110 protein-coding genes (1 of these 110 cut by a window edge) are annotated in these 112,618 nt (G+C 72.6%); 54 read left to right on the forward strand and 56 right to left on the reverse strand.

The genetic code is table 11. The features are described from left to right. The 3 genes from ACPXBU_RS20740 to ACPXBU_RS20750 all read right to left on the reverse strand — a co-directional run. Positions 1–222: hypothetical protein (locus ACPXBU_RS20740; protein ID WP_425759265.1), on the reverse strand; the 222-nt coding region annotated here is incomplete at its 3' end. A 132-nt stretch (positions 223–354) separates the two neighbouring features. Continuing rightward, complete coding sequence (locus ACPXBU_RS20745; protein WP_030489368.1) at positions 355–588, reverse strand: DUF7455 domain-containing protein; 234 nt, start codon at positions 586–588, stop codon at positions 355–357. 245 nt (positions 589–833) lie between these two features. Then, positions 834–2,432 (reverse strand): RNA polymerase sigma factor, encoded by a 1,599-nt coding sequence (locus ACPXBU_RS20750; RefSeq protein ID WP_425759266.1) that lies wholly within the window; start codon positions 2,430–2,432, stop codon positions 834–836. Positions 2,433–2,721: 289 nt separating this feature from the next. Here ACPXBU_RS20750 and ACPXBU_RS20755 point away from each other — a divergent pair, with 289 nt between their 5' ends. Further along, on the forward strand, positions 2,722–3,543 hold the full coding sequence (locus tag ACPXBU_RS20755) for an inositol monophosphatase family protein (protein WP_393374968.1): 822 nt from the start codon (positions 2,722–2,724) through the stop codon (positions 3,541–3,543). A gap of 37 nt (positions 3,544–3,580) precedes the next feature. Here ACPXBU_RS20755 and ACPXBU_RS20760 read toward each other — a convergent pair whose 3' ends face one another. Further along, on the reverse strand, positions 3,581–4,096 hold the full coding sequence (locus tag ACPXBU_RS20760; RefSeq protein WP_425759481.1) for a LytR C-terminal domain-containing protein: 516 nt from the start codon (positions 4,094–4,096) through the stop codon (positions 3,581–3,583). 433 nt (positions 4,097–4,529) lie between these two features. On the opposite strand from ACPXBU_RS20760, the gene ACPXBU_RS20765 reads away from it, so the two are divergent. Together ACPXBU_RS20765 and ACPXBU_RS20770 are read left to right on the forward strand one after the other, a co-directional pair. Beyond that, the gene (locus ACPXBU_RS20765; protein WP_007075406.1) at positions 4,530–4,826 is read left to right on the forward strand and encodes a DUF4193 domain-containing protein; all 297 of its coding nucleotides are present in this window, start codon (positions 4,530–4,532) and stop codon (positions 4,824–4,826) included. Between the two features lie 116 nt (positions 4,827–4,942). Continuing rightward, on the forward strand, positions 4,943–5,842 hold the full coding sequence (locus tag ACPXBU_RS20770) for a hypothetical protein (protein ID WP_425759267.1): 900 nt from the start codon (positions 4,943–4,945) through the stop codon (positions 5,840–5,842). An 18-nt stretch (positions 5,843–5,860) separates the two neighbouring features. Here ACPXBU_RS20770 and ACPXBU_RS20775 read toward each other — a convergent pair whose 3' ends face one another. Beyond that, positions 5,861–6,391: a DUF3093 domain-containing protein gene (locus tag ACPXBU_RS20775; RefSeq protein WP_393374972.1), complete on the reverse strand. Its 531-nt coding sequence runs from the start codon at positions 6,389–6,391 to the stop codon at positions 5,861–5,863. 82 nt (positions 6,392–6,473) lie between these two features. Here ACPXBU_RS20775 and dut point away from each other — a divergent pair, with 82 nt between their 5' ends. The 4 genes from dut to ACPXBU_RS20795 all read left to right on the forward strand — a co-directional run bounded on the left by dut (position 6,474) and on the right by ACPXBU_RS20795 (position 8,902). Then, on the forward strand, positions 6,474–7,010 hold the full coding sequence (dut, locus tag ACPXBU_RS20780; RefSeq protein WP_425759268.1) for a dUTP diphosphatase: 537 nt from the start codon (positions 6,474–6,476) through the stop codon (positions 7,008–7,010). A gap of 25 nt (positions 7,011–7,035) precedes the next feature. Beyond that, the gene (locus tag ACPXBU_RS20785; RefSeq protein WP_393374976.1) at positions 7,036–7,698 is read left to right on the forward strand and encodes a DUF3710 domain-containing protein; all 663 of its coding nucleotides are present in this window, start codon (positions 7,036–7,038) and stop codon (positions 7,696–7,698) included. 114 nt (positions 7,699–7,812) lie between these two features. Then, positions 7,813–8,193: an OB-fold nucleic acid binding domain-containing protein gene (locus ACPXBU_RS20790; RefSeq protein ID WP_357070298.1), complete on the forward strand. Its 381-nt coding sequence runs from the start codon at positions 7,813–7,815 to the stop codon at positions 8,191–8,193. 25 nt (positions 8,194–8,218) lie between these two features. Next, entirely contained in the window at positions 8,219–8,902 is a 684-nt protein-coding gene (locus tag ACPXBU_RS20795) for a DUF3159 domain-containing protein (protein WP_393374979.1), read from the forward strand. A 37-nt stretch (positions 8,903–8,939) separates the two neighbouring features. Here the strand turns inward: ACPXBU_RS20795 and ACPXBU_RS20800 are convergent, their stop codons facing one another. After that, complete coding sequence (locus ACPXBU_RS20800; RefSeq protein ID WP_393374981.1) at positions 8,940–9,629, reverse strand: potassium channel family protein; 690 nt, start codon at positions 9,627–9,629, stop codon at positions 8,940–8,942. 3 nt (positions 9,630–9,632) lie between these two features. After that, complete coding sequence (locus tag ACPXBU_RS20805) at positions 9,633–10,298, reverse strand: potassium channel family protein (RefSeq protein ID WP_393374983.1); 666 nt, start codon at positions 10,296–10,298, stop codon at positions 9,633–9,635. 162 nt (positions 10,299–10,460) lie between these two features. On the opposite strand from ACPXBU_RS20805, the gene ACPXBU_RS20810 reads away from it, so the two are divergent. The 3 genes from ACPXBU_RS20810 (at position 10,461) to dxs (ending at position 15,956) form a co-directional block, all read left to right on the forward strand. Next, positions 10,461–12,542, forward strand: a complete 2,082-nt coding sequence (locus tag ACPXBU_RS20810) for an APC family permease (protein ID WP_425759269.1) — start codon at positions 10,461–10,463, stop codon at positions 12,540–12,542. Between the two features lie 106 nt (positions 12,543–12,648). Then, positions 12,649–13,872 carry a class I SAM-dependent RNA methyltransferase gene (locus ACPXBU_RS20815; RefSeq protein WP_425759482.1) on the forward strand — a complete coding sequence of 408 codons (1,224 nt, stop codon included), beginning with the start codon at positions 12,649–12,651 and terminating at the stop codon, positions 13,870–13,872. Positions 13,873–14,006: 134 nt separating this feature from the next. Next, positions 14,007–15,956 carry a 1-deoxy-D-xylulose-5-phosphate synthase gene (dxs, locus tag ACPXBU_RS20820; RefSeq protein ID WP_425759270.1) on the forward strand — a complete coding sequence of 650 codons (1,950 nt, stop codon included), beginning with the start codon at positions 14,007–14,009 and terminating at the stop codon, positions 15,954–15,956. Positions 15,957–16,187: 231 nt separating this feature from the next. Here the strand turns inward: dxs and ACPXBU_RS20825 are convergent, their stop codons facing one another. Further along, positions 16,188–17,381: a hypothetical protein gene (locus ACPXBU_RS20825; protein ID WP_425759271.1), complete on the reverse strand. Its 1,194-nt coding sequence runs from the start codon at positions 17,379–17,381 to the stop codon at positions 16,188–16,190. A gap of 596 nt (positions 17,382–17,977) precedes the next feature. Between ACPXBU_RS20825 and ACPXBU_RS20830 the strand changes: the two genes are divergently transcribed. Beyond that, positions 17,978–19,774: a hypothetical protein gene (locus ACPXBU_RS20830; RefSeq protein WP_425759483.1), complete on the forward strand. Its 1,797-nt coding sequence runs from the start codon at positions 17,978–17,980 to the stop codon at positions 19,772–19,774. Between the two features lie 81 nt (positions 19,775–19,855). Here the strand turns inward: ACPXBU_RS20830 and ACPXBU_RS20835 are convergent, their stop codons facing one another. Beyond that, positions 19,856–21,757: a hypothetical protein gene (locus ACPXBU_RS20835; protein ID WP_425759272.1), complete on the reverse strand. Its 1,902-nt coding sequence runs from the start codon at positions 21,755–21,757 to the stop codon at positions 19,856–19,858. Between the two features lie 115 nt (positions 21,758–21,872). Here ACPXBU_RS20835 and ACPXBU_RS20840 point away from each other — a divergent pair, with 115 nt between their 5' ends. The 8 genes from ACPXBU_RS20840 to ACPXBU_RS20875 all read left to right on the forward strand — a co-directional run bounded on the left by ACPXBU_RS20840 (position 21,873) and on the right by ACPXBU_RS20875 (position 29,190). Continuing rightward, positions 21,873–23,147, forward strand: a complete 1,275-nt coding sequence (locus ACPXBU_RS20840) for a PQQ-binding-like beta-propeller repeat protein (protein ID WP_425759273.1) — start codon at positions 21,873–21,875, stop codon at positions 23,145–23,147. Next, complete coding sequence (locus tag ACPXBU_RS20845) at positions 23,144–24,439, forward strand: PQQ-binding-like beta-propeller repeat protein (protein ID WP_425759274.1); 1,296 nt, start codon at positions 23,144–23,146, stop codon at positions 24,437–24,439. The genes ACPXBU_RS20840 and ACPXBU_RS20845 overlap by 4 nt, the downstream gene beginning before the upstream one ends. Continuing rightward, positions 24,436–25,719, forward strand: coding sequence for a PQQ-binding-like beta-propeller repeat protein (locus ACPXBU_RS20850; RefSeq protein ID WP_425759275.1), 1,284 nt, complete (start codon positions 24,436–24,438; stop codon positions 25,717–25,719). Before ACPXBU_RS20845 ends, ACPXBU_RS20850 begins: the two co-directional genes overlap by 4 nt. Before the next feature lie 85 nt (positions 25,720–25,804). Continuing rightward, positions 25,805–26,473, forward strand: a complete 669-nt coding sequence (locus ACPXBU_RS20855) for a response regulator transcription factor (protein WP_393375004.1) — start codon at positions 25,805–25,807, stop codon at positions 26,471–26,473. Further along, a complete protein-coding gene (locus tag ACPXBU_RS20860) occupies positions 26,470–27,645 on the forward strand; it encodes a sensor histidine kinase (RefSeq protein WP_393375007.1) in 1,176 nt (391 codons plus the stop codon). Before ACPXBU_RS20855 ends, ACPXBU_RS20860 begins: the two co-directional genes overlap by 4 nt. 161 nt (positions 27,646–27,806) lie before the next feature. Then, positions 27,807–28,214 carry a VOC family protein gene (locus ACPXBU_RS20865; protein WP_425759277.1) on the forward strand — a complete coding sequence of 136 codons (408 nt, stop codon included), beginning with the start codon at positions 27,807–27,809 and terminating at the stop codon, positions 28,212–28,214. Continuing rightward, positions 28,211–28,624 carry a VOC family protein gene (locus ACPXBU_RS20870; protein ID WP_393375012.1) on the forward strand — a complete coding sequence of 138 codons (414 nt, stop codon included), beginning with the start codon at positions 28,211–28,213 and terminating at the stop codon, positions 28,622–28,624. Before ACPXBU_RS20865 ends, ACPXBU_RS20870 begins: the two co-directional genes overlap by 4 nt. Positions 28,625–28,680: 56 nt before the next feature. Beyond that, entirely contained in the window at positions 28,681–29,190 is a 510-nt protein-coding gene (locus ACPXBU_RS20875) for a levansucrase (protein WP_425759278.1), read from the forward strand. 69 nt (positions 29,191–29,259) lie between these two features. Here ACPXBU_RS20875 and ACPXBU_RS20880 read toward each other — a convergent pair whose 3' ends face one another. From ACPXBU_RS20880 to ACPXBU_RS20900, 5 genes are all read right to left on the reverse strand, one after another. Next, positions 29,260–30,054, reverse strand: coding sequence for a hypothetical protein (locus ACPXBU_RS20880; RefSeq protein WP_425759279.1), 795 nt, complete (start codon positions 30,052–30,054; stop codon positions 29,260–29,262). 168 nt (positions 30,055–30,222) lie between these two features. Continuing rightward, positions 30,223–32,283, reverse strand: a complete 2,061-nt coding sequence (locus tag ACPXBU_RS20885; RefSeq protein ID WP_393375019.1) for a 3-hydroxyacyl-CoA dehydrogenase NAD-binding domain-containing protein — start codon at positions 32,281–32,283, stop codon at positions 30,223–30,225. Beyond that, on the reverse strand, positions 32,280–33,503 hold the full coding sequence (locus tag ACPXBU_RS20890) for a thiolase family protein (protein WP_425759280.1): 1,224 nt from the start codon (positions 33,501–33,503) through the stop codon (positions 32,280–32,282). The genes ACPXBU_RS20885 and ACPXBU_RS20890 overlap by 4 nt, the downstream gene beginning before the upstream one ends. A 287-nt stretch (positions 33,504–33,790) precedes the next feature. Beyond that, positions 33,791–35,110 carry a ribonuclease D gene (locus tag ACPXBU_RS20895; RefSeq protein WP_393375024.1) on the reverse strand — a complete coding sequence of 440 codons (1,320 nt, stop codon included), beginning with the start codon at positions 35,108–35,110 and terminating at the stop codon, positions 33,791–33,793. A gap of 232 nt (positions 35,111–35,342) precedes the next feature. Beyond that, on the reverse strand, positions 35,343–35,915 hold the full coding sequence (locus ACPXBU_RS20900) for a DUF3000 domain-containing protein (protein ID WP_393375027.1): 573 nt from the start codon (positions 35,913–35,915) through the stop codon (positions 35,343–35,345). Between the two features lie 137 nt (positions 35,916–36,052). Between ACPXBU_RS20900 and hemE the strand changes: the two genes are divergently transcribed. Genes hemE through hemQ form a run of 3 tightly spaced genes read left to right on the forward strand, consistent with a single transcriptional unit; the run spans position 36,053 to position 39,264 of the window. Continuing rightward, positions 36,053–37,150, forward strand: coding sequence for a uroporphyrinogen decarboxylase (gene hemE, locus ACPXBU_RS20905; protein WP_425759281.1), 1,098 nt, complete (start codon positions 36,053–36,055; stop codon positions 37,148–37,150). Between the two features lie 6 nt (positions 37,151–37,156). After that, positions 37,157–38,566, forward strand: coding sequence for a protoporphyrinogen oxidase (gene hemG, locus ACPXBU_RS20910; protein WP_425759282.1), 1,410 nt, complete (start codon positions 37,157–37,159; stop codon positions 38,564–38,566). Beyond that, a complete protein-coding gene (hemQ, locus tag ACPXBU_RS20915) occupies positions 38,563–39,264 on the forward strand; it encodes a hydrogen peroxide-dependent heme synthase (protein WP_357247692.1) in 702 nt (233 codons plus the stop codon). The genes hemG and hemQ overlap by 4 nt, the downstream gene beginning before the upstream one ends. A gap of 113 nt (positions 39,265–39,377) precedes the next feature. Here the strand turns inward: hemQ and ACPXBU_RS20920 are convergent, their stop codons facing one another. The 5 genes from ACPXBU_RS20920 to ACPXBU_RS20940 all read right to left on the reverse strand — a co-directional run bounded on the left by ACPXBU_RS20920 (position 39,378) and on the right by ACPXBU_RS20940 (position 43,155). Continuing rightward, on the reverse strand, positions 39,378–39,857 hold the full coding sequence (locus tag ACPXBU_RS20920) for a GNAT family N-acetyltransferase (protein ID WP_425759283.1): 480 nt from the start codon (positions 39,855–39,857) through the stop codon (positions 39,378–39,380). Between the two features lie 144 nt (positions 39,858–40,001). Then, a complete protein-coding gene (locus ACPXBU_RS20925; protein WP_425759284.1) occupies positions 40,002–41,117 on the reverse strand; it encodes a lytic polysaccharide monooxygenase auxiliary activity family 9 protein in 1,116 nt (371 codons plus the stop codon). A gap of 118 nt (positions 41,118–41,235) precedes the next feature. Beyond that, positions 41,236–41,691, reverse strand: coding sequence for a GNAT family N-acetyltransferase (locus ACPXBU_RS20930; protein WP_425759285.1), 456 nt, complete (start codon positions 41,689–41,691; stop codon positions 41,236–41,238). Positions 41,692–41,710: 19 nt separating this feature from the next. After that, positions 41,711–42,652: a DMT family transporter gene (locus tag ACPXBU_RS20935; RefSeq protein ID WP_425759286.1), complete on the reverse strand. Its 942-nt coding sequence runs from the start codon at positions 42,650–42,652 to the stop codon at positions 41,711–41,713. Between the two features lie 242 nt (positions 42,653–42,894). Beyond that, positions 42,895–43,155: a Prokaryotic metallothionein gene (locus ACPXBU_RS20940; protein ID WP_355051720.1), complete on the reverse strand. Its 261-nt coding sequence runs from the start codon at positions 43,153–43,155 to the stop codon at positions 42,895–42,897. 156 nt (positions 43,156–43,311) lie between these two features. On the opposite strand from ACPXBU_RS20940, the gene ACPXBU_RS20945 reads away from it, so the two are divergent. From ACPXBU_RS20945 to ACPXBU_RS20955, 3 genes are all read left to right on the forward strand, one after another. Next, on the forward strand, positions 43,312–43,587 hold the full coding sequence (locus ACPXBU_RS20945) for an isoamylase early set domain-containing protein (RefSeq protein WP_393375046.1): 276 nt from the start codon (positions 43,312–43,314) through the stop codon (positions 43,585–43,587). Positions 43,588–43,696: 109 nt separating this feature from the next. Beyond that, on the forward strand, positions 43,697–44,446 hold the full coding sequence (locus ACPXBU_RS20950; protein ID WP_425759287.1) for a lytic polysaccharide monooxygenase: 750 nt from the start codon (positions 43,697–43,699) through the stop codon (positions 44,444–44,446). Between the two features lie 63 nt (positions 44,447–44,509). After that, a complete protein-coding gene (locus ACPXBU_RS20955; RefSeq protein ID WP_425759288.1) occupies positions 44,510–45,118 on the forward strand; it encodes a DUF305 domain-containing protein in 609 nt (202 codons plus the stop codon). A 71-nt stretch (positions 45,119–45,189) separates the two neighbouring features. Here the strand turns inward: ACPXBU_RS20955 and msrB are convergent, their stop codons facing one another. Next, positions 45,190–45,594 carry a peptide-methionine (R)-S-oxide reductase MsrB gene (gene msrB, locus ACPXBU_RS20960; RefSeq protein WP_357247712.1) on the reverse strand — a complete coding sequence of 135 codons (405 nt, stop codon included), beginning with the start codon at positions 45,592–45,594 and terminating at the stop codon, positions 45,190–45,192. Positions 45,595–45,641: 47 nt separating this feature from the next. On the opposite strand from msrB, the gene ligD reads away from it, so the two are divergent. Continuing rightward, positions 45,642–46,676 (forward strand): non-homologous end-joining DNA ligase, encoded by a 1,035-nt coding sequence (ligD, locus tag ACPXBU_RS20965; RefSeq protein ID WP_425759289.1) that lies wholly within the window; start codon positions 45,642–45,644, stop codon positions 46,674–46,676. Between the two features lie 26 nt (positions 46,677–46,702). Here ligD and ACPXBU_RS20970 read toward each other — a convergent pair whose 3' ends face one another. Beyond that, the gene (locus tag ACPXBU_RS20970; protein ID WP_425759291.1) at positions 46,703–47,185 is read right to left on the reverse strand and encodes a MarR family winged helix-turn-helix transcriptional regulator; all 483 of its coding nucleotides are present in this window, start codon (positions 47,183–47,185) and stop codon (positions 46,703–46,705) included. Continuing rightward, entirely contained in the window at positions 47,182–48,030 is an 849-nt protein-coding gene (locus tag ACPXBU_RS20975) for an MBL fold metallo-hydrolase (protein ID WP_425759292.1), read from the reverse strand. Before ACPXBU_RS20975 ends, ACPXBU_RS20970 begins: the two co-directional genes overlap by 4 nt. A gap of 86 nt (positions 48,031–48,116) precedes the next feature. On the opposite strand from ACPXBU_RS20975, the gene ACPXBU_RS20980 reads away from it, so the two are divergent. Beyond that, positions 48,117–49,367, forward strand: a complete 1,251-nt coding sequence (locus ACPXBU_RS20980) for a DUF222 domain-containing protein (RefSeq protein WP_425759293.1) — start codon at positions 48,117–48,119, stop codon at positions 49,365–49,367. A 259-nt stretch (positions 49,368–49,626) separates the two neighbouring features. Here the strand turns inward: ACPXBU_RS20980 and ACPXBU_RS20985 are convergent, their stop codons facing one another. Further along, positions 49,627–50,364 (reverse strand): VOC family protein, encoded by a 738-nt coding sequence (locus ACPXBU_RS20985; RefSeq protein ID WP_425759294.1) that lies wholly within the window; start codon positions 50,362–50,364, stop codon positions 49,627–49,629. A gap of 150 nt (positions 50,365–50,514) precedes the next feature. Here ACPXBU_RS20985 and ACPXBU_RS20990 point away from each other — a divergent pair, with 150 nt between their 5' ends. The 8 genes from ACPXBU_RS20990 to ACPXBU_RS21025 all read left to right on the forward strand — a co-directional run bounded on the left by ACPXBU_RS20990 (position 50,515) and on the right by ACPXBU_RS21025 (position 59,987). After that, complete coding sequence (locus tag ACPXBU_RS20990) at positions 50,515–51,159, forward strand: YdeI/OmpD-associated family protein (RefSeq protein WP_425759295.1); 645 nt, start codon at positions 50,515–50,517, stop codon at positions 51,157–51,159. A 31-nt stretch (positions 51,160–51,190) separates the two neighbouring features. Continuing rightward, the gene (locus ACPXBU_RS20995; RefSeq protein WP_393375070.1) at positions 51,191–51,670 is read left to right on the forward strand and encodes a DUF2975 domain-containing protein; all 480 of its coding nucleotides are present in this window, start codon (positions 51,191–51,193) and stop codon (positions 51,668–51,670) included. Then, the gene (locus ACPXBU_RS21000; protein ID WP_278138146.1) at positions 51,670–51,885 is read left to right on the forward strand and encodes a helix-turn-helix domain-containing protein; all 216 of its coding nucleotides are present in this window, start codon (positions 51,670–51,672) and stop codon (positions 51,883–51,885) included. The genes ACPXBU_RS20995 and ACPXBU_RS21000 overlap by 1 nt, the downstream gene beginning before the upstream one ends. Next, the gene (locus ACPXBU_RS21005; protein WP_393375072.1) at positions 51,882–52,046 is read left to right on the forward strand and encodes a hypothetical protein; all 165 of its coding nucleotides are present in this window, start codon (positions 51,882–51,884) and stop codon (positions 52,044–52,046) included. The genes ACPXBU_RS21000 and ACPXBU_RS21005 overlap by 4 nt, the downstream gene beginning before the upstream one ends. 307 nt (positions 52,047–52,353) lie before the next feature. After that, the gene (locus ACPXBU_RS21010; protein ID WP_425759296.1) at positions 52,354–55,548 is read left to right on the forward strand and encodes an FtsX-like permease family protein; all 3,195 of its coding nucleotides are present in this window, start codon (positions 52,354–52,356) and stop codon (positions 55,546–55,548) included. Next, positions 55,545–58,253 carry an FtsX-like permease family protein gene (locus tag ACPXBU_RS21015; RefSeq protein WP_425759297.1) on the forward strand — a complete coding sequence of 903 codons (2,709 nt, stop codon included), beginning with the start codon at positions 55,545–55,547 and terminating at the stop codon, positions 58,251–58,253. The genes ACPXBU_RS21010 and ACPXBU_RS21015 overlap by 4 nt, the downstream gene beginning before the upstream one ends. 1 nt (position 58,254) lies before the next feature. Then, on the forward strand, positions 58,255–59,250 hold the full coding sequence (locus ACPXBU_RS21020; protein ID WP_393375079.1) for an ABC transporter ATP-binding protein: 996 nt from the start codon (positions 58,255–58,257) through the stop codon (positions 59,248–59,250). 11 nt (positions 59,251–59,261) lie between these two features. Further along, on the forward strand, positions 59,262–59,987 hold the full coding sequence (locus ACPXBU_RS21025) for an ABC transporter ATP-binding protein (RefSeq protein WP_393375156.1): 726 nt from the start codon (positions 59,262–59,264) through the stop codon (positions 59,985–59,987). A 268-nt stretch (positions 59,988–60,255) separates the two neighbouring features. On the opposite strand, the gene ACPXBU_RS21030 is transcribed toward ACPXBU_RS21025, so the two are convergent. Together ACPXBU_RS21030 and ACPXBU_RS21035 are read right to left on the reverse strand one after the other, a co-directional pair. Next, entirely contained in the window at positions 60,256–60,738 is a 483-nt protein-coding gene (locus ACPXBU_RS21030; RefSeq protein WP_425759298.1) for a hypothetical protein, read from the reverse strand. 25 nt (positions 60,739–60,763) lie between these two features. Next, positions 60,764–61,216, reverse strand: a complete 453-nt coding sequence (locus ACPXBU_RS21035; RefSeq protein WP_425759299.1) for a GNAT family N-acetyltransferase — start codon at positions 61,214–61,216, stop codon at positions 60,764–60,766. A gap of 91 nt (positions 61,217–61,307) precedes the next feature. Between ACPXBU_RS21035 and ACPXBU_RS21040 the strand changes: the two genes are divergently transcribed. Next, a complete protein-coding gene (locus ACPXBU_RS21040; protein ID WP_393375085.1) occupies positions 61,308–61,820 on the forward strand; it encodes a potassium channel family protein in 513 nt (170 codons plus the stop codon). Here ACPXBU_RS21040 and ACPXBU_RS21045 read toward each other — a convergent pair. After that, positions 61,747–63,288 (reverse strand): alpha/beta hydrolase, encoded by a 1,542-nt coding sequence (locus ACPXBU_RS21045; RefSeq protein WP_425759484.1) that lies wholly within the window; start codon positions 63,286–63,288, stop codon positions 61,747–61,749. The genes ACPXBU_RS21040 and ACPXBU_RS21045 overlap by 74 nt on opposite strands. An 88-nt stretch (positions 63,289–63,376) precedes the next feature. Beyond that, positions 63,377–64,492, reverse strand: a complete 1,116-nt coding sequence (locus ACPXBU_RS21050) for an ATP-dependent DNA ligase (protein WP_425759300.1) — start codon at positions 64,490–64,492, stop codon at positions 63,377–63,379. 135 nt (positions 64,493–64,627) lie between these two features. Between ACPXBU_RS21050 and ACPXBU_RS21055 the strand changes: the two genes are divergently transcribed. The 3 genes from ACPXBU_RS21055 (at position 64,628) to ACPXBU_RS21065 (ending at position 65,852) form a co-directional block, all read left to right on the forward strand. Further along, a complete protein-coding gene (locus ACPXBU_RS21055) occupies positions 64,628–64,840 on the forward strand; it encodes a hypothetical protein (protein WP_355029384.1) in 213 nt (70 codons plus the stop codon). A gap of 95 nt (positions 64,841–64,935) precedes the next feature. Further along, positions 64,936–65,364, forward strand: coding sequence for an SRPBCC family protein (locus tag ACPXBU_RS21060; RefSeq protein WP_425759485.1), 429 nt, complete (start codon positions 64,936–64,938; stop codon positions 65,362–65,364). Next, positions 65,352–65,852 carry a DUF1990 family protein gene (locus ACPXBU_RS21065; RefSeq protein ID WP_393375090.1) on the forward strand — a complete coding sequence of 167 codons (501 nt, stop codon included), beginning with the start codon at positions 65,352–65,354 and terminating at the stop codon, positions 65,850–65,852. The genes ACPXBU_RS21060 and ACPXBU_RS21065 overlap by 13 nt, the downstream gene beginning before the upstream one ends. 4 nt (positions 65,853–65,856) lie before the next feature. On the opposite strand, the gene ACPXBU_RS21070 is transcribed toward ACPXBU_RS21065, so the two are convergent. The 10 genes from ACPXBU_RS21070 to ACPXBU_RS21115 form a co-directional block, all read right to left on the reverse strand. Further along, complete coding sequence (locus ACPXBU_RS21070) at positions 65,857–66,777, reverse strand: DNA-3-methyladenine glycosylase family protein (protein WP_425759301.1); 921 nt, start codon at positions 66,775–66,777, stop codon at positions 65,857–65,859. Between the two features lie 115 nt (positions 66,778–66,892). Beyond that, a complete protein-coding gene (locus ACPXBU_RS21075; protein WP_393375095.1) occupies positions 66,893–67,546 on the reverse strand; it encodes a hypothetical protein in 654 nt (217 codons plus the stop codon). Positions 67,547–67,748: 202 nt separating this feature from the next. Next, complete coding sequence (locus tag ACPXBU_RS21080; protein WP_393375098.1) at positions 67,749–68,525, reverse strand: anti-sigma factor family protein; 777 nt, start codon at positions 68,523–68,525, stop codon at positions 67,749–67,751. Then, positions 68,522–69,214, reverse strand: a complete 693-nt coding sequence (locus ACPXBU_RS21085) for a sigma-70 family RNA polymerase sigma factor (RefSeq protein ID WP_393375162.1) — start codon at positions 69,212–69,214, stop codon at positions 68,522–68,524. The genes ACPXBU_RS21080 and ACPXBU_RS21085 overlap by 4 nt, the downstream gene beginning before the upstream one ends. A gap of 125 nt (positions 69,215–69,339) precedes the next feature. Further along, positions 69,340–70,197 carry a spermidine synthase gene (locus tag ACPXBU_RS21090; protein ID WP_393375101.1) on the reverse strand — a complete coding sequence of 286 codons (858 nt, stop codon included), beginning with the start codon at positions 70,195–70,197 and terminating at the stop codon, positions 69,340–69,342. A gap of 18 nt (positions 70,198–70,215) precedes the next feature. Then, entirely contained in the window at positions 70,216–71,175 is a 960-nt protein-coding gene (locus ACPXBU_RS21095; protein ID WP_393375103.1) for a hypothetical protein, read from the reverse strand. Between the two features lie 37 nt (positions 71,176–71,212). Further along, the gene (locus ACPXBU_RS21100) at positions 71,213–73,687 is read right to left on the reverse strand and encodes an AAA family ATPase (RefSeq protein ID WP_425759302.1); all 2,475 of its coding nucleotides are present in this window, start codon (positions 73,685–73,687) and stop codon (positions 71,213–71,215) included. Next, positions 73,687–74,835, reverse strand: a complete 1,149-nt coding sequence (locus ACPXBU_RS21105) for an exonuclease SbcCD subunit D (RefSeq protein WP_425759303.1) — start codon at positions 74,833–74,835, stop codon at positions 73,687–73,689. The genes ACPXBU_RS21100 and ACPXBU_RS21105 overlap by 1 nt, the downstream gene beginning before the upstream one ends. 18 nt (positions 74,836–74,853) lie before the next feature. Next, positions 74,854–76,608, reverse strand: coding sequence for an ATP-binding protein (locus tag ACPXBU_RS21110; RefSeq protein WP_425759304.1), 1,755 nt, complete (start codon positions 76,606–76,608; stop codon positions 74,854–74,856). 148 nt (positions 76,609–76,756) lie between these two features. Then, the gene (locus ACPXBU_RS21115; protein ID WP_425759305.1) at positions 76,757–77,503 is read right to left on the reverse strand and encodes a pyrimidine reductase family protein; all 747 of its coding nucleotides are present in this window, start codon (positions 77,501–77,503) and stop codon (positions 76,757–76,759) included. 150 nt (positions 77,504–77,653) lie between these two features. Between ACPXBU_RS21115 and ACPXBU_RS21120 the strand changes: the two genes are divergently transcribed. The 6 genes from ACPXBU_RS21120 (at position 77,654) to ACPXBU_RS21145 (ending at position 84,206) form a co-directional block, all read left to right on the forward strand. Continuing rightward, positions 77,654–78,217: a plasmid pRiA4b ORF-3 family protein gene (locus ACPXBU_RS21120; RefSeq protein WP_425759306.1), complete on the forward strand. Its 564-nt coding sequence runs from the start codon at positions 77,654–77,656 to the stop codon at positions 78,215–78,217. Positions 78,218–78,431: 214 nt separating this feature from the next. Continuing rightward, positions 78,432–79,721: an ABC transporter substrate-binding protein gene (locus ACPXBU_RS21125; protein WP_393375122.1), complete on the forward strand. Its 1,290-nt coding sequence runs from the start codon at positions 78,432–78,434 to the stop codon at positions 79,719–79,721. A 113-nt stretch (positions 79,722–79,834) separates the two neighbouring features. Continuing rightward, positions 79,835–80,806, forward strand: a complete 972-nt coding sequence (locus tag ACPXBU_RS21130; protein ID WP_393375124.1) for a carbohydrate ABC transporter permease — start codon at positions 79,835–79,837, stop codon at positions 80,804–80,806. A 10-nt stretch (positions 80,807–80,816) separates the two neighbouring features. Continuing rightward, on the forward strand, positions 80,817–81,659 hold the full coding sequence (locus tag ACPXBU_RS21135) for a carbohydrate ABC transporter permease (protein WP_393375126.1): 843 nt from the start codon (positions 80,817–80,819) through the stop codon (positions 81,657–81,659). After that, a complete protein-coding gene (locus tag ACPXBU_RS21140; protein ID WP_425759307.1) occupies positions 81,656–83,077 on the forward strand; it encodes a GH1 family beta-glucosidase in 1,422 nt (473 codons plus the stop codon). Before ACPXBU_RS21135 ends, ACPXBU_RS21140 begins: the two co-directional genes overlap by 4 nt. Positions 83,078–83,159: 82 nt before the next feature. Further along, positions 83,160–84,206: a LacI family DNA-binding transcriptional regulator gene (locus ACPXBU_RS21145; RefSeq protein WP_425759309.1), complete on the forward strand. Its 1,047-nt coding sequence runs from the start codon at positions 83,160–83,162 to the stop codon at positions 84,204–84,206. Between the two features lie 80 nt (positions 84,207–84,286). On the opposite strand, the gene ACPXBU_RS21150 is transcribed toward ACPXBU_RS21145, so the two are convergent. Together ACPXBU_RS21150 and ACPXBU_RS21155 are read right to left on the reverse strand one after the other, a co-directional pair. Further along, a complete protein-coding gene (locus ACPXBU_RS21150) occupies positions 84,287–85,498 on the reverse strand; it encodes an acyl-CoA dehydrogenase family protein (protein WP_425759311.1) in 1,212 nt (403 codons plus the stop codon). Beyond that, complete coding sequence (locus tag ACPXBU_RS21155) at positions 85,498–86,577, reverse strand: phosphotransferase family protein (protein ID WP_393375137.1); 1,080 nt, start codon at positions 86,575–86,577, stop codon at positions 85,498–85,500. The genes ACPXBU_RS21150 and ACPXBU_RS21155 overlap by 1 nt, the downstream gene beginning before the upstream one ends. Positions 86,578–86,727: 150 nt before the next feature. Between ACPXBU_RS21155 and ACPXBU_RS21160 the strand changes: the two genes are divergently transcribed. Continuing rightward, a complete protein-coding gene (locus ACPXBU_RS21160) occupies positions 86,728–87,429 on the forward strand; it encodes an amino acid-binding protein (RefSeq protein WP_425759312.1) in 702 nt (233 codons plus the stop codon). Between the two features lie 89 nt (positions 87,430–87,518). Then, entirely contained in the window at positions 87,519–88,574 is a 1,056-nt protein-coding gene (locus ACPXBU_RS21165) for a GNAT family N-acetyltransferase (RefSeq protein WP_425759313.1), read from the forward strand. 16 nt (positions 88,575–88,590) lie between these two features. On the opposite strand, the gene ACPXBU_RS21170 is transcribed toward ACPXBU_RS21165, so the two are convergent. From ACPXBU_RS21170 to ACPXBU_RS21180, 3 genes are all read right to left on the reverse strand, one after another. Then, entirely contained in the window at positions 88,591–88,743 is a 153-nt protein-coding gene (locus ACPXBU_RS21170; protein WP_425759486.1) for a hypothetical protein, read from the reverse strand. Continuing rightward, on the reverse strand, positions 88,721–89,122 hold the full coding sequence (locus ACPXBU_RS21175; protein ID WP_425759499.1) for a hypothetical protein: 402 nt from the start codon (positions 89,120–89,122) through the stop codon (positions 88,721–88,723). Before ACPXBU_RS21175 ends, ACPXBU_RS21170 begins: the two co-directional genes overlap by 23 nt. Before the next feature lie 107 nt (positions 89,123–89,229). Then, a complete protein-coding gene (locus tag ACPXBU_RS21180; protein WP_425759314.1) occupies positions 89,230–89,643 on the reverse strand; it encodes a VOC family protein in 414 nt (137 codons plus the stop codon). 178 nt (positions 89,644–89,821) lie between these two features. On the opposite strand from ACPXBU_RS21180, the gene ACPXBU_RS21185 reads away from it, so the two are divergent. Both ACPXBU_RS21185 and ACPXBU_RS21190 read left to right on the forward strand, forming a co-directional pair. Beyond that, on the forward strand, positions 89,822–92,728 hold the full coding sequence (locus ACPXBU_RS21185; RefSeq protein WP_425759315.1) for a glycoside hydrolase family 9 protein: 2,907 nt from the start codon (positions 89,822–89,824) through the stop codon (positions 92,726–92,728). A 328-nt stretch (positions 92,729–93,056) separates the two neighbouring features. Then, positions 93,057–95,546, forward strand: coding sequence for a non-reducing end alpha-L-arabinofuranosidase family hydrolase (locus tag ACPXBU_RS21190; protein ID WP_425759316.1), 2,490 nt, complete (start codon positions 93,057–93,059; stop codon positions 95,544–95,546). Between the two features lie 57 nt (positions 95,547–95,603). Here the strand turns inward: ACPXBU_RS21190 and ACPXBU_RS21195 are convergent, their stop codons facing one another. The 8 genes from ACPXBU_RS21195 to bioB all read right to left on the reverse strand — a co-directional run bounded on the left by ACPXBU_RS21195 (position 95,604) and on the right by bioB (position 100,517). After that, entirely contained in the window at positions 95,604–96,116 is a 513-nt protein-coding gene (locus ACPXBU_RS21195) for a GNAT family N-acetyltransferase (protein WP_393375857.1), read from the reverse strand. Then, positions 96,113–96,520: a hypothetical protein gene (locus ACPXBU_RS21200; protein WP_425759318.1), complete on the reverse strand. Its 408-nt coding sequence runs from the start codon at positions 96,518–96,520 to the stop codon at positions 96,113–96,115. The genes ACPXBU_RS21195 and ACPXBU_RS21200 overlap by 4 nt, the downstream gene beginning before the upstream one ends. Further along, the gene (locus ACPXBU_RS21205) at positions 96,517–97,089 is read right to left on the reverse strand and encodes a hypothetical protein (protein WP_425759319.1); all 573 of its coding nucleotides are present in this window, start codon (positions 97,087–97,089) and stop codon (positions 96,517–96,519) included. The genes ACPXBU_RS21200 and ACPXBU_RS21205 overlap by 4 nt, the downstream gene beginning before the upstream one ends. Beyond that, positions 97,073–98,179 (reverse strand): WXG100 family type VII secretion target, encoded by a 1,107-nt coding sequence (locus tag ACPXBU_RS21210; RefSeq protein WP_393375864.1) that lies wholly within the window; start codon positions 98,177–98,179, stop codon positions 97,073–97,075. Before ACPXBU_RS21210 ends, ACPXBU_RS21205 begins: the two co-directional genes overlap by 17 nt. Then, complete coding sequence (locus ACPXBU_RS21215; RefSeq protein ID WP_425759320.1) at positions 98,176–98,505, reverse strand: hypothetical protein; 330 nt, start codon at positions 98,503–98,505, stop codon at positions 98,176–98,178. Before ACPXBU_RS21215 ends, ACPXBU_RS21210 begins: the two co-directional genes overlap by 4 nt. Further along, positions 98,498–99,220, reverse strand: a complete 723-nt coding sequence (locus ACPXBU_RS21220; protein WP_393375870.1) for a YbaB/EbfC family nucleoid-associated protein — start codon at positions 99,218–99,220, stop codon at positions 98,498–98,500. Before ACPXBU_RS21220 ends, ACPXBU_RS21215 begins: the two co-directional genes overlap by 8 nt. A gap of 107 nt (positions 99,221–99,327) precedes the next feature. After that, complete coding sequence (locus ACPXBU_RS21225; RefSeq protein WP_393375873.1) at positions 99,328–99,516, reverse strand: hypothetical protein; 189 nt, start codon at positions 99,514–99,516, stop codon at positions 99,328–99,330. Between the two features lie 5 nt (positions 99,517–99,521). Next, entirely contained in the window at positions 99,522–100,517 is a 996-nt protein-coding gene (gene bioB, locus ACPXBU_RS21230; protein ID WP_393375876.1) for a biotin synthase BioB, read from the reverse strand. A gap of 155 nt (positions 100,518–100,672) precedes the next feature. On the opposite strand from bioB, the gene ACPXBU_RS21235 reads away from it, so the two are divergent. From ACPXBU_RS21235 to ACPXBU_RS21250, 4 genes are read left to right on the forward strand one after another with little or no spacing between them, the layout of a single operon-like run. Further along, positions 100,673–101,833: an 8-amino-7-oxononanoate synthase gene (locus tag ACPXBU_RS21235; protein ID WP_425759321.1), complete on the forward strand. Its 1,161-nt coding sequence runs from the start codon at positions 100,673–100,675 to the stop codon at positions 101,831–101,833. A gap of 55 nt (positions 101,834–101,888) precedes the next feature. After that, positions 101,889–102,614, forward strand: a complete 726-nt coding sequence (gene bioD / locus ACPXBU_RS21240; RefSeq protein ID WP_393375882.1) for a dethiobiotin synthase — start codon at positions 101,889–101,891, stop codon at positions 102,612–102,614. Positions 102,615–102,668: 54 nt separating this feature from the next. After that, positions 102,669–104,225 carry a sensor histidine kinase gene (locus tag ACPXBU_RS21245; RefSeq protein ID WP_425759323.1) on the forward strand — a complete coding sequence of 519 codons (1,557 nt, stop codon included), beginning with the start codon at positions 102,669–102,671 and terminating at the stop codon, positions 104,223–104,225. Further along, the gene (locus tag ACPXBU_RS21250) at positions 104,225–104,902 is read left to right on the forward strand and encodes a response regulator (RefSeq protein WP_393375886.1); all 678 of its coding nucleotides are present in this window, start codon (positions 104,225–104,227) and stop codon (positions 104,900–104,902) included. The genes ACPXBU_RS21245 and ACPXBU_RS21250 overlap by 1 nt, the downstream gene beginning before the upstream one ends. Before the next feature lie 30 nt (positions 104,903–104,932). On the opposite strand, the gene ACPXBU_RS21255 is transcribed toward ACPXBU_RS21250, so the two are convergent. From ACPXBU_RS21255 to ACPXBU_RS21275, 5 genes are all read right to left on the reverse strand, one after another. Further along, positions 104,933–105,754: an ABC transporter permease subunit gene (locus tag ACPXBU_RS21255; RefSeq protein WP_425759324.1), complete on the reverse strand. Its 822-nt coding sequence runs from the start codon at positions 105,752–105,754 to the stop codon at positions 104,933–104,935. After that, complete coding sequence (locus ACPXBU_RS21260) at positions 105,751–106,683, reverse strand: ATP-binding cassette domain-containing protein (RefSeq protein WP_425759325.1); 933 nt, start codon at positions 106,681–106,683, stop codon at positions 105,751–105,753. Before ACPXBU_RS21260 ends, ACPXBU_RS21255 begins: the two co-directional genes overlap by 4 nt. A 78-nt stretch (positions 106,684–106,761) precedes the next feature. Beyond that, a complete protein-coding gene (locus tag ACPXBU_RS21265; protein ID WP_425759326.1) occupies positions 106,762–107,610 on the reverse strand; it encodes a polysaccharide deacetylase family protein in 849 nt (282 codons plus the stop codon). Between the two features lie 24 nt (positions 107,611–107,634). After that, positions 107,635–108,804: a cytochrome P450 gene (locus ACPXBU_RS21270; protein WP_425759327.1), complete on the reverse strand. Its 1,170-nt coding sequence runs from the start codon at positions 108,802–108,804 to the stop codon at positions 107,635–107,637. 9 nt (positions 108,805–108,813) lie between these two features. Then, positions 108,814–109,482, reverse strand: coding sequence for a class I SAM-dependent methyltransferase (locus tag ACPXBU_RS21275; protein WP_425759328.1), 669 nt, complete (start codon positions 109,480–109,482; stop codon positions 108,814–108,816). A gap of 180 nt (positions 109,483–109,662) precedes the next feature. On the opposite strand from ACPXBU_RS21275, the gene ACPXBU_RS21280 reads away from it, so the two are divergent. Further along, the gene (locus ACPXBU_RS21280; protein WP_425759329.1) at positions 109,663–110,514 is read left to right on the forward strand and encodes a hypothetical protein; all 852 of its coding nucleotides are present in this window, start codon (positions 109,663–109,665) and stop codon (positions 110,512–110,514) included. Between the two features lie 46 nt (positions 110,515–110,560). On the opposite strand, the gene ACPXBU_RS21285 is transcribed toward ACPXBU_RS21280, so the two are convergent. Continuing rightward, positions 110,561–112,618, reverse strand: partial view of a M36 family metallopeptidase gene (locus ACPXBU_RS21285; RefSeq protein ID WP_425759330.1) — the 3' portion only. 846 nt of this gene lie beyond the right edge of the window; only the last 2,058 of its 2,904 coding nucleotides appear in the window; its start codon lies off the right edge, out of view; the stop codon is at positions 110,561–110,563.

Consider the following 112,618-nt stretch of genomic DNA (forward strand, 5'->3'; position numbering starts at 1 on the left):
GGTGCGGTGCGGTGCGGTGCGGTGCGGTGCGGTGCGGTGCGGTGCGGTGCGGTGCGGTGCGGTGCGGTGCGGTGCGGTGCGGAGCAGGGCACGCGCGGGGCGGGGCAGGGCACGCGCGGGGCGGGGCAGGGCACGCGCGGGGCGGGGCAGGGCACGCGCGAGGCGGGGCAGGGCACGCGCGGGGCAGGGCAGGGCACGCGCCGAGCGCGCAGGGCAGGGCACGCGCGGGCGCGGGGTAGGCGCAGGTTGCGGCGGCGGACGTTTGGGGCCGCTGGGGTGTTGGGGTGGGGGATAGTGAAAAGCCGACCGGAGGCCCCTCGGGGGACCTCCGGTCGACTATGTCGGTTAGCGGATTTAGTTCGCCATCAGATCGGCGCCACGCCAGCTGAAATCGGGCTCCGTTGCGAACCGCTCGGTGATCTTCACGAGATCCTCCGCGTACTTGTTCGCGTGGTGCCCGCAGAACACCAACTCGCTCCCACCCGTGAGAGTGATCCGGAGCTTCCCGGCAGCATTGCAGCGGTCGCACCGTTCATCGGCGGCTGGGGGAGCCGCCGTCACGGGCGGCGGCGTGAGGGTCGGGGTCATCGCCTTCCTCCTCTGGTCGTCACCGATGAACAATCTCTTCGGTCGTTGCTCACCTATGGTGCAACACCCTTACTAGGCACTGCCTTCCCTGTGTGCCCGCGGGGGACCGAGGTCACACCTGGCAGGGACAGTGTGCCGTGCACCCAGGGTGCCACGTCAACGATCACATTCGTGTATCGGGACGATCATCATGTGGCGTTGCACACCAGGTGGTCAAAACGACACGCTCGGTTGACGAAACCCGCTCAGTCCAGGTAATCCCGGAGGACCTGCGACCGGGACGGGTGACGCAGCTTGGACATCGTCTTGGACTCGATCTGCCGGATCCGCTCCCGGGTCACCCCGTAGACCTGGCCGATCTCGTCCAACGTCCGTGGCTGGCCGTCGGTCAGGCCGAAGCGCAGGCGCACCACACCCGCCTCACGCTCGGAGAGCGTCTGCAGCACCTGCTGGAGCTGGTCCTGCAGGAGCGAGAACGAGACCGCGTCGACCGCGACCACGGCCTCGGAATCCTCGATGAAGTCACCGAGCTGGCTGTCGCCCTCGTCGCCGATGGTCTGGTCCAGAGAGATGGGCTCCCGAGCGTACTGCTGGATCTCCAGCACCTTCTCGGGTGTGATGTCCATCTCCTTGGCCAACTCCTCCGGGGTGGGCTCGCGACCCAGATCCTGGAGCAGCTCGCGCTGTATGCGGCCGAGCTTGTTGATGACCTCGACCATGTGCACCGGGATGCGGATGGTGCGGGCCTGGTCGGCCATCGCGCGGGTGATCGCCTGCCGGATCCACCAGGTGGCGTACGTGGAGAACTTGTAGCCCTTGGTGTAGTCGAACTTCTCCACCGCCCGGATCAGGCCGAGGTTGCCCTCCTGGATCAGGTCGAGGAAGGCCATGCCGCGCCCGGTGTATCGCTTGGCCAGCGACACCACCAGTCGGAGGTTCGCCTCCAGGAGGTGGTTCTTGGCCCGCTCGCCGTCACGGGAGATCCAGCCCAGGTCACGGACCATGTCCCGGACGAGCTTCTCCTCGCCCTCGTCGGCGGCACGCAGCCGCTCGGCGGCGTAGAGCCCGGCCTCGATCCGCTTGGCCAGCTCCACCTCCTGCTCGGCGTTGAGCAGCGGAACCTTGCCGATCTGCTTCAGGTACGCGCGGACCGAGTCGGCCGAGGCGGTCAGCTCGGCGTCGCGCCGGGCCTGCTTGAGAGCCTCGGACTCCTCGTCGTCCCACTCGAAGTCGTTGTCGGTCGCCGAGGCGGCGGCGTCGGTCTCGGCGGCCTGGGCCAGCTCGGCCGGCTCCTCGACCACCACGTCCTCGATCGCGGCGGCCAGCTCCTCCGGGTCGATCTCGCCCTCGGCGCCCTCGCCCTTGGCCTTGCCGGCGGCCTTGGTCGGCTTGGCGCCGGCGGCCGCGGCAACCGTCGCCTTGGTGGCTCGGGTCGTCTTGGTCGCCTTCGCCGGAGCCGCCACGGCGGAGCCGGTGGCCTTGCTCGCGGCAACCTTGCGCGGGGACGGCGTCGACGGCGCGTCGTCGCCGGCCGGCGCCTGCTTCGGGGCCGGCGCGGCGGCCTTCTTGGTGGTCTTGGCGGTGGTGGCCCGGGACGCCGGCGTTGTCGACCGGGCCGCGGCGACCCGGCGGCGAGTGCTCGCCGAGCCGTCCACCACTACGGTCACTCCCGCCTCGGAGAGCGCTCGCAGAATCTTCTTGGCCTGGGCCGGAGTCACCTCGGCGGACTCGACGGTGCGCGCGAGCTGGGCCGACGTCAGCTGACCACCGGCGCTCTGCGCGTGGGCGATCAGGGTGTCGGTGAGCGAGCGAACGTCGGCGCCGGTCTGGCGGGGTTCTGTCACGAATGACCTTCCGGAGGCGAAGAGCGGGCACGGCCGGGTCGTCCGGCACAGCGTGGGGCAACCGGGCCGGGCGATGTGGTTGAGGGACCCTCGCGTCCCGGGCCGGCCGGTGGTCGGCGGTCCGTGTCACGTGGGCAGGGGTGAATTGTAACGCCGTCTGTGGCGATCATCCTGCGCCGCACTGCGTAACGACGGTGGGACCGCTGATTCGGCGCTGATCTGGACTTTGTAAGGATGATACCCGCGCGTGGCCCGGAACACCCCGGTCGTGCGGGAAGGGGACGTTGGGATGCACGGTTCGGCACCGTCACCTCGGGATCTGTTGGCGATCGCGCTCGACGTGGCGCGGGACGCGGCGGCCACCGCGTACCGCATGCGGGTCGAGGGGGTTTCCGTGGCCGCGACCAAGAGTACGGTCACCGACGTGGTCACCGCCGCCGACCGGGCGGTCGAACGGCAGGTGCTCGACGCGCTGAAGCGGGCGCGGCCGGACGACGCGGTGCTCGGCGAGGAGTACGGCAGCGGGGACACCGGGCCGGTCGCGCCGGGCGGGGTGCGGTGGATCGTCGACCCGATCGACGGCACGGTCAACTACCTGTACGGGCTGCCGTACAGCGCGGTGTCGCTGGCCGCCGAGGTGGACGGGGTGGTCGTCGCCGGCGTGGTGCGCAACGTGAGCACCGGCGAGGAGTGGACGGCCACGGCCGGCGGCGGCGCCTGGCGCGACGGGGTCCGGTTGCGCTGCTCCGCCGAGGTGGATCTCGGGCAGGCGCTTGTCGGCACCGGCTTCGGCTACGACGCCCGTCGTCGGGCACACCAGGCCCAGGTGGTGGCCGGGCTGATCGCGCACGTGCGGGACATCCGCCGGCTGGGCGCCGCCGCGCTGGACCTCTGCCTGGTCGCGGAGGGCCGGCTCGACGCGTACTTCGAGAAGGGCCTCGCGGCCTGGGATCTGGCGGCGGGTGGGCTGGTGGCCGCCGAGGCGGGCGTGCGGGTCGCCGGCCTGGCCGGTCGGCCGCCGGGGCCGGACCTGGTGGTCGCGGCCCCGCCGGCGCTCTTCCCGCCGTTGCACGACCGGCTCGCCGAGTTGGACGCCGCCGGCGGGCCCTGAGCGGTCGACCGGGCGGTGCGTGGCGCGGGTTACGCCGTCACTTGGCGGCCGGGGACGGGCAGGAGCCCGCGGGCGCCTTCGGCGGCCCCGAGTCGCCGAGGGACTGGTTGACCTCGGTCGTGGTGGCGAGCTGCTGGAAGTTGTTGCCCAGCACCACGTCCACGGTGTCGTCGGTGCGCTTCTCGTCGTAGTTCCGCTTGGCCTCGTTGAGGAAGTACGCCTCGAGCAGGTGCGCGGAACCGACGCCGTTCGGGCCGTAGCGCAGCACCGCGACGCCGTCGACCTGCTTCTTCTCGTCCCCGGTCTTGGTGACCTGGAACTGGCGGTTGCGGAATTCGTCGCTGACGGTGTGGGCGAGACCGGGCCGGTCCGTGGCGTTGAACACGTTGATCTTGACGTCCTTGCGCTCGCGCAGGGTCAGATCCGCCAGGGGCCAGCCGTCCGGGCAGCCCGCCGCGGTGCCCGCGTTGCCCTGGCTGTCGCGGACCACGGCCACCACGACGAAGACCAGGGCGATGATCGCCAGCAGGCCGACGACGACGAGTGCCCGCACGCGCGCAAAACTCATCAGAGCACTCCCCGGACTCCAGGTGGATGGTGACGGCCAGGAGCGATCGCTCAGGCCGCCGGCCGTCGAATACGCCGCTGAGGTTAACGGTTGTCCGGCCGTCGCGTGGAAACAGCCCGACATGCCGGCGCGCCGACCGCGGACCGGGTACTAATACCCCTATCTTCGTGTCGCCTGAATCACATTGGGAACAACTTCGCGTGCAGGGGCGTACATCTCAGCCGCAAGGGCGGTATACATGCCTCGCCCAAGGGGGGGTAAGGTTCCGCGCTCGCAGGGGAGTCGCCCCAGCGAGCTCGACCCGTTCGGTCCTCGGGTCGGGTGCCCGACACAAGTGGTGGCCGGCCAGCGGAACCGAAACAGCGTCGTCCGGCGTTACAACCGGAAGCGACAACATCGATATGGGAGAGTGAAACCGATGGCCACCGACTACGACGCCCCGCGTCGCGACGAGGTCGACCTCGGCGAGGACAGCCTGGAAGAGCTCAAAGCACGGCGCGTCGACTCACAGTCGGGCGCGGTGGACGTCGACGAGGCCGAGGTGGCCGAGAGCTTCGAGCTGCCCGGTGCCGATCTGGCCGACGAGGAGCTCACGGTCAAGGTGCTTCCGATGCAGCAGGACGAGTTCCGGTGCGCCCGCTGCTTCCTGGTCCACCACCGTAGCCAGCTGGCGGTCGAGCGTAACGGCGAGCTGATCTGCCGCGAGTGCGTCTGACAACCACGACACCAGCGGCGGCCTCCGGAACGGGGCCGCCGCTGCCGGTGTAGGCATGCGGCCGTGGTGGGTACCTGCTTGACTCGTAGCGGGTAGCCACAGCACCGGGAGGTCCGATGAGCGATCGAGGCGGCACCACCGACGGCGGCACCGGCAGCCCCGGCGCCACCGACGGCAGCCCCGGCGCCACCGACGGCAGCCCCGGCGCCACCGACGGCGGTACCGGCGACCTCCGTGCCACCGACGGCGGCACGGACGACCTCGGCGCCACCGTCGCGGCGTTGACCGCGGACGACATCGAGCCGGCCCGCCGCCGTCAACTGCTGACCCGGATGGTCGGGCAGGCCCGTGCCCGGGGCGTCTCCGACCTGTTCAAGCCCCGTGCCGCGATGCGCTGGATGGTCGACGCCGTCGCGGACGTCGCCCCGCACATCCCGGTGCGAGACCTGGACACCCTGCGTCAGCACTTCCCCGGCCTGGACGACGCCGCCCTGGCCGACCGGCTCGTGCGCAACGCGTCGCGGACCACCGCCGCGATCGGCGCGGCCGGTGGGGGAGTCGCCGCCGTCGAGTGGACGGTCGCCCCGACCCTGCTCTCCGCGCCGGTGCTGCTCGCCGCCGAGACCGTCGCCGTGGTGGCGGTGGAGCTGAAGCTGGTCGGTGAGCTGCACGAGCTCCACGGTGTCGCGCTACCGGCCGGTGGCAGCCAACGAGCCGTCGCCCTGGTGCACTCCTGGGCCACCCAGCGTGGGGTCAACCCGATGGTGCCCGGTGTGGGGGTGGGCGCGGTGCTCGGCACCGCCGCCCGCAAGGAACTGCGGGACATGCTGCTGCGGCGCTTCGGTCGCAACCTCACCACGCTCGGGCCGTTCCTGACCGGCGCCGCGGTGGCCAGCTTCCTCAACCGGCGGGCCACCCAGCAGATGGCCGAGCAGCTTCAGGTCGACCTGCGTCGGCGGGGCATCGCCCGGCCCGCGCCACCGCAGGCCCTGCCGGGCCCGCCGACGGGCACCTGAGCGGGCCGTGGCGTCGGATCAGCCCGGCTCCGCCGTCGTTTCGGACACCGTGAGCGCGTCCCGCGCGGTCAGCACCGCCTCGGCCAGCTCGACCGGGTGCCGCGTGCTGACCACCCAGAACGGGGTCGGGTCGGCCGGGTCGTCGAGCACCACCTGCACGGCACCGCCGATCCACGGTCGCTGCACGACGAAGGCGAGCGGGTCCGCGCCGACGCCCAGCACCTCACGGCGACCGGCGGTGTCCAGCGGGATCACGTCGGCCACGAAACGCACCGGCAGGTGGGCGTCGTCCACCCGCAGCTCCGAGTCGGCGACCCCGACCCGGATCCGACCCAGCCACCACAACCCGGCGGCGGTGAGCGGCAGCAGCACGGCGAACGGCAGCCAGGCGCGGACACCGGCGGCGCCCATCCAGATCTCGACTGCCAACAGCGCGGCGGCCACCAGCCCGGTCAACCACAGCCACCAGGGCAGATCCAGCCGTTCGGCGTACGCCGTGCGGGCGTCGACCGGTGACTGATCGGCGGACGGAGAGGGCGACATGCTCACTCCTGCGAGGGTACGGCGCACGGTGGCGCGGCGAACCGGCAGGATGGCAGGGTCACCCCGCGAACCGGAGGAGAGGGGACCCGTGACCGACGTCGTAGGAGTGCCTGTGCAGCTGCTCGACTCCGAGCTGCCGATGCCCACGTACGCCCATCCCGGCGACGCCGGGGCCGACCTGGTGGCGGCCGCGGACGTGGAGCTGCCGCCCGGTGGTCGTGCCCTGGTGCCCACCGGCGTGGCCATCGCGTTGCCGGAGGGGTATGTGGGTCTGGTCCACCCCCGGTCCGGCCTGGCGGCCAGGCTCGGCGTGACGGTGCTCAACGCGCCCGGTACGGTCGACGCCGGCTACCGGGGTGAGATCCTGGTCAACCTGATCAACCATGATCGGGATGTACCGGCGAAGATCTCCCGCGGCGACCGGATCGCGCAACTCGTGATCCAACAGGTCGCGCGGGCGAGGTTCGAGCCGGTGGTCGAGCTGTCCGCGTCCCGGCGCGGGACCGGCGGGCACGGGTCCACCGGTGGTCACGGCGGGCTGGTGCCGTCTCCGGCGGGCCAGGACCGGGTCGGGCAGCGGCCGGACGAGCCGGGCCGCGGGCAGACGGAAGAGGTGGCAGGGTGAGTGTGAACAGCGGAGGGCGGGCGCAGTGATCTTCTCCCGAAAGCGGGCCGATGCCGAACGGCACACCGCTGACGAGCGGGCCGTCGAGGTCCCGGACCAGGGTGAGGCGGCGCCGTCGCTGGTGCGCGGCCCGTACGACATCTCCGAGAGCTACGCCGACGTGCAGCGGCTCGATCTGGGCAGCCTGCACATCCCGGCGATCGCCGAGGTCGAGGTGCGGGTGCAGGCCGACCCGCAGGGCGTGATCCAGCAGGTCGTGCTGGTGCATGGCGACAACGCGCTCCAGCTGGGCGTCTTCGCCGCCCCCCGGTCCGAGGGGATCTGGGGCGAGGTGCGCGAGGAGATCCGCCAGTCGCTGCTCCGCGACGGTGCGAGCGCGCAGGAGGTCGACGGCGAGTACGGCCCGGAGCTGCACGCGCAGGTGCCCACCCCGGACGGCCCGACGAATCTGCGGTTCGTCGGCGTCGACGGGCCGCGCTGGATGGTCCGCGGCGTGTTCCAGGGGCCGGTGGCCAGCGACCCGGCCGCGGCCGGCCCGCTCGTCGAGTGCCTGGACGGCCTGGTGGTCGATCGCGGCCAGGAGGCCAAGCCGGTCCGCGAGCCGCTGCCGCTGCGGCTGCCCCGGGAGATCTCCGACCAGACCGACGCCGAGGCGGGGGACGCCGCCGCCGAGCCGCGCCAGGTCTGACCCGCGCCCACCGGCCCGCCGGAACCAGCCCCGTCGGCGTACGCTGGCGGCACGGTTCCGGCGCCGCCGGGGCCGGCCGGGGACGGCGAGCGTGGAGAGGGTGACGCGGAGGTCATGACGACCGACGAGGGCCGGGTGTCGCTGCGGCGCATCCTGCAACGGTTCACCGCCAGCGAGGCCGAGATCGACGCGCAGGAGCTGCGCCGGGAGAGCGCCCAGTGCGGCGGGATCCCCGCCCAGCAGTGCTCGCGGGGCCAGCTGGTCTCGGTCGCTGGTCGGCTGCGCACGGTGGTCTACACGCCGCGCACCAACCTGCCCACCCTGGAGGCCGACCTCTACGACGGCACCGACGTGGTCACCCTGGTCTGGTTGGGTCGTCGGCACATCGCCGGGATCGAGCCGGGCCGGCACCTGACCGCCCGGGGCCGGGTGGCGGTGCGCGACGATCGCAAGGTCATCTACAACCCCTATTACGAGCTGGACTCGCCGAAGTGACGGCGCTGCGGACGGAAGGCCGGCGATGACGACGGGACAGCACCGGGCGGCGCAGCCGGAGACCGGCCCACCGGACGAGGAGCCGCTGCCGACGATCGCCGAGCAGATGGCCGACCAGCTCGGCGGCTGGCGGGGGCTTGTCGAGTCCAGCATCCCGGTCGTCGTCTTCGTGCTCGCCAACGTCATCGGCGAGCTGCGGCCGGCGGTGATCGCCTCGGTCGCGATCGCGCTGTTGATCGCCGGGTTGCGGCTGGCCCAGCGCCGGCCGATCCGGCACGCCGTCAACGGCCTGTTCGGCGTCGGTATCGGCGCCGCCATCGCCTGGCGCACCGGCGACGAGCGCGACTTCTACCTCCCCGGGATCCTCTACGGCATCGGGTACGGCATCGCCCTGCTGATCTCGGCGGCCATCCGGCAGCCGCTGGTGGGCTGGATCTGGTCGGTGCTGGTCGCCAAGGGCCGCTCGGAGTGGCGGGGCGACCCGAAGCTGGTGCGGACCTTCACCCAGCTGACCGTGCTGTGGGGCGTGGTGTGGCTGGCCAAGGTGGGCGTGCAGGCCGGGCTCTACCTGGCTCACCAGGACACCGCGCTGGGCGTGGCCCGGCTGGCGCTGGGCTACCCGCCGTACGCGCTGCTGCTGCTGATCACGGTCTGGACGGTGCGCCGGGTCACCCGGGAGTCGCAGCCGACCCCGCTGCCCGGAGCCTGAGCGAGGGCCCGGCAACCGGGCCGCCGCGTTCGTCCGCTCAGCGTGACCCGCGGGTCCGCTCGACGCTGTCCGGCCCGAGGATCACCGCGCGGACCTGGTCCTCCACCTCGGCGGTGCAGACGAAGACCAGCTCGTCGCCGGCCTCGATCGGGTCGTCCGGGCTGGGCACCAGGACCCGCTTGCCACGCAGGATCGCCACCAGCGCGGAGTCGCGGGGCAGCGGCACGGCGTGGATCGGCTGACCGACATAGGGCGCGGTCGGCGGCAGGGTGATCTCGACCAGGTTCGCCTCGCCCTGCCGGAACGTCATCAGCCGGACCAGGTCGCCGACGGTGACGGCCTCCTCGACGAGCGCGGCCATCACCCGCGGCTTGCTCACCGCGACGTCCACGCCCCACTGCTCGGTGAACAGCCACTCGTTCTCGGCCCGGTTGACCCGGGCGACCACGCGAGGCACCGCGAACTCGGTCTTGGCCAGCAGCGACAGCACCAGGTTGGTCTTGTCGTCGCCGGTCGCCGCGACCACCACGTCGCACCCGGCGACGTTCGCCTCCTCCAGGCTGGTCAGCTCGCACGCGTCGGCCAGGACCCACTCGGCGTCCGGAACCCGGTCCGGGCGCAGCATCTTGGGCTGCCGTTCGATGAGCATCACCTGGTGGCCGTTGTCGATCAGCTCCTGGGCGATCGAACGACCCACGTTGCCCGCGCCCGCGATGGCGACCCGCATGGCTCACTGCCCCCCTTCCGGCGGCGTCGCCGCCACCGACGTGACAGTCGCCACGATGTCATCGCTGACCAGCATGAACACCTGGTCGCCTTCCTGCACGACGGTAGAGCCGGTGGCCAGCGTGCCGATGCCGAAGCGGATCAGATAGGCCACCCGAGCGCCGGTCGAGTCCTCCAGCCCGCGGACCGGACGACCGATCCAGTCCTTGTGCACCGGCACCTCGACGATCGACACGGTGCTCGTGGGGTCGCGGAAGATCTCCACGTTGCCCTCCGGCACCAGGTGCCGCAGCATCCGGTCGGCCGTCCAGCGCACGGTCGCCACGGTGGGGATGCCCAGCCGCTCGTAGACCTGCGCCCGGCGCTGGTCGTAGATGCGGGCGGCGACCCGCGACACGCCGAACGTCTCGCGGGCCAGCCGGGCCGAGATGATGTTGGAGTTGTCGCCGCTCGAGACCGCCGCGAAGGCGTCCGCGCGCTCGATGCCTGCCTGGCGCAGCACCTCGCCGTCGAAGCCGGCCCCGGTCACCGTGATTCCGGCGAAGTCGGGGCCGAGTCGGCGGAAGGCGTCGGCGTCCTGATCGATCACCGCCACCGAGTGCCCCCGGGATTCCAGGCTGTGGGCGAGGGTCGACCCGACCCGGCCACAACCCATGATCACGACGTGCACGCTGTCCCTCCCAAGGTGCGTACCACTCCGGCTGGGTGGCCTGACGAGTGCGAGCCTGCCACGTCCCGGTGCGAAGCGGGGACCGACCGTACCCCGTCGTGCCGAACAGCCACGCTCGCCCACCCCCGCGCTCCCACGGTGGTGGTCGTACTCTTGGCGTTCGTGGCCAGTCCCACCTCGCTGCTGAAGCGGCTTCTCCTCGGTCGACCGTTCCGGTCCGACCGACTTCAGCACACCCTGTTGCCGAAGCGCATCGCGCTGCCCGTGTTCGCCTCCGACGCGCTGTCCAGCGTCGCGTACGCGCCCGACGAGATCCTGCTGACCCTCTCCATCGCGGGCACCTCCGCGTACTTCTTCTCCCCGTGGATCGCCCTCGCGGTGGTCGTGGTGATGCTCACCGTGGTGGCGAGCTACCGGCAGAACGTGTACGCCTACCCCTCCGGCGGCGGCGACTACGAGGTGGCCACGGTCAACCTGGGTCCGAAGTTCGGGGTCGGGGTGGCCAGCGCGCTGCTTGTCGACTACGTGCTCACGGTGGCGGTGTCGGTCTCGTCCGGGGTGGCCAACCTCGGTTCGGTGGTGCCGTTCGTGGCCACCCACAAGGTTCTGATCGCGGTGATCGCGGTGGTCCTGCTGACCGCTGTCAACCTGCGCGGCCTGCGGGAGTCCGGCACCGCGTTCGCCATCCCCACCTACGGCTTCGTCATCGTGATGGGCGGGATGCTGCTCACCGGACTGTTCCGGGTCTTCGTGCTGGGCGACGACCTGCGGGCGCCCAGCGCCGACCTGGTCATCCAGGCCGAGCACAGCGTGACCGGGTTCGCGCTCGTCTTCCTGCTGCTGCGGACGTTCAGCTCGGGCGCCGCCGCGCTCACCGGTGTCGAGGCGATCTCCAACGGTGTGCCGGCGTTCAAGGCCCCGAAGAGCCGCAACGCCGCCACCACGCTGCTGCTGCTGGGTGCGATCGCGGTGAGTCTGCTGGTCGGGATCATCTGGCTGGCCCGGCTGACCCACCTGCAGTTCGTCGAGGACCCGGGGCTCCAGATCGTCGCCGGCCCCGACGGCTACGTGCAGAAGACGGTCACCACCCAGCTCGGCGAGACGGTCTTCGGCTCCGGGTCGATCCTGCTCTACGTGGTGGCCGGGATGACCGCGCTCATCCTCTTCCTGGCGGCGAACACCGCGTTCAACGGGTTCCCGGTGCTCGGCTCGATCCTCGCCCAGGACCGCTACCTGCCCCGCCAGTTCCACACCCGGGGTGACCGGCTGGCCTTCTCCAACGGCATCACCTTCCTGGCCCTGTTCGCGATCGTGCTGATCGTCGGCTTCCAGGCCGAGGTGACCCGGCTCATCCAGCTCTACATCGTCGGGGTCTTCGTCTCGTTCACGGTCTCCCAGGCCGGCATGATCCGGCACTGGAACCGGCGCCTGCGAACCGAGCGGGACCCGGAGGCGCGGCGCCGGATGCACCGTTCCCGGGCCATCAACACGTTCGGCATGGGCCTGACCGGCACCGTGCTGGTGATCGTGCTGATCACCAAGTTCCTGCTCGGCGCCTGGATCGCGATAGCCGCCATGGCGGTGATCTACCTGCTGATGCTGGCCATCCGCCGACACTACGACCGGGTGGCGGCCGAGCTGACCCCGCCGGACGAGGGCCGGGCCGTGCTGCCCGCTCGCAACCACGCGATCGTGCTGGTCAGCAAACTGCACCAGCCGACGCTGCGGGCCATCGCCTACGCCCGGGCCACCCGACCGGACACGCTGACCGCCGTGACCGTCAACGTGGACGACAAGGACACCCGGGACCTGCAGGCCGACTGGGAGCGGCGGGAGATGGCCATTCCGCTCACGGTGATCGACTCGCCGTACCGGGAGATCACCAGGCCGATCCTGGACTTCGTCGCCAACACCCGCCGCAAGTCGCCCCGGGACGTGGTCACCGTCTTCATCCCGGAGTACGTGGTGGGCCGCTGGTGGGAGAACCTGCTGCACAACCAGAGCGCCCTGCGCCTCAAGGGCCGGCTGCTCTTCGAACCGGGGGTGATGGTGGTCAGCGTGCCGTGGCAGCTCGCGTCGACGGCGAGCAAGAACCTGGACCGGCTGGACGCGACGCTGTCCCGGACCCCGGCGCGCGGACCGCGGGGCACCGCGCCACCGCCGGAGGGCCTGCCGGTCGCCTCCGCCCCGGCGCCCGAGAGTCGCCCGATCGACGGCGGCCCGCTCGGGACCGACCGTGACTGAGCCCCGCGGGCGCCAGCCCGCGCTGTCGCCGTCGTCGCCCTCGTCGGTGTCGTCGCCCGCGCCGTCCTCCTCGTCGTCGGTGCCGTCGGTGCCGTCGGTGCCGTCGGTGCCTGAGCGTGGTCTGGCCGAGGCGGAACGGGTCGAGCTGACCGTCGACGCGGTCGCCCCCGGCGGGCACTGCGTGGCCCGGGTGGACGGGCAGGTGGTCTTCGTCCGGCACGCGCTGCCCGGCGAACGGGTCGTCGTCGAGGTCACCGAGGTGCACCGGGGGTTCGTCCGGGCCGACGCGGTGACCGTGCTGGAAGCCTCGCCGGACCGGGTCGAGCCGCCCTGCCCGTACGCGAAGCCGGGTGCCTGCGGCGGCTGCGACCTGCAACACGTCGCCCCGGAGGCGCAACTGGCCTGGAAGACCGCAGTGGTCCGCGAACAGTTGATCCGCCTGGGTGGGCTGACCGACGCGCAGCTGGACCGGCTCGGCGTCCGGATCGAGGCGCTGCCCGGCGGGCTGCTGGGCTGGCGTTCCCGGGTCCGCTACGCGGTGGACGCCGCGGACCGGGCCGGCCTGCTCAAGCACCGTTCGCACGAGGTGGTGCCGATCGACCGCTGCCGGATCGCCCACCCGGCCATCCAGCAACTGCCGGTGCTCAGCGAGCGCTGGTCGGCCGCCGAGGCGGTGGAGACCGTCGCCAGCACCGGCGGGGACGTGACGGTCACCGCGACCCACTCCGGGGTGGGCACCCCGGTCAGTGGTCCGACCGAGGTCCGCGAGGTGGCCGCCGGCCGGGAGTGGACGCTGCCCGCGTCCGCTTTCTGGCAGGTGCACCCGGCCGCGGCGGACACCCTCGCCACGGCGGTGCTGGAGTTGCTGGACCCGCGGCCCGGCGAGACCGCGTGGGACCTCTACGGCGGCGCCGGGCTGTTCGCCGCGGCCCTCGCCAGCCGGGTCGGCGACGCCCGGATCACACTTGTCGAATCGAGCGCGGACGGGGTGGACGCGGCCCGCGCCAACCTGGCCGACCTGCCCCGGATCGAGGTGGTGGCCGCCCGGGTGGAGACCGCGCTCGCCCGCCGACGGATCACCGGCCCGGTCGACGTGGTGGTGCTCGACCCGCCGCGCTCGGGCGCGGGCGCCCAGGTGGTGCGGGACATCGCCGCCGCCGGCCCGCGTGCGGTCGCGTACGTGGCCTGTGACCCGGCGGCCTTCGCCCGGGACGTCCGCACCTTCACCGAGCTGGGTTGGCGGCTGGCGGCGCTGCGGGGCTTCGACCTGTTTCCCATGACGCAGCACGTCGAGCAGGTCGGGCTGCTGCTGCCCCCGGTCGGGGGCTGACCGGAGATCCTCGTCTCCGCCCCTCCGGCGACGGCCCGCGGATCCGGCTCTGACCAGGCGCTCAGTCGATCCGCGCGGCTCGGGCCACTCGGCCCGGGCTGCGGAGTGCCAAGCGGCCGATAGACTCTCCGGTCATGAGTGTTGAAGAGGACACGGCCAACCACGGCCGGTTGCTGGGGACGGTCCGCGGCCCGCAGGACGTCAAGCGGATGTCCGGTGAGGAACTGGACGTCCTCGCCGCCGAGATCCGGGACTTCCTGATCGCCAAGGTCTCCCGCACCGGCGGGCACGTCGGGCCCAACCTCGGTGTGGTCGAGCTGACGCTGGCCATGCATCGCGTCTTCGACTCCCCCCGCGACCGGCTCCTGTTCGACACCGGTCACCAGTCGTACGTGCACAAGATCCTCACCGGGCGTCAGGCCGGCTTCGACAAGCTCCGCCAGCGCGGTGGCCTCTCCGGCTATCCCAGCCAGGCCGAGAGCGAGCACGACCTCATCGAGAACTCGCACGCCTCGACCGCGCTCTCCTACGCCGACGGCCTGGCCAAGGCGTACGCGCTGCGGGGCGAGGCGCGCAGCGTCGTGGCCGTGGTCGGCGACGGCGCGCTGACCGGCGGCATGTGCTGGGAGGCGCTCAACAACATCGCCACCGCCGGCAACCCCCTGGTCATCGTGGTCAACGACAACGGCCGCTCGTACGCCCCGACCATCGGCGGGCTGGCCGACCACCTCTCGTCGCTGCGGCTCAACCCCGGCTACGAGAAGGTCCTCGACACGGTCAAGGACGCCCTCGGCTCCACGCCGCTCGTCGGCCGCCCGATGTACGAGGTGCTGCACGCGGTCAAGAAGGGCATCAAGGACGCGGTCGCCCCGCAGGCCATGTTCGAGGACCTCGGCATCAAGTACGTGGGCCCGGTGGACGGGCACGACGTGGTGGCGGTCGAGGCGGCGTTGCGCGCGGCGAAGAACTTCGGCGGCCCGGTGATCGTGCACGCCGTCACCCGCAAGGGCTACGGCTACCGCCCGGCCGAGGAGGACGAGGCGGACTGCCTGCACGGCCCGGGCAGCGCCTTCGACGTGGAGACCGGCGCGCTGCTGGCCGCCCCGTCGGTGAAGTGGACGCACGTCTTCGCCGACGAGCTGCTGGCCGTCGCCGACGAGCGCCCGGACGTGGTGGGCATCACCGCCGCGATGGCCGAGCCGACCGGCATCGCCAAGCTGGCCCGCAAGTACCCCGAGCGGGTGTACGACGTGGGCATCGCCGAGCAGCACGCCGCCACCTCGGCGGCCGGCCTGGCGCTCGGCGGGCTGCACCCGGTGGTCGCCGTCTACGCCACCTTCCTCAACCGCGCCTTCGACCAGGTCCTGCTGGACGTGGCGATGCACAAGCTGCCGGTGACGTTCGTGCTGGACCGGGCGGGCATCACCGGCCCGGACGGCCCCAGCCACTACGGCATCTGGGACATGTCCGTCTTCGGGGTGGTGCCCGGCCTGCGGATCGCCGCTCCCCGCGACGCCGCCACGCTGCGCGAGGAGCTGCGCGAGGCGCTCGCCGTCGACGACGGCCCGACCGTGGTGCGTTTCCCGACCGGCGCGGTCGCCGCGGACCTGCCGGCGCTGCATCGGGTCGGCCCGGTCGACGTGCTGGCCGAGTCGGCGCGTACCGACGTACTGCTGGTTGCCGTTGGCTCCTTCGGCCAGCTGGGCATGGAGGTCGCCGCCCGGGTCGCCGAGCAGGGCTACGGGGTCACCGTCGTCGACCCCCGCTGGGTGCGCCCGGTGCCGGCGGAGCTTGTCGACCTGGCCGCCCGCCACCGACTGGTGGTCAGCGTCGAGGACGGCGTCCGGGTCGGCGGGGTGGGCGACGCGCTCGGCCAGGCGATGCGCGACGCCGATGTCCGGGTGCCGCTCAAGGACCTGGGCGTACCGGCCGACTGGCACCCGCACGGCACCCGCGCGCAGATCCTCGCCGACCTGGGCCTGACCGCCCAGGACGTGGCCCGCGACGTTACCGGCTGGATCTCCGGCCTGGACGCCACCCCGGACCGCCTCACTCCCACCAGCAACGCCTCCGCGCAAAACTGACCCCCGCGACACCTTCGGCGGGCGGCCCCTCCGGGACCGCCCGCCGTCGCACGCTCCAACGACCCCGCGCCTGCCGTGCTGCCGTGCCTGCCCCGTGCCTGCCCCGTGCCGCGCCGATCTTGCACTTTCGGTTGTCGCAATGCGCTTTTCGCCACTGTTTGTCGCCGCAGAAAGTGCAAGATCGCGGGGGCCTCGGCGAGGCCGGGGTGGGGTGGGGTGGGGTGGGGTGGGTTAGTGGGGTTTTACTGAGCGGTAGTGGGTTTTGTCGGAGTTGGCGAGGCTGTAGGTCTGGGAGCGGGACGGGCTGGGGATGACCGCCAGGCCGGGGCGCTCGACCAGCAGCGGAGTGCCCGGGGGGACGGACAGGGAGCTGTCCCGGGTGGCCCGCCAGCTCAGCACCACGAGCGGCTGGCCGGGCACGGGCAGTTGGTACGCCTGTAACGGGGTGGCCCGGTCCGCGGGCGAGACGACGGGTGCGCCGCCGTCGGCCGGTCGGTAGATCACCGCGGTCATCGCGCCGGCGTCGGTATCCCAGCTGAGCTGCTGCAACTCCGCCGCCGCGCCACCGCCGAGGGCCACCTCGCCGAGCGAGCGGACCGTGAGTTTCGCCATCGGCCAGGACGTCGGCACCGAGCGGGGGGCGTCCCGGTCGCCGATCCGACGCGGGATGCTGCCGAACGGACCCCGGTCGCCGGCCAGCACACAGGTGTCCAGGCCGGTCAGCGCCCGCCGTCCCGTGCCGGACTCGTCCCGGACCAGGGGATAGCGCGGATCGACGGTGCCGGTGCCCAGGTCGAGCAGCCGGTCGGCGGCCCGCCCGCGGGGCAACGAATCGGTGGTTCGGAGGGTCGCGGTCACCGCGACGGCCGTGCAGGCCGGCACGTCGACAGGCGCGCTGAGGCCGTCCGCGACGGTCAACGTCCGATCCTGCGGCCCGACCAGGGTCTGCACCCGGGCGGAGAGCAGGTAGCGCCGGCCGCCGGCGGTCTGCACCGGCAGCACGTCGGAGTAGACGAGGTAGCCCGGGTCGGTGTACTCGGAGGCGCGGGTCACCGCGTACCGGTCGCCGTCGCGGGTGAGTTGCAGCAGCCAGGAGGCGCTCTCGCCGGGCACGTCGGCGGCCACGATCGCCATCGGGGCACCGTCGACCCGACCGGAGAAGAGGATGCCGGACGTGGGGAGGTGCGCACGGTCGTCGGACGGTGACCGCCAGTCACGAACCGCGTCGGTGACGGCGGCCGTCGCCGTGGCGTCCTTCGAGAGGTCACCGCGTGGCGGCCACACGGCCAGCGTGCCGTCCAGGCTGTCGTACCCGACCCGCAGGTCCTTCGGCTTCCGATCGGCGACCGGACCGCAGGCCGTGGTGACCAGCAGCGCACTCAGCAGGACGGCGAGCGTCCTGCCGTACCGACGGCCTGGAGTCACCTGGCCCGCCCCCGATCGCCTCGCCGTCGCTGTCGGAAAGCGCCATAGTACGAGATGTCCGGTGCCGGACCTCAGGTGGTCGTCGCCGGACCGACCACAGTGGACGTCACCGGGGCTTTAGTGCGTTTTGGTTGCTCCGGTAGACTCCGCCGACTGTGACGCCTGCCGAGTCCCGCGCCCTGCCCGCGCCGCACCCGGAGTCGGCAGCCGGCTCCGACGAGATGGTGAGCTATCGCACTCCGGCCGGCCTCTTCGTCGGCCCCGCCGCCCTGACCAGCACCTCCACCGCACCGGCCGAGACCCCGCGCACGACCGGCCCCACGCTCGCCGCCCCCGTCGAGGCCACCGCGCCCGCTCCGGCTGAGGCGGCAGGGCCCGCTCCGGCTGAGGCGGCAGGGTCGGCTCCGGCTGAGGCGGCAGGGTCGGCTCCGGCTGAGGCGGCAGGGTCGGCTCCGGCTGAGGCGGCAGGGTCGGCCCCGGCTAAGACGGCTCCGGCTGAGACGGCTCCGGCAGGGTCGGCTCCGGCTGAGGCCGCTGCGCCGGCTCCCGTTGACACGACTGTGCCGGCGGAGAGCGTCGTGCCGGCTTCGGCCGACGTGGCGGACGAGTCCGGGAAGGGCGCGGCGGCCGTACCGTCGCGGGCGTGGTGGCGTCGGTGGACGCGGCGGCGGCAGCACCTGGCGGTGGGCGGGTTGTTCCTGCTCGCCGCGGTCTGGGTGACCATCCGGATCTGGCTCGACCCCTCCGGCCGGGTGGCCTCGCTCTACACCGGTGACCCGGCCCAGGTGCAGTTCTTCCTGGCCCACTCGGTGCGCGTGGTGCTGCACGGCGAGTACCCGTTCTACACCGAGCAGTTCAACTACCCCGACGGCGTCAACCTGATGGCCAACACGGCCGTGCTGGCGTTGGGCATCCCGATGGTCCCGGTGACGCTGCTGTTCGGGCCGGCGGTCTCCTTCGTGCTGCTGGTGACGCTCGGCCTCGCCGGCACCGCCATGGCCTGGTACCTCATGCTCTCCCGCCACCTGGTGCGCACCCCGCTCGCGGCGGCGGCCGGCGGCTGGTTCTGCGGGTTCTCGCCCGCGATGCTCTCGCACGCCAGTTGGCACCCGAACATCATCAGCCAGTTCCTGCTGCCGTTCATCGTCTGGCGGGTGCTGGTGCTCACCCGCTCTACCCGGCCGGTCCGCGACGGCGCGCTGCTCGCCCTGCTGGTCACCGCGCAGGCGTTCATCAACGAGGAGATCCTGCTCTTCACGGCGCTGGCGTGCGGCGTCTTCCTGCTGGCGGTGCTCGTGCAGGAGCCCGCCCGCTGGCGGGCCGCGTGGCGACCGCTGGGCGCCGGTGTGGTGACCTGCGCGCTGCTGGCCGGGGCGCTGCTGGCGTACCCCCTGTACGTGCAGTTCGCCGGGCCGATGGCCTACCACGGGCTCAGCGACGCGGTGAAGGACTACGGCAACGACATCGCCGCCTTCTTCGCCCCGGGCTCGCCCACCCTCGGCGGCAACCAGCGCGCCAACATCAATCTCGCGCCGAACTACTCCGAGGAGAACGCCTTCTTCGGCTGGAGCCTGTCGCTGATCGCCATCGGCATCGTGGTCTGGCTGCGCCGGGAGCTGATCGTCCGGGCGCTCGCGGCGACGGGCCTGCTCTTCGCCGTGCTCTCGCTCGGCGAGCGGGTCTCGTGGTGGGATCGGGACGTGGTCACCGGGCCGTGGCAGATGCTCGTCCACCTGCCGCTGCTGGACGCGGTGGTGCCGACCCGGTTCGGTCTGATCACCAGCGTGGTGGTCGGTCTGCTGCTCGCGCTCGCCGTCGAACGGGCCTGGGTGTTGCGTCCTGCCGAGCGGCGTACCGTGCGGACGCTCACCGCGGCGGGCCTGGCGTTCGCCCTGCTGCCGATCGCCCCGATGCCGCTGCGGATGGTCTCCCGGCCGCCGGTGCCGCACTTCATCACCGCCGACCGTTGGCGGGCGTACGTCGGGCCGGACCAGACGCTGGTGCCGATCCCGGTGCCCAGCATGGGCAACACGCACGGCATGCGCTGGGCTGCGGCCACGAACCTCGACTTCAAGATCCCCGGCGGTTACTTCCTCGCCCCCCGCAACGGCAACACCGGTGACGCCGGCCGGTTCGGCGGCCGACCCAGCGGGGTGGGCCAGATGCTGGAGGAGGTGGCGACGACCGGTCGGATGCCGAAGCTGGACGACCGGCAGCGCCGTCGGTTCGCCGACGAGCTGCGGCACTGGCGGGCGGCGATCCTGGTGCTGCCGTTGCGGCAGCAGAACGCCGAGCCGCTGCGACGGACGGTCGAGGAGCTGGTCGGTCCGGGCCGTCAGGAGCTGGACGTCTGGGTGTGGGACGTGCGGGCGCTCACCGACCGTTCGGTCTGACGGCCGCCGGGGACGACGTCGGAGATCACGTCGCCCCCGGTGGCGGCCAGCACGCCCCGGCGTGGGGACCTGCTCGACCGATCAACCCACCAGGGCGCGGACGTCCCAGACCCACACGTCGTCGACCCGCTGCGGCGGCCCGATCAGGCCGGTGACCAGCTCGCGCAGCACCGTCTCGCGCGGGTGCGCCCCGAGCACCACCACCGACGCCCGCCAGAACCGCAGGTCCTCGACGGCCTGGCGGCGGTTCTCGTCGGTGAGCGCCGGGACCGCGTTCTTGTCCATGGTCGAGTAGATGAGGCTGCTGGTGGGCCGGTTCGGCGCGCCGAAGACCCCCTCACCCAGCTCGTTCGGGCCGATGAAGTAGCCGCCGGGGACGGGGAACTCCTGCCCGGTCAGCGCACTCCAGCGCAGGGTCGGCAGGCCGTGCACGTTGCTCGGGATCGGCACCGGCACCAGGGTCCGGCCCGCCGGCACGTACGGTCGCCAACCGCCCGCGGTGATGAAGTGCGGCGGTGGGTCGATCTGCTGGGCGGGCAGCGGGCGGGGGAAGAGCGGCAGCACGGCGAGGGTGACCGCCGCGTACCCCACCGGGCGCAGCCACCGACGGCGCGCCGCGACCGGCGCCGGTGCGCCCGGGTCGTCGGACGTCGCCGGGGTCTGCTCGTCGACGCGCTGGGCCGGCACCCGCGCGGGCTCGGCCACCGCGCGCCCCTGGCGGTGCGCGGCGTCCCAGGTCAACGCGAGGAGTACGCCCACCGCGGCGGCGACCACGAGCGTCAGCCGGGTCGGCATCATCATCTCGACGAGCGGCAGGTCGTCCGGCACGTACGACCACGGGCCGCGCACCGTGGTCTCGACACCGTCGAAGCGCACCACCGGCCCGATCGCGGCCACGGTGAACACCACGATCAGCACCGCGACGATCCGGGTGACGAGCGACCGGCGCACGAGCAGCACCAGCGACACGATCGAGAGCAGCACCAACGGCCAGCCGAACCAGGTGTTCTGCTCGGTCAACCCGATCGTCGTCTCCACCGCCGGGTCACCGGCCCAGGTGTCCCGGGCGAAGGTGACGAAGGCCATCAGGTCCTCGCCCCAGTTGTGGAAGACACCGCCCTGTAGGCCCCGGTAGGACTGCGGGCCGTTGAACTGGTACCAGATCGGGTACGCCGCGAGCACAAGCGTCAGCCCGCCGGCGACGCCCAGCCCGGCCAGGAAGGTGCGAGCCGCGGCCCAGGCGGCCCGCGGTCGCTGCGCGGCGTACGTCAGCACGACGACCAGGCAGGCCAGCGCAGTGAGCAGCAGCATCTCCTCGTTGATGAAGATCTGGTACGTCACCAGCGCGCCGAGCACCAGTCCGTTGCGTCGCCACCGGCCCGCCTCACCGAGGCGCAGCACCCGCACCACGATCAGCGGCAGCAGGAAGTTGGACACGAAGTTGGGCTGACCGTTGGCGTGGTGGATGATCCCCGGCGCGAAGCCGAGGAACGCGCCGCCGACGAAGGCCGCCGCGCGGGAGCGCACCAGGTGGCGGGAGAGCATCCAGTACCCGGTGCCGGCGGTGGCCGCCAGCGCCGCACCCAGATAGAGCGCGTACATCACCTGGGGGCCGAGCAGCATGGTCAGCGGGGCCAGCGGCAGGGTCACCCCGAGCAGCGAGGTGTTGGCGATCATGTTCACCCCGTCCGGGGCGTTCTGCCGGGCCGTGAAGAGCGGGTTCTCCAGGTGCCGCACCGAGTAGGCGCCGTGTGCGAACAACCACTCGAACCAGCTGTGGTCGGTGGGCAGGTGCGAGGACACCCGGCCGGTCACGTCACCCCAGTAGTTGAGGCAGACGAAGATGCCGAGCAGCACATAGGCTCCGAGGGCCAACAGGTCGGCTCGGGCCGGGCGGCGTCGAGGCCGCCGTGTCGGCTCGACCTCGGCCGGGTCGGCGTCGGTAACGGGATTCAGCGAAGGGTCTACCACCGGCACAGCCACGACGCGCCATCGTACAGGCGTGGGTCCGTCGCTTTTGCCGGGCCGGTGCGCTCACGGTCGGTTTGCCGGACATCACCGCGCCGGCCCACAGGACGCGGTCACGGAAGGACGGTCGGTGTCGATCATCGAGTTGGGCGAGCTCCGGGACGAGCCCGCGTCGGCGCCTCCGGTCCGCGCCCCGCGCGCCGTCGGTCGGCCGATGCGCGGCGCCGCCGTGCTGCTGCTCGCCCTGGTGCTGCTGGCCGGCGCGACACCGCTGCCGGAACGGACGATGACCGTGGTGCCGGCGTCGCGGGCGGACACCGCCTTCCTCACCCCGGACGGCGTCATCGTCATCGACCCGCCGACAGCCGACCAGGACCGGCACCTGACCGCGTACACCCAGCCGGCACCGAACGGCGTCGGTGTGCGGTGGCGGGCGCCGGTGCCCGGCAGCGACGACTACCTCGGCGTCCGGATCGAGCAGGGGCTGGTGCTACTTACGGGGGTCGATGCCGAGGACGGGGTGATCGAGACCACCGCCTTCGACGCCGAGACGGGCCGCCGGGGGTGGCAGCATCGGGGTGCCCCCGTACCGATCGCCGACGGCGGGCTGCTGCTGACGGACGTCCGCCAGAACGGAGCGGACGGAATGAGCCGGATCGACCCCGACACCGGCCGGGTTCTCTGGTCAGTGCCCCTGCTGTCGCCCTCCGGCCCCGGCTACCACGTGACCGACGGTCGGGTCGACAGGTTCGTGCTGGTGCAGCCCACCGGCGAGGTTCAGGTGCATGACGCCGACAGCGGTCGCCTGCTGCGCAGCGTGGACACGCTGCCGGGCGACCGACGGGTGTTCCAGCGGGTCCAGGTCGTCGGCGATCTGCTGCTGCTCCTCACACCCGGGGACGTCCCGTTGGTGGTGGCCTACGGGCTGACCGGGCTGGAGCAGCGGTGGACGGCCCGGGTGTCTCCGGTGTCCTTCGTGGTCGGTTGCGCCGACCTGCTCTGCGTGTCGGGGCAGGACGGCAGCCTCCGGGTCCTCGATCCGGCCACCGGCGTGGTGCGCTGGTCGGACCCGGGCCGGGAGTTGCTGGCCGACGTGCGCGGCGACCGTCTGCTGATGGCCGGCTCCGGGCGGCAGTACGCGGTGCGCGACGCGGCGACCGGGCGAACGCGCGCCGAGCTGGGGGAGTGGAACCTGATGCCGGTGCTCCGGCTGGATGATCCGCTGGTCGGGCTGCGGCACGGCGACGACGGCCGGCTTGTCGTCGCTGCGCTGGACCTGCCGGCCGGCCGGGCGCGAATCCTCGACGTGCTGCCGGACATCGCGGGCAGTTGCCAGGCGTCGCTGCCGCTCCTGCTCTGCCAGCGTCTCGACGGCTCGACCGCGCTGTGGCGGTTGGCACGATGACCGGCACGGTGATCGACCTCGGTGAGCTGCGGCACGGCCCGGATCCGGGGCGGCTGCCCCGCCCACCCCGCGCGGTCGGTCGGCAGTTGCGCTGCGCGCTGGTCCTGCTGCTCGTGCTGGCCACGGTCGTCTCCGCCGCCGTGCCGCCGCCCCGGCCCGCCGCGGTGACGGTGCCGGCGCAGCTCGCCGCCGAGACGCTGTTCACCGCCGACCTGTTCGTGGTCCTCGACCCCGACCCGGAGCAGCCGACGCGGCGGCGGATGAGCGCCTTCCGGCTGCCCGACGGCGGATCGCTCTGGCAGACCGCGGTGCCGGTGCAGGGCCGCAACTGGGAGATCACGGCGGCGGGCGACACCCTGCTGGTCACGGTCCACGAGGTGCTGCCACCCGAGCCGAGCGTCCTGTCCCTGGCGTTCGACCGGGGCACCGGGGCGTACCGCTGGCAGCAGCCGGGCCATCCCACAGCGCTGGCCGACGGCACCGTGTTGCTGCAGTCCGGCGCCGACGACGAGCTGGTCACCCTGCGTGCGGTCGACCCGTGCTGCGGCACCGTGCGCTGGCAGTTGCCCGACGCCGCCACGTACGTCAGCCTCCGGCACGACGCCCGGGGGGTGGACCGGCTGGTGCTCCACCGGGGGAAGGGGTCGACCGAGGTGCGTGACGCGATCACCGGCGCGGCGCTGGCCCGGGCCGACCTGCGCCCACCCGAGGGTGGGTCGTACGAGTCGGTGCAGTTGGTGGACGATCTCCTGCTGGCCAGCCAACGGGCGCCGGCCACGATCACCGCCTACGGGCTGGACCGGCTGGACCGGCGCTGGAGCACCACCATCACCGGTCCGATCGACTTCGTCGACGACTGCGGTCCCGTCGTTTGTGCGCGGCGAAACGGCGCCGAACTGTGGGGGCTCGATCCCGCGACCGGCCAGGTGCGGTGGAGCAGCGACCGCTGGGGGTGGATGGTCCCGCATGACGGACGGCTGGTGTCCACCGCGGAGAGGCCCGTGGTCGTCCCTCCGCCCCCGCTCGTCGTGCTCGATCCGATGACCGGCCGGGAGCTGGCCGAACTGGGCCGGTGGGAGCTGGCCCGGGGCGGTCCCGACGGCCCGCTGGTCGGCGTACGTCCGCACCCGGACGGCGGCATGGTCGTCGCGGAGTTGGACGTCCGCGCCGGGAGGGCGCGGGTGCTGGACGTGCTCCCGGACGTCACCGGGAACTGCCAGGCGATCGTCGGCTTCCTCCTGCCCTGCCAGCTCGTGGACGGCTCGTACCGGCTGTTCCGGGTGCGCCGGTGAGCGGCTCGGTGATCGACCTCGGCGAGCTGCGGCACGGACCGGAGTCGGAGCCGTCGCCCCGCCCACCCCGCGCCAACGGCCGGCCGTTGCGCTGCGCGCTGGTCCTGCTGCTCGTGCTGGCCACCCTCGCCGCTGCCGGAGCGTTGCCGCCGGGGCGGGCCGTGGTGACGGTGCCCGCCCAGGCCGGCGCGGACGTGCTTGTCGACGACGACCTGGTCCTGGTGATCAACCCGGTCACCACCCAGGCGCCGCAGTGGCGGCTCGCCGCCTTCCGGCTGTCCGACGGCGAGCCGGTCTGGGACGTGCCACTGCCCGGGCAGGCCCGCTACTGGGGAATCCTGCCGAAGAGCGGATTGCTGTTGGTCACCGGCCACGAGATCGGCGCCGACCCTCGGGTCAGCCTCACCGTGGCGCTGGACCGCGCGACCGGGGCGTACCGCTGGCAGCAGCCGGACAGCCCCATCGAGATGGCCGACGGCAACCTGCTGCTGCAGTCCAACGGCGAGGAGGAGCCGGTCCGCCTGCGGTCGGTCGATCCCTGCTGTGGCACGGTGCGCTGGCAGCTGACCGCCCCCACCGTCGGCGTGAACGCGCAGACCATCGGGGAGAAGGCGGAGCGGCTGCTGCTCACCGACGTGAGCGGGCCGGTCGAGGTACGCGACGCGCGGACCGGCGCGGTGCTGGTCCGCGCCGACCTGCGCCCACCCGGCGGCGGGCCACTGACGTACGTGCAGGTGGTGGGCGACCTGGTGCTGAGCGTCGGTGGCGAACCGAAGACCATCACCGCGTACGGGCTGGACCGGCTGGACCGGCGCTGGAGCACCACGGTGGGCGAGGTCGACATCGTCCAGGACTGCGGCAGCGTCCTGTGCCTGCAAACCAGCGCCGGAGGGCTGTGGGCTGTCGATTCCGCGACCGGCGAGGTGCGCTGGCGCAGCGACCGCTGGTCGTGGGCCTGGCCGTCCGGCGGCCGGCTGATGGCCAGCGTGCGCAGCAGCGACCCGGCCGGGCAGTTCTTCGTCATCGACGCGCGGACCGGCCAGGAGCTGGCCGACCTGGGCCGGTGGGAGCTGTTCCAGCTCGACACCCGTGGCCGTCTGGTCGGCGTCCGCGGGCATCCGGACGGCGGGGTGGTGGTCGGGGAGTTGGACGTCCACGCCGGCCGGACGCGCATCGTGGACGTGCTGCCGAAGGCCACCGGCACGTGCCAGGCGATCATGGGCCACGTGCTGTGCGCCGGCTCCGGCGGCTCGTACCAGATCTGGCAGGTGCGCGACTGACCACCGGTCGGCCTGGGCGGGCGGCGAGGGAGGATTGTTGCCGGCTGGCACTAGGTTGTCGGTGGTCAGCAGCGAGGAGGCCGGGATGCGGGTACTGGTGGTGGAGGACGAGCGCAACCTCGCCGACGCGATCGCGCGCGGGTTGCGCAAACGGGGGATGGCTGTCGACGTGGCCTACGACGGCGACGCCGGCCACGAGGCGGCGTTCGTCACCCGGTACGACGTGGTGGTGCTGGACCGCGACCTGCCCGGCGTGCACGGTGACCAGATCTGCGCCGACCTGGCCGCCTCCGGCGCGCTGACCCGGGTGCTGATGCTCACCGCCAGCGTCACGGTGGCCGACCGCGTGGAGGGGCTGCAGCTCGGCGCGGACGACTACCTGTCCAAACCGTTCGCCTTCGACGAGCTGGTCGCCCGGGTGCAGGCGCTGGGCCGGCGGGCCACCCCGGCCGCGCCGCCGGTGCTCGAACTGGCCGACCTGGTGCTCGACCCGGCCCGCCGGGTGGCCACCCGCGCCGGGGTGCCGGTCGACCTGACCAACAAGGAGTTCGGGGTGCTCAGCGAGCTGCTCAAGGCGCGTGGGGCGGTGGTCTCCAGCGAGGAACTGCTGGAACGGGTCTGGGACGCCAACACCGACCCGTTCACCACGATCGTCCGCGTCACGGTGATGACGCTGCGCAAGAAGCTCGGTGACCCGCCGCTCATCGAGACGGTGGTGGGCGCGGGTTACCGTACGGCCGAGGTGGGCGCGTGAGCCGCAGGGTGCGGCCCACCCTGCGGTTGCGGCTGACGCTGCTCAACGGGGTGCTGCTGGTCGGCGCGGGGGCGATCCTGGTGCTGCTGGCCTGGCTGCTGGTCCGCGACGCGCTGCGCCCCACCGACGAGCTGCTCCCCGGCACGACGGTCCTCCTCTCCGACGGCGGGCGGATGGATGCCGCCGAGTGGCAGCGGCGCCTGGTCGACGCCGCGTCCGGGGAGCTGCTGGCCAAGGGCCTGGTCGCGTTGCTGGCGATAAGTGTGGTCGGGGTCGCCGGCGCGTACGCGGTGGCGGGCCGGGCGCTGCGCCCCCTGCACCAGGTCACCGCCACCGCGCAGCGCCTCGGCGAGGCCACCCTGGATCAGCGGATCGGCTACTCGGGCGCCGACGACGAGGTGGCCGAGCTGGCGAAGACGTTCGACGCCATGCTGGACCGGATCGCGTCCGCGTTCGAGGCGCAGAAACGCTTCGTGGCGAACGCCTCGCACGAGCTGCGTACTCCGTTGGCCGTGATGCGGACCGAGATCGACGTGACGCTCAGCGACGACGACGCGGATGCCGCGGAGTACCGCCGGATGGCGACAGTGGTCCGGGACGCGTCCGAGCGGGCCAACGGCCTGGTGGACGCGCTGCTGGTGCTGGCCCGCAGCGAGGCGCAGGCCGGGCGGCAGCTCGGCCGGCGCACCGAGTGCGACCTCTCGGCGGGCACCGCGAACGCGTTGTCGGCGATGCGCCGCGAGGTGGAGCGGATCGGCCTGCGGGTGCAGACGTCGTTGGAGTCCGCGCCTGTCGTCGGTGACCCGGGGCTGCTGGACCGGTTGGCCGGCAACCTCATCGAGAACGCGGTTCGCTACAACCACCTGCACGGCCGGCTCTGGGTGCGTACCGGCACCGACGGCGAGCGGTCCTGGCTGGTCGTGGGCAACACCGGGTTCGAGGTGGACCAGGCCGACGTGCCGGGGCTGTTCGAGCCGTTCCGGCGCGGTGGCCGGGAACGCACCGGGGCGCGCGGCTCCGGGCTGGGCCTGTCCATCGTCCGCGCGGTCTGCACGGCGCACGGCGGCACGGTACGCGTCATCGCGCAGCCCGGCGGTGGCCTGGAGGTAACTGTCACCCTGCCCTCGGCGGACGCCCCGGCGGTGAACGGCGCGGTGGTCACCCCCGGCTGAACGGGGTTGCGCGCAGGGCACGCCCACTGGGAAGATCACCCAGGTCAGCTCGCGAGCGGAAGGGGGTGCGTCGATGTCCACACGTCAGGGCTCCGCACCCCGGGTTTCCGCCGGCTGACGCCGGGCAGCGGAGCGTCCCATCCCGTTCGGAGGGAACACCCGTGTATCCACGGATCCGCAACATCAGTTTCGACTGCCATGACACGTACGCCCTGGCTGGCTTCTGGGCCGCCGTGCTCGGGTACGCCCGGCACTCCGAGGACGCCCCCGGTGACCCGGAGGCGGCCCTGCTGCCGTCGGATGACGCCACCCCGAACCTCTTCTTCCAGGAGGTGCCGGAGGAGAAGGTGACGAAGAACCGGCTCCACATCTGCCTGGAACCTGTCGACCGGACCAGGGACGAGGAGGTGGAACGGGTGCTCGGCCTCGGCGCCACGCTTGTCACCGACCGTCGCAACGCCGACGGGACGGGCTGGGCGGTGCTCGCCGACCCGGAGGGCAACGAGTTCTGCGTGCTCCGCAGCGCTGGGGAACGTCTCGCCACCACCACCTTGGAGGACCAGCTGTGAGTTCGACGATCCACAACATCAGCATCGACTGTCACGACACGTACGCCCTGGCCGGTTTCTGGGCGCAGGTCTTCGACTGCCCCCGGCACCCTGACGACTTCCCCGGTGACCCGGAGGCGATGCTCCTGCCGCCGGGCGGCCCGGAGGTGCTCTTCCTCGCCGTGCCCGAGGGCAAGGCGGTGAAGAACCGACTGCACCTGGACCTGCAACCCGCCGACCGCACCCGGGCCGAGGAGGTCGAGCGGCTGATCGGCATCGGCGCGACGCTTGTCGCCGATCACGTCGGCCCGACAGGTGGCGGTTGGGTGGTGCTCGCCGACCCGGAGGGCAACGAGTTCTGCGTGCTCGGCAACGCCGCCGAGCGGGCCGCGGCAGCGGCGGCGCGGGCCGCGGCGGCAGAGCCGGCCTGACCGCGGCGGTGGTGTCAGATGAGCGGCCAGAGCGAGCCAGCGAAGGACGTGGGCAGATGGACAAGGCAGCTACCGAGCCGGTGCGGGCGTACCTCACGGCGACCGGCGAGCGACTTCGGGCCGACGGCTGCGAGGTGCGCACCGAGGACTGGGGCGGCGTACCGGTGCTGATCGGTCACCGGGGTGATTTCCGGATGCGGTGGATGGCGACAAAGCTGCACCTGTTCACGGTCGCCGCGCCGGCGACGGTCGTCACGGCGGACGCCCTGCGGGAGTTCAGCGCCACGGCGATGGACTACGTGTTGGCCCGCAAGGGGCAGCTGCGCGGCTTTCAGAACGGCGTGGCGGTGTTCCCCGCCCTGGTCGGCAGCCAGGTCGAGCCGGCGGCCTCGGCGTGGGCGCAGGGGGGCCAGCAGGTGAAGTTCGCCGCGCTGTCCCGGCCGGTGGCGGTGGAGGCCCGCAGCGCCACGGTCAGCGCCTTCCGTGGCAAGCCGGTGCTCGGCTTCATCTACGCGGCTCACCTGCGGAGCAAGCTGAACGCGTACTTCCCGGCGGCCGGAGCCTGAGCGGTCCGGTCGGTACGGCACGGGGCCCCGGCCACCCTGAGGTGGCCGGGGCCCCGGTCGTCGTACGGCTCAGGAGCGCTGCTCGATCTGACCCCGGATGGTGGCGAACTCGGCCTCCACCTGCTTGCCGGTCTTGAAGTAGATCACCACCATGCCCACGCTGCCCCGGTCGGCCCAGACGCAGACGCCGAGCGGCACGCCCTCGGTCTTGCCGTCGCCGCACTTCGCGTCGCCGCCCAGCGGGCCCGCCTCGGCCACCGCCATGTTCGTCACCGCCAGCTCGCTGGCGAGCCCGGTGACGGCCTCGTCCAGCTCCTTCTTCGGGTCGGCCATCACGCCGGACACCGCCGTGACCATGATGAGATCCTGCTTGGCCGGGTCGCCGTAGAACGCCCCGATCGTGCTGGTCTCGTTCTGCACCTCGGCCTTCATCTCGGCGACCATCTGGTCGGCGGCCGACTGGAGCTGCGGGTCGTTGAGCTTCGGCCGGCCGGCGAGGGTCGCCGGCGCGACCACCCGGGTGTTGGCGGCGTCGACGACGTCGCCGACGTCGTCCTTGAGGGTGAACCAGGCGATCGCCACCCCGCCGAGGCAGAGCACGAGCAGCACCGCCAGCACGATCAGCACGATCTTGCCGACGTTCGACTTCTTCGCCGGGGGCGGGCCGGCGGGCAGGTACGGCTGACCCGGCTGCGCGGGCGGGAACCCCTGCTGCTGCGGCGGCGGCCACGCGCCGGGCTGCTGCGGCTGACCCGGGTACTGCGGCTGGCCGGGCTGCTGCGGCTGGCCGGGCTGGCCGGGCTGCTGCGGCGGGTTGGGGGAATCGTGCGGCGGGCCGTACGGGCTGGCCGGCGGCTGAGACATCAGTTAGCTCCAAGTCAGGGGTGCAAAGCGCGTGATCCTAACCCGGTGCGGCTACCGGTGATGCCCCGCGTCGGTCCCCCGCACGGCCGGGGTGATCACAAACGGTCGCGGTGGTCGGCCGTCCACGGGGGACGGTCCGACCACCGCGACGGTGGCGCTGCGATCTCGTCAGGCGGGCAGGCTCGCCGCACCGCGCGGCAGGAACCGCTGACCGGTGACCCGCTCGGAGGTGCCGGTCCGATCCAGGTACGGGGTGATGCCGCCCAGGTGGAACGGCCACCCGGCGCCCAGGATCATGCACAGGTCGATGTCCTGCGCCTCGGCGACCACGCCCTCGTCCAGCATCAGCCGGATCTCCTGCGCGAGCGCGTCGAGCGCGTTCTGGCGTACCTGCTCGGCGGTCAGCGGCCGGTCACCGACGACGAGCAGCTTGGCCACCTCGTCGTTGACCTGGTCGTCGACCACGATGGGCTGACCCGAGTCGGCGATCCGCTTGAGGTTCTCGCTGACGCCGTACCGGTCCGGGAACGCGGCGTGCAGCGTGCCGCCCACGTGGTACGCGACGGCCGGCCCGACCAACTGGAGCAGGGCGAGCGGGCGCATCGGCAGGCCCAGCGGGTCCAGTGCGCTGTTCGCCACGTCCAGCGGCGTGCCGGCGTCCACGGCGGCGAACACGGTGCCCAGGAAACGGGTGAGCAGCCGGTTCACCACGAACGCCGGGGCGTCGGAGACCAGCACGCTCGACTTCTTGAGCTGCTTGCCGACCGCGAACGCGGTGGCCAGGGTGACGTCGTCGGTGCGTTCACCCCGGACGATCTCCAGCAGCGGCAGCACCGCCACCGGGTTGAAGAAGTGGAAACCGACGACCCGCTCCGGGTGCTCCAGCTCGGCGGCCATCTCGGTGATCGACAGTGAGCTGGTGTTGGTGGCGAGCACCGCCTCCGGAGAGACGATCTTCTCCAACTCGGCCCAGACCTGCTTCTTGACGCCCAGGTCCTCGAAGACCGCCTCGATGACGAAGTCGGCGTCGGCGAAGGCGCCCTTGTCGACAGTGCCGCTGACCAGGCCGTACAGCTTGGCGGCGGTGCCCTTGTCCATCCGGCCCTTGATGACGGCCTTCTCGATCTGGGTGTGCACGTAGCCGACGCCCTTGTCCACCCGGGACTGGTCCAGGTCGCTCATCACGACCGGCACCTGGAGGCGGCGGGCGAACAGCAGCGCCAACTGGCTGGCCATCAGGCCGGCGCCGACGATGCCGACCTTTGTGATCGTGCGGGCCAGACCCTTGTCCGGTGCGCCGGCCGGTCGCTTGGCCCGCCGCTGCACCAGGTCGAACGCGTACAGGCCGCTGCGCAGCTCCTCGGAGAAGACCAGGTCCGCGAGGGCCTCGTCCTCGGCGGCGGTGCCGGCGGCGAAGTCGCCGTCCTTGGCCGTCTCCAACAGGTCGAGGGCCTTGTACGCGGCCGGGACCGCGCCGTGCAGCCGCTGGTTCAGCGTCTCCCGGGCGAAGTAGAGCACGCCCGCCCACATGTCCTTGTCGACCTCGGGACGGGTGACTGTCACCCGACCGCGCACCACGTCGGCGGCCCACTCCAGGGAACGCTCCAGGAAGTCGGCCGGCTCCAGCAGGATGTCCGCGATGCCCAGCTCGGCGGCCTGCTTCGGCTTGAGCATCTTGTTCTGCATGAGCGGGTTCTGGATGATCACCTGGGTCGCGGCGGGGATGCCGATCAGGTTCGGCAGCAGTTGGGTGCCGCCCCAGCCGGGCACCAGACCGAGGGAGACCTCGGGCAGCGCCAGGGCCGCCGCGCCACCGGAGAGCGTCCGGTAGTGGCAGTGCAGCGCCAGCTCCAGGCCGCCGCCCATCGCCGCCCCGTTGACGAACGCGAAGGTGGGAACCGTGCTGTCCCTGAGCCGGGCGAAGACCCGGTGACCGAGCCGGCCGATCTCCAGCGCCTGCGCGCGGTCGGCGAGCTGCGGCAGGCCGACGATGTCCGCGCCCACACAGAAGATGTACGGCTTGCCGGTCACCGCGACGAACGCCGGGTCGGCGGCGAGCGCGGCGGTGATCGCCTCGTCCAGGCTGGCCAGTCCACCCGGACCGAAGGTGTTCGGCTTGGTGTGGTCGAGCCCGTTGTCCAGGGTGATCAGGGCGGCCGGGCGGTCCAGCCCCGGTACGTTCACCTGGCGCAGCAGCGCGCGGGTGACGACCTCGTTCGGTGCCTTCACTTGTTGCCACCCTCCCCCTGAGCCGGCTTGCTGGACTCCGTCCAGTGTGGGTTCTCCCAGATGACCGTGCCGCCCATGCCGATGCCGATGCACATGGCCGTGAGGCCGTAGCGGACCTCGGGGTGCTCGGCGAACTGGCGGGCCAGCTGCGTCATCAGCCGCACGCCCGACGAGGCGAGGGGGTGGCCGATGGCGATCGCGCCGCCCCACGGGTTGACCCGCGCGTCGTCGTCGGCGATGCCGAAGTGGTCGAGGAAGGCGAGCACCTGCACGGCGAACGCCTCGTTCAGCTCGAACAGGCCGATGTCGTCGATGCTGAGCCCGGCGAGGCGCAGCGCCTTCTCCGTCGACGGGATCGGGCCGACGCCCATCACCTCCGGCTCCACGCCGACGAAACCGAACGACACCAGCCGCATGGCGACCGGCAGGCCCAGCTCGCGGGCGGTGGCCTCGTCGGCGAGCAGGCTCGCGGTGGCGCCGTCGTTCAGGCCGGCCGCGTTGCCCGCGGTGACCTTGCCGTGCGGGCGGAACGGGGTCTTCAGGGTGGCGAGCTTCGCAAGCGAGGTGTCCCGTGGAGCCTCGTCCACGGTCGCCAGGCCCCAGCCGCCCTCCGCGTCGCGGATCGACATCGGCACCAGGTCGTCCTGGAGCTTGCCGTTGGCGTACGCCTTCGCGGTCTTCTGCTGCGAGGCGAGCGCGAACGCGTCGGTGCGCGCCTTGGTGATGTGCGGGACCAGGTCGTGCAGGTTCTCCGCGGTGGCGCCCATGACCAGCGCGGACGGGTCGACGAGCTTCTCCGCGATGATGCGCGGGTTGGGGTCGACGCCCTGGCCCATCGGGTGGTGCCCCATGTGCTCGACGCCGCCGGCGATGGCGACGTCGTACGCGCCCATGGCGATGCCGCTGGCCACCGTGGTCACCGCGGTCATGGCGCCCGCGCACATCCGGTCGATGGCGAAGCCGGGAACGGTCTTGGGCAGACCGGCCAGCAGAGCGGCGGTACGGCCGATGGTGAGGCCCTGGTCGCCGATCTGGGTGGTGGCCGCGATGGCGACCTCCTCGACCCGCTCCGGGGGCAGCTGCGGGTTGCGACGCAGCAGCTCACGGATGCAGCGGATCACCAGGTCGTCGGCGCGGGTGTTGGCGTACATGCCACCCGCCTTGCCGAACGGGGTACGGACACCGTCGACAAAGACGACATCCCGAACTTCACGGGGCACTTGAGCCTCCTATTCGACCATGATTCGGCCTTCGTGCGGAGCGGCACTCCGGACCGGACAAGGGTCGCCGACACGGGCACGTTCCCCCGAATGCTACTCGCCAGTAACCAACCCGGCCCCCAGGTCCCCCTGTGGCCCACCCCACACCCACCCCGCCTCCGGCCCCCGCGCCCGTCCAGCTCCCAGCGATCATGAGGTTGACGGGGCTGTGGATCTCCTGGAGGCCCGTCAACCTCATGATCACCCGGGTCTGGGGGTGGGTGGATGGGGTGGGGTGGGGTGGGGGGTTAGGGGGTGGGGGTTAGGGCTTCGGTTAGGTCGGTGGTGAGGAGTCCGATCTGCCACTCGCGGGCGTTCAGGCCGCGCAGGGTCTCCGCGACGGCGTCCTCGGTGAGCTCTTCCGGTGGCGTCCAGGCCAGCCGGCGTACCGAATCCGGAGTGATCAGGTTTTCCGGCGGCAGGTTGTGCTCAGCGGCGATGCGGACCACCACCTCCCGGCACCGGGCCAGTCGGCCAGCCGCCACCGGATCGCGTTCGGCCCACCGGTGCGGCGGGGGCGGGCCCTCCACGGTCGGGGAGACCGGCAACGAGTCGTCCGGCAACTGCCGGGCGTCGTCGAGAGCTGCCAGCCAGGTGCGGGCCAGCCGACGAACCGACCGGCCGCCGAAACCGGGCAGGGTCAGCAGGGTCTTCTCGTCCTTCGGGTCCAACTCGGCGGCGGCGATGATCGCCGAGTCGGGCAACACCCGACCGGGAGCGGCGTCCCGCCGGGAAGCGATCTGGTCCCGGGCGTACCACATCGAGCGGACGCGGGCCTGGGCCCGCGCCCCGCGCAGCCGGTGGATGCCGGAGGTGCGCCGCCAGGGCTCCGCCCGGACCCGCGGCGGGCGCGCCCCGGTGCGGACCAACGCGGCGAACTCCTCCGCGGCCCAGGCCGACTTGCCCTGTCGGGTCAGCTCCGCGTCGAGCGCGTCACGCAGGTCGGTGAGCAGCTCCACGTCGAGGGCCGCGTACGTCAGCCACGACTCGGGCAGCGGCCGGCTCGACCAGTCGGCCGCCGAGTGGTGCTTCTCCAGGGTGAACCCGAGCAGCTGCTCGGTCAGCGCGGCCAGCCCGACCCGCTCGAACCCCGCCAGCCGGGCCGCCAACTCGGTGTCGAACAACCGGCGCGGGCGCAGCCCCACCTCGGCCAGGCAGGGCAGATCCTGGCTGGCCGCGTGGAGCACCCACTCGGCATCCCCGATCGCCGCGTCCAGCGAACTGAGGTCCGGCAGTGGCAGCGGGTCGATAAGCGCCGTGCCCGCACCGGCCCGGCGCAGTTGCACCAGGTACGCGCGCTGGCTGTAGCGGTAGCCGGAGGCGCGTTCGGCGTCCAGGGCGACGGGGCCGCTGCCCGCCGCGAAGCGGGCCACGACCTCGGCCAGCGCGGCCGGAGCGGCCACCGGGTCGGGTGTGCCGTCACGCGGGGCGATCAGCGGAACGGGCCCACCGTCGGTCGGGTCCACCCCGTCGCCCGCCGGCTTCGGCTGGGCCGACGGCGGGTGCTGGGGTGCGTTTCCCGGGAGTTCCTCGGCGGGCCGACGGCGCAGGGGTGGTTCGTCGGTCACCTGCCAACCCTAGTGCGCGCGATGATCCGGCGGGTGCAGCCGGTCCGGCGAGTGTCGGTCAGGTGTCCACGAGATGTCTCGGGCTACCACCCACACCCCGTCGATCATGGACTCGCGGTGCCTCACAAATGCCGTACACGGCAGCATTTCGCCCACCACAACTCCATGATCGACGCGGGAGACGGCGGGCGCGGCGCGGGAGAGGGCGGGCGCGGGGGCGTGGGCCGGGGGGTCAGGCTGCGCCGGCGGGGCGGCGGTCGGAGAGGGCGGTTACGCCGGGTGGGGGGAGGCCGGCGGTGGAGGCGAGCAGCGCGCACCAGCCGAGCAGGTGTGGGGTCAGGTCGTCGTCGATCGGCGTCCAGGAGGCGCGGATCTCGATGTCGCCGACGGTCGGTGGGCCGGCGAGGTCGCCGAACCGGGTCGACATGGTCTGCGTCACCGTGCCGCCGATCGCCCGGTGGTCGGCATCCTGGGCGTCCAACGCGTCGGTCAGCCACGTCCAACCGACCCCGGGCAGCAGTGGGTCGGCGGCCAGGTCGACCTCCAACTCGGCGGTCACGTAGGTGACCAACCGCAGGGTGCCCTGCCACGCCTCGTGACCGACCGGGTCGTGCAGCAGGATCAGCCGGCCGGTCGCCACCTCGTCGGCGTCGCGCAGCACGGTCGCGGAGAGCGCGAACGCGTACGGGGCCAACCGCTGGGGGGCGCCGACCTCCTCCAGCGTGATCTCCGGCCGGGGGGTCGCCGATCGCAGCCCGGCGACCGCGCGGGCGAACGTCTCCGGGAGCGCGATCGGGGGGGCCATGTCGGCAGCCTATGCCGCCGCCGGCCCCCGGCTTCGACGGCGCGCCGACACCCGTGCGCCGCCGGGGGGCCTTCCGAAGTCGCTCTTCCTTTCACCCCAGGTGGGGTGGGGGTCGTGGGCGTGGCACGATTGCGGCGATGACCACGGACACCACGGGCACTGTCGCCCGAGACGGAGAACCCCGCCCCGGCGGACCGGCCGACTCGCCCTTCGTCAGGGCCTGCTGGCGACGGTCCGGCCCGCACACCCCGGTCTGGTTCATGCGCCAGGCCGGCCGCTCGCTGCCGGAATACCGGGAGATCCGGGCGACCGTGCCGATGCTGGAGTCCTGCCGTCGCCCCGAGTTGGTCACCGAGATCACGCTCCAGCCGGTGCGCCGGCACGGCGTGGACGCGGCGATCCTGTTCAGCGACATCGTGGTGCCGGTCGCCGCGGCCGGTGTCGATCTGGACATCGTGCCGGGCACCGGCCCGGTGGTCGCCGAACCGGTCCGCACCCTCGCCGACGTCGAGCGGATCCGCCCGATCACCCGCGCCGACGTCCCGTACGTGGACGAGGCCGTCCGGCAGTTGGTGGTCGAGCTGGGCGACACTCCGCTCATCGGTTTCGCCGGCGCGCCGTTCACCCTGGCCAGCTACCTGGTCGAGGGCGGGCCGTCGCGGACCCACGCGAAGACCAAGGCCCTGATGTACGGCAATCCGGAGCTGTGGCACGCGCTCTGCGGTCGGCTGTCCGAGGTGACGCTCGCCTTCCTGCGGGTGCAGATCGAGGCGGGCGTGTCCGCCGTGCAGTTGTTCGACTCGTGGGCGGGCGCGCTGTCCGAGGCCGACTACCGCCGGTACGTGCTGCCGCACTCGACCGCGGTGCTGAGCGGGCTGGCCGACGCCGGGGTGCCGCGGATCCACTTCGGGGTGGGCACCGCCGAGCTGCTCGGCGCGATGGGCGAGGCAGGCGCGGACGTGGTCGGCGTCGACTGGCGTACCCCGCTGGACGTGGCCACCCACCGGATCGGCCCGGACAAGGCGGTGCAGGGCAACCTGGACCCGTGCGTGCTGTTCGCGCCGTGGCCGGTGGTGGAGGCCGAGGTGCGCCGCATCCTGGAGCAGGGCCGGGCGGCCCCCGGGCACGTGTTCAACCTCGGCCACGGTGTGCTGCCGGAGACCGACCCGGAGGTGTTGACCCGGGTGGTCGCGCTCGTGCACGAGCTTTCCCACCGCCGGGCCGACCAGGGCTGACCCGTGATGCGGCAACCCTGGCGGGTGGCGGTGGTCGGCGGCGGGATCGCCGGGCTGGCCGCCGCGGTCCGCCTGCGCGACCACGCACCGGCCGGCACCGAGATCACGGTGTACGAGCAGTCCGGCGCGCTGGGCGGCAAGCTGCGTACCGGGGAGCTGGCTGGTCAGCCGGTGGAGTTCGGGGCCGAGTCGTTCCTGATGCGCGACCCGACCGGGGCGGAGTCCGCCGCGGTGGCCCTGATCCGACGGCTCGGGTTGGCCGAGAAGATCGTGCACCCGACGGTGGGGCAGGCCGCGCTCGTCATCGACGGTGGGCTGCGCCCCATCCCGGGCGGCACGCTCGTGGGCGTACCGGGGGATCTGGACCGGGTGACCTCGGTCGCCCGCCCGGCGGCGGACGCCGACACCGACGACGGGCGGCCCCTGGTCGGGCCGGACGCGGACGTCTCGGTGGGCGCGCTGGTCCGGTCCCGCTTCGGCGACGAGGTTGTCGAGCGGCTGGTCGACCCGATGCTGGGTGGCGTGTACGCGGGCCGCGCCGACGATCTCTCCCTGGTCACGACGATGCCGGCGCTGGCCCGTACGGCCCGGGTGGAGCACACCCTCGTCGGCGCGGTCCGGGCCGCGCAGGCCGCCGCGCCGCGTGCCCCCGGCGCTCCGGTCTTCGGCACGCTGGCCGGTGGGTTGCGCACCCTGGTCGAGGCCGCCGTGACGGCCAGCGGCGCGACGGTACGGCGGGACGCCGCCGTCCGCGAGGTGACCCCGACCGGCACCGGCTGGCGGCTCACCGTCGGCCCGACCCGCGACCCGGAGTTGGTGGACGTGGACGCCGTGGTGCTTGCGGTGCCGGCGCGACCGGCGGCCCGACTGCTCGCGGGCCCGGCCCCGGCGGTCGCGAAGGGTGTCGGCGAGCTGGACTACGCGAGCGTCGCGCTTGTCACGCTGGCGCTGCCGCAACCGCGCCTGCCTGAGTTGTCCGGCTTCCTGGTGCCCAGCACCGAGGGCCTGCTGATCAAGGCGGCCACCTTCTTCACCACCAAGTGGGGGCACCTGCGCCGGCCGGACGGCCTGGCGTTGGTGCGCGCGTCGGTGGGCCGCTACGGCGAGGAGGCGCACCTTCAGCGCCCCGACGCGGACCTGGCGACCACCGTGCATCGAGAGCTCTCCGCGGTGCTCGGCACCCCGCTGCCCACCCCGGTCGACGGGCACGTGCAGCGGTGGGGCGGCGCGCTACCGCAGTACGCCCCGGGGCACGCCGACCGGGTCGCCGCCGCGCGCGCGGCGCTGCGGGCCGCGTACCCCACAGTGGCCCTCGCCGGCGCCGGTTACGACGGCGTCGGCATCCCGGTCTGCGTCCGCTCCGGCGAGACGGCGGCCGACGAGATCATCACAGCACTGGGAGGATCGGCGAGATGACCGAGCAGACAAACGCGGCCCGCCTGCGGGAGCTGAACGACAGCATCCGCTACACGATGTGGTCGGTGTTCCGGGCCAGCGCCCCGCTGCCGTCGCTGCGGGACAACGTCACAGGCGAGGTCGTGGCCCTCTTCGACGAGCTGGCCGGCAAGGACGTGGTGGTCCGCGGCGTGTACGACGTCGCCGGTCTGCGCGCCGACGCGGACGTGATGATCTGGTGGCACTCCGCGTCCCCCGACGCGCTCCAGGACGCGTACCTGCGGTTCCGCCGCACCACGCTGGGGCGGTCGCTGACCCCGGTCTGGTCGCAGATGGCGCTGCACCGGCCGGCCGAGTTCAACAAGAGCCACATCCCGGCGTTCCTGGCCGGCGAGGAGGCCCGCCCCTACATCTGCGTGTACCCGTTCGTCCGCTCCTACGAGTGGTACCTGCTGCCCGACGCCGAGCGGCGCGAGATGCTGGCCGAGCACGGCAAGATGGCCCGCGGCTACCCGGACGTCCGCGCCAACACGGTGGCCTCGTTCGCGTTGGGTGACTACGAGTGGATGCTCGCCTTCGAGGCCGACGAACTGCACCGGATCGTCGACCTGATGCGGGACCTGCGCGCCTCCGGCGCCCGCCGGCACGTCCGCGAGGAGGTCCCGTTCTACACCGGCCGCCGCCGCTCGGTCGCCGAGATCGTCAACTGCCTGGTCTAACCGCGCCCCGGCCCTCCGCTCCGCGCGATCTTGCACTTTCTGTCCCGGCGAAAAGGGCGTAAGCCGCGATCGGGCGACAGAAAGTGCAAGATCGCGGGAGTGTGGGGGTTTTGCTAGAGGGGGCGGAGCATGACCTGTTCGCCGTCGGGCGTCAGGGTGCCCTGCTCGTCGGTCAGCTGGAAGCCGGCGCGGCGGTAGAGGGCCTTCGCCGCCGCGTTGTCCGGCATGACGCTGAGCCGCAGCCGGTCGGCGCCGCGCTGGCGGGCCCAGCACGCCACCTCGTCCACCAGGCGGTCGCCGACACCCCTGCCCCGGGCGTTGGGGTGCACCCACATCGAGATCAGCTCCAGCACCAGCGGGTCCTCGGTGGGTACGCCGCTGGCCATCCCGACCGGGCGCCGGTCCAGGACGGCCACCAGGTCACGTGCGCCGGGAATGCTCAGCCGGTCGCGCCAGCGCTGCTCGCGGTCGCCGTCGCCCTGCCAGTCGGCGAGCCGGGAGCCGAACGCTCCCGGCGCCTCGGTGAGGGCGGCCAGTCGCAGGTCGCGCCAGGTGGGCCAGTCATCGGGGGTGAGCACCCGGATCTCGATCATGTGGGAGATGGTGCCCGGGTGGGCCGCCGCGCACCACCGGATTAGGGCCTGTGTCAAAGCCCCTGGCTCGACCGAGGACTTTGACACAGGCCCTACCCGCCGGCCGGTGCCGCACCCCCGCCCGGGTGCGGCACCGGCCGGAGGTCAACCGGTCGACGTGCAGGAGACCAGCGGAACCGGGTTGCTGCCGTTCCACGAGCCGAGGAACCCGAACGTGGTGCTCGCGCCGGCGGCGAGGGTGCCGTTGTGGTCGGCGTTGCGTGCGGTGACGAGCGAGCCGTTGGCGCTGACCGTCGCGTTCCACGACGAGGTGACCCGCTGGCCGTTGTTGTAGTTCCAACTCACCGACCAGCCCTTGGTGGGCGAGCCGCCCGCGCTCACCTTCACCTCGGCCTGGAAGCCGCCGGACCACTGGCCGGTGACCTGGTACGTCGCCGTGCAGGCCCCGGCCGGCGGCGGGGTGCTCGGGGGCGGGGTGGTGGGCGGGGGCGTGGTCGGCGGGGGCGTGGTCGGCGGCGGCGTCGTCGGCGGGGGCGTGGTGGGCGGCGGCGTGGTGCTCGTGCCGCCGAAGGTGACGTCGCTGCACAGGTAGTACGACTGGTCGAAGTGGCTGGCCTGCCAGACGGTGTAGACGATGTGCCGACCGGTGCGCCCGGGCGCGTTCACCGGGATCTGGATGGAGACGCCGCCGGTGTCCGGGTTCCACTGGGAGGCCGGCGTGTTGCCGATCTGACCGGCCAACTCCAGGTCGTCCCAGCCGAGCGGCTCGGTGAGCGCGTCGAAGCCCTGCTTGGTCACGTACACCCGGATGTAGTCGGCGCCGTGACTGGCCCCGTCGAAGAAGCGGAGCCGGAAGTTGTTCGACACCGCTGTGGTCTTCCACGCGCCGATGGTGTCCAGCGCGTTGTAGCGACCGTTCTGGGTGCGACCGCCGCTGCACAGCTGGCCGTTGGGGACGGCGGCCTGGTGGTTGCCGCCCACGCCCTCGCGGAACAGGCCGTTCCAGTTCCACATGGCCTGCGGGTCGGCCTGCCAGGCCTGCCAGCACATCGGGTCCTCGGTGGCCATCCGGGGGTTCTGGAACTCGGCGCCCCACCGTTGCCAACAGCTGTAGTTGCGCGAGGCCGGATCGACGACCGACCCGTGCGCGGAGGCGGGCTGGGCCCGCATGGTGTTCAGAGCGGTCGTCAACAGGAGCGTGCTGGTCGCCACGATGGCTAACAACCAGAGCACGCGTCGTGATCGGGTGAGAGTGGACATGGAGCCCCCGGGGGGATGAGGTCGGACGACGACACCCGGACCGGCGGGAGTTGCCCACTCCCGCGCCTATTCGCTGGCTCCCGCGACGGCTCTCCTCGGAACCATGCCAGCTCGATCGTCAGTCGTCAATGACATCGCGTCGCATCGGCGTGTGCGGGATGCCGTCCTCGACGTACTCCGGGCCGCTGACCACGAAGCCGCGCCGGGTGTAGAACGCGACCAGGTGCGACTGGGCGTCCAGCACACAGGGCCGGTTGCCGACCACCTCCAGCGCCGCGCTCATCAGCCGGCCGGCGTGCCCACCCCCGCGCGCCTCCGGGGCGACCACCACCCGACCGATCCGGGCGGCGCCGTCCGGATCGGCCAGGATTCGCAGGTACGCCAGCGGGGCGCCGCCGTCGGTCAGCCAGAGGTGGCGGGTGCCCGGCTCGACGTCGCGCCCGTCGAGTTCCGGGTAGGGGCAGTTCTGTTCCACCACGAACACGTCGATGCGCAGCTTGAGCAGGTCGTGGAAGGTGCGGGCGTTCAGGTCGGCGAAGGACGCCGTCCGGATCTCGGTGGTCTGCGAGGGCATCCGACGATGGTAGGCCGCCTCAGGGGACGCGCGGTCGAGGTGCCAGGTAGGTGGCGGCCACGGCGGTGAGCAGCAGGACGCCGCCGCCGACGACCGGGAGCGGCAACGGCTCGTGCAGCAGCGCCACCGCCAGCGCCGCCGCGGTGAGCGGTTCGAGCAGGGTCACCACGGCCGCGACGCTGCCCGGGGTGGTGCGCAGACCCGCGTAGAACAGCGCGTACGCCACCGCCGTGGTGATCACGCCGAGGTGCAGCAGCAGTGCCACGGTGTCCGGGCGGACCGGCACGCCGACCCCGGCGACCACGGCGAACGGGGCCAGGGTCAGCGCTCCGACCACGGTGGAGATGGTGGTCAGCGTCATCGGTGCGACGTGCTGGGACACCTGCCGGCTGATCAGGGTGGTCACCGCGTACCCGAGGCCGGAGCCGGCCGCCGCGAGCAGGCCGAGCAGCGGCGCGGGCACCGCGGCGGTGGGGTCCGCCGTCGCGCCGGTGATCAGGGCGAGACCGACCACCGCCGCGACGAGCGTGGCGAGGCGCAGCGGGCCGGGGAGCCGGCGGGCGCGCACCGACTCCCAGGTCGCGGCGAGCACCGGGGCCAGGCCCAGGCTGACCACCGTGGCGACGCTGACGCCGGCCCACGCCACCGCTGCGAAGTAGAGCGCCTGGTAGAGGCCGAGGCCGAGGCCGGTGAGCAGCAGCGGTACGGGTGCCGCGCGCACCGCGGACCAGAGCGTGCCGAGCCGACCGGCGGTGCACGCCAGCAGGACGAGAGCGGCGATCGCGAGGCGATGGAACCCGATGCTCACCGGGCTGAGCCCGGTGCTGTCGCGCAGGAGTTGCACCGCCACGCCTGTGGTGCCCCACAGCACGCCGGTGACGGTGATCTGGATCAGGCCGGTGCGGGCCGGACTGGTGGCCGTGGCCGGGGCGGCCGGCGGCACGGTACGGGAGAGGGACACGGGGGCGCTCCGAAGGGTGAGCCGTTGACGGGGACGACGTCGACGGAGCGCGTACGGCAGGGGGCCGAGCCGGGTCGGTCACCCGGTCGGCAGGTGCGGCGCTCCGTTCAGGAGCGCGGCGGGGGAAGAACGCACAGCAGCGGCCGCATGGCGACGACCGTACCGCAGGATCGTGGGATCGGGCGCGGCCTTTCGGCCGGCCGGCGCGATCGCGCGGGCGGGTGGTCCGGCCGGGTGGATGGTCAGGCCGGGCGTGCGCCGACGGCGTCGCGGATCTCGGCGCCCTCGGCGCCCTCGACCGCGCGGGCGCAGTGTCCGCAGCAGAAGAAGCGGCCGTTGACCTCGACGCCATGCCCGACGATCTTGACCTGGCAGTGCTCGCAGATCGGGGCCATCCGGTGGATCGCGCACTCGAACGAGTCGAAGGTGTGCACGTCGCCGCTGACGGTGTGCACCTCGAACGCCATCCAGTAGTCGTTGCCGCAGACCTCGCACGTGGCCATGGTCAACCTCCCTCATTGCGCCGTTTCGTCCCAGAATGCCGGAAACCTGGTCGCGCGCGGACCGAAATGCCGCTCTCCGGCCACCGGTGCGGCGTGTCGGCTCCGGCGTGTTGTCCGTTGTGTCAGGTGAACCGCCGCAACCCCCGGAGGGTCACAGTGATCAAGCGCAACAAACTCTTCGGCAGCCAGACCCGGGTGACCTTCTGCCTGCCCCGGGACTCCCCACCCGGCCCGGTGAGCGTCGTCGGCTCCTTCAACGACTGGGAGCCGGGCCGACACGAGTTGGTGGTCCGCCGCGACGGCCTGCGGACGGTCACCGTGCGACTCCCGCCGGGGGAGCACGTGTTCCGCTACCTCGCCGCCGGCGGCCTCTGGTTGGACGACGAGTCGGCCGACCAGGTCGACGACCGGGGCAGCCTGCTCCGCCTCTGACAACGGAGTTGTCAGCATCGATGGATTTATCGATGGGAGTCTTTACTGTTAACAATGTTTAAATTATGTTGGGGGCACCCCACCGGACCCCGGAGAAGGAGCCGCCCCGATGCGTCGAAGAATCACCATCCCGCTGGTGGCGGCCGGTGCTGTCGCCGCCACCCTCACCGTCGCCGTTCCCGCGCAGGCGCACGGCTACGTCTCCGCCCCGCCCAGCCGGCAGGCGCTCTGCGCGCAGGGCCGGGTGCCCGACTGCGGGCAGATCAGGTACGAGCCGCAGAGCGTCGAGGGGCCCAAGGGCCTGCGCAGCTGCAACGCCGGCATCGCCCAGTTCGCCGTCCTCAACGACGACAGCCGGGGCTGGCCGGCCACCTCGGTCGGCAGCTCGCTGACCTTCACCTGGGTGAACACCGCCCGCCACGCCACCAGCAACTGGGAATACTGGATCGGTAACACCCGCGTCGGCGTGGTCAACGGCAACAACCAGCAGCCGGGCGCGACGGTCTCGCACACCGTCAACCTGGGCGGCTTCTCCGGACGGCAGAAGATCCTCGCGGTGTGGAACATCTCCGACACCGCGAACGCCTTCTACTCCTGCATCGACGTGCAGATCGGCGGCGGGTCGAACCCGAGCCCCACGCCGAGCGCGTCACCCACCCCGCGGCCCACCCCGACCGCCTCGCCGACCGCCACCCCGACCACGACGCCCGCCCCGGGCGGCAGTTGGACGGCGGGCCGGGCGTACCAGGTCGGTGACCAGGTCACCTACGGCGGACGGACGTACCGCTGCCGGCAGGCGCACACGGCGATTCCCGGCTGGGAGCCGCCGAACGTACCCGCGCTCTGGCAACAGGTCTGACCCCACGGGTGCGGCCGGTGGCCGCACCCGTGTCGCCGTCCCCGCGTGAACGGAGCACCCGGCATGCCCCGTCGTACCCGTCTGGTGTCAATTGCCGCCGCGCTGCTGCTCACCGCGGCCTGCGGCGAATCGCCCACGTCGAGCACGCCGGTCGTGCCGCAACCGGCCCCCGCGTCCCCGGTCGGGACGGCGTCGCCCGGATCCGGGGGCGCGGGGTCCGCGGTCGCCGGGGACGCGATGAGCGGGATCGACGTGGTCTTCCTGACCACGATGGTCGGGCACAGCGAACGCACCCTGCAGATCGTCGCGCTGGCCCGGGACCGGGTGCGCGACGACACGCTGCGCACCCTGGCCGCCGCCATCGAGGCGACCGAGGCCGACGAGCTGTCCGCGATGCGCGGCTGGTTGCCCACGGCCGGGCCGGGCGCCAGCGCGGGCGCGCACCAGCACGACGGGCACGGCGACGCCGCCGCGCTCGACCGGCTGCGGACCGCGCCCGACGCGGACGTCGACCGGGCACTGCGCGAGGTGCTCGCCGACCACCAGCGTGCGGCGGCCGACCTGGCCCGAGCCCAGGTCGGCGTCGGTAGAAACGAGCAGGTCCGCGACCTGGCCCGGCGGATCGAGCAGTCCCGGACCGCCGAGGTCGAGCTGCTCGGGGGTACGCCGTGAGCACGCGCCAGCGCGCCTGCGACGGCTCAGGTCAGCTCAGGTCAGGTCTGCTCAGGTCAGGTCTGCTCAGGTCAGCGAGGTTCCAGCCGGACCGAGATCGAGTTGACGCAGTGCCGGGTGTCCTTCGGGGTGAAGCCCTCGCCGTGGAAGACGTGCCCGAGGTGACTGTCGCAGCGGGCGCAGCGGATCTCGGTGCGCGCCATCCCGAGACTGCGGTCCTCGATCTCCTTCACCCGGCCCGGGATGGCGTCGTCGAAGCTCGGCCACCCGCAGTGCGAGTCGAACTTCGTGTCGCTGGAGAACAGCTCCAGCCCGCAGGCGCGGCAGTGGTAGACCCCCTGGGTCTTCGTGTCCACGTACTCGCCGACCCACGGGCGTTCGGTGCCGGCCTCCCGCAGGACGTGGAACTCCTCGGGGGTCAACCGGACCCGCCACTCGTCGTCGGTACGGGGCAGCTCGTTGTCGTCAAGACTCACCCGTCAACGGTACGTCGAACGTCGGGGGTGTGGCATAAGGTCGCGAGATGGCGGGCACCAAGGCAGCGGTCACCGAGGTCGAGGTGGCCGGGCACACCGTACGGCTGAGCAGTCCCGATCGGGTGATCTTCCCCCAGCGGGGCTTCACCAAGGCGGACGTCTTCCACTACTACCTCGCGGTGGGCGACGGGATCATGCGCGCCCTGCGCGAGCGGCCCACCACGCTGCAGCGCTTCCCCGAGGGCGTCGAGGGTGAGGCGTTCTTCCAGAAGCGGGTGCCCACCCGAGGGGTGCCGCCCTGGGTGACGACCGCGCAGATCACCTTCCCCAGCGGTCGCGGCGCGGCGGAGCTGTGCCCGGCCGACCTGGCGCACGTGGCCTGGGCGGCGCAGATGGGCACCATCGTCTTCCACCCCTGGCCGGTGCGCGCCGCCGACGTCGACCGCCCCGACGAGTTGCGCATCGACCTGGATCCGCAGCCCGGCACGGACTTCGCCGACGCGGCGCGGGCCGCCGCGGAGGTCCGCGCGCTCCTCGACGAGCTGGGCGCGACCGGCTGGCCGAAGACCTCGGGTGGTCGCGGCGTGCACGTCTACCTGCGCATCCAGCCCCGCTGGACGTTCACCGAGGTGCGCCGGGCCACCATCGCGCTCGCCCGGGAGGTGGAGCGCCGCAACCCCGACCTGGTCACCACCGCCTGGTGGAAGGAGGAGCGCGGCACCCGGGTCTTCGTCGACTTCAACCAGATGGCCCGGGACCGGACGATCGCCTGCGCGTACTCGCTGCGGGCCAACGCGCGGGCCACCGTCTCGACCCCGGTCACCTGGGACGAGCTGCCCGACGTCGACCCGGACGACTTCGACCTGCGCACCGTGCCGGCCCGGCTCGCCGAGCGCGGCGACCCGCACGCCGGCATCGACGACGCACCGTGGGACATCACGCCGCTGCTGGAGTGGGCCGACCGCGACGCCGCCGCCGGCCAGGGCGACCTGCCGTACCCACCGGACCACCCGAAGATGCCCGGCGAACCCAAGCGGGTGCAGCCCAGCCGGGCCAAACGCGCCCCGGACGACAGCGCCTGAGCGGGCTGAGCGGCGAAGCCCCGGCGTCAGAGGCAGGAGCCCGGGTCGGTGCTGGTGCCAATGATCGTGAACAGCATCCGGCGGAACAGTGCGATCTCGACCGCGCTGAAGCCGGCCATCGCGTTCCGCTCCGCCTCGTCGCTGGCGCGGGCGACCTCCGCCCGTACGTCGTCGCCCGCGGAGGTGATCGCCGGGATGCGCCTGCGGCGGTCCTGGGGATCGGAGTGGCGTAGGACGAGACTGGCCCGCTCGAGTCGATCCAGTTGGGTCATGAGCGTGGTCTTGTCGAGGCCGAGCGCTCTGGCCAACTCGACCTGGGTCAGCCCGGGTGTCTTGTCCAGCGCACTCAACACGATGTAGTCCCGCAGGTGCAGGCCGTGCCTCTCGGCTTGCTCGCCCGTCACCACGTGCATTCGTTGGGCGGCGCGATGCAGCAGCCAGGTGATCTCGGAGTCGAGCGTCGGTGCCGGCCCCTCGGTCATCGCGCCGCCTCCGGTGCTCTCGCTCATCGCGCCGCCCCCGGGAGGAGCGGAATGCCCTCGTAGGCGCGGCGGTCGTGCGCGGGGACCACCTGCATCAGCTCGGTCAGCGCGGCCGACCGCAGGATGCCCTGCCGCACCTGGGCGGGGTCGCTGTCGGCAAGGGTACGCAGCAGCCAGGGTCGTTCGACTCTGCGGTGGATGCCATCGAGCTGCCAGGTCAGGTCACCGATGAACGCGTAGCGCTGTCCCGACGGGAGGGTCACGAACGCGACCACGGACCCCGTCGTGTGGCCGCCGGCCAACGCCAGCACCAGTGACCCGTCACCGTGCACGTCGAAGCTCGCGGGAAAGCCGAGATGGGCGGGGCCGTCGAAGGAGTATTCGTGGATCTCGTGGCCGGGGGAGACGGCGCGGAAGACCTTGCCGTCACTGTCGCTGCCGGCGTACGCAAGCTCACCCCGGTTCATCCAGACCGGGAGGTCGAGTGAGTCCAGGCCGCTCGCGTGGTCCCAGTGCGAGTGCGTCAGGAAGACTCCGCTGAGCCTGGTGCGGTCGTAACCGCTGTCGTCGAACTGCTGGCTCACCGTCCGGGTCGCCTGGAACGGGGCGCGGGCGAACCGCGGCTGCATGGCGACATGCGCGGCGACGTCGGCTCCGAAGCCGGCGTCGATGAGGAAGTCACCGAACGGGTGCGTCACGAGGATGGCGGTGGCCGCGAACTGCCGCTTGTCCCGGAACGAGCCCCCACGGAGGGCGAATGCCGCCCGGGTCTCGTAGGTGCCCGTGGGGAGTTGGTAGATCGCCATGCCGGCCGGTGGTGTCGCCTCGGGAAGGGCGTCCGTCCACGGCGCGGGGGCGGGGAGCGATGTCATCGGACGATCGTATGACACCAGATGATCCGAAGCCAGACGAATTCCGTGGGGAGGAAGTTGTCGTACACCTGTTCTAAGTTTTGCTGGTGATCGATGAGTTGGCTCAGGCGGAGAGTGCGGTGGCGAGCTGCGCCGACGCGTCCGTCTGGGCGCTCGCCGAGCATGAGCTGATCGCGGCGCTCGACGCCACGCATCGCCTTCAGCAGCGGCTGTCGGCGGCGCAGGTGGCGCTCGTCCGGGAGCTGGACGGTCGGGGCACCGCGGTCGCGCAGGGCGCGTGCTCGACGACCGTCTGGTTACGTCACCGCCTACGACTCGACGTCGCCGCCGCCCGTCGACTGGTCGGCCTCGCCGCCTCGCTCGACGTGGCCCCTCCCGCCGTGCGTGACGCGCTGGCGAGCGGGGCGGTCAGCGTGGAGCAGGCCCGGGTCATCGCCGAGGCGGTCGCCACCGTGTCGGCCCACGCCGGGGTCGAGGTCGCCGACAAGGCCGTGGGCGTGCTTGTCGACTGGGCCGAGCAGTTCGACCCCACCCTGTTGCGCAAGCTCGGCAGCCGGATCCTCGACCACGTCGCACCCGAGATCGCCGACGCCGCCGCGGCGGCGGCCCTGGAGGCCGAGGCCGCGCGGGCCGCCCGCGACCGGCACGTCACCGTCTCCGAGCGGTCCGGCGGGCGGCTACGGCTGCGCGGCACCCTCGACGCGGAGACCGCCGCGCTCGTGCGCGCCGCCATCGACCCGCTCAGCGCTCCCTGCGGGCCCGACGACACCCGCACCGCCGGCCAGCGCCGGCACGACGCCCTCGCCGAGGTGTGCCGGCTGGCGCTGCGTACCGGCGACCTGCCCGAGCACGGCGGCGACGCGGCCCAGCTCGTCGTCACCACCGACTACGACGGGCTGACGCGGCAGTTGGGTGCCGGCGCCCTCGACATCGGTTCGCACCTCACCCCGGAGGCCGTGCGTCGGCTCGCCTGCGACGCCGCCATCCTGCCCGCCGTGCTCGGCGGCGCCGGCCAGGTCCTCGACGTGGGCCGGCAACGGCGCCTCGTCACCGGCCCCCTGCGACGGGCGCTGGTGCTGCGCGACCGCGGCTGCGCCTTTCCCGGCTGCGACCGGCCACCCCGGTGGTGCGCCGCCCACCACATTCGACACTGGGCCGACGGCGGTCCGACCAGTCTCGACAACTCCGTGCTCCTCTGCGGCCACCACCACCGGCACCTGCACCGCGCCGAGTGGACGGTCCGGCTCGGGGGCGACGGCCATCCGGAGTTCGTGCCGCCGGCCTGGCTCGACCCCGACCAGATCCCGCGCCGCAACCACTACCACCGGCGGACGTAGCCGATGCCCAGCGGCCCGAAGCCAGCAGCGACGTGCGAGGCGGCGCGCGGATCCCGCGACCCAAACGCGCCGGCCTTCCACGCGGTCATCCCGTCGCTGCCGCCCCCGGGTGCGTCGCAGCGTCCGGGCGGGGCCGGTGGCCGCGCTGCGGGGATGATCGGTGGCCGCGCCGCGCGGGTGGCCGGGTTCGGGTTGCGGGGATGAATGGTGGCCGCGCCGCGCGGGTGGCCGGGTTCGGGTGCGGGTGGCCGGGTTCGGGTCAGGCCGGGGTGAGGAGGCAGAACTCGTTGCCCTCCGGGTCGGCGAGGACCGTCCACGGGACCTCGTTCGGACCCAGGTCGACGGCGGTGGCGCCGAGAGTCCGCAGCCTTGCCGCCTCGACCGTCAGGTCGTCACCCGGGTACGGGCGGACGTCGAGATGGACGCGGTTCCACCCGGACTTCACGTCGGGCGTACGGATGAACTCCAGATAGGGGCCGACGCCCTGGGCGGAGCGCAGCACCGCGCTGTCGTCGGTCACCTCGTGCAGGGTCCAGTCCGTGGCCCTGTCCCAGAAGCTGGCCATGGCTCGCGGGTCCGCGCAGTCGACCACCACGGCGGCGATCGGCCCGGTGTCCCGGTAGCGCGGTCGGGGTTCCAGCACGCAGAACTCGTTGCCCTCCGGGTCGGCCAGGACCGTCCATGGCACGTCGCCCTGGCCGATGTCGGCGGGTGTCGCGCCGAGATCCCGCAGGCGCGTGACCAGTGCCGCCTGGTGGGCCGCCGAGGTGGTGGCGAGGTCGACGTGTACCCGGTTCTTCACCGTCTTGGGTTCCGCCGAGACGACGAGGTCGACGCAGACGGCGACGGGATCGGGGTAGGTGAAGCCCTCGGGTTCGAGGTTTGTCACGCCTGGTCCCTCGCTGGAGATTCCCCAGCCGAGCGCCTCCGCCCAGAAACCGCCGAGGGCGGAGTCGTTCCGAGCCTTCATGTTGATCTGTACGAGCCGCGTTGCCATGGCGACGATGCTAGGTGCTCGGTCAGAGGGCTGCGGACGCGGCCAGCGGGTGGGCCGGCCGGCGTCGGCCGTGACCGTGGCGCCGGCCGTGACGGTGACCGTGGCGTCGGCCGTGGCGTCGGTGTCGGTCGTGGTGGTTAGCCTGCCGGCATGGTGAGCGCTGAGTTGGATGAGTTGATCGTCGCGGACGCCGACGCCCTGCGCGCGTGGTTGTCGGCCAACCACTCCACGTCACCGGGTGTCTGGCTCGCCCTGACCAAGAAGGGCGGCACGGTCACGACGGTGACCTGGCAGCAGGCGGTGGACGAGGCCCTGTGCTTCGGCTGGATCGACGGGCAGGCCCGGAAGCGGGATGAGGAGAGTTCCTGGATCCGGTACACCCCGCGCCGGTCCCGCAGTTCCTGGTCCCAACGCAACGTCGCCCACGTGGCCCGGCTGGAGGCGGACGGGCGCATGCAGTCCGCGGGTCGCGCTGCGGTGGACGCCGCGAAGGCGGACGGGCGATGGTCGGCTGCCTACGCCCCGTCGTCGGAAGCGGAGGTGCCGGCCGACCTTCTCGCCGCCATCGCCGCCGAGCCCGCGGCGCAGGCCATGTTCGACGTCCTCACCAAGACCAACCGGTTCACTCTCATCCACCGGCTGAACGCCGTGAAGCGGGCGGAGACCCGCGCGCGGAAGATCGCCGAGTTCGTCGCCATGCTGGCTCGCCACGAGACCGTCCACCCCCAGAAGGCCAGGCCGGCCCCCGGTCCGACGCCGCCGCAGACCGAGGCCAACAGTCGGCAGAGCGATTGACTTTCGATAGGTAACGAGCGAAACTCGATGCATGGTTACAGAGCATCGAGCGGTAGCCGCTCTCAGAGTCTTCCTCGGGGTGCTGTTCGTGGTCCTGATCGGGTTCCAGACGTTCTCGCTGCCCGGGCAGTTCGCGCACATGGCCCAGGAGTCGCCGGAGGACGCGTACCTCAGGTGGCCGTTGACCGCCATCACGGTGTTCTGGGTGCTGTGCGTCCAGGTGGTCATCGTGTCGACGTGGAAGTTGCTCAGCCTGGTCAAGAACGACCGCATCTTCACCGAAGCGTCCCTGCGGTGGGTCGACCTGATCGTGTGGGCCGTCGGCGCCGCGTGGGTGGTGCTCGTGGGCGTCTTCCTCTACGTCGGCTTCAACGCGGACGACCCGGGCGTGCCGATCCTGCTGTTCCTGCTCACGATGGGTGTCACGGTGCTCGGGCTCCTCATGGTGGTGATGCGTGCGCTGCTGCGGCAGGCAACCACGCTGCGGACCGACATGGAAGCGGTGATCTGATGCCCATCGTCGTCCGCATCGACGTCGAGTTGGCCAAGCGCAAGATGAGCGTCGGCGAGTTCGCCGAGCGGGTCGGGCTCACGCCGGCCAACGTGGCGGTGCTCAAGAACGGCCGCGCCAAGGCCGTCCGCTTCAGCACCCTGGAGGCGATGTGCCGCGTCCTCGGCTGCCAGCCCGGAGACCTGCTCGAGTGGGTCGAGGAGGAAACCCCATGAGGTACGTCCTGACCGTCGGCGTCATTCTCGCGGTCGCCGTCGGCATCGCCGGCATCGTGCTCGGGGAGGCCGACGACTCGCCGGGTCTCCAGCTTCTGGGCGTCGTGCTCGTTCTCGGAGCGGTGGCGTTCGGCATCCGTACCGTGCGAGGCGGCAACTAACCAGCCGTCCTCGAGGCACGGGCCGGCAGCCGAGGCGCGGGCCGGCAGCCTCCTGAGGCGTGGGCCGGCAGCCGTGGCGCGGGCCGGCAGCCGAGGCGCGGGCCCGCAGCCTTCCGAGGCGCGAGCCGACAGCCGTCCCGCGGCACGAGCCGGCAGCCTTCCGAGGCGCGGGCCGGCACTCTTCCGAGGCGCGGGCAGCCTGCGCCGATCCCTCCCGTAATAACGATCATGTAACGGGCGCGAACCTTTCCCGGTGGGTGGCCTGTCTTGATGGTCGTCGGCCCGTCAGGGCCAGGGGAGGCGTCGGATGAAGCTGGTGTGGAGGCGTGCCCGAGAGGCGCGGGGGTTGCTGGTCGCCGCGGTGATCGCGGCCCTGGTCGCCGTCGCGTTGGTCACCGGGCTGTCCGACTACAACCGTCGGGCGGTGGATGCCGGGCAGCGGGCGCTGGTGGCCGCCTCGCCGGCCGAGGAACGCGGCCTCCTGGTCAGTGGGTCGGGCGGGCGCGACGCGGCCGAGTTCGCCACCCGCGACGGGGCGGTCCGCGCCGAGTTCACCGACGGGCTGGCCGGCGTCCCGGTGAGCGTCTCGGTCGCCCGGTACGGCACCGGGCGGGAGCTGACCGGCTCGCTCGGATCCGTGCCGCGTACCGGCGACGAACCCGTCTTCGCCAACCTGGCCACCCTCGACGGCCTCGCCGAGCACGCGGAGCTGACCAGCGGCGCGTGGCCCACCCCCGGGGCGAACCCCACCCAGGTGAGCCTCCCGGAACGGGCCGCGGGTGCGCTGGGTCTCAGCGTCGGCCAACGCGTCCCGGTGCGCGACCGGGCCACCGAACGGCGCAGCGAACTGGTGCTCGCCGGCACCTGGCGGCCCCGCGACCCGGCCGAGGCGTACTGGCTGTTGGCCCCCGGGGTGGGGACGGGCAGCGCCGGGTCCGGCACGTCGTACGGGCCGTTCGTCCTCGACCCGGCTGACTTCGCGACCATCTTCCCCGGCTCGGTGTCGGCGTCCTGGCTCGTCGAACCGGAACTCGGCAGCCTCGACGTGGCCGATCTTCCCGCCGTGCGGAAAGCCCTCACCGAGGCGTCCACGGCGGTGCCCGAAGCCGCCCAACTGGGCACCTCCGCCCAGGCGGTGACCAAGATGCCGCAGTTGCTGGACCGGATCGGTCGCGCCGACCTGGTCGGCCGTTCCGCGCTGGCCACCCCGCTGCTGCTCATCCTTGTGCTCGGCGGGTACGCGCTGGTGCTCGTCGCCGCGCTGCTGCACGAGGACCGGCGCGCGCAGACCGCGCTGCTGCGTGCCCGCGGCGCCGCCCGCCGACAGTTGGCCGGCCTGGCCGCCCGCGAGGCGACACTTGTGGTCGCCCCCGCGGTCCTGCTCGCGCCCGTGATCGCCACCGTGGCACTGCGATTCGTCCGACCCGGCGGTGCCGAGCAGTTGTCCGCCGCCGGCGGCAACACCACGCTGGTCTGGGCTGCCGCCGCGGCCGCGGCTGCCGGCTGCCTGGTGGCCATGGTCGCCCCGACGTTGCGCGGCGCCGGCACGTACGTGGCCGACATGGCCGCCCGGTCCCGTCCGAACCGGTCGGCGAGCGTTCAGCGGGCCAGCGTCGACCTGGTGCTCGTCGCGCTCGCCGTGCTCGCCTGGGTGCAGCTACGCCGGTACGCCTCGCCGCTGGCCGGCTCGGGCGGCCGGCTCGGACTCGACCCGCTGCTGATCGCCGCCCCGACGCTCGGGGTGCTGGCGGGCGCCGTGTTGGCACTGCGGGTGCTGCCACCGGTCACCCGGTTCGCCGAGCGCTTCGTCGACCGGCGGCCCTGGACGGCCACCATGTTCGGCATGTGGCAGGCCGGTCGGCGCCCGCACGCCGGCCCGGTGCTGCTGCTCGCCCTCGCCGTCGGTGGCAGCACCCTGGCCTGGTCCCTGATCAGCACGGGGGAGCGGTCCCAGGTCGAGCAGGCCGGGCACACGGTCGGCGCCGACCTGCGGGTCACCGAGCGAGCCGGGGCCGCCCCGCTCACCCGGGCCGGGGAACTCGCCGCGCTGCCGAGCGTCAACCGGGTGCTGCCGGCGTGGCGGGACGACATCCGGGTCGGCCGGGACGACCTGCCGGTGACCGTGATCGGTATCGACCCGGCCAGCGCCCCCGGCGTCGTCCGACTCGCCGACCGGCTCAGCGACGATCCGGTGTCGCAGCAGTACCAGCGCATGATCCAGGCGCGCGACGCCATCGGGGGAGTCGAGCTGCCGGCGGGCACCCGGGCCGTCGCCGGCTCCGTCCGTACGCCGTTCACGCAAACCGCCGAGCCGCACCGGATCGCGGTGGCGCTGCTGTTCACCACCGCCGACGGCCTCGCCCTCCGGCTGCCGGCGGTCGACGCGCCGAGCACCGGGCAGGCCAGCCGGTTCAGGGTCACGCTGCCGGACGTGGGCGGAGCACGGCTGCGGCTGGCGGGCTTCGAAGCCGACACCGGGAACGCGGGCGGCATGTCCTACGGGTTCCAGGTGGAAGGGTTGGCGTTTGTCGATGCCGGCGGCGCGGCCCGGCCGGCCGAGCTGCCCGGTGACTGGACGGCGACGTGGCCCGGTGGGCCGCGCACGCTGGTGCAGGCGAGCGGTGCCGGGCTCGTCACCGACCGCCCCGTCCAGCTACTCACCGAGGGGGCTCGGATGGATCGGCCGGCGAGCCGGTTCGTCGTCGTACCGGGAGTGGCGGGCGGACCCGCCGCCGCCGTCCCGGTGCTGATGACCCCCGGGGTACGCGACGCGCTGAGCATTCGCGTCGGCGACACCGTCGAGCTGGCGCTCTCCGGGGTGACGCTGCGGGCCCACCTGGTCGGTGAACTCGAATCCGTGCCTACCACCACCGGCGAGGGCGTCCTGCTCGACCTGCCGGCGGCGGTCGACGTGCTTCTCGGTTCCGGCGGGACGATCCGCCCGACACCGGAGTGGTGGATCGGCGCCACCGACGCGACGGCCGCCGCTGGAGCGGCCGACGAGCTGCCAGGAGTCACGGTCCTCAACCGCGAAGCGGAGATCACCGCCGCGGCGGACGACCCGTACTGGCAGGGTTCGCGTACCGGAATGCTCGCCGCGGCGCTCGGCGCGGTGCTGCTCGCCATCGTCGGCCTGATGGTGGACGTGTGGGCAACCGCCCGACGCCGGCTCAGCGAGTTCGCGGTCCTGAACACCCTCGGCGCGACGCCCCGACTGCTGGCTCGGGCGCTGCTGGCCGAACAGGCCTTCCTCGCCGGCATCGGCGTAGGTGTCGGTCTGCTGCTCGGCGCAGCGGTCGGAGCCACCATGGCCCCCCTTGTCATCCTCACCCCGGCCGCTGGTCGGCCGATCCCCCCGGCGACGTTCGCGCTGCCCTGGGTGCCGATCGGTCTCACCGCGGTCGGTCTGCTGCTGGCGGCGCTCGCCTTCAGCGCGTTCATCGCCGCCGGCATCCGTCAACGGGTGGCGGCGGTGCAACTGCGAATCGGGGGAGAACGATGAGCGTCGGCGCGGCGGTCCGGCGGGTCCGGGCGTACGGCGGGCAGTTCCTGCTGCTGGCGGTGCTGACCCTCGTGGTCACGCTGCTGATCAGCGGCGTGCCCCGGCTGGTCAACCAGCTCGCCGAACAGGGGCTTCGGGCACAGCTCACCAGCGAGCTGCCGGCACGCCGGGATCTCTCGTACACCACGGGCGTGGGGACCGCCCCCGCCCTGAAGCCGGCGATTGCCTACGCCCGCGAGCGGTTCGACGCGCTGGCCGCGGACCTGCCGCCGCAGGTGCGTTCGGCGGTGGCCCAGCGGTGGTACACCGTGGACGCGGAACCGGGCCGGGTGGTCGGGCCGGACCTCGCGGCCCGCAACCTGCTCGTCGACCTGGGTCTGCGGGGCATGCCCGACGCCCAGGACGCCAGCACCCTCGTCGAGGGGGCGTGGCCGAGCGAGACGTACCTTCCCGACCGGCCGATCGAGGTGGCGCTCGACGTCGACGTGGCCGGCAAACTCAACCTGCGCACAGGCAGCCAACTGCGCATCGGCCGGGTCGATGCGCAGAACCGGCTCCGCGACGCCGTCCCGCTGACAGTGGTCGGGCTGTTCCGCCCCGTCGACCGTACGGGTGGCAGCTGGGACGGGCTGCCGCCGATGCTGCAGATCATCCCGCCGCAGGGGGACGGTCAGCCGTTCGTCGCCTCCGGGTTCGTCGCCCAGTCGGCACTCGACAAGCGGGCCGCGGCGGGGTGGCCGATCCGGTCCAGCTGGCGGTACCGGTTGGACGCCGAAAAGATCGATGTGCGGCAGTTGGACAAGCTGATCGACGGTCTCCAGGAAGCGCAGCGGAACAAGCCGGCAGACCTGTCGCTGGCCCAGGGCATCGACATTCCGTTGCGCGCGTTCGCCGCCCAGGTGAACGCCGCGCGGACCCTGCTGGCGGTGATCGAGGCCGGCGTACTGGCGACGCTTGCCGGGTTGATCGTGCTCGCCGCCACCCTCGCCACCCGGCGGCGCCGGACGGAGTTCGTGCTGATCCGGGCGCGCGGCGGCGGAACCACGGCCGGTGCCCGGCGAAGCCTCGCCGAGTCGCTGCTCGTGGTGCCGGTCGCCGCCGCGCTCGGCTGGTGGCTGGGCACCCTGTTCCCGGGCGCCCCGGACCCGAGCACGCCGTACGCGATCGCCGCGACCGTCCTGGTCACCCTGGCCCTGCCGCTTGCCACGCTGGCCGTGCCGACCGGCGGGTCGTCCCGCCGCGACCTGGTCCGGATGCGCCCGTCGACCCGCCGGCTCACCGTCGAGGTGTCCGTGCTGCTGCTCGCCGTGCTCGCCGCGGTGCTGCTGCGTCGACGTGGCCTCACCCTCGGTGAGGTGGACCCCCTGCTGGTGTCGGTGCCGGTGCTGCTCGCGATCGCCGCGGCGGTGCTCGCGCTGCGGGCGTACCCCTGGCCGTTGTTGCTGGTCAGTCGGCTGGCCGCGCGGAGGAGGGGCAGCGTCGCCTTCCTCGGCACGGCGCGGGCCGGCCGGTCGGCGGTCGCGGCCCCGCTTGTCGTCGTGGTGCTCGCGATCGGCACCGCGGCGTTCTGCGCGGTCGTCGCCGCCGGCGTCGACGCGAGCCGGGACCGGGCCGCCGAACGGATCGTGCCCGCCGACGCGGTGATCCGAGGTGAGCGCTTCGCCCCCGACACGATCGACGAGCTGGGTCGCCTGCCGGGGGTCTCGGAGGCCACCGGAGTGCTGTTCGCGTCCGCCGAGCGGCTGGCGGCCGACGAACTCGGCACCGACGCACGGCTCGGCGAGACGGCCGTGCTGCTGATCGACGGCCCGGAACTGGCCACGGTGGCCCGGGCATCGGCCGTGGATCTGCCGCTACCGGCCACGCTGCGCACCGCCCGGTCCGAGCCGGGGCCGGTGCCGGCGATCGTCTCGCCGGAGGTCGCCGCCGATCTCGCCAAGGCCGGACTCGACAGTTCCGCCTTCATCTCGGTGCAGGGCCAGCGCTACGAGTTCCGGGTCGCCGGCAGCGAGGAGAGCTTCCCGCTGCTGTCCGGGGACACCGACCGGTTCGTCATCCTGCCCTGGCAGGCGCTGCCGACGCACACCACCACGCCCGTGGCCACCAGCCTGCTCGTCGCCGGTGATCGGCTGGACGCCGACGCGCTTCGCCGCGTCGGTGACCAGGGACAGTTGCGGTACCAGCAGCAGGGCGCCGTCACCGGGGAGGCACGCCCGCTCGGGGTCGTCGTCGACACCCGGGCCGACGTCCGCCGGGATCTCGGCGCGGGCGGCGCGAACGGTGTACTGGCCTTCGGGTTCCTGGCCGGTGCCGTCGGTGGCTCCGTGCTCGGGCTGCTGGCCATCGCGTTCACCGTGCTGGCCGGCGCGCGGGCCCGCGGCCAGGTGCTGTCCCGGCTGCGTACCCTCGGGCTGTCCCGCCGGCAGTGGCGCGGGCTGCTTCTTGTCGAGCTGGCCCCGCTGGTCGGGGTGTCGGTGCTGACCGGCGCGCTTGTCGGTGCGGTGCTGCCCCTGCTGCTCAACCCGGTGCTCGGCCTGTCCGCGTTCACGAGCGGCACGCCGGTCCGGGTGGCCTTCGAGCCCGGCCTGGTGGCGGCGGTGCTCGCGCTCGGGGTCGTCGCCCTCGGCTTCGCGGTCGCCGTCGAGGCCCTGAACAACCGCCGGTTGCGCCTCGGTGAGGTGCTTCGGCTCGGAGAGGAGAGCTGAGATGACCGCTACTGCCCAGACTTCACTGGTGCCCGACCTGGCCTCCCTGCAACAGCGGGCTGCGCTTCGAGCCGCCGAGCGGGCCGGCGGCCAGGACCGACTGCGCGGACACATCGTCTGCGACGGTCTGGTGCGCATCTTCAAGACCGAGGGGGTGGAGGTGGTCGCCCTGCAGGGGCTCGACCTGGTCATCGACCGGGGGGAGCTGGTGGCGATCGTCGGCGCGTCCGGCTCGGGCAAGTCGACCCTGCTCAACATCCTCTCCGGCCTGGACACGCCGACCGCCGGCATCGCCCGGGTGGCCGACTACGACCTGCTCTCACTGTCCACCAAGCGGCGGCTGAGCTACCGGCGGGAACTTGTCGGCTTCGTCTGGCAGCAGACCGGCCGCAACCTGCTGCCGTACCTCACCGCCCTGGAGAACGTCGAGCTGCCGATGCAGCTGGCCGGCAAACGCGGCGGCAGGGCCCGCCGGGAGCGGGCCCGGGAGCTGCTCGACATGGTCGGCGTGGGCTACTGCGCGGACCGCCGGCCGGGGCAACTCAGCGGCGGCGAGCAGCAGCGGTGTGCGGTCGCGGTGGCCGTGGCGAACGATCCGGAGGTGCTGTTCGCCGACGAGCCGACAGGTGAACTGGACGAGGCGACCGGCGCCGAGGTCTTCGCGGCGCTGCGCACCATCAACGCCGAGCTGGGCGTGACAATCGTGGTCGTGACCCACGACCACGCCGTGGCCACGCAGGTCCGCCGGACCGTCGCGATCCGCGACGGCCGGACCGCCTCCGAGGTACGCCGAACCGCCCGCACCGACGCGGACGGCAACACCGAGCTGGTCAGCGAGGAGTACGCGGTGCTGGACCGCAACGGCCGGATGCAGCTACCGGCCGCATTCGTCGACGCGCTCGCGCTGAAGGAGCGGGTCCGGCTCGATCTGGAGCCGGATCACGTGCAGGTACGGCCCGGCGACCGGGCCGCGGACGAGCGGGGGGCACGGGCATGAGTGGTCGGGACATGGTGGTGACCGGTGCGGCCGGGCTCGGCGGTGGACCCGCCGCGCAACCGGCCGAGGTGGTCCGGGTCAGCGGGGTGAGCCGCACCTTCGGCCGGGGCGAGCACGCCGTACACGCGGTGCGGGACGTCTCGTTCAGCGCCAACCGGGGCGAGCTGGTCGCCATCCGGGGCCGGTCCGGGGCCGGCAAGACCACACTGCTGAACCTGATCGGCGGTCTCGACCGCCCGGACAGCGGTCAGGTGGTGGTGGCCGGGCACGACGTGACCTCGGCCGGCGAGGCGGAGCTGCTGCGACTGCGCCGGGGCACCGTCGGGTTCGTGTTCCAGACGTTCGGGCTGGTGCCGATCCTCTCCGCCGCCGAGAACGTGGGCGTGCCGTTGCGGCTGGCGCAGGTGCCGGCCGCCGAGCGGGAGCAGCGGGTCGCGGTGCTGCTGGAGATGGTCGGCCTGGGCGGGCACGCGGCCCAACGCCCGTACGAGCTCTCCGGTGGGCAGCAACAGCGGGTCGCGGTCGCCCGAGCCCTGGCCAACGAACCGGATCTGCTCATCGCCGACGAGCCCACCGGTCAGCTCGACTCGGAGACGGGCCGGTCCATCATGGACCTGCTGCGCGCGGTGGTGCACGCGCGCGGCATGACGGCGCTGGTGGCCACGCACGACCCGGCCCTGATCGACCTCGCCGACCGGGTGCTCGTGCTGCGCGACGGTCGCCTGGTCGACGACTGACCGCTGCGCCCTCGGCTGTGGCTCCGGGCCAAAGGCCGTGGGTTGTGGGTCGTGGGCTGCGGACTCGGTCGGCGGCGACTGAAGGGGTGTGCTCGCTCCCTGTAGAGCTGCCCCAGATCTGGACCACGCGGTAGGCCGGGCGGTGGCCTTTCGCCGGCCTGGCGTTGGCGCGACTCGCTGCCCCAGATCCGGGGCAGCTCTACAGGTGCCGAGGTGCGACTGGGTGGGTGCGTCGTCCGCGTGGCGTTTCGGCGGTCGTTACGTCTCCCTACGTCGCTTGGTCGGCCCGGCCGGCGCCCCTGCGGCCGTTGGGGAGGGCGCCGGCGAGCGGGATCAGCAGGCAGCCCAGCAGGGCCAGCAGGGTCCCGACGCCCGGCCCGGTGACGAGCGGTTCCTCCTCGACGTAGGGGTCATTGGCCTGGAGGTACCAGAACACGCCGGTGAGGCTGCCGCAGGCGAGCACGTTGGAAACAAGCATCCCCAGGCTGGTCTGCTGCCACACCCAGCGGGACGGACCGGCGTTGGCGAGCGACAGCACCGCGAACACGGCGGCGATCACCGCGAACGGCAGCGAATAGTGGATCAGCCTCGTGCCCGGGGTGACATCCGTCCAGCCGGGGTAGACACTCCGCCAGGCGGGCAGCCAGAACGCGACGACGACCAGCAGGACGCCGACGACCAGGAGCGCGCGGCCCGCCCAATTCCACGACGCGCGCGGCTGCCCACCGTCGGTCGTCGCCGGCGCACTCATGGCAGCGAACATAGTCCGGCTCCGGTCAGAGCGCGAGCTTCATGCCCTCGTGACTGGCCACGAAGCCGAGGCCCAGGTAGAAGCGGTGGGCGTCGGTGCGGGCCTTGTCGGTGGTGAGCTGCACCAGCGCGCAACCACGCTGCCGAGCCTGGTCGACCGCCCAGGTCATCAGGCCCCGGCCCAGCCCCTCGCCGCGCCGGTCCGAGCGGACCCGGACCGACTCGATCAGCGACCGCTCCGCGCCGTGCCGACCCAGGCCCGGGATGTAGGTGATCTGCAGGCAGCCGACCAGGTCGCCAGCCTGCTCCGCCACGATCAACTGGTTGCGCGGGTCCGCGTCGATGGCCGCGAACGCCCTCTCGTAGGCCTCGTCGACCTCGGTGAAGTCGCGGGCCTTGCCCAGCACGTCGTCGGCGAGCAGGGCGATGACGGCGGGCAGGTCGGCCCGAACCGCCTCCCGGAAGATCACGTCGGTCATACAGGTGAGCCTGACACAACGACGGGGATCGAACTGGCACTGGCGAGCGTGGGCCGGCGCTACTTGCCGGCGACGGGCAACATGGGGCGGCATGGAGCTCCTGCTACTGCCGTTCCGGTGGATATACCGGGCTTTGGTGTGGTTCGCCAACTCGCCCCGCACGCTGATCACCTCGTACCTGCTCATGATCGTGGTGGCCGGAGTCATCTACGGCGAGGTCGAGGAGCGCAGCCCGGCCGACGCCGTCTGGTGGGCGGTGGTGACCGCCTCCACCGTCGGGTACGGCGACATCTCGCCGACCACCTGGGCGGGCCGGACGTTGGCCGCGCTGCTCATCTCGACAATGGTGCTGCTGGTCATCCCGCTGATCACCGCGCACTTCGCGAGCCGGCTCATCGTCGACGACAACGCCTTCGAGCATGAGGAGCAGGAGCAGCTCAAAGCCGACGTACGCCGGATGCGGGCGCTGTTGGAGGAGTTGGCCACCCGGCAGGGGATCGACCTGCCCCCGCTGCCGCCGACCCAGCCGGTCAGCGGAGCGGGCAGCGCTTCCCTTCCGGCGGCACCGTCAGGTCGATCAGGTAGGCGTCGACCGCGTCGGTGATGCAGGACGTCTGCGGGTACGCGGTGTGCCCCTCGCCCTCCCAGGTCAGCACCCGACCGACGCCCAGCATGGACGCGAGCCGTGGCGTCTGCTCGTACGGCGTCGCGGGGTCGCCGGTGGTGCCGACCACCACGATCGGCGGCGCGCCGTTGGCCTTTCCGGTCGGGTACGGGTCACGCCCGCCCGGCCACTCGACGCAGCTCAGCATGCCGACCGCCAGCGCCGGCCCGAACAGCGGATATTTCCCCCGCCACTCGGACTGCAACTGCCGGATCTGGTCCCGGCTCGGCTTCTCCGTCTCGTCCGCGCAGTTGATGGCCAGGTTGGCGTCGAACAGGTTCGAGTAACGCCCGTCGTCGCCGCGGCCGGCGTACGCGTCGGCGAGCCGGAACACGTCCTTCGGATCGCCCTCGGCCAGCTTGTCGATCGCCTGGGCCAGCTCCTGCCAGCCCGATTCGGTGTAGAGCGACGAGATGACCGCGTAGAACACCCAGCCGGCGGTGGCTTCCCGCCCGCGGGCCCCGCGTACCGGAGAGGCCTTGGCCTTGTCGATGGCCGAGGTGACCGCGGCGCGGGCGTCCGGGGCGATCGGGCAGCGGGCGGCGTTCGCCGCGCACCAGCGGGTGAAGTTGGTGAAGGCCCGCTCGAAGCCGCGGGCCTGGCTCTCCGAGCCCTCGACCAGCCGCTGCTGCGGGTCGACGGCGCCGTCGAGCACCAGCGCCCGCACCCGCTGTGGGTAGAGCTGGGCGTACGTGGCGCCGAGCAGCGTGCCGTAGGAGTAGCCCAGGTAGGTGAGCTTGTCGTCGCCCACCGCGGCGCGCACCGCGTCCATGTCGCGGGCAGCCTGCTCGGTGCCGTACAACGGCAACTGGTCCCCGTACCGGTCGCCGCAGCCGCGCCCGATCCGCTGGCTCAGGCCGACGAAGTCGTCGAACTCCGACTGGCTCGCCGGGTCGGGGTCGAAACCGAAACTGGTGTCCAGGTCGGCGTCGGAGATGCACTTCACCGGGCTGGACCGGGAGACCCCGCGCGGGTCGAAACCGACGATGTCGAAGCGCTCGGTGATCGAGGTGGGCAGCCCGCCGAACTGGGGACCGAAGGAGAGGTAGACGGCGGTGTCGACGCCGGAGCCGCCCGGGCCGCCCGGGTTGATCACAAGCGAGCCGACCCGGTCGCGCTGCTTGGTGGAGCGGGCCCGCAGCAGGGCGATCTCGAAGGTCTGCCCGGCGCCCGGGCCGGCGCTCGCCCCGCCGCCGGTGCCCCAGTCGCGGGGCACCGCGATCCGGGCGCACTCGTAGCGCATGTCCGGTGCGCCGCGCCCGACCAGATCCTCGGGCACGTCCGGGCAGGGTCGCCAGGTGGGCGCGCTGCCGGTCGGCGCGGCCGCACCCTCCACCTCGGTGCGTGGCGCGAACGCCGGCAGCGTGCAACCGGCGGTGAGCAACGCCGTGACGGTGAAGGCGGCCAGCGTGCGACGGACCCGGCGACGTGTCGACGGCCGAGGCTGATGGGCGGTGCGGATCACGTGCTCCTCCGTGGTCGGGTCGACGGCCAGGCTACGCCGAGCCACTGGCGGCCCGGTCCACGGTGGCCGCCGGGTCACCGCGCAGCACCTGGTCCACGTCAAAGCGGATCGGCCTGTCGAGCTGGTCGTAACGGCACGACCGGGGGTCGCGGTCCGGGCGCCAGCGGACGAACCTGGCGGTGTGCCGGAACCGCTCGCCCTCCATGGCGTCGTAGCCCACCTCGACCACCAGCTCCGGGCGCACCGGCTCCCACTCCAGGTTCTTGGTGCCGGTCCAGCGGCTCACCCCGCCGGGGATGCGCTGGCCGCGCTCGTGGTCGCCGTGCACCCACGGGTGCTCGCCGCCGGTGTCCCGGTAGGGGGCCAGCTCGTCGAGCAGCTCGGCGCGACGGGCCATGGTGAACGACGCGCTCACCCCCACGTGGTGCAGGACCCCGGCGTCGTCGTAGAGGCCGAGCAGCAGCGAACCCACCACGGGACCGGACTTGTGCCAGCGGAAGCCGGCCACCACCGCGTCCGCGGTGCGGGCGTGCTTGACCTTGGACATCAGGCGCTTGCCCGGCTCGTACGGCAGGTCGGCCGGCTTGACGATCAACCCGTCCAGCCCGGCGCCCTCGAACACGTCGAACCAGCGGCGGGCGGTGTCGGGATCGGTGGTGACCTGGGTGATGTGCACCGGCGGGCGCACTCCGGCCAGCGCCTCGACCAACCGCTCGCGGCGAAGCGGGTAGGGCTGGTCGAGCAGCGCCTCGTCGCCGATGGCCAGCAGGTCGAACGCGACGAAATCGGCAGGCGTGGTCTCGGCCAGCAGCTTCACCCGGGACGCGGCCGGGTGGATGCGCTGGGCCAGCAGCTCGAAATCCAACCGGGGCTGGCCGCTCGGCCCGTCCCGCCGGATGACGATCAACTCCCCGTCGACCGCGCAGCGCTCGGGCAACTGCCGGCGGGCCTGATCGACCACCTCGGGAAAATAGCGGGTCATCGACTTGCCGCCCCGGCTGGCCAGCTCGACCTCGTCACCGTCGCGGAACACGATGCACCGGAACCCGTCCCACTTGGGCTCGTAGGTCAGGCCGGACGCCGTGGGAAGCTTGGCGACGCTCTTGGCAAGCATCGGCTCGACCGGAGGATTGATCGGCAGGTCCACGGCGACCAGTCAATCAGACGGCACCGACAGTCGTGAGGCAGATCACCCTGGGTGCCGTGGTGGCGTGTCCGCCCACGCGCCGCTCGTCCCGACCGGGCGAATCGGATAACCGCAGGTCAGAGCTACTTTCGCGAGGTGTCCGAGTGGGTCTGTGACTGCTGTGGGCGGTGGCGGGTGAGCGTCGAGCTGATCCGGGGCCGCTACCGCTACCGGCTGACCCGCCGCTACCCGCAGCGGTTCGGTGGCGGCCGGAACGTGCTCGGCGAGGTCGGTTCGGTGCCTGAGCTGGAGGAACTGCTGCGGCTGCGTACCCCGCTGAGCCTGGCCGACCTCCGCGAAGCCGCCTGATCCCACCGGGGTTGCGCGCGGGTGTCACGATCCATCCGGCGGCCTCGTCCGCACCCGTGGGTGGTGCGCTACGGCACCGCCGGGGAGGGGACGTGATGCGATTCGAAGCCACGGCCGAGATCGCCGCCGACGCCGAGCAGGTCTGGGCCGTGCTCGTCGACGTGGAGCGCTGGCCGGAGTGGACGACCTCGGTGACCCGCGTCGAGCGGGGGGAGTCGGGGCCGTTCGCCGTCGGCGCGACCGCCCGGTTGACCCAGCCGAAGCTACGGCCGGCGGTGTGGCGGGTCACCGAGCTGACCGAGGGACGGGAGTTCACCTGGGTCTCCGACACGCCCGGGGTGCGTACCCGGGGGGAGCACCGGCTGGTGCCGCTGCCGGACGGGCGTACCCGGGTCGAGCTGGCCATCGACCAGTCCGGCCCGTTGGCCGGCCTGATCGGCCGGCTGTACGGCGGCCTGCTCCGGCGCTACCTGCGCCTGGAGGCCGACGGTCTCAAGCGGCGGAGCGAGCGGTGGCCGAGCTGACGTACCCGGAGGTGGGGGCGACCCGGCACCTGCCGCTCCCCGGCGGGTACCACCACCTGCGCCACAGGTATCCGTTGCCGGCCGGCTGCTTCGAGACGGCGGCCGAGGCGGTGCTCAGTTGGCGGTTGCACCGCGCCGCCGGCGTCCGGATGCGCACCGATGCCCCCCGCGCCACCGAAGGCGTGCTGGTCAGCGCTGGCCTGGGCGTCGGCCCGGCCCGCATCTGGGGGCCGTGCCGGGTGATCTGGAGCGAGGAGTCGCCGGGGCTCGCGGGCTTCGGCTACGGCACCCTGGCCGGGCACCCGGAGCGGGGCGAGGAGGCGTTCGTGGTCGGCCGCGACGACGACGGCGCGGTCTGGTTCGAGGTACGCGCGTTCAGCCGCCCGAGCCGCTGGTTCACCCGTGCCGGTGGCCCGGCGGTCCGGGGCGTGCAGCACGCGTACGCGTGGTGGCTCGGCCGCACCCTGCGCCGGCTCTGCGCGCGCTGAGGCGCTAGTACCGGGCGAACGAGCGGATCGGGGCGCGCGGGCCATACTTCGGCGCCCCGATGCCGGCGGCGCCCAGCAGCAGGCAGACCCGGCCCCGGTGCCCCCGGAACGGCTCCAGCAGGGCCAACATCCGGGCGTCGTCGCCCCTCGGCTCGCCGGCGAGCGCCCAGGCCACCGTGTTCGGGACGTGGTAGTCGCCGACGCTCACCGCGTCCGGGTCCCCGTACGCGACCCGGACCACCTCGGCGGCCGTCCACGGCCCGATGCCGGGAATGGCGGTGAGTCGACGGGTCGCGTCGGCGGCGTCGGCGCTGCGCTCCAACCGGTCGGCGAGCGCGGCGGCGCGGCGCAGTGTGTCGGCCCGGCGTTGCTCCACGCCGAACGGGTGGAACACCCAGTACGGGGTGGCGGCCACCGCGGCGGCCTCGGGCGGCAGCAGCAGCGACGGCAACGGCCCGGGCGCCGGCTCCCGGAAGTGCCGCACGGTCGCCGCGTACGCCCGGTACGCCTCCTTGACGGTGACCTTCTGCTCGAAGACCACGCGCAGCAGCCGGGGAAAGACCTGCCCGGTGCGGGGCATCCGCAGCCCTCGGTGTTCCCGCGCCAGCCGGGCCACCAGCGGGTGCGCCCCGGCCAGTTCGGCGAAGCCGGTCAGGTCGTCGTGCAGCCCGGCGATCGCGTCGGCCCGCGCCACCACGTGCGCGGCGCCCGGCCCGTAGCCCTCGGCGACCAGGTCACCGGCGGACGCTCGGAGCGCCAGGGTGGCCGGCCCGTCCGGGGTGCGGGTGGCCCACCAGAAGGTGTCGCCGACGACGCGGGCGCACGGGTCGTACGGGGTGAACGTCAGCGCACGGACCGACGCCGCCAGCCGGTAGCCGACCGGCGGGCGCAGCACCCGGGTCGCGGCGGGTTCGGTGTCGGTCACCCCACTACTTTGCCAGGTCGCGGCGTGGTCACGGCCACCGCCGGCCCCTCCGGGCACAACTGTGGCCGGCCGCGCCCTCCCCGGCTGCGACCGGCCACAGTTGTGCCCGCGGCGATCAGTACGAGTAGCCCGAGCCCCCGGCGTCGTTGGCGCCGCTGTCCGCGGGCGGCGCGACCGGCTTCGGCGTGGAGGTGGGCAGGCAGCTGAGGTTCTTCTTGCCGTCCGGCTGGACCACGAACCAGGTGCCGCCAACCGCCTGGCCCTTCCACTGGCCGGGCTTCTTGTCGCCGATGTAGCGGTAGACCGGCCAGCCGGCGATGGTGAGCTGACGGGTGCCGTCCTGGCGGGTCACGCTGCTGACCTTGTCGTCGGAGACGCCGGCGAGCTGCGGGTTGCCGTCGGTCAGCGCCGGCGGCCACACCTCGGCGCACTTGTCGACGCAGTTCGACGACGGCGGGTCGGCGGTGTCCTTGTCGAAGCGGTAGAGGATCCAGCCGTCCTGGTCGGTGACCACCTTGCCCATCCGGGCGACGCTCTTGCCGACCAGTTTCTCGGTCAGGTCGACGTTCGCGGGCGGCGCGTCGGCGGCGGCCGGCGGCGCCTCCGCGGACGCCGACGCCTCGGCTTCAACCGACGCGCTGGGCTCGGCCGCGGCGACGGCGACCGGCTCGGCCGCGCTCGAGTTCGCCCCGTCGTAACCTGCGGGAGCGCAGGCCGTTAGTGCGACCATCGCGCTCGCGACGATGACGGTCCGCTTCATCTGTGCCACGTGCCCTCCTCATTCTTGGCGTTTCACCCATAGGTACGGAAGGCAGGCTGTCAAGGTTGAAGTAACTACAGTGGTCAATTTCACGTGGATTGGTTGAACCGATTCGAGCGAGAATGCGTACGCACCCGATGCGGGGCTTCTCGGCAACGACAGATCGGCGCCGGCCATTGTCACAAAGGCCGGCGCCGATCGGTACGCGAGACTACATCGGTAGCGTGACCAGCGGACTCGCCACACCGTTGGCGTCCACCGACTGCACCTGGAGTTGCTTGATGTCATCCACCGGAGCCGACGTCGACGCGCTCAACTCCAGCCCCTGTGGTCGGGTGTTGGTGCCGTAACCGCCGTCCGGCACCGACCAGGTCGAAACGACCTCGGTGCTGGCGTTCTTCCGCACCACCACCAACCGGCAGACGCGCGGCCCGGGCAGCTTGCGCAGAACGAAATTGATCCGCGTCCCGTACTCCCGTTTCACCAGGAACATGGTCGTCTGCACACCTGTCGTGGGGTCGGTGGCCTCGACCTGGTCGCCCTCCTCCTCGGTGCCGCCGACACCCGGGCCGCTCGGCGGGGCCGTCGGCGCGCTCGTCGTCGGCTCGGCCGGCGCGCTCGGCGTCGAACCGGCGAGCGGCGCCGGGTCGCTGTCGGTCACGTTGACGAAGCCGTAACCGGTCAGACCGCCGAAGACCACCACCGCCGCGGCCGTCGCGAGCATCTGACGAAACCGGGTACGCCGCCGGTCGGCCCGCACCGCGCCCAGCGTCCGGTTGAGCAACGCCGGGTCGGTCGCCGTCTGCTCCAGCGCCATCATCGTCTCGCCGTCGATGTCGGAGAGCAGGCCGACCACCGGCACCATCGTCTCCAACTCGGCCGCACACGCCCAGCAGGTGGCGAGATGCTCCTCGAACCGCTCGGTGTCCTGCTCGTCGAGCACCCCGAGCGCGTACGCCGCGACATCCATGTGGTCCGGCCGGCTCATTCTGTCACCCCCCGCTCCTGCAGAGCCGTGCGCAGCGCGCGCAGCGCGTAGTAGACCCTCGACTTGGCAGTGCCCAGTGGCAGCCCCAACTCCTCGGCTGCCTCCGGCACCGTCCGCCCCCGGAAGTACGTCGAGATCAGGATCTCCCGGTGCGACTGACTGAGCGTACGCAGCGCGTCCGCCACCGTCATGGTCCGCAGCACCCGGTCGGTGCTGTCCGCCTCGGCGAACGCGGTGAGGTCCCGGTCGTACGTCTCCGGCGGCCGGGCCTCCTGGCTGCGGTGCTCGTCGATGGCGATCCGACGGGCCACCGTGACCAGCCACGGCCGCAGCGACCCCTGCCCCTGCGTACCCAGGCGGTGCGCGTTACGCCAGGCCCGCAGCAGCGTCTCCTGGACGATGTCCTCCGCGCGCTGCCGGTCCCCCCCGGTGAGACGCATGACGAACATCAGCAACGGGCCGGCGTGCTCGGCGTACAGCAACCGGATCAACTGGTCGGAGTGGCTGGCCTCGGTCGTCGTCGCCTGATGGCGTCCGGGCGCCGGTCGCGGCGTCACCGGACCATTCTGGCGAGACGTCGCATGCGCGTCGACCCCCCGGGCAGACGACGTCGGCCGTGACGAGGACCGCGCCGACATCCAGTCCGCGCCGACCACGTCGCCATGCCAACCGGCCGCCACCGCGTGCATGCAGACCTCCGGGGTATCCGTGACCATCGCCGGCCCACGAAGCGGGCCGCCCGGTGGTACGCAGCAGCGCCCCCAGCGGATCAACGAACGGCGGAAATTTTTCCCCGCCGTCGTTGAGTGGACGGTCAGCGGCGGACGGAGAACAGGCCCGGTGGCGGTGGATCCGAGCCGGTGGCGTCGGCGTCGCGCACCACAGGCGCCCCGCCGGCGAAGCGGTCCAACTCGTCGCCGGCCACCACCCGACCAGGGAACCAGTCGCCGGCGGCGCGCCGGGTCAGCTCCGGCACCGGCGGCGCGGACCGCCCGGCGACAAGCACCAGATTTCCGTACCGGCGGCCCCGCAACACCGCCGCGTCGCTGACCAGGCAGGCCTGCGGCAACACCGAACGGACCGTGGCGACCTGCCCACGCGCGTGCCGCAGCGGCGGACCGTCGGCCAGGTTCGCCAGATACCAGCCCGCCGGGCGGAGCACCCGGGCCACCTCGGCCGCGTACTCCGCCGAGGTGAGATGAGCCGGGGTACGGGCACCGGCGAACACGTCGGCGACCACCACGTCGTAACTGGCGTCCCGGGTGGCGGTCAACACGGCCCGCGCATCCTCCACCCGGACCCGCAGCCGGGCGTCGGACGGCCACGGCAGCACCCTGCGGACCAGCTCGACAAGCGCGCCGTCCACCTCCGCCACCCGCTGGGTGGAGCCGGGCCGGGTGACCGACACGTAGCGGGGCAGGGTCAGGGCCCCACCACCCAGATGCAGCACCCGCAGCGGCGCACCCGCCGGTGCGACCAGGTCCACCGCGGCGGCCAACCGCCGCACGTACTCGAACTCCAGGTGCGTCGGGTCGGTCAGGTCGACGTGCGACTGCGGCGCGCCGTCCAGCAGCAGCGTCCACGAGCCGGCCCGGTCCGGGTCCGGCACCAGCTCGGCCTGCCCGGTGTCGACCTGCTCGACCACCCGGTCAGCCGCCCGCCTACGTCCCATTCCGACAAGTATCCGCGGTCAACGGGCCGCACGGGCCGCGGCGGTCAACGCGCGGTGCAGCAGCCGGGAATCGCCGAGCAGGGCACGCAGTCGACGCTCCAACCCGGCGATCGGGATGAGATTCTGTGGGGCCCGCGGGTCCTTGTACGGGGTGGAGGCGAAGCGGGGCAGCGTGACAAGCGACAGGTCGGCCAGCTCGATCGCCGCCTCGACGGGCAGGTCGGCCGAACACTCCACCCGGACGATGCCCGCCCACGGTGCGCCGATCGCCACCGGCAACCGCAAATACCACGACCAGCCACCCCAGGCGGTGCCCAGCCGGAACACCGGGGACCGCTCACCCGACGCCATGCCCGTCACCACGGCCGTCAGCCGGGCATCCAGATACTGGCTGTGCTGGGTCTTGATGTAGCCCAGGGTGCGCGGCAACTGCCGGCGACTGCGCAACGGGCCGTCCACCACCAGCAGGTCACCGTCGACCCGGGCGGCGTCGGACACCGCCACCTCCAGCGCGGTCAGTGGGCCCTGCACGGCGGCCGGCAGCTTCGCCAACTCACCGGTGCCACCCACCCGGTGCACCGGGTAGCGGATCGCGCCGGCCACCACGTCCTGCGCCGACGGGCTCGCCGTGAACAGACCCCGACCGACCCGGGTGCCGGCCAACTGCGCCGCACCCCGGCCCAGGTCGCACCGAACCACCCCGGCCGCGTACGAGGCGGCCAGACCGGGGAACGACACCCCGTCGGCCTCCGCCGTCCAGATGCTCGCGTCGATCCGGCGGACCCCGTCGACGAGCAACACCACGTCGGGCGCCCGCACCCCCGGCCGTGTCCCGATCGCCCGCCAGTCCACCGCGGGCAGCTCCACGTCCGCGTCGACCTGCGCGCTGCTCGGCGCGGCCGGCCCGGCGGCCGACGCCTCGAACGACGCCCCGTACGCCGGATCCCACGAGTCGACGAAGAACGCGGCGTCGCTCACCGGCCGGACCGTCCCATCCGCGTCGCGCTCCTCGCGCTCACCGGCCGGTCCGTTCCACGCGCGCGGACCGCGCGTCCTTGCGCACCTCGAAGCGGACCGGGATGCGTTCGGCCAACGCCGGCACATGGGTGACCACGCCGACCATCCGGTCGCCCCGGGCGGCCAGGTTTTCCAACGTGGCGGCGACCGTGTCCAGGGTCGCCGCGTCGAGCGTGCCGAAGCCCTCGTCCAGGACTATCGACTCCAGGCTCGCCGCCGTGGTCGACATCCCGGCGAGCTGCTCGGAGAGCGCCAACGCCAACGCCAGCGACGCCTGGAACGTCTCGCCGCCGGAGAGGGTGCGCACACCCCGGCGCAGCCCCGCGTCGTGGTGGTCGACGACCACGAACTCGCCCTTGTCGTGCACCAGCTCGTACTGGCCGGAGGACAGCTCCCGCAGGATCCCCGACGCGCCGTCGACGAGCAGGTCCAACGCCTCGGCCAGCAACCACCGTTCGAAGTTGTTGGCCCGCAGGTGCCCGGCGAGCGCGCGCGCCACCTGCGCCTCCCGCTCGTGCCCGGCCCGCTGCTCGCGCAGCGTGCCGGCCTGCTCCCGGCGCTCCCGCAGCCGGCGTCGGTCGGCGTCGGCCCGCTCCACCGCCACGGTCGCCGCGTGCACCGGATCGTCGCCGACCGGCACGTCGGCGTCGGCGAAGATGCCGGCGATGCGCCGCCGCACCGCGTCGGCCACCGCCTCGGCCTCGGCGACCGCGACGGCCCGGCTCGCCCGGTCGGCGCGGCGGCGATCCGCCTCCGTGGTCGCCCAACCGGTGAGCGCTGCCCAGGCGGCGGCCACGTCGTCCCGATCGGTCGCCGGTGGGCCGAACCGCGCCAACCCGTCCCGGGACGTGTCGAAGGCACGCCACGCCGCCCGCAGTCGCTCCTCGGCGGCATCCACCCCGGCCCGGGCCTGGCGCGCGGCCTCGCGGCCGGCCCGCACCGCGGTCGCCGCCTCCTCCAGCGCGCGCAGCAACCGGGCGTGCTCGGCCAACTCCCGGCGCAACACGGCCGGCTCGGCCGCGCCGGCGAGCTGCCCGTCCAACTCGGCCAGTCGGGCGTCCACCTGCTCCTGCCGGGCCCGCGCCTGCACCAGCAGGCGTTCCAGGTCACGCGCCGCCGCGTCCCGCTGCTGCACGGTCGCCTGCGCGGCCTTGGTCGCGGCCCGCGCCGCCTTGCCCGCCGCCGTCGCTGCCGCCACCGCCGAATCGGCAGGCACCGCCGGCACCCGCTCCACTGGCTGCTCGCAGACCGGGCAGGCCGCGCCGGCGTGCAGGTGCACCCGCAGGCTGACCGCCAGGTCGGTGGCCTTCGCCTCCTCGTGTGCCCGGAAGGCCGCCTCCAGCTCGGCGTCGGCCCGCTCGGCCGCCGCGCGGGCCACCGCCAGCGCGGCCACCGCCGTGGCGTGCTCGTCGTGCGCCACCCGCACCGCCGCGCGGACCGTGTCGGCCTCGCCGGACAAGCGGTCCCGATCGTCGTACGCCCGCAGTTGCAGTCGCACCGCGCTCTCGTCGCCGGCGGCGGCCAGCTCGCCGCGCAGCTTCTCCTCCCGCTCCTCGGCCAACGACACCGCGGTCGCCGCCGCCTCGGCGTCGGCCCGCGCCGCGGTGACCGCGCGGGCCACCTCGGCCACCCCACGCGGCGCGCGTACGCCGGTGAGGACGGCCAGCTCGTCGTCGAGGGCGGTGAGCGCCGCCTCGGCCTCCCGTGCGGTGACCCGGGCAGCCGCCAGCTCCGGCACCGCCTCGGCCACCGTGCCGGCCAGCTCGACCATCCGGTCGACCCGCGCGTCGGCCTCGGCCAACGCCTCGTCGTCCACGCCGGTCAAACCGGCGAGCACCTGGTCGACCGCCTCCAGCCGGGCCTCCGCCTGCGCGGCGCGCGCCGTCGCCTTCTTCTGCACATCCTCGTAGACGCCGAGGCCGAGCAGGTTGACCAGGATCTGCTGCCGGGTCGCCGGCTTGGCGTGCAGGAAGTCCGCGAACTGCCCCTGCGGCAGCACCACACAGCTGGTGAACTGCTCGTACGGCAGCCCGACCGCCTCCAGCACCGCCTGCTCCATCTCGGCGGGGGTGCCGGCCACCACCTCACCGAGATCGTCCGGGCTCAACCCGGTGTCCAGTTTGGTCACGTCGAAGCCGGCCGGCATGAGCTGCAACCCGGCGTTCGCGGTCTTCACGTTGCCCCGGCCGTCCCGGCGGACCACCCGGGTCGCCACGTACCGGGCGCCGCCGGACTCGAAGACCAACCGCACCCGCGCCTCGGTCGCCGACGGCGCGAGCGCGTTCGCCAACCCCCGCGCGCCACCCCAGCGGGGCACCATGCCGTAGAGGGCGAAGCAGATGGCGTCCAGCACCGTGGACTTGCCCGAACCGGTGGGGCCGATCAGCGCGAAGAAGTCGGCGTCGGTGAAGTCGACAGTGGTCTCGTCCCGGAAGACCGTGAACCCGGCCATGTCCAACCGCATCGGACGCATCAGTGATCGACCTCCTCGAAAAGCTCGTCGAAGAGCTCCCGGACACCCTCGTCGGCGTGGCCCCGGCTGTCCAGGTAGTCGGCGAACAACTCCCGCGGCGAACGCCCCGAGCGTTGCGCGATGCGGGCGCCGCTGCCCGGGGCGGTCAGCAGCTCCGGGTCGATCCGGATCTCCAGTGCCCGGGGGAGCAGCTCCTGCACCTCCTCGCGCAGACCGGCGCGGGGTTGCTCGCGCACGTACACCCGCAGCCAGGCGTCCGGCGCCTCGATCTCGGCGAGCTGGGCCAGGGTGCCCCGCACCGTGCGCAGCGCGCTCGCCGCGGTCACCGGCACCTCCCGCACCCGGGCGGCGGTGCTGGCCGTCACCTCGACGATCGTCACCGAGGGAACGTTTTCCTGCTCACCGAAGTCGACGGCGAGCGGGCTGCCGCTGTAGCGCACCGGGCAGGGACCGATGACCCGCTGCGCCCGGTGCAGGTGACCCAGCGCCACGTAGTGCGCGGTGGACGGGAAGACGGTGGCCGGGACGGCGTAGCCCAGCACGGTGTGCGCGTCGCGTTCGCCGCCACCGGTGGCCGCGCCGGTCACCGTCAGGTGCGCGGTGACGAGGTGCACCCGGTCCGGCTCGGTGAAACTCTCGGTGAGCCGCCCGAGCACCCGGCCCAGGTGGTCGGCGTACGTCTGGTTGGTCTCCGCGGCGGTCAGCTCGTACATCTCCAGCGCGCGCACCGCGTACCGCTGGGACAGGAACGGCAGCGCGGCCAGCCGCCACCGCTCACCGCCGGCCGTGGTGCCGTCGATCACGTGCTCGTCGGGATCTTCTCGCACCCCGCCGCGCAGGGTGATGCCGGCGGCATCGGCCCACGGACGCAGCGCGTCCAGCGCGGGGCCGTTGTCGTGGTTGCCGCCGATCGCGACCACGTCCGCGCCGGTGCGCCGCAGCGCCGTCAACGCCCGGGTGACCAGCCGGGTCGCCTCCGAGCTGGGCGCTGCGGTGTCGTAGAGGTCACCGGCGACGATCACCAGATCCGGCTGCTCGGCGCGGGCGATCTCGATCACCCCGGCCAGCACGGCCTTGTGCTCGTCGGCCCGGGACTGCCCCTTGAGCACCTTTCCCACGTGCCAGTCGGAGGTGTGCAGGATCTTCATGGCTGTGCCGGCCCCTACCTAGAACGGGATGTCGTCGTCGGTGCTGCCGCCGCCGGAGCCCACCACGGCGAACGGGTCGGCGGACTGCGTGATCGAGCGCAGCGTCTCCGATGGCGCCCGGCCCGCCTCGGAGACCCGGGTCGCCCAGGCCGGGAACGGGAACTCCAGGCAGAGCGGCACCGGGATGTCCGGCTGGTTGACGAACATCGTGCCCGGCTTGGCCAGCAGCGCCCGCTGCCGCTGCGCCGGCGGGAGGAAGCCGTACTCCGGGCGGGACGCCTCGGCTGGGTCGAGCCGGCCGACCACCCGGATCGCCGAGTTGGTGACGATGCGCCGCTCCACCTCACTCGCCGTCTGCTGCGCGCCGATCAGGATCACCCCGAGCGAGCGGCCCCGCTCGGCGATGTCGAGCAGGACCTCCTTGATCGGGGAGGAGCCCTCCCGGGGCGCGTACTTGTTGAGCTCGTCGAGGACGACGAACAGCAGCGGCTTGGCGGTGCCGGACTTCTCCTTGCGCTCGAACTCGCTCTTGAGCGTCACACCCACCACGAACCGCTGCGCGCGGTCCGGAAGGTTGTGCAGGTCGACCACCGTGACCTGGGCCGACTCGCTGGTGTTGATCGAGTGGGGGCGGCGGGTGGCCAGGTCGCCACGGATCAGCCGGGCCAGGTCCTTCTTGCTGCCGATCAGCCGTCGGGCGAACGCGTTGACGGTGCCCAGACCGACCGCGCTGCCGGCCCAGTCGGACCGGGTCTCGTCGTCGTTGAGCGCCTCGACGATGTGGTCCACCAGGTCGCCGTAGGAGCCGAGCCGCACCCCGTCGATGCTCACCCCGCCGTCGGCCGGCTGGGCGTAACGCGCCAGGTGCGCGGCCACCGAGTGGACCACCATCGTGTACTGCTGGCGCTCGTCGTCGGCATCGGCGAAGACGTAGGGCAGCAGGCGGTCGGCGCAGAACTCGCTCAGCGTCCAGTAGAACGAGTCGACCCCGGTGAGGCGGCTGCTCACATCCGGCGTGCCGGCCGCGTCACCGACGCGGGGCGGGGCGTACACCCGCACGTCGGGGAAGGCGCCGGCGCTCAGCCCGAGCTTCGCGTACGCCGCGCGGGTCGGCTCGTCGAGACGGGTGTTGGGGTGGTCGAGGAAGAGCAGGTCCTCGCCCTTGACGTTGAAGATCAGCGCCTTGGCGTTCACCGCGTCGCCGCCCAGCACGCCGGAGCGGAAGACCGAGTAGAGCAGGAAGGTCGCGAAGCTGGTCTTGGTGGCCACCCCGGAGATGCCGGAGATGGAGACGTGCGCGCCCCGGCTGCCGTCGAGGAAGTCGGCGTTGAGGTAGACCGGGACGCCGTCGCGACCCATCCCCATCGGGATGCGCCGCTCCATCCGGTCGAAGTGCAGCGCCCGCGCCCGGGCGTCACCCTCGGCCCGGTGCACCACGGCGCCCGGGGTCGGCGGCACGTACAGCTCCGGATCGACACGCGTCGTGGTGATCTCGGCCGCCTCCTGCACCTGCGCGGGCAGCGTGCCGTCCGCGATGGCGAACACGTCGGAGTCGAACTGGGCGCCCTCGTGCCGAGCGCGGACCTGGGTGACGACGCCGGCGATCGTCACCGGCTCCCGGTTGGGCAACTCGCGCCGGGTGACCACCACGTCGTCGAGCTGGAGATAACTGCCGGGCGCCACGGCCGTCCAGAACTGCAACGGGGTGGCGTCGGCGGTGCCCAGCACCCGCCCGACCGCCTCGCCAGGACTGTCGAGGTCGGCGTCGGTCATCGGGCGGTTCGGGTCGGTCGGGCAGCACGGTCGGGAACCATGCTGTGCATCCTGCCCGAGGAGTACGACAGGTCGCCACGCGACGCGTCGGACGACACCCTGCTCCGTCACACCCGCGACGGTGGGTGTGTGGCCGGACGACGGCCCGTTACGGGCGGGCGTGGCGGAGCATGAGCACGCCGTCCTCGGCGGCGAGCACGTGGCGCAACGGCAGGTGCCGGGGCGGCGCGGTGTCGCCGGCGGTGATCCGGCCCGACCCCGGCCCCGCGAGCAGGGGCGAGACGGTCAGGCACAACTCGTCCACCAGATCGGCGGCGGTGAGCGCGCCGAACAGGTGCGGGCCGCCCTCGCAGAGCAGTTGGGTGAGCCCGCGTCGGTGCAGTTCGGCGAGGCCGGCGGCCAGGTCGACCCGCTCGGTGCCGCGGCGCAGCAGGTCGGCGACGTCGGTCAGGCCGGGCGGCGGCTCGGCGTCGGCGTGGGTGAGCACGATCGGTCGGGTCGGCGCGTCGGCGAAGGCGGCCTGCGCCGGATCCAGGTCCAGCGAGCCGGAGACGACCACGAGCGTGGGGTACTCGGCCAGCCCGTGCTCGCGTCGCCAGGCACGGCGGCGCTCGTCGAGGCGGACCGCGCGGTATCCCTCGTGGCGCAGTGTGCCCGCGGCCACCACCAGCGCGTCGCAGAGCATCCGCAGCAGCGCGAACACCCGCTTGTCCGGCTGGCCGGAGAGCCCCGCGGAGTAGTCGTCCACGCTGACCGCGCCGTCCAGGCTGGTGACGAAGTTGACCCGCAGGCGGGGCTCGTCCGCCCGGTGGTAGAGGGCGGTCAGCGCGGCGTCGTCGAGTGGTTGCGTCGACGGCTCGGGCCAGAGCCGTCGGATCGGAATTCCGACGGTCATTCGCCGGCCGGACCGGTGACCGGAGGGGTCGGTTCGGCGGTACGGTGCTGACAGTCGCACCAGTTCCGGCCCGGGCACTCGTCGTGCCGCCGGGCCCGGCACGCTCGGCAGATCATGCTCGCAGCCTAAGCCGCGGGAGGACAGGACAGGATGCCGCGTCAGATCTTCCAGCTGAAGATGTCCCTCGCCGGCGTCCGCCCGCCGGTGTGGCGACGGGTGCTCGTGCCGGCCGGCTACACGCTGGACCGGCTGCACCGGGTGGTGCAGCACGTGATGGGGTGGCGCGACTGCCACCTGCACTCGTTCGAGATCGACGCCATGCCGTACGGCGAGCCCGACCCGGACGGGGAGTTGGCGCTGCACGACGAGATGGACGTGCGGTTGGACGCGGTGCTCGGCAAGGGCAGCAGGTTCTCCTACACCTACGACTTCGGCGACTGGTGGGAGCACGACCTGGTCGTGGAGGACGCGCTGACCGCGGACCCCGACGAGCGGTACCCGGTCTGTCTGGACGGTGAGCGGGCCTGCCCGCCGGAGGGTGTCGGCGGGCCGCCGGGCTACCAGGCGCTCCTGGTCGCGTTGGCCGACGACGGCGCCGCGGCCGGCCCGGTCGATCCCCGGCACGCGACGCTGCGCGACTGGGCCGGGTCCACATTTGACCCGTCCCGGTTTGACCCGGATCGGACCACCACCCTGCTCCGCCGCTTCTGCTGAAATCGACGCAGGCCGAGGCTTGATTGGGGGCCCCGGTGGAGCGGTAACGATCTGGGAACGCTCCCAACACCCTATTGACACCCCCGTTACCTGTCGGCAATCTCATGGGAGCGCTCCCGGAGGTGGCATGGGTCACTCACACACCCTGGCGTGGCGCGATGAGCACCCCCCCACCACACACATCAGCCTCACCACCGGAAAGAGGGGTCAGCGAATGAGTGTCACCACGCGGCGTACCCGCCTGGCGGCCGCTGCCCTGGCCGCGATCACCGCGGTCAGCGGTCTCGCAGCCTGCGGCAACGACGACGACAAGCCGGCGGCCGGCGAGAAGCCGACCAAGCTGGTCGTCGACACCTTCAGCGAGTTCGGCTACGACGAGCTCGTCAAGCAGTACGAGAAGGACACCGGCATCAAGGTCGAGCTGCGCAAGACCGCGCAGCTCAGCGAGTACCGGCCGAAGCTGGTCCGCTACCTGGCCACCGGCAAGGGCGCGGCGGACGTCACCGCCCTGGAAGAGGGCATCCTCAACGAGTTCAAGACCAACCCGAAGAACTGGGCCGACCTCAACCCCCTGATCGCCGACCACTCCAAGGAGTTCCTGCCCTGGAAGTGGGAGCTGGGCAAGGCGCAGGACGGTCGGCTGATCGGCCTTCCGACCGACGTCGGCAGCCTCGCCGTCTGCTACCGCAAGGACCTGTTCCAGGCCGCCGGTCTGCCCACCGAGCGCGACCAGGTGTCGGCGCTCTGGCCGGACTGGAAGGGCTTCCACGACGCCGGCCTGAAGTACAAGCAGGGCAGCGGTGGCAAGGCGTTCGTCGACTCGATCACCGCCGTCTCCAACGGTGTGATGTTCCAGGGCAACGGTGACCTGTTCTACGACAAGGAAAACAACATCATCGCGGACACCAGCCCCGCGGTGAAGAACGCGTGGGACACCGCCACCTCGATGGCGGACATCTCCGCCAAGGCGCAGACCTGGTCGCCGGAGTGGTCGGGTGGCTTCAAGCAGGGCACCTTCGCGGTCACCTTCTGCCCGTCCTGGATGCTCGGCATCGTGTCGGACAACTCCGGTGCGGCCAACAAGGGCAAGTGGGATGTCGCGGCCGTTCCGGGCGGCGGCGGCAACTGGGGTGGCTCGTGGCTCGCGGTTCCGGAGCAGAGCAAGTACCCGAAGGAGGCGGCGAAGCTCGCCGAGTACCTGACCAACGCGAAGAGCCAGGTGGACGCCTTCAAGCTCAAGGGCCCGCTGCCCACGAACCTGGAGGCGCTGAAGAACGACGCGTTCCTCAGCTACACCAACGAGTACTTCAGCAACGCGCCGACCGGCAAGATCTTCGGGGAGAGCGTCGCCAAGATCCAGCCGACCTACCTGGGTCCGAAGCACCAGGCGGTTAAGGAGAACGCGTTCGAGCCGGCCCTGCGGGCGTTCGAGAACGGGCGGGCCGACAAGGCGAAGGCCTGGGAGCAGTTCACCAAGGACGCCAAGACTCAGGGTGCCTTCTGAGTGAGTGATTCCCTGCCGGTGGCGTTCGGGGGTTCCCGGACGCCACCGGCCGGTCCCCTCCGCGTAGCGCCCTGCGCGAGGGCCCCCGGGCCTCGCCGGAAAAGGAAATTCGCATGAGCCTGTCGGCCACGACGGCACCGCCGTCGCCAGCAGCACCGCCTTCTCCCGACGTCTCTTCCCGACGTAGCCGGGCAAGGTTACTCAACCGTCTCGACGTCAAGTACTCGCCGTACCTCTACATCGCCCCGTTCTTCCTGATCTTCGGCGTGTTCGGGTTGTACCCGATGCTGCGTACCGTCTGGATGTCCCTGCACGACTGGGACATGATCGGCGACCACTCGTTCATCGGCTTCGACAACTACACCCGGCTCGTGTCCGACGAGTACTTCTGGAACGCCCTCGTCAACACGTTGGGCATCTTCGCCCTGTCGACGATCCCGCAGTTGTTGCTCGCCCTCTTCCTGGCGAACCTGCTCAACCGGACCTTCCTGCGCGCCAAGACCTTCTTCCGGATGGCCATCTTCGTGCCGAACGTGGTGTCGGTGGCCGCGGTCGCGATCGTCTTCGGAATGCTGTTCCAGAAGGAGTTCGGCCTGTTCAACTGGCTGCTCAGCCTCGTCGGTGTCGACGCGGTCGACTGGGACGGGCAGCGGTGGAGCTCCTGGTTCGCCATCTCCACGATGGTCAACTGGCGGTGGACCGGTTACAACACCCTGATCCTGCTCGCCGGCATGCAGGCGATCCCGAAGGACCTCTACGAGGCCGCGGCGATCGACGGCGCGAGCCCGTGGCGGCAGTTCTGGCAGATCACCCTGCCGATGCTCAAGCCCACCTTCATCTTCGTGGTCATCCTCTCCACGATCGGCGGCATGCAGCTCTTCACCGAGCCCCTGCTCTTCGCCAACGGCAACATCCTCGGCGGCGACCAGCGGGAGTTCCAGACGCTGGCCATGTACATGTACGAGATGGGCATCGAGAACCTGAGCACCGCCGGTTACGGAGCCGCTGTCGCCTGGGCGATCTTCATGATCATCGTCGTGGTGTCGCTGTTCAACTTCCTACTCGTCCGCCGCTCGGCGAAGTGAGGAGAGATCGATGACCTCGGCCTCCCAGCGCCTGTGGCGCACAAGTCCGCTGACCTACGTCGCGCTCGTCCTGGCGGCGCTGCTGTCGATCTACCCGTTCTACTACATGCTGGTGATCGCCACTCGCAGCCTGGACCAGATCAACGACGTGCCGCCACCGATCACCCCGGCCGGCGCGTTCGGTGACAACTTCCAGCGGGTGCTCGACAACGACGCCGCCAACTTCTTCACCGGCATGATGAACTCGGTCATCGTCTCCTCGGTGGTCACCCTGTCGGTGGTGCTCACCGGTTCGCTGGCCGGGTTCGCCTTCGCCAAGCTGCGGTTCCGGGGCAGCAACGCCCTCCTGCTGACGATCATCGTCACCATGATGATCCCGACCCAGATGGGGCTCATCCCGCTCTGGAGCATGATGCAGGACCTGGGGTGGTACGACACCCTCTACGCGGTCACCGTGCCGTTCCTGGTCACCGGTTTCGGCGTGTTCATGATGCGGCAGTACGCCACCCAGGCGATCTCCGACGAGCTGATCGAGGCCGGTCGGGTCGACGGGGCGAGCACGTTCCGGATCTACTGGAGCATCGTGCTGCCCGCCCTGCGCCCCGCCGCCGGCGTCCTCGGCCTGCTGACCTTCATGGAGACCTGGAACTCGTTCATCTGGCCGTACGCCATCCTCACCCCGGAGAACCCGACCCTGCAGGTCTCGCTCTCCTTCCTGTCGTACGCCTACTACACCGACTACTCCCAGGTGTTCGCCGCCACCGCGATCGGGACCATCCCCCTCGTGCTCGTATTTCTCGTGTTCGGCCGCCAGATCATCGGCGGGATCATGGAAGGTGCCGTCAAGTCGTGAGCAACCCCGCCAGCCCACCCGCCGTTGGTGTCCTCGACGAGCGCCCCGGGCTGACCTTCCCACCCGGATTCCTGTGGGGAGCCGCGACCGCGGCGTACCAGATCGAGGGGGCTGCGGCCGAGGACGGCCGTACCCCGTCGATCTGGGACACCTTCAGCCACACCGACGGTCGGGTCGTCGCCGGGCACACCGGCGACGTCGCGTGCGACCACTACCACCGGCTCGGCGGCGACGTCGCCCTGATGGCCGAGCTGGGCCTCAAGTCGTACCGTTTCTCGGTCTCCTGGTCCCGGGTGCAGCCCGGCGGCACCGGCGCGGCCAACCCCCAGGGGTTGGACTTCTACCGCCGGCTGGTCGACGAGTTGCTGGCCAACGGCATCGAGCCGTGGCTGACCCTCTACCACTGGGACCTGCCCCAGCCGCTGGAGGACGCCGGCGGCTGGCCGGCCCGGGACACCGCGGCCCGCTTCGCCGACTACACGACGCTGCTGGCCGACGCGCTCGGTGACCGGGTGCGCTACTGGACCACGCTGAACGAGCCGTGGTGCTCGGCGTTCCTCGGCTACGGCTCCGGTGTGCACGCACCCGGCCGCACCGACGGCGCGGACGCGGTGCGCGCCGGGCACCACCTGATGCTCGGTCACGGCCTGTCCGTGCAGGCGCTGCGGGCGGCCCGGCCGACCGCCGAGGTGGGCGTGACGGTGAACCTCTACCCGGTCGACCCGGCCAGCGACGCCCCGGCGGACGTGGACGCCGCCCGCCGGATCGACGGGTTGGCCAACCGGTTCTTCCTCGACCCGCTGCTGCGGGGGTCGTACCCGGAGGACCTGGTGGCCGACCTGAGCACGGTGACCGACTTCGGCCACGTGCGCGACGGCGACCTGGCGACCATCGCCACGCCGCTGGACCTCGTCGGGGTCAACTACTACAGCCGGCACGTGGTCGCCGCGGCGACCGAGGGCGCCGCGACCGACCCGGCGCCCTCCTGCTGGCCGGGCAGCGAGGACGTCCGGTTCGTCACCCGTGGCGTCCCGGTGACCGACATGGGCTGGGAGATCGACGCCCCGGGCCTGGCCGAGACGCTGCGTCGGGTGCACGATTACACCGACCTGCCGCTGTACGTCACCGAGAACGGCTCCGCGTTCGTCGACTCGGTGGTCGACGGGCAGGTCGACGACGTCGACCGGCTGGCCTACTTCGACGCCCACCTGCGCGCCGCGCACGAAGCGATCAACGACGGAGTTCCCCTGCGGGGATACTTCGCCTGGTCGTTGATGGATAATTTCGAATGGGCCTGGGGTTACACCAAGCGGTTCGGCATGATCCACGTCGACTACGACAGCCAGGTCCGCACCCCCAAGTCCAGCGCCAAGTGGTACGCCTCGGTGATCCGGCGCAACGGTCTGGCCGCACAATAGGCTCGGGCCAGCCATCAGGACGGTCCTGGCGTCCACCTCTAGCAGGTGGCGCCGGGTCCGCCCGCCGTCGGAGGAGCAGACGATGACAACGCAGCGCACCCGGTCGCTCGGGCGCCCGACCCTCGATGCGGTCGCGGCGCGCGCCGGTGTCGGTCGGGGCACGGTCTCCCGCGTGGTCAACGGCTCGCCGCAGGTCAGTCCGGAGGCCCGGGCCGCGGTCCAACAGGCCATCGCCGAGCTGGGGTACGTGCCGAACCGGGCCGCCCGCGCGCTCGTCACCCAGCGGACCGACTCCGTCGCGCTCGTGGTGTCCGAGTCCGGTGAGCGGGTCTTCACCGAGCCGTTCTTCGCCGCGATCGTCCGGGGGATCAGCTCCGGCCTGCTGGAGACGCCGATGCAGCTCTGGCTGGCCATGGCGCAGTCGCCGGTGGAGCGGGAGCGGGTCGAGCACCACCTGACCAACCAGCACGTCGACGGCGTACTGCTGTTGTCGCTGCACGACTCCGACCCGCTGCCGACGCTGCTGGAGGAGCGCGGCCTGCCCGCGGTCCTCGGCGGTCGGCCCGCCCGCATGCTCCAACCGGGCGCCCAACCGGCCTGGTTCGTCGACGTGGACAACGTTGGCGGGGCGCGGCAGGCGGTCGAGTACCTGGCGAGGCAGGGGCGACGTCGCATCGCCACCATCGCCGGCACCCAGGACATGGGCGTCGGCCTGGCCCGCCTGGCCGGCTACACCGAGGCGGTGAAGGCCACCGGGGCCGGCGTCAACCCCGACCTGATCGCGTACGGCGACTTCAGCGAGGGCAGCGGCGCGAGCGCCATGCGCCGACTGTTGGACGTCTGCCCGGACCTGGACGCGGTATTCGTCGCGTCCGACCTGATGGCGTTCGGCGCGCTGCGTACGCTGCGTGAGGCTGGCCGGCGGGTGCCGGAGGACGTCGCGGTGATCGGCTTCGACGACGCGACGATCGCCCTGCGGGCGGATCCGCCGCTGACCACTGTCTTCCAGCCGGTGGAGGAGATGGGCCGGCAGATGGCCCGCCTGCTGGTGGCCCGGATCCGCGGCGAGGACCTGTCGGCCACACACATCCTCCTGGACACCCAGCTGGTCCACCGCGCCAGCGCCTAACGTTTCTCCGTTGATCATGGAGTTATTGCCGTGACACGCCGATGCGGCGGGCAACAACCTCATGATCAACGAGGGAGGGGTTACCCGGCCCAGCGGCGGAGTTCGCGCTTGGCCAGGGAGTTGCGGTGGACCTCGTCGGGGCCGTCGGCCAGGCGTAGCGTGCGGGTCTGCGCCCAGAGGGCGGCCAGCGGAGTGTCCTGGCTGACGCCGGCGCCGCCGTACCCCTGGATGGCCTTGTCGATCACCCACTCCGCCATCGCCGGGGTGCCGATCTTGATGGCCTGGATCTCGGTGTGTGCGCCCTTGTTGCCGACGGTGTCCATCAGCCAGGCCGTCTTCAGCACCAGCAACCGGGCCTGCTCGATGCGCACCCGCGACTCGGCGATCCACTCCCGGACCACGCCCTGCTCCGCGAGGGGCCGGCCGAACGCGACCCGCTCGTTGGCCCGGCGGCAGAGCAACTCCAGGGCCCGTTCGGCCATTCCGATCAATCGCATGCAGTGGTGGATCCGGCCTGGACCCAGCCGGGCCTGGGCGATGGCGAAACCGGTGCCCTCGGCGCCGATCAGGTTCGCCGCGGGCACCCGGACGTCGGTGAAGTCGATCTCGGCGTGCCCGCCGTGTGAGCCGTCGGTGTAGCCGAAGACGGTCATGCCCCGGCGCACGTGCACCCCGGGGGTGTCCCGGGGGACCAGCACCATGCTCTGCTGGCGGTGCCGGTCGGCGTCGGGGTCGGTCTTGCCCATCACGATGAAGATCTCGCAGCGCGGGTCCATCGCGCCGGACGACCACCACTTGCGTCCGTTGATCACGTACTCGTCGCCGTCGCGGGTGATCCGGGTGGCGATGTTCGTGGCGTCGGAGGACGCCACGTCCGGTTCGGTCATGCAGAACGCGGAGCGGATCTCGCCCTCCAACAGGGGCATCAGCCACCGCTGCCGCTGCTCTTCCGAGCCGAACTCGGCAAGCAGCTCCATGTTGCCGGTGTCCGGCGCCGCGCAGTTGACCGCCTCGGGCGCCAGGTGCGGGCTGCGCCCGGTCAACTCGGCGAGCGGAGCGTACTGGAGGTTGGTCAGCCCGGCGCCGTAGCGCGGGTCGGGCAGGAACAGGTTCCACAGGCCGCGCTTGCGGGCCTCCGCCTTCAGCTCGCCCAGGACCGGGGTACGCGACCACGGGTCACCGGCTGCCACCTGCTCGGCGTGCACCGCCTCGGCCGGGTAGACGTGCTCGGTCAGGAACCGGGTCAGCTCGTCGCGCAGCTCCTCGGTCCGGCTGTCGAATGAGAAGTCCATCACCGCTCCCTGGCAGCGGTCAGCCCGTGCGCGACCAGCGGTGCCACCATCTCGCCGATCCGGTCGAAGCCCTCGCCGAGCGTCTGCCCCAGCGTGTGGCGGTAGTGGATGCCCTCGCAGATGACCGCGAGCTTGAAACAGCCGAGCGCCACGTGCCAGTGCAGCGGGCCGACGTCCACGTCGCTGCGCCCGGCGTACCTGTCGAGCAGCTCGCCGCCGGTGGGGAAGCCGGCGCGCGGGCCGAGCCCGTCGGCGACCGGGTTGCCCTCGGCCGTGTCGCTGCCACCGAGCACGTCCCAGTACGTCAGGAGCAGCCCCAGGTCGGCGAGCGGGTCGCCGAGGGTGGCCATCTCCCAGTCGAGGACGGCGTGCACGGCCACCGGGTCGGCCGAGGCGAGGAGATTGTCCAACCGGTAGTCGCCGTGCACGATCCGGCCGGCGTTCGCGCCCTCCGGGGCGGTCGCCGCCAGCAGGTCACGCAGCTCGTCGATGCCGGGCAGCTCCCGGCTGCGCGAGCGGTCGAGCTGCCCGCCCCAGCGGCGGACCTGCCGGGCCAGGTAGCCCTCCGGGCGGCCGAAGTCGCCGAGCCCGACCGCGGCCGGCTCGACGCTGTGCAGTGCGGCGAGCGTGTCCATCATCGCCATGGCGAGGGCCCGACGTCGGTCGTCGCCGAGCGGGTCGGTCTGCGCGCGGGCGCGGAACACCTCGCCGGGCATCCGCTCCATCAGGTAGAAGGGCGCGCCGATCACCTCGGGGTCGGCGCAGAGCAGCAGCGCGCCCGGGACCGGCACCTCGGTCGGCGCCAGCGCCGAGATGACCCGGAACTCGCGGGCCATGTCGTGCGCGGTCGCCAGCACGTGCCCGAGCGGAGGGCGACGCAGCACGACCTCCCGGTCGCCGGCGCGCAGCAGGTAGGTGAGGTTGGACTTGCCGCCCGCGATCAGGTCGGCCCGCAGCGGCCCGACCGCCAGCTCGGGTCGGTGCTCGGCGAGGTAGCCGGCGAGCCGGTCCAGGGAGAGCCCGGCGGGAGAGGCGGGAACGGCGCCCGGTCGCGACGCATTCACGGCCGGATCACTCATCCGACTAGTTGATGGCAGCTCGCTCACGTTGTCAAGGTCAGATTTTCCCCTCGGGACATGCCTCGGCAACAGGGACGAAATGGTCAACCGGCAGGCTGTACCGCAGCCTGCCGGCCGCTTATCGCCGGCCCGCCGAGCGGAGGGACAGACATGTTGCTGCGAGTTCGGGTCACCCTGCCGGACCGTCCGGGCACGCTCGGCCAGGTCGCCCGCACGCTGGGCGTCTCCGGTGCGGACATCGTCCAGGTGGTGGTCCTCGAACGACTCGGCGGACGCGCGGTGGACGACTTCACTGTCGTCTGGCCGGGCGCCGCCCGGGTGGAGCGGCTGCTGGCTGGCCTCGCGGCGATTCCGGGCGTGCGGGTGGACGGCGTGTGGCGGGCGATCGGCGCGCCCACCACCACCGGCCAGGACGCGGAGCTGTTGGCCCAGGTCGCCGCCAACCCGGCCGACGGGCTGGCCACCCTTGTCGACGCGGTCCCCGGGCTGCTGGCGGCCGACTGGGCCGTCGCCGCCGTGGTGCCCGTCGACTGGGCCTCCCGGACCGGCAGCGGCGGGGCGACGGTGGGGCACGCGAGCTGGCGTACCCCGGTGCCTCTGCGGTTGCCGGAGGTGACCCCGCTGCGCGGTCGGGCGATGACCACGCCCGACGGCACCCACCACGCGATCGCGCCGTTCGGCCGGGCGGGCCTGGTGCTCGTTGTCGCCCGGGAATACAGCGACACCCTCTGCGCCGCCAACTTCCACAGCACCGAGGTCGACCGGCTCACCCAACTGGTCCGGGCCAGTGCGGTGATCCTCGGTGACCGGCTGGACCTGGTCGGCGCGCCGCCGGTGGTCGCCGGCCCCTGACCGGCCGGCGAGTTCCCGGGCGCGACACCGCCGGGCAATCGGGCGGCAACAGCCGGCGACGAGGCTCTGCGGTGGGAAGGGAGCCAACCATGACGTTGTGGCGGATTCGAGCGACGGTGGACGACCGACCGGGTTACCTGTCGGTGCTCACGGCGAGCCTCGCGCTGCGCGGGGTCAACATCCTCACCGTGCAGGTGCAACCAACCGAGCAGGGCGCGGTGGACGACTTCCTGGTCGATGCTCCGGACGCGCTCGACGAGGCGGGCCTGATCGCCGCCGTCGAGCGCGGTCGGGGCCGGGACTGCTGGGTGGCGCGCAGCGAGGCGCGCGGCCTGGCCGACCAGCCGACCCGGGTGCTCGGGCTGGCCAACCGGCTGGTGCGCGACCCGGACGCCACGGGCGAGGCGTTGCGGACCCTGCTCGGCGCCGACTCGGTCACCTGGCGACCCGCGTCGACGGGCGTCGACCAGCAGGGGATCACCGGCGCCACCATGACGTTGGCCGACCCGGCGGGCGGCTCGTTCGCGCTGCGCCGGGCCGCGCCCGCCTTCACCCCGGCGGAGTACGCCCGGGCACAGGCCCTTGTCGAGTTGGCCGCCACCGTGACGCGTCGGGCCGCGGAACAGGTCACCCTGGTGCTGCCCGACGGGGCCGAGGTGGCCGTCCGGCCGGGCTGCGCGCACGACCTGTCCGGCGTCGTCGAGCTGCACGAGACGTGCTCCGCACGAAGCCGGCACCGGCGTTACCTGGGCGGGGCGCTGCTGCCGCGGCCAGCCCGACTGCGTCGTCTGCTGGAGCCGGGGCGAGGGTTGACGCTCGTCGCCACGACCACCGGTGTCGACGGCGCGGCGGAGTCGGTGGTGGCCATGGCGAACCTGCTCGGCGAGGGCGACGAGGCCGAGGTGGCGCTGCTGGTGCGTGACGACTGGCAGCGGCGGGGGCTCGGCTCGGCGTTGCTGCGCCGGTTGGCCCGGCACGCCGACGCCGCCGGTTACGCGGCGCTGGTGCTGCACGTCCAGGCGGAGAACACCCCGATGCTGCGCACACTGCGACGGCTGGACCGGCCCAGCTCGGTGGAGCGCGACGGTGGGTTGCTCACCCTCACCGTCCCGCTCGCCGTCGCGGCCCTGACCCGCCCGCGCTGAAGGCCGGTCGTCGGGGTCAGCGTGCGGCAGGCGTGAGGGTGTCTCCAAGGGCGACGCGACCGGTTCGGATGACGGTCGCCCACAGGCCGAACGTCGTGTCGTGGTGCGCGGAGACCGTCTTGAGAAGATCCCCATGCGGGGGGACGTCACCCTGCGCCATGTCGATCATCACGCAACGGGTCTGCGGTGCCCGCGGCTGAAGTATCACCTCCGGACCCACCCGCAGGTCGTGGGTCGAGCCAGCCGTCCTCGGGAAAGCCGGTGCCGGGCAGGTCGATCAGCAGGTTCGCGCGAAACCTGGTCGGATCGACCGGCTCCCTCAGCACCAGGGCGAGCTGGAGTAGCGCAGCCGTGGTGATCACACTGACCGGGCCCTCGTCGTGGTGGGCGACGTCGGCCTCGGGCTCGATGGTGACGTGCCGGCCGAGGGCCTGACTGACGGCTGCGTGACCTGCGGGATCATCGGTGGCGAAAGTCCGTCCGTCCGGTAGTTCTACGGCGGGTACAGGGCCAGCGAGGTGGCCGCGGAGGTGGAGCAGGCCCGGCATGCGCCGGAAGCGGCGCGTGTTCTTCCCACTGCCCAGTTTGCCGTCGCGGTCGCGAATCGCCCATGGGCAATAGCTGGTGGTTGTCTTTTCGGCCGCTCCGCGGGTGTCTATCGATCGGCGGCACGGGCAGCGGCAGCTTTGCGACGGCCGGACAGGCAGAACCGGTTGCCCTCCGGGTCGGCGAGCACCACGTACGGCGGCTCGGTCGGGTGCGGCTCGATGGGATAGTGCCGCCAGTTGACGATCCGGGCGCCGAGGGCGAGCAGCCGGTCGAGTTCCTCGTCGAGGGGGCGCTCGCCGGCGTCGAGGTCCAGGTGGACGCGGGGAAACTCCTCGGCCGGGCTCACGCTGAGGTCCATCGCGATCGCCGCGCCCGGCGCGCCCGGCGGCGGTTCGAGCACGATCCACTCGTCGTTGTCGAAGCGTGGTGGCCGGCGGCGGTAGCCGAGGGCGGCAGCCCAGAACGCTCCTGCACGTTCGGCGTCGGAGACGCCCAGGGAGAGCTGCGCGATCATCGCCATCCGGCGACGGTACCCCTTCACAAATCGATGACGGGCGCATTACATTGTCGGTTATCCATGGGAGCGCTTCCACGGCTTCCGTGGTCACACCGCCACCTCGCTGTCGCCGGTGGCCGTGCCGCCCGTACGCCGTCCCGCGTCGGTGCGACCGCCGGCGGCACCTCCGACAGGAGCCCGCATGCGCCACCTGACCCGGCCGTCCAGCGGCCATCCCGGTCGGTCACCGGTCGCCGACCAGCCTTGGCCCCGGCGCTTGCTGGCCGTCGGCGTCGCGCTGCTCACCGGCGCGTCCCTCGCGGTGACCGCACCGCCGACCGGGCCCGCCGCCGCCGCGCCGGCCGCGACCTACAACTACGCCGAGGCGTTGCAGAAGTCGCTGCTCTTCTACGAGGCGCAGCAGTCCGGCAAGTTGCCGGACTGGAACCGGGTCTCCTGGCGCGGCGACAGCGCCCTCACCGACGGCGCCAGCTCGGGTCTGGATCTCACCGGCGGTTGGTACGACGCCGGCGACCACGTGAAGTTCGGTTTCCCGATGGCGTTCAGCGCCACCATGCTCGCGTGGGGAGCGGTCGAGTACCGCGCCGGCTACACCTCCTCCGGGCAACTGCCGCACCTGCTCAACAACCTGCGCTTCGTCAACGACTACTTCATCAAGGCGCACCCGTCGGCAAACGTCCTCTACGGGCAGGTCGGCAAGGGCGACGACGACCACAAGTGGTGGGGTCCGGCCGAGGTGATGCAGATGGCGCGTCCCGCGTACAAGATCGATGCGAGCTGTGGCGGCGCGGACCTGGCGGGGGAGACGGCGGCCGCGATGGCCGCGTCCTCGATGGTGTTCCGGCCCACCGACGCGGCCTACGCGGACAAGCTGCTGGGCCACGCCCGGCAGCTCTACACCTTCGCCGACACGGTGCGGAAGTCCTACCACGAGTGCATCACCGACGCGACGAGCTTCTACCGCTCGTGGAGCGGCTGGCAGGACGAGCTGGTCTGGGCCGCGATCTGGCTGCACCGGGCCACCGGCGAGGCCAGCTACCTGGCCAGGGCCGAGAGTGAGTACGACAAGCTCAACACCGAGAACCAGACCACCACCCGCTCCTACAAGTGGACCATCGCCTGGGACAACAAGCAGTTCGGGGCGTACGTGCTGCTGGCCAACCTGACCGGCAAGCAGAAGTACGTCGACGACGCCAACCGGTGGCTGGACTACTGGACCGTCGGCGTGAACGGGCAGCGGGTTCCGTATTCGCCAGGCGGGATGGCGGTGCTCGACTCCTGGGGCGCGCTGCGCTACGCCGCGAACACGTCCTTCGCCGCGCTCGTCTACAGCGACAAGACCACCGACACCACCCGCAAGACGCGCTACCACGACTTCGCCGTCCGGCAGATCAACTACGCGCTCGGCGACAACCCGCGCAACTCCAGCTACGTCATCGGGTTCGGCGCCAACGCGCCGAAGAACCCGCACCACCGCACCGCGCACGGCTCCTGGTGGGACAGCCAGACCGTCCCCGTCGAGACCCGGCACACCCTCTACGGCGCCCTTGTCGGTGGCCCGTCCGCGGCCAACGACGCGTACAGCGACAGCCGGTCGGACTACGTGATGAACGAGGTGGCCACCGACTACAACGCCGGCTTCACGTCCGCGCTGGTCCGGCTGACCTCCGAGTACGGCGGCACGCCGCTGGCGAACTTCCCGGTCGCCGAGACGCCGGACATCGACGAGCTGACCGTGGAGACCACCGTGGCGCAGGCCGAACCTCGGGCCACCGGGCTCAAGGTGATGGTCTACAACAAGTCCGCGTTCCCGGCCCGGGCCCTGACGAACGGGAAGTTCCGGTACTACTTCCGGCCCGACGGCACCGGCCCGGTGCAGGTCACCGCCGGCTACACCCAGGGCTGCCCGTCCCCGACCACGGCCAAGCAGTTCAGCGGCGACATCTGGTACGTGGAGGTCGACTGCACCGGCTACACCATCGCCCCGGCCGGCCAGTCGGCGCACCGGATGGAGGTCCAGTTCAAGATCGGTGTGCCGGAGGGCGGCACCTGGGACCCGACGAACGACCCGTCGTACCAGGCCACCGCCGGCCCCAACCGCAAGGTGCCGCTCTACTCCGGCAGCACCCGCGTCTGGGGCGAGGAGCCGGGGCCGGTCGTGCCGGACACCACCGCGCCGAGCGTCCCGGGCAAGCCCGTCGCGTCCGGCCTCGCGCCCCGCTCGGTCACCCTGACCTGGGCGGCGTCCACCGACAGTGGTGGCAGCGGCCTGGCCGGCTACGACGTCCGCGAGATCCAGGTCGGTGGCGACACGGTGCTGAACCGGCCCGTCACCGGCACCACGCTCACCATCTCGACGCTGCTGCCGGAGCACACGTACGAGTTCGCGGTCATCGCCCGCGACGGCGCGGGCAACAGGTCGGCGGCCTCACCGGTGCTCACCGTGACCACACCGCCGACCGGCTCGGCCGACACCACCGCGCCGAGCACGCCCGGCACCCCGGTCGCCTCGGCGGTCACCGCCACCGGGCTCACCCTGGCCTGGACCCCGTCGACCGACAACATCGGGGTCACCGGCTACCGGGTCTACCGCGAGGCCGGCACGACCGACGCGCTCGTCGGCTCGCCGACCGGCAGCACCGTGGCCCTGTCCGGGCTTACCGCGTCGACGGCGTACCAGTTCTACGTGGTGGCCGTGGACGCGGCGGGCAACACCTCCCCGGCGTCCGCGCCGGTCGCGGTGACCACCGCGGCCCCGCCGATCGGTGGTGCCTGCGCGGTGGCGTACGCCACCACCGACTGGGGCACCGGCGGCTTCACCGCCAGCGTGACGATCACCAACACCGGCACCAGTGCGATGAACGGCTGGACCCTGCGGTACAGCTTCCCCGCCGGGCAGACCGTCAGCCAGGGCTGGTCGGCGACGGTCAGCCAGACCGGGGCCGCGGTCACCGCCACGAACCTGTCCTACAACGGCACGATCGCGCCGGGGGCGTCGGTCAACTTCGGCTTCAACGGCACCCACACGGGCACCAACCCGAAACCGACGGCGTTCACCGTCAACAACGTCACCTGCGCCGTGGCCTGAGCCGCCGAACGTTCGAGATCTTGGACAGTTTCCGTTCTTGCTGAACTTGCTGAACGGAAACTGTCCAAGATCTGTGACCGGAGTACGCGGATCGCCATACCGGTCAGCTCAGAAGGCGGCGGACATTGCCTTCACCGGCATCTCCAGCTCGTCGCGCAGGTCCAGGTCGGCGGTCGCCGGCCCGCCGAGCGTGGTTCCGAAACTTTTTCGAAACATCAGTGTCCGGACCCGCGCGTGTGCAAGCATCGACTGAGTTAGATTTCCCCCCACCGAGACCTCCGGTCGTCCCGCCTCGACGGCCTGGGTGTTGGCCAATAAGGAGGCCGAGATGGCAATGAGCCCAACCGTTTGTCGCGGCGGGACTCGGCGACGGCGATCGCCCGCCGTCCGAGCGCTGCTCGCCGGCGCGTTCAGCGTCGTGACCGTAGCCGCCGTAGCGGTGATGATGCCCTCGGCGAACGCCGCCGCGACCACGCTCGGCGCGGCCGCCGCGCAGTCGGGCCGGTACTTCGGCACCGCCATCGCGGCTGGCCGGCTCGGCGACTCGACGTACAGCACGATCGCCGGGCGCGAGTTCAACATGATCACGGCCGAGAACGAGATGAAGCCGGACGCGACGGAGCCGCAGCGGGGCCAGTTCAACTTCAACTCCGGTGACCAGATCTACAACTGGGCGACCCAGCGCGGCCTGAAGGTCCGTGGGCACACCCTGGCCTGGCACGGGCAACAGCCGGGGTGGATGCAGAGCCTCAACGGCAGCAGCCTGCGGCAGGCGATGATCGACCACATCAACGGCGTGATGGGCCACTACCGGGGCAAGCTCGCCGCGTGGGACGTGGTGAACGAGGCGTTCAACGAGGACGGCAGCCGTCGTTCGTCGAACCTCCAGGGCACCGGCAACGACTGGATCGAGGTGGCGTTCCGCACCGCGCGGGCGGCCGACCCGTCGGTCAAGCTCTGCTACAACGACTACAACATCGAGAACTGGTCGTACGGCAAGACGCAGGGCGTCTACCGCATGATCCAGGACTTCAAGTCCCGTGGCGTGCCGATCGACTGCGTCGGGTTGCAGACCCACTTCACCGGCGGCAGCTCGCTGCCGAGCAACTTCCAGACCACGCTGTCCAGCTTCGCCGCGCTCGGCGTGGACGTGGCACTGACCGAGGTCGACGTCACCAACTCCTCCACCACCCAGTACGCCGGGCTGACCCAGGCCTGCCTGAACGTGCCGCGCTGCATCGGCATCACCGTCTGGGGCGTACGCGACAGCGACTCCTGGCGCTCCAACGAGAGCCCGCTGCTCTTCGACGGCGGCGGCAACAAGAAGGCCGCCTACAACTCCGTCCTCAACGCGCTCAACGCGGCCCCGCCGACCTCGGGGCCGACCGTGACCCCGACCGTGAGCCCGACCGTGAGCCCGACCACGAGCCCGCCGCCGAGTGGCGGCTCCGGCCGGATCACCGGGGTGCAGTCGGGCCGTTGCATCGACGTGCCCAACTCCACGCAGACCAACGGCACCCGGGTCCAGCTCTACGACTGCAACGGTCAGTCGAACCAGCAGTGGACGTACACCACCGGCAAGCAGTTGCGGGTCTACGGCAGCAAGTGCCTGGACGCGAACGGCGCGGGCACCGCGAACGGCACCGGCGTCATCATCTGGGACTGCAACGGTCAGTCGAACCAGCAGTGGAACGTCAACTCCAACGGCACCATCAGCGGCGTCCAGTCGGGTCGGTGCCTGGACGTCTGGGGCACCGGCAACGGCCAGCAGGTCCAGCTGTACGACTGCCACGGGCAGACCAACCAGCAGTGGCGGACCGACTTCGGTGGCGGCACCACCACGCCGCCGCCGACCACCACCCCGCCGCCGACGACCACGCCGCCGCCGACCACGGCGCCGCCGGGCGGCTGCGCGCTCCCGTCGACCTACCGGTGGTCCTCGACCGGCGCGCTGACGAGCCCGCAGAACGGCTGGCTCTCGCTCAAGGACTTCACAAACGTGGTCTACAACGGCAAGCACCTGGTCTACGCGTCGAACGTCAACAGCAGCGGCTCGTACGGCTCGATGAACTTCGGCCTGTTCACCAACTGGTCCGACATGGCCTCGGCCAGCCAGACCGGAATGAGTCAGGGCACGGTGGCGCCGACGCTGCTGTACTTCGCCCCGAAGAACATCTGGGTGCTGGCGTACCAGTGGGGTCCGACCTCGTTCAGTTACAAGACGTCGAGCGACCCGACCAACGCCAACGGCTGGTCCTCGGCACAGACGCTCTCCACCGCCAGCCTCCCCGACGCCCCGTACGGCGTGATCGACCAGACCCTCATCGGCGACGACCAGAACATGTACCTGTTCTTCGCGGGGGACAACGGCAAGATCTACCGGTCGAGCATGCCGCTTGGGAACTTCCCGGGCAGCTTCGGCTCGAGCTACACGACGGTCATGACCGACTCGACGAACAACCTGTTCGAGGGCGTCGAGGTCTACAAGGTGCAGGGCCAGAACCAGTACCTCATGATCGTCGAGGCGATCGGAAGCCAGGGGCAACGCTACTTCCGGTCGTTCACGTCCAGCAGCCTGGGCGGCTCGTGGACCCCGCAGGCCGCCAGCGAGAGCAACCCCTTCGCCGGCAGGGCCAACAGCGGCGCGACGTGGACCAACGACATCAGCCACGGTGACCTGGTCCGCACCAACCCCGACCAGACCAAGACCGTCGACGCCTGCAACCTGCAGTTGCTGTACCAGGGCAAGGACCCCAACGCGAGCGGCGACTACAACCGGCTGCCGTGGCGGCCGGGTGTGCTGACCCTCCAGCGCTAGTTCGCGGAGAACCGGGGCGTGCCCGGCACCGTGCGGTGCCGGGCACGCTTGTCCGATTCAGCCGGGTAGGTCCTCGGCGAGCAGGTCCATCAGCAGGGCGTCGTGCCAGCGGCCGTCCTCGCCCCGCTCGTAGCGGCGCATGATGCCCACGGGACGGAAACCGACCTTCGCGTACGCCCGGATCGCGGCGCTGTTCGCCGCCGCCGGGTCGATGGTGAACCGGTGGTGGCCGTACTCGTCGATCAGGTGCCGGGCCAGGGTGCGGATCGCGTCGACGCCCAGCCCGGCGCCGCGCACCGCCGGGTCGAGGAAGACGTCCATGCTGGCGTGCCGGTAGTCCGGGTCCGGTTCGGCGTGCCACTGGATCGCGCCGATCACCCGGCCGTCGTGCTCGATGGCGTACAGGTGCAGGTCGCCGTCGCCGAGGTCGGCGCGGACGGAGTCGGCCAGGTCGTCGTCGCCACGCCACCAGCGGCGCACCTCGGGCGTGGCCCGGATGTCGGCCAACGCGGCGACGTCCGTCTCCTCGGCGGGGCGCAGCGTCACCACCCGGCCCGACAACGTGCTCACGAGCCGCTCCCCAGCGTCGCGCTGGTGTCCCAGCGCAGGACGTGCGTGTCGGTGTGGTCCTTGCGGATCGTGATCGCGGCCTCGTACCGCAACCGCGCCACACCGTCGACGACCACGTCGAGCTGCTGCCGTGCCGCCGCCGGTTCGCGGATCTCCACCTGGTGCGCGCCGACCGGCAGCGGATAGAACCAGCTCGACCAACTGGCCCGCGCGGGCGCACCGTCGATCAGCAGCACCGGCGGGGGGATCCAGATGTCCCAGTTGGGACGGTCGTCGACGAGCACGTCGCCACGGTACAGCTGGACCTGGCTGGTGAAGAAGAAGGTGAGCAGGACTCCGGCCTGCCCGCCCGGCGGCGTCGGCGGATCGGTGTCCGCTCCGACGAAGAGCGCCGCCGCGCTCACCGACGCCGCCTCGTGCCGCGCCGGAACACCAGGATGCCGACGACGATGCCCAGCACCGGCGGGACCAGCAGCAGCGCGGTCGGGGCATCGTCCACCAGCAGGAACGGCAGGAACCCCAGGTACGCGGCACCCAGGCCGAGGACCAGGCTGAACGTCAACGCGGCGGCGATCGGCATCCGCCCGCCGGGTCGCTGCTCGCCGCGCCCCAACGCACCGGCGCCGAACGCCTCGTAGGAGGCGGCGTACTCCAGTGGCACGACCTCTCCCTCGCCCACGGTGACAAGTGCGCTGCGCTGCGGTGACACGTACTGCACCTCGACCAGTCGCTCGCCGACCGGCACCACGATGAGGGCGCGGCCGAAGCCGTAGGTCGCCGGCCGGCCGTCCACACCCACCATCGGGGCGAGCGTGAACCGCGCCGACTGCGGGGGGCACCAGGTGTGCACGGCGATCCCGCCGTGCCCCGGCGGCAGCTGTGGTGGCGAGCCGGTCGGGTCGTACCGCTCGATCTGGTACGCGCCCTGCGGGTGGGTGAGGTCACCGCCCGAGGGGTCATCGACCTGGGTCAAGGTATTGCTCCGTCCGGGAGTCGGAGAGCTCGGCGTCGTCGCCGAAGTAGTCGGTCGCCCGTTTGCCCTCGTTGGCGGCCGTCGCCGCGAGCTTGTCGGCCGGGCCCAGCCAGGTCCGGAAGTCCTTCGCCGAGTCGACGAGCACCGCCGACGAACCGCGCCAACCCGACGCGAACGTGCCGTTGGCCCCCCGAAGCTGGAACGACGCCTTGACCGAGGCCATCGTCCTCGGGTGCATCCTGGTGAGGACGGTGCGCAGCCGCTGGAGCAACGCGACGACCTTGCTGATGAACGTGGTCGCCCGGGTGGTGACCACCGCGCCCTGCACGGTCGTGGCCGCTCCCGCCGCGGCGGTGGACGCACCCATCGTCGGCACCGCGCTTGCCAACGCCGCCGTCCAGGTGAAGACCATCCACTCCACGAAGGTGGCGATCAGACCGAGCACGAAACCCTGCGCCACCTCCATCAGCAGCTTCGCCGCGTTCAGCGTCATCACCAGTTTTCGGGCGTCGTTGCCGAGACCGGCCACCCCCTGGGCGAACTCGTCCATCCGCTGGCGCGCGGCGTCGGCGGCCAGCCCCTGCCAGCCCACCAGCCCCTCCTGGACCGCCGCACGGATCTCCGCGGCCAGCGGGTCGAGCGCGTTGCCGACCCGCTCCCACTTGGCGATCTCCCCCTCCATCCGCTCGGCATTGCCGGTGACCAGCCCGAGCAGGTCCTCCAGCGGCTGCACCACGTCCACCAGAAACGTGAGCCCGGCGGAGATCAGGAAGTTGAGCGGGTCCACCGCGTAGGCGAAGACGTTGACACCCAGGTCGCCGACGCTGCCGGCGATGTTGAACAGCTCCGACCAGTCGCCGTCGCCGCCGGCCCACTTGGCGCCCGCCGAGACGGCCTGCGGGATTCCGGAGAGCCCCGGCACGTCCTTGACCGGGTCGAAACGGAGCACGTCGTAACCGCCGACGTCCACCGACCCGGCCCCGCCGTACCCGTCCCAGGTGGTGTCCGCGCCGACCGGGCCGGTCGCCCACTCCTGCCGGGTGACGTCGTTCGTGACGTCGCTGTCGGTGAGGTCGCGCTCGTCGCTCATTCGGGGTGGCCCTCGGCCAGCCGCTGATGCAACCTGCGCATCCGCTCGTCGATGTCCTGCTCGGTGCGCCGGTACGCCTCGGCGGTGCAGTCCAACGCCTCGACCCGGTCGGTGAGCGCCTCCCCCATCAGACCCAGGTGCTCGTAGAACTCACCGGCGAAGCGCCAGTACAGCGCGGCGAACGGCGCCCCCAGGGCACCCCAGATGTACCACTCGGGGTTGGCGTCCTCGGCCAGGTCGGCGATCGCCGCCGCCCGCTGCTGGATGTCCGCCAGGCGCGTCCGGCAGGTCAGGATCTCGTCCACGTTCGCTTCGAAGTCAGCCACCTCGGCCCTCCTCGTCGTCGGTGTCGGACGGTCGATAGGCGGCCACCAACGACACCAGGTCCAGGCGGGGGCCGGCAACACGCTGGACCCGCTCGGCGAGCAGCGCGGCGGCGTCCGCGGTGGCCCGGCGGACGGTGTCGAGCACCAGCGCCGCCAGGTGGGTCGGGTCCAGGCGGGGCGCGGCGTCCGCCAGCTCGACCCGCCGCAGCTCGCCCGTGGCGCCCACCTCGGCGACGACCCCGCCCTGGGTCGCGTGGGCGGTGGCGGTCAGGTCGGCCACGTCGGCCCGCGTCGTCGCCCAGGCGTCAAGTTGCCGTCGCGCCTCGTCGCGCAGACGGCGTACGAGCGGGTCGGTCTCGTCGTCGGCGGTATCGTCGGCCGGGGGTGGGGGCGGCTCGGGCAGCGCGGTGGCGAGGGGGTCGGGCAGGTCGGCGCGGCCGGGCACCAACTCGCGGGCCCGTTCGGTGAGCAACTCGTCGGCCCGCTCGGTGGCAGCGCGCACGGTGGCGACCAGCAGCGCGCCGAGGGCTCGGCCGTCGTGGTGTCGGATCCGGCGGGTCAGCGTGAGGTCGAGCAGGGCGTTGCGCGGCCCGGCCGTCACCACCACCGCACCGTCCGGCGACTCGACGGTCGCGGTGGTCTCCCCGACCGCGACGCGCAGCTCGGCCGCCGTGCTCAGGATTCGCCGCTCCCGGGCGGCGCGGTCAGCGTCCACCTTGGTCCCCCCGCGGGTTGTCGCCCCAGCCGTGGGTCGGAACCTACCACCGCACCCGGCGTCGGCGGGGTCCCCGCCGACGCCGCTGGTGGGTCAGGTGGAGTGGATCAGCCCCGGATCTCGCCGTGCTCGACGCAGACCGCCGACCAGCCGACCGGCAGCACCTGCACCTTCATCCGGCGGCGGCACCTGTGGCAGAACCGGGGCGGCTCCAACTGGCGGGCCGAGGCGCAGCCCGGATGGGCGGCGGTCGCCGACTCACCGCACCTGTCGCACCACACCTCGGTCGTCGTCATCGTCGTCACAGCGTGGCGGAGAGGGCCTTGACCGGCATCTTCAGCTCGTCCAGCAGGTCGAGGTCCGCGGTCGCCGGGCGACCCAGCGTGGTCAGGTAGTTGCCGACGATCACCGCGTTGATGCCACCGAGCAGACCGTCCCGGGTGCCCAGGTCACCGAGGGTGATCTCCCGACCACCCGCGTACCGGAGGATGGTGCGGGGCATGGCCAGCCGGAACGCGGCGATGGCCCGCAGCGCGTCCTTGCCCTCCACCACCGGACGGTCGCCCAGCGGCGTGCCCGGTCGGGGGTTGAGGAAGTTGAGCGGCACCTCGTGCGGGTTCAGCTCGGCGAGCTGCGCGGCGAACTCGGCCCGCTGCTCGACGGTCTCGCCGAGGCCGAGGATGCCACCGCAGCACACCTCCATGCCGGAGTCGCGCACCATCCGCAGCGTCTCCCAGCGCTCCTCCCAGGAGTGCGTGGTGACCACGTTGGGGAAGTACGACCGGCAGGTCTCCAGGTTGTGGTTGTAGCGGTGCACACCCATGTCGACGAGGTCGTCGACCTGCTCCTGGGTGAGCATGCCCAGCGACGCGGCGACCTGGATCTCGACCTCGGCCTTGATCGCGGCGACGCCCTCGCGCATCTGCTTCATCAGGCGGGCGTCCGGGCCGCGCACCGCGGCGACGATGCAGAACTCCGTCGCCCCGGTCTTGGCGGTCTGCTTCGCCGCCTCGACAAGCGACGGGATGTCCAGCCAGACCGACCGCACCGGGGAGGTGAACAGGCCCGACTGGGAGCAGAAGTGGCAGTCCTCCGGGCAGCCGCCGGTCTTCAGCGAGACGATGCCCTCGACCTCGACCTCGGGACCGCACCAGCGCATCCGCACGTCGTGGGCGAGTTGCAGGGCGGCGGGCAGGTGCTCGTCGGGCAGGTTCAGCACCGCGAGGATGCCGGCCTGGTCGAGGCCGACACCGTCACCCAGCACCTGGGTCCGGGCCTGGTCGAGGATCTCTGGCATGGCTCGTACCCTACAAGGCCCCCCGTCAGCCGGAATGGCCTGGCAGCCCGGTGGGCGCTCGCGTCGAGTGGAACCGTCGGGCTGACGGTGGCGGGTGGTAATTTCGCCCGGCGGGTGTCGGGCTGACCGGCGCGGACGGCGGCGAAGGGGTGACGGTGGCGGACTGGCTGGCGGCGCTCGACCGGCGCGCGCAGTTGCGGGCGAAGGCCGGGCTGACCCGGCGACTGCACCCGCGACCCGCCGGCGACGGGGTGACCGACCTGGCCGGCAACGACTACCTCGGCCTGGCCACCCACCCGGAGGTCACCGCCGCGGCCGTGGCGGCGCTGTCGGCGTACGGGCTGGGGGCCACCGGGTCGCGCCTCGTGCGGGGTTCCACCGACGCGCACCAGGCGCTGGAGGACGAGCTGGCGCAGTGGCTGGGCACCGATCGCGCACTGGTCTTCTCCTCCGGCTACCTGGCCAACCTCGGCGCGCTGCGGGCGCTCGTCCAACCTCGGACGCTGCTCGTCTCCGACGCGCACAACCACGCGTCCCTGATCGACGGCTGCCGGATCTCCGGTGCTGAGACGGTGGTCACCCCGCACGCTGACGTGGACGCCGTGGCCGCCGCGCTCGCGGCCGCTCCGGGCCGCCCGGCGGTGGTGGTGACCGAGTCGATCTTCTCGGTCGACGGTGACCTCGCGCCGCTGGCCCGGTTGCACGCGGTGGCCCGCCGGCACGGCGCGCTCCTGCTGATCGACGACGCGCACGCACTCGGCGTGACAGGTCCGGCCGGCGCGGGTGCGGTGGCCGCCGCGGGGCTGGCGGGTGAGCCGGACGTGGTGATCACCGCCACCCTGTCCAAGGCGCTCGGTGGCGCCGGCGGTGTGGTCGCGGGCCCGGCCGAGTTCGTCAGGCATCTGGTCGAGACCGGGCGTACGTTCATCTTCGACACGGCGCTGCCACCGGCGGTCGCCGCCGGCGTGCACGCCGCGCTGCGGCTGGCCCGGGCCGGTGACGACGGGCGCGCGGAGCTGTCCGACCGGGTGCGGGTGGCGGTCGGTCGACTGCGCGCGGCCGGGCTGACCGTCTCCGCGCCGGACGCGGCGGTGATCTCGGTGACCGCCCCCGGGCCGGAGGCGGCGACCGCCTGGGCCGCCGACTGCCGGGATCGGGGTGTCGCGGTGGGGTGCTTCCGGCCACCGTCCACCCCGGACAGCCGTTCCCGTCTGCGCCTCACGGTCAGTGCCGGGGTGCCCCGGGCGGATTTCGAGCGGGCCCTGGAGGTCATCGTGGAGTGTGCCCCGCAGTCGCGAGCAGAGGTGACGCCGTGAGCGCGAGGAGTGAGCCGGGTTTGCGAGCCCCGCAGTCGCGAGCAGAGGTGGCGCCGTGAGCGGGTGGGAGGGGTCGGTCCTGGTCACCGGGACCGACACCGAGGTCGGTAAGACGGTGGCGACGGCGGCGATCGCGGCGGCGGCGCAGGCCGCCGGGCTGCGGGTGGCGGTGGTCAAGCCGGCCCAGACGGGTACGGCCGGCGGTGAGCCGGGCGACGTGGACGCGGTGAACCGGCTGGCCGCCCCGTTGACCGGCCGCACCCTGGCCAGCTATCCCGATCCGCTCGCCCCGCTGGCGGCCGCCCGGGTGGCCGACCTGCCGCCGTTGGAGCTGTACGAGGCGGTGGACGCGGTCCGTGCGGAGGCGGACACACACGACCTGGTGTTGATCGAGGGCGCGGGTGGGTTGCTGGTTCCGATGGGGCTGCGTCCGTCGGGGGAGCCGTGGACGATGGCGGACCTGGCGGTGTCGCTCGGCGCGCCGGCGGTGGTGGTGGCCCGCGCCGGGTTGGGCACGCTCAACCACACCGCGCTGACCCTGGAGGCGCTCGACCGGCGGGCGGTGCCGGCCGGCGTGGTGATCGGGGCCTGGCCGAGCCGGCCGGAGCTGGTGCACTGGACCAATCTCACCGATCTGGTGCCGAATCTGCTCGGCGCGCTGCCCGACGGCGCCGGGGCGATGGACCCGGGCGTGTTCCGGCGTTCCGCGCCGGGCTGGCTCACCCCGGCCTTGCACGGTGTGCTCGACGACTGGCGGGTCTGGGCCGAGGAGAGCGGCTGACCACCTGACTTTCGTCGGTGTTCGCGCAGGTCGAGCGTAGGTAGCCTGGCCGCCGTGCGGATCCTCGACTTCGCGCTGCCAGGTCCGCTGGATCGGCGGCGTCGCCTGCTGCTGGACGCGCTGCTCTGGGCTGTGGTCGCGGCCCCGGTCGGCTACGCCGGGGTCAGCCCGCCCTACCCGCGGTACGCGGTGCCGCTGCTGGTCGGCAAGTTGTCGCTGCTCGGCGCGGCCGCGGTGGCGAGTCGACGCCGACCGTTGGTCGCCCTGGTGCTTGTGGTGCTCGGGTCGGTCGTCGATGGCAATTTCGTCTTCGCCATTCCGGTCTTCAGCTATCTCACCGGGCGGCGCAGCGTCTCGGCGGGCCCGGTGGCCGGGGTGTTCGTGCTGATCGTGGCCGGCGGGACGGCGCTCAACCTGGGTCTGCTCGGCACCGGCGAGGCCACCTGGTTCCTGCTGGCCTCGGTGTTGCTTTTCGCCGCGGTGTTCCCCTGGCTGGTGGGCCGGTACCGGCGTCAGCAGCAGGAGTTGGCCGCCGCGGGTCATCGGCACGTGGAGGCGCTGATCCGCGAGGAGCGGGGTGCCGCCGAGCGGATCCGGCTGCGGGAACGGGCCCGGATCGCGGGGGAGATGCACGACTCGCTGGGTCACGACCTCAGCCTGATCGCGTTGCGCGCCGCCGCGCTCGAGGTCGCCGCCGACCTCGATCACAGGCATCGGGTCGCGGCGGGGGAGCTGCGGGCGAGCGTCTCCGCCGCCACCGAGCGACTGCACGAGATCATCGGGGTGCTGCGCGAAGAGGGTGGCGCGTCGGTGCGTCCGAGTGGGGAGACGGTCGCCGACCTGGTCGACAATGCCCGTGAGGCGGGGATGGCGGTCCGGCTGGACGCCTCCTCGGTGGTGGCGGAGCTGCCGGCGATGACCGGCCACGCGGCCCACCGGGTGGTCCGTGAGGCGCTGACGAACGCGGCCCGGTACGCGCCGGGGGCCCCGGTCGACGTGCGTCTCACCCGCGACGGTGAACGGGTCGAGGTGTGCGTGGTCAACGGTGCTCCGCCGGTGGAGCCGCTCCCCGCGCCGCCGTCGCAGGGCAGCGGGTTGCTCGCGCTCGCCGAGCGGGTCCGCCTCGCCGGCGGGACGCTCGACGCCGGACCCCGTACCGGGGGCGGGTTCGTCGTCCGGGCGGTGTTGCCGGCGACCGCGCCGCCGGTGGAGGCGATCGACAGCGACCCGGCGCCGTCCGGCGGTCGGCCCGGCCCGGTGGAGCGGCCGGTGGACGCGGCGCGGCGGCTGCACGACGCCCGCCGGCGAGTCCGGCGCAGTCTGCTGGTGGCACTCCTGGCGCCTGCCGGTTTCGCCCTGGTGCTCTCCCTCGTCTACTACCCGGTGGCGACCGCCGGGACGGTGCTGGACCGGGCCACCTTCGACAAGATGCGCGTCGGGGTGGCCAGGTCGGAACTGGAGGGTCTGCCCCGGCGGCAGTTGGAAAGCCCCGTCGGCGTCGACCGGGCCGGCTGCGAGTACTACACCGACGGCAACTTTCCCCTGGCCGAGCCGACGTGGCGGCTCTGCTTCACCGACGGCCGGTTGGCCAGCAAGGAGTGGATCGCGTAGTGGACGCCGACAGGGCCGGGGCAGCTCCGGTGCGGGTGGTGCTGGCCGACGACGAGGCGATGATCCGGGCCGGTGTCCGGGCCATCCTCGCCAGCGACCCCGGCATCGAGGTGGTCGGCGAGGCCGGCGACGGGCACGCGGCGGTGGAGTTGGTACGCGCCCACCGACCTCGGGTCGCGCTGCTGGACATCCGGATGCCGCGGCTGGACGGGTTGGCCGCCGCCGCCGAGATCCGCCGGATCGTGCCGGAGACCGCGACGATCATGCTGACCACGTTCGGCGAGGACGACCATGTGGCCCGGGCGCTCGGGCACGGCGCCAACGGGTTCCTGCTCAAGGCCGGCGACCCGCGGGAGTTGATCGCCGGTGTGCACGCCGTCGCCGAGGGCGGCGCGTACCTGTCGCCGCGGGTGGCCCGTCGGGTGCTCGAGCTGGGTGCGGGGCGGTTGGCCCGCCGGCCCGCCGCGCGGGACCGTACGGCCGGGCTGACCGAGCGGGAACGGGAGGTGCTGGCCCTGGTCGGGGCGGGGCTGTCCAACGCCGAGATCGCCCGCCGGCTGCACCTGGTGGAGGGGACCGTGAAGAGTTACCTGACGAGCATCTTCACCCGCCTGGACGTGCGGAACCGGGTGCAGGCGGCGATCCTCGCGTACGAGGCGGGGCTCGTCGACGGCTGAGCGGGGGCCGGGAAGCCCCCGCTCAGCTCGTCAGGCGTCGCGTCGGCGCAGTGCGACCCGGCCCAGCAGCAGTGCGGCGCCGGCCCAGCCGGCGAGCAGGAGCAGCCCGACCAGACTCGGGTACGGCTCGGTGTCGCCGGCCAGGAAGTGCCCGCCGGCCACGCCGGGGAGCGCGTCGGCGATCCGGTTCAACACGTCGATGTCCGGGTTCTGCAGGGACAGCGGCACGATCATCAGGGTGGCGAGGAGCACGGTGATCGTGAGCACCGCACTGCGCAGTGCCGCGCCGAGACCCAGGGCGAACACGCCGATCAGCGCCAGGTAGACCGCCACCGCCACGATGTCGCCGATCGTCTCGGCGGCCGGGGCGCTGCCCCACTCGCCGAGCACCGGCCGGGCGACCAGGGCGCCGACGCCGCCGAGCAGCAACCCGAGGGCGAAGGTGACCGCGCCGGTCACCACGGCCTTGGCCAGCAGCACGCGACCACGGGACGGGGTGCACTGCAACGTGGTCCGGATGGTGCCGCTCGTGAACTCGGCGGTGATCGCCAGCAGGCCGATTGCGAGCACCACGAACTGGGTCAGCTCGACCGAGTCGATCAGCACGCTGCCGACGGTGACGATCCCCGGGTCGTCGGCCGGGTCGTCGTTGGTGTTGGCGTTCGCCGCGTAGATGGCGAGTTGGCCGGCGCTCGCGGCCATCACCAGCAGCCCGGCCAACGCCGTCCACCAGGTGCTGCGCACCGAGGAGAGCTTGGTCCACTCGGCGGCCACCGCCCCCCGGAGGGTGGCCGGCGCACCGGCGGCCGGCGTGCTGGCGGGGCGGGTGCCCGCGTCCGTCCGGATGCTCATCGTTGCCCACCTTCGGTCGGGCCGCCGGCGTACTCGACGTTGTCGGCGGTCAGCTCCATGAACGCCTGTTCCAGGGTCGCGGCCTGCGCGGTCAGCTCGTGCAGCCGTACCCCCAGCTCGTAGGCCAGGTCACCGACCCGGTCCGCGGTGGCGCCGGTGACGGTCAGCTCGTCGCGGTCGGCCGCCACCACGCTCGCCCCGGTGGCCGTGAGGCGCTCGGCCAGGGCGGCCAGCCCGTCGGAGTGCGGGCTGCGCACCCGGACGGCGACAGTGCTGCCGGCGATCACGTCGCCGATCGGCGCGTCGGCGAGCAGTCGGCCCCGCCCGATCACCACGAGTTGGTCGGCGGTGAGCTGCATCTCGCTCATCAGGTGGCTGGAGACGAAGACGGTCCGCCCCTGGTCGGCGAGCGAGCGCGTCAGGTGTCGTACCCAGCGCACCCCGTCCGGGTCGAGGCCGTTCACCGGCTCGTCGAACATCAGCACCGGCGGGTCGCCGAGCAGCGCGCCGGCGATGCCGAGCCGCTGGCCCATGCCCAGGGAGAGGGTCCGACCCGGCTTGCCGGCGGCCCGCGCGTCCAGCCCGACGGTGTCCAGCACCTCGTCGACGCGGCGGGCGGGGATGCCGTTGCTGCGGGCCATGGCCAGCAGGTGTGCCCGGCCGGACCGGGCCGGGTGGATGGCGCGGGCGTCGAGCAGCGCGCCCACCTCGTGCAGCGGGCGGCGCAGGTCCCGGTACGCGCGCCCGCCGATGAGGGCCTGTCCGGCGGTGGGGCGGTCCAGCCCGAGGATCATCCGCATGGTGGTGGACTTGCCGGCGCCGTTGGGGCCGAGGAAGCCGGTGACCCGGCCGGGCGCGACGTCGACGGTCAGCGCGTCGACCGCGACGGTCGCCCCGAACCGTTTCGTCAACCCACGTAATGTGATCATGCGCTGACGCTAGGCGCGCGGCCCCCTGCTCCACCGCGCCCGAAGGGCAGCACCGGGCCCTGACTTTCGTCAGGTCGGTCAGCGGACGTAGTCCTCCAGCAGCGCCGGCGTGAGCCCGGCCCGGTGGATCGCCTTGAGCGCGGCGAGCAGGTCGTCCATCAGCGCCGGCCGGAAGTGCATCAGCAGCACGTCGCCGGGCCGCACCACCTTCTCCGGGGTCTGGTAGCGCACCTTCCCCTCGTGCACGGTCTCGGTCCAGTGCAGGACCGCCTTCGCGCCGCAGTCGTGCGCCGCCTTCAACGTGGTGCTGTCATGTTCGCCGAACGGTGGCCGGAACAGGGTCGGTCGCTTGCCGTACAGCGCCTCAAGCGTGTCCGCCGCCCCGCAGATCTCGTGCTTCTGACGGTCGTACGACCGGCCGGCCAGCGAGGTGTGCGTGATGGTGTGGTTCTCGACGACCCCGCCCGCCACCATGATCTGCCGGAAGTAGTCGGTGTGCTCCTCCGCCGCCGGTGAGTTGAGGAACATGGTGACCGGGATGTGCGCCCGCCAGACGAAGTCGGCCACCTCGGGCGGTCGGGCCAACCCACCGTCGTCGATGGTGATGAAGGCGACCTTCTGGTCGGTCGGCAGGCGGTGCCAGAACTGGGCCGCGCCGGTCGCGGGCAGCGGCACCGGTTGCGGTGGCGGCGCCTCGGGGAAGGTCGGCACCTGGGACACGTACCAGTCCAGACTTCCCGGTCTGGGCCGCACCGTCACCGACGGCGAAACCGAAGGTGCGGTCGACGGCGAGGCGGACGGGACCGGCTGGTGGGCCACGGTGATCTGCCGTGCGTGCGGCGTGCGCCCGGCTGTGCAGGCGCTCAGCACCAGCAGGGCCACAACTGGTACGACGGCGAGGATCCGACGTGCGGGGGTCGCTGACACGCCCGGAAACCTACCGAAGCGAGATCAGGATCCGGTGCCCCGGACCACGAAGGCGTCCGGCATCCGGAAGGTGAGATTGTCCGGGCACCAGGGCGGGCGGACGACAGTCACCCCGTCCAGCAGCGGCGCTGCCTCGGCGACCACCACTGCCGCCTCCATCCGGGCCAGCACGTCACCGACACAGCGGTGGGCGCCCGCCCCGAACGACAGGTGGCGGCGGGATCCACGCTGGCCCGGCCGGAACTCGTCGGGCGTCTCGACGACCGCCGGGTCGCGGCCGGCGCGACCCAGCCAGAGCACGAGGCTGCTGCCCGCCGGCACCGCCGTACCGCCGAGGGTGCTGTCCGCCTCCGCCACCCGCCGCCAGGTGACGATCGGCGGCTCCAGCCGCAACCCCTCCTCCACCACGTCGGCCACCGCGACCTCGCCGGTGCGCAGGCCGGCCCGCACCGCCGGCTCGCCGGCCAGCCGGTGCAGCAGCAGGGTGAGGAACTGCGAGGTGGTCTCCTGGCCGGCGACCAGCAGGAAGAAGAGCGCGCCGACCACCACGTCCGACGAGTGACCGGCCGCGCGCAACTCGCCGGCCAACCCGCCGCCGGTGGCCGCGAAGTCGCGCAGGACGCGGTGGAACCGGCCCACCTCGGCGGCGAGCGCCAGTTGCCGATCGGTGTCCAGCGGCGCCCAGAACAACTCCAGCGCGGCGCGGGCGAACTCCTTCACCGCGCCGACGGGCGCGTCCGGCAGCTCGACCAGCCGGGCCAGCACCAGCAGCGGGAGGTCGGCGGCGAGGTCCGCGTACAGGTCGACCGGCGCGCCGGTGTCGAGGCGGGCGCCGAGCCGGGCGACCCGCTCCCGGACCAGCGCGGTGAGCCAGGGCCGCTGCGCGGCGACCCGCTCGGGGCGCAACGCCGCCGCGACGATCGCCCGGATCTCCGGATGGCTGGCGCCCGAGTTGTTGGCCAGGGTCGGCGGCAGCCGGAACCGGTGCCCGGCGAGCACCCGCAGGGCGGTCACCGGCATCGGTGTCACCGCGTCCAGGGCGTTGTCCGGCGGGTAGGTGACCGGGTCGGCCAGGACCTGACGGACCAGCGCGTGCCGGGTGACGACCAGGTGGCGTACGCCGACGTGGTCGCTCACCTCGGCGACGTCCGGCCAGGGTGCCTGGACCGCGGACCCCCAGCTGGAGAACAGCACGTCGACACGCTAGCGGGCGGCTCCCGGCAGCCCGGCGCGCAACTGCCAGACGGTGGTGCGCTTCACCCGTACGCTCTCCAGCGCCTCCGGCACCGGCACGTCGTACGCGGCCAACTCGTCGAAGCGGTCGCGGGGCAGGAACGCCCGGCCGGGGTCACCGACGAGCGCCGGCGCGCCGGCCCGGGCGGCGCGGAGCAGGAACCGCAGCACCCGGCGGGCCATCGCGTCGCTGTAGAAGACGTCGCCGGCGAGCACCACCTCGGCGTCGCCCGCGTCGGAGTCGAGGATGTCGCCGAACTCGGCGTCGACGCGTACCCCGTTGGCCTCGGCGTTGAGCGCGACGGCCGCCACCGCCAACTCGTCCACCTCGACGGCCCGTACCGACGCGGCGCCGGCACGGGCGGCGGCGATGGCCACCAGGCCGGAGCCGGAGGCGAGGTCGAGCACCCGGCGGCCGGCGACCAGCTCCGGGTGGTCGGTCACGTAGCGGGCGAGGGCCTGACCGCCGGCCCAGGCGAACGCCCAGAACGGCGGCGGCCGGTCGGTGGAGAACTCGCCCTCGGTCAGCTCCCACAGCCCGATCGGCTCGTCGGCCTGGTGCAGCCGCACCTCGGGGACGAAAGGGACCGGGGCCAGCCGGGCGTGCAGCCGGACGAACGTGCTGGAGAGCTCGGACACCCGCCGATTCTCGCGCACCGGCGATCCCCGGCGGCGCGGGGAGGTGGACCGGTACGGGTGAGGGGTTCACCACTGTCGGTGAAATCACCCCTCGTCCTTGGCGTCCGGTGCGAAGACACCCCTCTGCCCGACCCGCCCGTTTCCTCCTAGCGTTTCCCGGGAGCGACGAGAAGAGGCGAGGTGGTGGTGATCGTGTGGCGGTACGCGCTGCGGGTCGGGGCGTTGGTTGCCGGCGTGACCGGGGCGGTGCTGACCCTGGCCGCACCGGCGCAGGCGGCCTTCGCCACCGAGATGAGCGGCCTGCCGGCCCGGTTCACCGCCGGGGATCAGGTGCGGACGATCTCCGCGGTGGTGTCCCAGACGGATCGGCGCGGCGGTTGCGTGAAGGTGCGCTGGTCGATGGTGCTCAGCGTGCAGGGCATCCGACTCGACCAGGTGAAGATGGACCGGGTGGAGGAGACCGGGGACTTTCCCCTGCAGATCCAGACCGAGGGTGACGTGGCCCGGCTGACCGACCGGCAGCTCGACCCGGGCACGCTCTGCCCGGGCCGCACGGTCACGGCGCGCTACCGGGTGGCCTTCGCCGAGGACGTCACCCAGGGGCGGGTCACCCTCGCCGCCGAGGCGTACGACGCCAACGCGCGCCTGCTGGCCCGGCAGACGGCCACCCGCTCGGTGCGGGGTGCGGGCGCCACCCCGACCGGTACGCCGACGCCGAGCGCCACCCCGGCGCGGCCCAGCGAGCCGGCGAGCGCGCCGGCCGAGGAGGACACGTCCGGGGTGGAGCCGGCGGGGGACTATCCGGCCGACGCCGCGCCACCGGCCGGCCGCCCGGTCTCGCGGACCGGCGGGTTCGGTGTGGTGCAGGCCGCCTTCGTGCTCGGCGGATTGTTGCTCTTCCTCGGGATGGGCCTGCTGCTGCGGCTGCGACACCTGACCCGGGCCCCGGCCGACGAGGCCGAGGACCCGCCGGTGGACCGGACCTGGGAGCGGCCGGCCCCGGCCGACCGCTGGCGGCCGGCCCGCCGCTGATCGGGGGACGTGGGGGCCGGCGGGCAGTCCGCCGGCCCCCACGGCGTCACCCCGAGAACGCCTGGAACTCGGCGATCCTGACCTGCGTCCGGGCCGGGCTGGCGGTGGCGCAGTCCGTCGTCGTGACCGGGTCGTCGTCCTGCTCGCCCGCGTACCGCGGGCCGCCTGTGCACTGGCTCGCCAGCACCTCGAGGCGGAGGTGGGTGGCGAGGGTGCTGGGCACCGCGAACGTCCGGAGGTTGATGTCCCGGCTGTACGCCCGGTACGCCCCGCCGGGGAACGCGTCGCCCGCGCTGGTGTAGATCCGCTGCCAGCGCGCCGGGTCCGCGCAGTCGGTGGTCGTCGCGTTACAGGCGGACACCGCGAACGAGCGCAGCGCGCTGAGCGCGTTCTGACTGCCGGTGTCGGCGTCGCCGGTGATCGCCGGGCGCAGCATCGCGCTGACGTTCACCCGCTTGACGGTCTGCGGGGCGTCCCCGGGCAACGCCACGGTGAGCTGCCGGCCGGCGACCCCGTCCAGGGAGGCCCAGTTCGTCGCCTCGGTGTCGTCGGCGACCCGGTCCAGGTTGACCCCGTCGCCGGTGATCGTCGCCCCGGACGCGGTGGACGCCAGGTTGCGGCGCATCCGCAGGTCCACGAACCCGTCCTGGTCGGCCTTGGCGACCACACCGAGCCGTTGGTGGCCGAAGCCGGGCGCCACGGCGAGCAGGTCGTACGAGCCGGCCACCAGCTCCACGGTGTCCGGGATCGGCGTCGCCGGGTCGGTGTCCGCGATCGGCGTGGCCCGCGCCTCGTACGCCCCGACGTACACCCGGATCGGCGCGTCGGCGCTGTCCCCGCGCGGGCGCAGGGTGAGCGTCGCGTTGCCGCCGCGCGGCGAGGCGAAGCTGGGCGTCGGGTCGGTGTCGCCGGCGCCGTTGGTGGCGGCGTCGCGGCCCATCCCGGAGCGGGCGAACTCCGCCCAGATCAGGTCCTGGTTGGCGCCGCCGAAGCGGAGCAGGTCGGCGGTGAGCATGTTGTCCCGCATGTCGAGCATGCTGACCTGGCTGGCGGCCTGGAGCAGGAACGAGTCGAAGACCAACTGCGACCAGCGCCGGTTGCCGGGACACGTGTCGGCGGCGACCTTCCCCTGTGCGCAGTCGAGCTGCCGCTGCGGAGTGCCGAGGCCGTACCGCTCGACCAGCGCGGCGCGGACCCGGAAGTTGGTGGCGCCCCAGATCTCCCCGTCGGCGTGCACGGCGGGACCGCCGGTGTTGTAGCCGATGTCGGAGTAGTTGAGCGGGCTGCGGCTGAGGTCGTAGTTGCGGATGCCGCTGACCAGGTTGCCGGTGACGTAGCCGCCGGTGACGAAGGGCGTCTCCCCGGGCGCGCGCAGCCCGTTCTGGAAGAGGTACTCGGCGGCGAGCAGGTCGCCCCACGACTCGCCCATCGCGCCGCCCTGGTGGCCGCCGATCCCGCTGTCCGGGCCGGCGATCATCCGGTTGGTGATCGCGTGGGTGTACTCGTGGCCGATCACCGTCATGTCGTAGTCGCCGTCCACACACGGCGGGTACGGGCCACCTGCCTGCGGCTGCCACAGGTACATGTTCGTGGTCGGTGGTTGCCCGTCGCGCCCGGTGCCCTGGTTGGCGTTGTTCCGGTTGCCGGTCAGCGCGCCCTGCTGGGCGCGGCCCTGCTCGGCGTCACCGCCCAGCCCGGCCGGGGTGAGGTTCACCGCCTGGAGGTTCCACGCCGACTCGGTGAAGCCCAACCGGTACGACCAGTCGTGCATCCGGTTGTGCATGGCGAAGAGGTTGGCGATCGACGCGTCCGCGTCGTTGCGCTGGGCGGAGGTGAACACCTCCGGGTTGCACTTCGCCTGGTGCCACTGGTCGGTGAACGGGTACTCGTAGCGGCGCTCCGGGCTGGCGGTGGCCGGGACGATCGGGGTGCCCGCACCCCAGGAGAGCACCGTGTTGGCCGAGTTGCCGCGCGAGGTGAAGGTGGGTGTGCCGGTGGCCGCGTCGACGTCCCAGGGTTGACCGGTGGCCGGGTCGCGGAGGGCGGCCTGGCAACCGGGTGCGGGGTCGGCGCACCAGCGGACCCGGGGGTCCTGCCCGGGGTC

Source organism: Micromonospora sp. DT231, from assembly GCF_049847025.1.
Classification (GTDB): Bacteria; Actinomycetota; Actinomycetes; order Mycobacteriales; family Micromonosporaceae; genus Micromonospora.

What these genes read in the sequence shown, in the direction of transcription:
- ACPXBU_RS21160 (WP_425759312.1), top strand. Translation starts at nt 86,728, where the DNA reads ATGTTGCTGCGAGTTCGGGTCACCCTGCCGGACCGTCCGGGCACGCTC.
- ACPXBU_RS20855 (WP_393375004.1), top strand. Translation starts at nt 25,805, where the DNA reads ATGCGGGTACTGGTGGTGGAGGACGAGCGCAACCTCGCCGACGCGATC.
- ACPXBU_RS21150 (WP_425759311.1), bottom strand. Translation starts at nt 85,498, where the DNA reads ATGGACTTCTCATTCGACAGCCGGACCGAGGAGCTGCGCGACGAGCTG.
- ACPXBU_RS21225 (WP_393375873.1), bottom strand. Translation starts at nt 99,516, where the DNA reads ATGACGACGACCGAGGTGTGGTGCGACAGGTGCGGTGAGTCGGCGACC.
- ligD (WP_425759289.1), top strand. Translation starts at nt 45,642, where the DNA reads ATGGCGGGCACCAAGGCAGCGGTCACCGAGGTCGAGGTGGCCGGGCAC.
- ACPXBU_RS20800 (WP_393374981.1), bottom strand. Translation starts at nt 9,629, where the DNA reads ATGCGGGTCGCCATCGCGGGCGCGGGCAACGTGGGTCGTTCGATCGCC.
- ACPXBU_RS20985 (WP_425759294.1), bottom strand. Translation starts at nt 50,364, where the DNA reads ATGGCAACGCGGCTCGTACAGATCAACATGAAGGCTCGGAACGACTCC.
- ACPXBU_RS21030 (WP_425759298.1), bottom strand. Translation starts at nt 60,738, where the DNA reads ATGAGTGCGCCGGCGACGACCGACGGTGGGCAGCCGCGCGCGTCGTGG.
- ACPXBU_RS20770 (WP_425759267.1), top strand. Translation starts at nt 4,943, where the DNA reads ATGAGCGATCGAGGCGGCACCACCGACGGCGGCACCGGCAGCCCCGGC.
- ACPXBU_RS20900 (WP_393375027.1), bottom strand. Translation starts at nt 35,915, where the DNA reads ATGGCCCCCCCGATCGCGCTCCCGGAGACGTTCGCCCGCGCGGTCGCC.
- ACPXBU_RS20990 (WP_425759295.1), top strand. Translation starts at nt 50,515, where the DNA reads ATGGTGAGCGCTGAGTTGGATGAGTTGATCGTCGCGGACGCCGACGCC.
- ACPXBU_RS20880 (WP_425759279.1), bottom strand. Translation starts at nt 30,054, where the DNA reads ATGTCTCAGCCGCCGGCCAGCCCGTACGGCCCGCCGCACGATTCCCCC.
- ACPXBU_RS20765 (WP_007075406.1), top strand. Translation starts at nt 4,530, where the DNA reads ATGGCCACCGACTACGACGCCCCGCGTCGCGACGAGGTCGACCTCGGC.
- ACPXBU_RS20845 (WP_425759274.1), top strand. Translation starts at nt 23,144, where the DNA reads ATGACCGGCACGGTGATCGACCTCGGTGAGCTGCGGCACGGCCCGGAT.
- ACPXBU_RS20995 (WP_393375070.1), top strand. Translation starts at nt 51,191, where the DNA reads ATGGTTACAGAGCATCGAGCGGTAGCCGCTCTCAGAGTCTTCCTCGGG.
- ACPXBU_RS20920 (WP_425759283.1), bottom strand. Translation starts at nt 39,857, where the DNA reads ATGATCGAGATCCGGGTGCTCACCCCCGATGACTGGCCCACCTGGCGC.
- ACPXBU_RS20950 (WP_425759287.1), top strand. Translation starts at nt 43,697, where the DNA reads ATGCGTCGAAGAATCACCATCCCGCTGGTGGCGGCCGGTGCTGTCGCC.
- ACPXBU_RS20970 (WP_425759291.1), bottom strand. Translation starts at nt 47,185, where the DNA reads ATGAGCGAGAGCACCGGAGGCGGCGCGATGACCGAGGGGCCGGCACCG.
- ACPXBU_RS21190 (WP_425759316.1), top strand. Translation starts at nt 93,057, where the DNA reads ATGGCAATGAGCCCAACCGTTTGTCGCGGCGGGACTCGGCGACGGCGA.
- ACPXBU_RS21000 (WP_278138146.1), top strand. Translation starts at nt 51,670, where the DNA reads ATGCCCATCGTCGTCCGCATCGACGTCGAGTTGGCCAAGCGCAAGATG.
- ACPXBU_RS21165 (WP_425759313.1), top strand. Translation starts at nt 87,519, where the DNA reads ATGACGTTGTGGCGGATTCGAGCGACGGTGGACGACCGACCGGGTTAC.
- ACPXBU_RS21170 (WP_425759486.1), bottom strand. Translation starts at nt 88,743, where the DNA reads ATGATCGACATGGCGCAGGGTGACGTCCCCCCGCATGGGGATCTTCTC.
- ACPXBU_RS21145 (WP_425759309.1), top strand. Translation starts at nt 83,160, where the DNA reads ATGACAACGCAGCGCACCCGGTCGCTCGGGCGCCCGACCCTCGATGCG.
- ACPXBU_RS21020 (WP_393375079.1), top strand. Translation starts at nt 58,255, where the DNA reads ATGACCGCTACTGCCCAGACTTCACTGGTGCCCGACCTGGCCTCCCTG.
- ACPXBU_RS21125 (WP_393375122.1), top strand. Translation starts at nt 78,432, where the DNA reads ATGAGTGTCACCACGCGGCGTACCCGCCTGGCGGCCGCTGCCCTGGCC.
- ACPXBU_RS21100 (WP_425759302.1), bottom strand. Translation starts at nt 73,687, where the DNA reads ATGCGTCCGATGCGGTTGGACATGGCCGGGTTCACGGTCTTCCGGGAC.
- ACPXBU_RS20955 (WP_425759288.1), top strand. Translation starts at nt 44,510, where the DNA reads ATGCCCCGTCGTACCCGTCTGGTGTCAATTGCCGCCGCGCTGCTGCTC.
- ACPXBU_RS21010 (WP_425759296.1), top strand. Translation starts at nt 52,354, where the DNA reads ATGAAGCTGGTGTGGAGGCGTGCCCGAGAGGCGCGGGGGTTGCTGGTC.
- ACPXBU_RS21120 (WP_425759306.1), top strand. Translation starts at nt 77,654, where the DNA reads ATGCCGCGTCAGATCTTCCAGCTGAAGATGTCCCTCGCCGGCGTCCGC.
- ACPXBU_RS20755 (WP_393374968.1), top strand. Translation starts at nt 2,722, where the DNA reads ATGCACGGTTCGGCACCGTCACCTCGGGATCTGTTGGCGATCGCGCTC.
- ACPXBU_RS21155 (WP_393375137.1), bottom strand. Translation starts at nt 86,577, where the DNA reads ATGAGTGATCCGGCCGTGAATGCGTCGCGACCGGGCGCCGTTCCCGCC.
- ACPXBU_RS21110 (WP_425759304.1), bottom strand. Translation starts at nt 76,608, where the DNA reads ATGACCGACGCCGACCTCGACAGTCCTGGCGAGGCGGTCGGGCGGGTG.
- ACPXBU_RS21035 (WP_425759299.1), bottom strand. Translation starts at nt 61,216, where the DNA reads ATGACCGACGTGATCTTCCGGGAGGCGGTTCGGGCCGACCTGCCCGCC.
- ACPXBU_RS21040 (WP_393375085.1), top strand. Translation starts at nt 61,308, where the DNA reads ATGGAGCTCCTGCTACTGCCGTTCCGGTGGATATACCGGGCTTTGGTG.
- ACPXBU_RS21175 (WP_425759499.1), bottom strand. Translation starts at nt 89,122, where the DNA reads ATGCCGGGCCTGCTCCACCTCCGCGGCCACCTCGCTGGCCCTGTACCC.
- dxs (WP_425759270.1), top strand. Translation starts at nt 14,007, where the DNA reads ATGAGTGTTGAAGAGGACACGGCCAACCACGGCCGGTTGCTGGGGACG.
- ACPXBU_RS21005 (WP_393375072.1), top strand. Translation starts at nt 51,882, where the DNA reads ATGAGGTACGTCCTGACCGTCGGCGTCATTCTCGCGGTCGCCGTCGGC.
- ACPXBU_RS21025 (WP_393375156.1), top strand. Translation starts at nt 59,262, where the DNA reads ATGGTGGTGACCGGTGCGGCCGGGCTCGGCGGTGGACCCGCCGCGCAA.
- ACPXBU_RS21015 (WP_425759297.1), top strand. Translation starts at nt 55,545, where the DNA reads ATGAGCGTCGGCGCGGCGGTCCGGCGGGTCCGGGCGTACGGCGGGCAG.
- ACPXBU_RS21080 (WP_393375098.1), bottom strand. Translation starts at nt 68,525, where the DNA reads ATGAGCCGGCCGGACCACATGGATGTCGCGGCGTACGCGCTCGGGGTG.
- ACPXBU_RS20930 (WP_425759285.1), bottom strand. Translation starts at nt 41,691, where the DNA reads ATGCCCTCGCAGACCACCGAGATCCGGACGGCGTCCTTCGCCGACCTG.
- ACPXBU_RS20790 (WP_357070298.1), top strand. Translation starts at nt 7,813, where the DNA reads ATGACGACCGACGAGGGCCGGGTGTCGCTGCGGCGCATCCTGCAACGG.
- ACPXBU_RS21180 (WP_425759314.1), bottom strand. Translation starts at nt 89,643, where the DNA reads ATGGCGATGATCGCGCAGCTCTCCCTGGGCGTCTCCGACGCCGAACGT.
- ACPXBU_RS21115 (WP_425759305.1), bottom strand. Translation starts at nt 77,503, where the DNA reads ATGACCGTCGGAATTCCGATCCGACGGCTCTGGCCCGAGCCGTCGACG.
- ACPXBU_RS20745 (WP_030489368.1), bottom strand. Translation starts at nt 588, where the DNA reads ATGACCCCGACCCTCACGCCGCCGCCCGTGACGGCGGCTCCCCCAGCC.
- ACPXBU_RS21185 (WP_425759315.1), top strand. Translation starts at nt 89,822, where the DNA reads ATGCGCCACCTGACCCGGCCGTCCAGCGGCCATCCCGGTCGGTCACCG.
- ACPXBU_RS21210 (WP_393375864.1), bottom strand. Translation starts at nt 98,179, where the DNA reads ATGAGCGACGAGCGCGACCTCACCGACAGCGACGTCACGAACGACGTC.
- ACPXBU_RS21260 (WP_425759325.1), bottom strand. Translation starts at nt 106,683, where the DNA reads ATGATCACATTACGTGGGTTGACGAAACGGTTCGGGGCGACCGTCGCG.
- ACPXBU_RS21090 (WP_393375101.1), bottom strand. Translation starts at nt 70,197, where the DNA reads ATGGGACGTAGGCGGGCGGCTGACCGGGTGGTCGAGCAGGTCGACACC.
- ACPXBU_RS21135 (WP_393375126.1), top strand. Translation starts at nt 80,817, where the DNA reads ATGACCTCGGCCTCCCAGCGCCTGTGGCGCACAAGTCCGCTGACCTAC.
- ACPXBU_RS20875 (WP_425759278.1), top strand. Translation starts at nt 28,681, where the DNA reads ATGGACAAGGCAGCTACCGAGCCGGTGCGGGCGTACCTCACGGCGACC.
- ACPXBU_RS20940 (WP_355051720.1), bottom strand. Translation starts at nt 43,155, where the DNA reads ATGGCCACGTGCGAGGTCTGCGGCAACGACTACTGGATGGCGTTCGAG.
- hemG (WP_425759282.1), top strand. Translation starts at nt 37,157, where the DNA reads ATGCGGCAACCCTGGCGGGTGGCGGTGGTCGGCGGCGGGATCGCCGGG.
- hemE (WP_425759281.1), top strand. Translation starts at nt 36,053, where the DNA reads ATGACCACGGACACCACGGGCACTGTCGCCCGAGACGGAGAACCCCGC.
- bioB (WP_393375876.1), bottom strand. Translation starts at nt 100,517, where the DNA reads ATGCCAGAGATCCTCGACCAGGCCCGGACCCAGGTGCTGGGTGACGGT.
- ACPXBU_RS21105 (WP_425759303.1), bottom strand. Translation starts at nt 74,835, where the DNA reads ATGAAGATCCTGCACACCTCCGACTGGCACGTGGGAAAGGTGCTCAAG.
- ACPXBU_RS20925 (WP_425759284.1), bottom strand. Translation starts at nt 41,117, where the DNA reads ATGTCCACTCTCACCCGATCACGACGCGTGCTCTGGTTGTTAGCCATC.
- ACPXBU_RS21130 (WP_393375124.1), top strand. Translation starts at nt 79,835, where the DNA reads ATGAGCCTGTCGGCCACGACGGCACCGCCGTCGCCAGCAGCACCGCCT.
- ACPXBU_RS21255 (WP_425759324.1), bottom strand. Translation starts at nt 105,754, where the DNA reads ATGAGCATCCGGACGGACGCGGGCACCCGCCCCGCCAGCACGCCGGCC.
- hemQ (WP_357247692.1), top strand. Translation starts at nt 38,563, where the DNA reads ATGACCGAGCAGACAAACGCGGCCCGCCTGCGGGAGCTGAACGACAGC.
- ACPXBU_RS21085 (WP_393375162.1), bottom strand. Translation starts at nt 69,214, where the DNA reads ATGCACGCGGTGGCGGCCGGTTGGCATGGCGACGTGGTCGGCGCGGAC.
- ACPXBU_RS20795 (WP_393374979.1), top strand. Translation starts at nt 8,219, where the DNA reads ATGACGACGGGACAGCACCGGGCGGCGCAGCCGGAGACCGGCCCACCG.
- ACPXBU_RS21060 (WP_425759485.1), top strand. Translation starts at nt 64,936, where the DNA reads ATGCGATTCGAAGCCACGGCCGAGATCGCCGCCGACGCCGAGCAGGTC.
- ACPXBU_RS20975 (WP_425759292.1), bottom strand. Translation starts at nt 48,030, where the DNA reads ATGACATCGCTCCCCGCCCCCGCGCCGTGGACGGACGCCCTTCCCGAG.